The following is an 89,060-nucleotide window of genomic DNA, read 5'->3' as shown; positions in this document are numbered from 1 at the left end:
CGGGCAGGGCCTTCTCGCTCTCAGGTCTTCTGCGCACACAGAGCCGAACGAGAAGTGCCCCTGCTCCCTCTTCCCGCGCACTTCCCGCCTGCCCGCCCTTCAGCCTGATCGAGAATCACGAACTTCGGTTTAGAACCAGTGGGTCGGACCTGTTCGCACCGTGAAACATGCATCTGTGTGACAGGCCCGCGAGGATAGCCACGGGTCCGAGACCCAACGCCCTCCGGCATCACGGCGAGCAACGGTTCAGCTCCGGCGACGGCTTCGGCTCCGGCGACGGGTGCTCAATGCCTTCCGACATTACGGCGAGCAACGGTCGCCAACTTCAAGGAGATCTACAGCGACAACTTCATGTGCTCAACGCCTTCCGGCATCACGGCGAGCAACGGAGTGAGTGGACGTTGGACAACGTCCGCTGGGACGACAGTGCTCAACGCCTTCCGGCATCACGGCGAGCAACGCCGCAGTAACAACGCACATCAATATCACCACGCACAAGTGCTCAACGCCTTCCGGCATCTCGGCGAGCGGTGGAATTGCGCAACCCGCGTCGTCTGCAATAACACGCTGGGGTGCTCAACGCCTTCCGGCATCACCGCGAGCAACGGAGTCTGGCCCCTATGCGCGCTGCATGAAATGGGAGTTGCGCTCAACGCCTTCCGGCATCTCGGCGAGCGGTGGTTCATCACATACCTCGCTACGAACACCTGCGCGGGTAAGTGCTCAAAGCCTTCCGGCATCACAGCGAGCAACGGTGACCGAGGAAGAGAAATGCGGGCTAACGCCTTCCGGCATCTCGGCGAGCGGCGACCGTGGAGGTCGCAGCCGAAGAGCAGACCATCGAGTTCATGTACTCAACGCCTTCAGGCATCTCGGCGAGCGCGGGACTCATCCAGCAGACCAACAACCTGTCCACCACCAACATGTGCTCAACGCCTTCCGGCATCACGGCGAGCGGCGGGATGGATAACGTCCTGACAGGGACGGCAAACCTGATGTGCGCAACGCATTCCGGCGTTACGGCAAGCGGCGGCTCTTGGGCGAGCTCTTCACCGTGGCCATACCGGAGCTCAATGTCGTCCAGCATCACGGCGAGCGTCAGTCGACTTGATGACCGAGGTCCTCGCACAGAAGTTCGAGTGCTAAACATCTCCCGTCATCACGGCGAGCAACAGCGAAGAAACTGGGTATCAACGCGCTCCGCACGCTGTGCTCAAGGTCTTCTGGCACGAGCAGCACGACGCGATTACGTGGCTGTGCGGTGCATGCTCAACCCCCTCCATCATCACGGCGAGCACCTGCCCCGAGCGCCGACTTCTTCGGCAACGCCGGTTAGTACTCAACGCCTTCTAGTATCACAGCGAGCAACGGCACGCCGCTTGTCCCTGCGCGTAACAGGCACCCAACGCCTTCTACATCACAGCCAGCAACAAAGGCGTGCGTCGACGAGTGCACCATGCGGCGGTGATGGTGCGCAGCGCCTTCCGGCATCACGAACAGCAACGGGAGCGAATGCACTACTTCAACATCAGCGACTACGACTTGTACTCAACGCCCTCCAGCATCACGGCAAGCGGAGAGCCCACCCCAGATTCAAACGCCTATTCATCTAACAAAGAGCGTCCCACGAAAACATGGAAGAACGCTGCTCTTCCGTCACCTACTTCCGCAGCAGCCGGTCGCTTACTGGTCGTCACGCCGCATTCGATATACTCCTCAACGTCCTCCATCAGGCGTCATCTACCAGCCCCCTAAGCAACTCCTCGCAACGCGCTTGAAGCTTGGGGCTCTTCACCAACACACGAAGCGCCTGGGCGCACTCCACCCGCACCTCGCGCGGCAGGTCCATCAACTTCTGCATCCACTGCGCGTCGAAGTCCTCGAGCACCTTACGCTGCTCCGTCTTCGCCGCCCGCTGCGCCTCCCCCCAGGCCTTGAACGCATCCCGCGCCGGTGACGGCCGAGACACCGCGCGCGGGGGATTGACCACCACGCTCCCCTCGGGCTCCAACCGCCCGTATCCTGCGGCCGTCTTACCCCCCACGCCCCAGTCACGCAGCGCCTCGCACAACCGGTCCGCGGCCCAGCGCAACAAGCGGAGCGTCTCCTCGTCCGCCCCCGGGGCCACGCTCAGCGCCACGAGGAAACGTCCCCCAGGGCGCACCGACAGGAACGCCACCGGGTTCGGCGACTCGTAGTCGTTGGGCCACGACCCCGCCGTCCCGTACCAGCCCCGCTGGTGCACCGTGAGCACATCGCGGGCCAGCATCCGTGGCGCCACCCCCTCCTTTCCGCGACTCGCCACCCACGGCGCGTCGTGGAAGAGGACCTGCCCCACGCTCGCCTCCTGGCCGAGCCGTTCATCCCCAGGCACCCCGAACAGCCGACGACTCGCCTCCGCCACCTCGTCGGGCTCGAAGCTCGCGCGCAGGTAGGCCGCGAGCACGCCCTTGAGTGAGGAGCCCGGAATCACCGGCACGCCCCAGGTGTGATGCAGCGTCAGCCCCACCCCCGTCGGCGAGGCATTCCCGTGCCCCGCCAGGAGCCGCCCCGTCGCTCGCATCTCCACCGAGGCCGTGTGCCACTGCGTCAGCGAGCCGCGCCACCGGCGGTACGCCACCCCGTAGTGCTCCGGCTCCCGCGCCCCGTCCATCCAGCCCAACCACCTCCGCCATGGCGAGCCGCTCTCTTCCTTCTCGTCGTCCTTCTGGGGCGCGTAGCGCTCGTGGGCCAGCCCCGCGTGACTCGGGCCCGTCGCCTCGAAACGGGGGAGTGTGGCCAGGACCTCACGCACGAGGAGCCTCCTTGAACGTGGCCTGGACCGCGCGACGGAACCACACCACCAGCCGCAGCGTCTCGCGCGTGGCCAGCATGTACTCCTCCAGCCCCAGCTTCCGCACGGCGCCCGGCAGCGTCTCCCCCGTCAGCGCCGAGGACAACCCCGGCAGCCGCGCCTTGCCGAGCACCTTCGCCAGGTCCTCGAGCAGCAACATCGCGGCGTTCGGCTCCTTCGGGTCCCGCTCCCGCTCCAGGAACGTGAGCGCCGCGGCCAGACCATCCCGCAGCACCGACGCCCCCAGGCCATGCACGCGCGGCTTGTAGTCGGGCCGGAGGTCCGAGGGGACCGCCGACACCCGGGCATACGCATCCGTCGCCCGCTGCTGCTCTCGCGTCACGCCGCTCATCGCCGCGCCTCCGTGTCGCCCGCCGTCCACGACAACAGCCGGCACCACCCACGCCCCACCGTCGCCTTGCCGCCCAACTGGAGCATCGTCCCCTGCCCGCCGAGCGCCGCGTCCAGCACCGCGCTCGCCGCCATCGCCTGCTTCGGACTCCAGGACGGGGACGCCGCCATCACCCCCATCAGCAGCGTCTCCGCCGGCAGGCTCTCCTCCGTCCAGAGCTGCCCCTTCGCGGCCGTGCCCGTGTCCGGGTCGATGCTCACGCGGGTGTCCACCTGCATCGCCGTCTCCCACAGGAAGCTCATGGTCTCGTCATCCACGAGCACCAGGCGCCGCGCGAGCAGCTCCCGCTCATCACCGGGCAGCGCGCGCTGGAGCGCCTCCGCCCAGGCCCCGAGCACCGCGTCGTCCTCGGCGTCCACCTCCAGGTCCAGGTCCTCGAGGTAGACACGCGCCCCGCCCGCCTGCTCGTGAAGACAGACACAGGACTTCAACGAAGCCACCCGCGCGCGGTGCTTCTTCAGCGCGGGGACCGGCGGAGGCGCCTCACCGCCTCCCTTCCGTCCACCCCAGTCCCGACGCGCCAGTGTCAGCAGCAACGGCGACGTCACCAGCGCGAACGTCCCCACGAAGCTGCGCACCGGCAGCGCGAGCAGCCGCGCGTCGCCCACCACCAGCGCCCCCGCGTACTCGCTGGGCTCGTCCCCCTCGGGCCCGTTCTTCGCGCGCCGGGGGCCGAAGACCGCGTCGGTCCGGACGGTGTCGCTCGCGCTCGCGTCACGCAGTACGCCCTTGAGCGACGAGCCGGGGATGATGGGGATGCCCGTGGAGCGCATCCGCATCAGCGGCAGGTCGATGACTCCCACGCTCTGCCCCGTGCCGACGTGCAGGGGGGACAGGGCTTGCAGCAGATAGGCTCGGCTTTCCATGCTCACGCTCCACACTCCGGGGGCAGTTCCCAGACGCCGGGCAACACCTGCCCGAGCGCCTCGTCGCGGCCGCCGCCCCACGAGGCCAGCCACAACGCGCGCAGCTCCTCGGTGGTGAACCAGCCCCCACCGACCTTCTCGAAGAAATAGACAGCCCCCGCAGGCACCCACCGCCGCGTCGCCCGGGGCTGGCGCTTCACCATGTCCCACGCGGACACATCCTGCGCCCGAGGCACCAGCGCCGCGCGCAACACCACCCGCCCCTCCACCCCAGGCAACGTGCCCACGTACTCGGGCTCGCCACCTTCCGCGCACGCGAAGCCATCCGGCAGCCACCCGCGCTCGAAGCTCGCGGGCGTCGCCAGCACCAGCTTCAAGCCCATCGAGGGCTCGGGCTGGAAGTCCTCGGGGCAGGCGAACAGGTCCGCCGTCGAGCGCTCCACCTCCGTCAACCGCCTGCGGCCTCCCAGCCCCAGCACGCCCGAGGGGAAGCCCGTCACCGCCTCGCCCTCGGGCTGCCTGCAGCGCACGCCCAGCGCCCACTCCACCGCGACCGGCGCCGCCGCGCCCTCGCGCTTCTCCAGGCGCAGCAGCTCCACGACCTGGCGCGAGTGCAGCATCGTGTCCTCCGCGGTCTGCTTGTCGGGCGCGATGGCCACGTGCAGGTCCGTGCGATGACCGGGGCCCGGAGTCGCCGGAGCCGCGAGGTCCTTGCGCAGCAGCCACGCGACCATGTCCGCCTCGGACCAGAACGCCGGCGCATCGCCCGAGGGCTTGCCCATCCGCCCCTCGTGGTCCGGCCGGGGATGCCACAGCGCCTCGCGCGCCCGGTCCTCATCGGGGCCGAGCGAAGTGATGACGCCCTCCGAGTCGGGCCACCAGGGCCGCAGTCGCTCGACCCGCGCGGGCTCGCCGTCCTTGCCCGCCACCACCACCGCGTCCGCGGGCGCGGGCCACATCCGGTGGCGCGGGGTGAAGGACGTCTCCCCCAGGTCACGCCGCAAGGCGACGAACCCCTTCAGCGCGAGGCTCGCGGAGCGCTGCTCCCACGCCTCCGGCGTCAGCCGGACGCCCGGCCGGTTCGACATGAGGTCCTGTCCCCACGCGGCGCGCAGCGCGCCTCGCACCGTCGTGGGCAAGGGCCACGGATGCGAGTACCCGCGCCCCACTTCACTCGTGTACCAGCCGCGACCATCCTTCACGGACAGCCCGTCGCGCGGCAGCAACGCGAAGCACTCCTCACTCATGCGCCACCTCCCTCTCTGAGCTCCAGTCCGCGACGCGAACGTTCGAGCGTCCCCGCCACCAACATCCGGTCCACCCACGCGAGCAGCTCCGCGTGGACCGTCTCGACACACTCCGGCGGCTTCTCCGCGAGCGCAGCCAGCCCCACGTCCGTCAGGGACAGGGCCTTGTCCTCCCGCTCACGGTCCTCGGAGTCGCGAGCCCGCCCCTCGGCGCGCGCCAGGATTCGCGACACCTCGGCCACCAGCACTGCCGCCTGTTCCTCCGACGACGTCTCCACGGGGAAGCGGCGCACCATCGTCTCCACCTCGTGCACCTTGCCCAGGGGCAGCCGGTCTCCCCCCAGCAGCGCCATGTCCTGGGACAGCCGGGTCAGCGGCTCCACGGCGGCGCCCTTCGGTGTCCAGCTCGCGGTCCACAGCCGCTCGCGCCCCGCATGCTTCGCCACGAGGACCGCGAGCGCGTCGCGCCCCGCGTCCTTCGCGGCCTTCTCCGCTCGACGCCCCAGGGCCAACAGCTGCCCCAGGCTCTCCATCACGTGGCCGATGCCCAGCCCCACCGACAGCGTGGGCACGGACGCTCCGCTGACAGGGGCCAGGTGCTTCGAGAAGGCGGCCGCCAGCGCCCGGGCACACTGGAGCGCGTCCGCCGGACACACGAAGGCCAGGACGTCATCGCCCCCCGCGTAGACGAGCATCCCGCGGTAGCGCGACTGGACGATGTCTCGCGCCTCCGCCGTGAAGCTCGCGAGCGCGTGGGAGACACGTCGGTGCGCCTCAATGCCCCCGTGCTCCGCCAGTCGACGGAGCAGCTCCCCCATCCGGTCCCCGTCGGCGACGAGGCAGGCCACGTAGGGGTACGGCGCCACGGACATCGCCGCGAGCAGCGGGCGGATGTGCTCATCCGCGAACCGCTCCGCCTCCTGCTTCGCCGCCTTGGGGTCCTCACTCCACTCCGCGAAGTACGGACGCCAGCGCTCGGACAGCAGGAGCTGGCCGTCGAACGGGAACGCATTCACCCACGCCAGGTCCGTCCGGTACACCGACGTGAACCCGCGATGGTCCGCGCACGCACCACGCAGCGCGGAGAGCTTCGAGCCGTGCTTCTTGCTCGCCGTCTCCAGCCACGCCGCCAACCCGATGCTCGGCACCGGCACGAACTGGTCCGGCTCGCCACCCGCGCGCTTGAGCAGCCCCAGCGCGTCCAACTCCTCGCGCTCACCGATGCGCAGCCGCTTCCACTCGCCACTCCGCGGGCGCTCGCGCTTCAGCACCGACGCGCGTCCACCGTCGAGGCTCGACTTGTGCGTGCCCGCCGGAGGCGCCTGGGTCCAGGCCCTGAACTCGCGCAGCCCCCGGCGCGCCTCCAGCGCGGCCTCGGCCTCCTCGAGGGCCGTCAGGTAATCACCGTCCTCCATCGGCGCCCAGGCCGCGTGGAACTCCAGGAAGGTGTCGAGTTGCTCGTCCGCCCACGCGTCCGCGCCCTCCGCGAGCAGCGGCCCGCCGCGCTCTCGCACGCGCACCCACTGTTCGCGCAGCGTGGCCCGAGCCGCCTTGCGCGCCGCGCGGGCCACCTCGGCCGCGTCACCCTTCACCACCGCGAGGACCTTGTTGGGGAAGCCCTTCACGGCCTCGGCGTCGGCCAGGGCCTGGTCGGTCCTGGTGACACGCCCCGAGGGCTTCGGCGCCGCCGCGTCGAGTTGCTCCGGATGCGGGAAGATGAGCTCGGCGCCCGCGTCTCGGAGCGCGCACGCCATGGCGCGGCTCAAGGAGGAGAGCAGATAGCTGCCGAACCACAGGTCGCGCGTGCGTCGGGCCTGGGCGATGAAGCCCTGCACCGGGCCGACCTTGAGCACGAGCACATAGGACTGAGTCGTCATCGGCTTACGCCTCCCGAGCCTTCTTCGTGTCACGCAGCCAGTTGAAGAACGCCTCGCGCAGCGATGTCGCCTCGCGCAGCGGCGTGAACAGGGGCTGGTCGTCATTCGCGCGCAGCACGTCGAAGCCCGCGCGCGTCGCGTCGAGGGCCTTACCGGACTGCATCAAGACGACCTCGCCATTCCGTGGGTATGCGCGCTCGAGCCACAGCGCGATGGGCTCGAAGTGACCATTGGCCAGCGGCATCGCCTTGACGATGAGCGGAGAAGCCAGACGGTCTCGAGGCACAAACTCCGTGCCTCCACGATTCCTCTTTTCTGCCACCCCCCACTGGAGCTGAACATCCTCGGGCTCGCTGGGCGAGTAATGACCCTTGTCCCGTCGCTTCTGTTGAAAGTGAACGACGATGGGGAGGCCGAAGCCTGCTCGTGGCCACGCAGGTCCTCGTGAATGCTGCGGCCGAGGGGCGTGCTCCTCGGGGTAGGCCCGATAACCCTTCCCCGACTTCAAGGGCCTCGCATGGTGGCGAATCTTGTCCGCCTCGGGCCAATTGGAACGTCGTGGACGCTTGGGGTGATCTCCCGGCAGTGGCGGATTCCTGGCCCGCTCCCCCTCCACCCCCGAGATCCCCTGGCGGAACTCTCGCAACCACCCGAGCGCCTCTCCCCATGCGGAGACGCCGAGTGACCCCGAGCTGTTCTTGAAGCCACGGTAAAGCCTTGCGCCTCGCAACAACGGCATCTCACCAGGTGACGGTGCGAGGTCGGGCCGGAACAGGGGCACGTCACCGAAGACACGCCGTAGGTCGTCGAGCGTCGCGCTCTTGGGCAACCACGCTTCGCGCTCATCTGCGGAGACGAAGGTCACCGTGCCACAGCCGCGACGTGTCCGTGAGCCATAGCCCCCGAAAAGCACCCACGCGCGGAGGGCCCCTCGAACCTCCCGAATGCCCTCCCCTTCCGGAGCTGAAACCTCCAAGGTGAAGCTCAGTCCTGGACTCCAGCGCGGCACCGGCTCCTCGTCGTCTTCGGCTCGGGCGGGCCACAGCGCATAAGCAGAAGACGGAGTCATGTCGATGGGAGAGCCATCCCGCCTGGCATCCCGGACGGCGCGCACGCACAGGTCCACCTGGGAGCGACAGGGCTTCTCTTCGCCGAGCGTCATCCCACCCCACAGCGCGCGCTCACGCCGGGCCAGTTCGAGCCGCTGATGCTCGCCGTAGGAATGGCCATACAGCGCGCGCCACCAGAAGCGCAGGTGTCCGCGCAGCGTGGGCACTCGGATGGGGTCCACCTCGGAGAGCTGACGCGGGACAGGCGCGCCCCCGAGGATGGGCGTGACGGTCTTCAGGTCCACGGTGAAGGTCTCTCGCCGAGGGCCCGTGGGCAGTCCGCGCCTGGGGCGCGGGGCCTTGGATGGAACGGGCAGGTTCAAAGAATCAGGGCACACCGCGGCTCCTCCTCGACCCGCCGGGGCAGGACGGTGATGGGGGTGAAGACATGGGGCGACCTCGCCCACGGGAAAGGGCGCACGACGCGCGGACGGACTCCGAGCGGCCATGGGCGGCGGAGCGCTCCCGGTGGTGGTGGATGAAGCGTGGGCTGGGGCGTCGGTGCACATGTCCACCGAGGAAGACGCCATCGCCGCGCGCCCCCCTCGCGGCCCCGTGCGTTTTTCTCCTGTGCGTCCAACCCTACCTGACGGATGTCAGACCTGGATGCTACCTCTCAGGTACAACATGAAACCCATCTTCGACCTGGTGCTCCGGGGGCTCGTCCAGCGCCATCCAGCGCAGTTGCTGTTCCTGCTCTTCGGCGATGAGGCACCACGCTTCGTCCGCGCCGCGGACAGCAGCCTCCCCCAATCCGAGCGACGCGCGGACGCGGTGCTCGTCGTGGAGTCGGACTCGGAGCGCTTCGCAGTGGAGCTCGAGCTCCAGGCACAAGCAGACCCGGACTTCGCACGGCGGCTCCTGGACTACACCGTGCGCGTGCACCTGCGCGAGAACCTCCCGGTGTTGCCCGTGGTCATCCTCGTGGTCCCCGAGGCCGAAGGTATCCGCCCACCCTACGTCATCCGCTGCCAAGGACAGCCGCGACTCACCTTGGATTTCCTGGTGGTCCGGTTGTGGGAGGTGGACTTCTCGCAGCCGGCCCTCCAAGCCGCCACGCCGCTGTTGCCACTCTCCGTCCTCGATGCCCGAGCAGGGCCCGAGCGAGCGACCTGGGCGGAGACACGCATCCGACAGGCCACCGACCTTTCTCCACGGGAGCAGATGGACTTGCTCGTCGTCCTGGGTACCCTGACGTCACGCCGCTTCGGAAGTGAGCAGCTCACTTCATCGTTGAGGAACATCATGATGGACTCGCCTTTCTGGGATGAACAGCGCGCGCTGGAGCGCGCCCGGGACCGAGCTCGGACGCTCATCAACTTTGCGCGCGTCCGGGAGCTGACGTTGCCCCCGGATTCACAGGAGCGACTGGCGGCACTGGGCGAAGCCGCGCTGGACCAGCTCATCATCCTCGCCTTCTCCCACCCGGACGCGGCGCTGCGCACCCTGCGCGACGCGACCCGGCCCCTATGACTTCCGAGCGCAGCCGTGGCGAAGACATCAAGCCTTCAACAGCGCGCTGAGTCGCTCGACCATTCGCCCCTGCTCGTCCACGGTCGAAACCGCCTCATACAGTGCCTCGAGCCAGTCTTCTCCCTCGCCCAGCGCATAGGCCAGGGAGGCAAAGGCACGGGCCTTCGAGAACATCTCCAGGGCCTCGGCCTCCGCGCTCCCGTCCTCGTCGCACCGGGAGAGATACGCCTCATCAAGCTGCGCGGCACGTTCAGCCAGCTCCCGTCGCAGGGTGGGCGTCGCTGAACCGCCACTCCGGATGGATTCCAGCGCACGGCTGGCGAGAGGGTCCATCACCCTGGAGTGACTCAACCCCATCTCACAAGCCGCCACCAAGGCCGCACGTCGGTTCGAGGATGGGGCTTGCAAGAAGACTTCCGCGAATCCGCGAGCGACAGCATCCAACCGATAGCCCTTCTTCACCGACCCACTCCTTTCAGCGCAGGGCCAGTCTGCCGTCGCCTACGCCGGGCTCGCCAGCTCCCTCGGGCCGCGCTGCCAGCTCCCCACGCCGACACGCAGGCGCGTGGGCAGGAACAGCCCGCACCCCATGTGCCGCCGTCCGCCCATCCCCTGCTCCTGCAAGGTCACTGAAGCGCACGCGGACAGGTTGCTCAGCGTCAGCCCGTACCCAATCACCTTCTTCCCCGCGATGCGCACCACGCGCCGCCGCCCCACGTGCACGGTGGCCTCGCACTCCAGCGTCGTCAGGGTCCGCTGCACCGCGCTCCGGAAGCTCGCGTCATCCACCGCGTTCTTGAACGTCACCAGCCGCGAGGACAGGGACACCGGCGCCTCCAGCGGAAATACCCGGGGTGCCCCCAGCGTCACCTCGCCCCCGCCCACTTCAATCGCCGAGCCGCCCAAGGGCATCCACACCGGCAACGCCTCCGTCGGGCACCGCACCCGCAGCGTCCCATGCCCCACCAGCAGGCTCTTCCCGCTCGCCCGCGTCCCCCGCAGGTTGAAGATGCCGACGTCCTTGCGCTCGTGCAGCCCCGGCAGCCGGTGGGACAGCGCCGAGAACAACGCATACCCATGGTCCAACGGAACCCCACCGCCTCGCGCGGGGTAGACGAGGTCAATCACTGACATGTTCATCCTCGATGGCCCCGCCACGGCGGGACCGGCCTGCGGGGAAGTCCTCGTCCGACACCCTGGACGAAGGGGTACTCAGGTGATGGCACCCGCCCACGCATGGAACGCCGGCGCGACGCCACGGGCCATACCTCTCGAAAGGCAGCCCAGGCACGTCCGATGCTCGGAAAGCAGGGGTCATCACGCAGCTCCACCCAGGAAGACGCCAACGCCACGTCGTCCCCTCGCGCCCCCTCGCTTTTTTCACCGGCCCCGCTCAGCGCCCTCGCCGCTTCGAGGCCCGCGCCGCCCCCTTCGCGCGTGGCTTCGGCGCCGCGTCCTCGCCTCCCTCCTGGAGCGCGATGCGCCGCGCGACCTCCGCCGCCGCGCGGACCTGCGGCGCCAGCACCTCCCCGGGCCCCTCCTGCCCGCCCCAGGATGACGGCGTCCCCAACTGCCGCAGCACCGCCCCCTCCAGCTCCGGCGCGTCGAACGAGAAACTCAGCGCGGGCAGCGGCGCGCGCGGCTGGTCATAGTCCGCCGAGGTCAGCTTCCCCAACCTCACCCCCGGCACCTCGGGGACGACGCCCGGCGCCTCCGACTTCCCCCGCTGCTTCGTCGAAGGCGAAGCCGGACGCCGCGCGCCCGCCTTCCCGCTCCCGCGCGTGGCCCGCAGGGCCCCCAGCACCTGCTCCTTCGTCCTGCCGCGAAGCTCGAACAGGAGGAACGGGTCGCGGTCCAGCGCCTCGCCGAGCACGTAGTGCGTGGCGGCCACGTGCTTGCACGGGTCTCCCCAGTCCGGGCAGGAGCAGCTCGTCACCAGGTCCTCGCGCCGCTGCGGGAACAGGCTCACGCCCGCCGCGCGGAACACCACGTCGATGTCCTGGGGCATCGACCCCGCCAGCAGCTCCGCGCTGTACTGCGCCTTGCCGCCCATCCCGGCGATGGCCTTCGTCCACACGTCCTCGTCGAGCTGTCCCAGCTTCAGCGAGATGACATAGGGCCGGGGCCGCGAGCCCGTCACCTTCGCGGTGACCTCGCCCCCGCGGATGACCAGGTCATGCGTCCGCCCGGCCCGCGCGTACGTGCGCCCTCGGGCCAGTCGCTTCGAGTCCCCCGCCAGCACGCGCTCGAGCGCCTCCAACCAGCGCTGGCCCCACCACGTGACGCCGGCCTTCTTCATCTTGATGCCGTGCTCGGGAGGCGGCCGCTTCGGCGCGGACGTCCAACCCCAGTCATTCCAGCGGCTCATGACGCCACCCCCTTCCGGCGCGGCGCGCGTCGTCGGAGTGCGCTCGGCCCGGGCGCCTCGTGCTCCTCCGCCTCGTCCGCGACGGCGCCCGAGGACAGCGAGAACAGCTCGCGCAGCGCCGCCGTGTCCAGCTCGGTCACCCAGTGCTCACCCGTGCCCACGACGCGCTCGGCGAGCCTGCGCTTCTGCTCGAGCAGCGTGTCTATCTTCTCCTCGACGGTGCCCGCGCACACCAGCTTGTGGACCTGCACCGCGCGCTTCTGGCCGATGCGGTACGCGCGGTCCGTGGCCTGGTCCTCGACGGCGGGGTTCCACCAGCGGTCGTAATGGAAGACATGGCTCGCCGCCGTCAGGTTGAGGCCCGTGCCCCCGGCCTTGACGGACAGCACGAAGACGCGCGGGCCGTGGGACTCTTCCTGGAAGCGGCGCACCAGCGCATCGCGCGCCTTGCGCGACGTGCCGCCGTGCAGGAACAGCACCTCCTGCCCCAGCTGCTCCGACAGGTGCGCCACCAGCCGGTCCCCCATCTCCCGGAACTGGGTGAAGACGAGCGCCTTGTCCCCCGCGGACAGGGCCTCCTCGAGCATCTCCGTCACGCGCGCCAGCTTCCCCGAGCGCCCCCGCAAGGGCCCCAACTCGCCGAGGTACTGCGCGGGGTGGTTGGCGATCTGCTTGGTGAACAGCAGCAGCGCGAGCACGCGGCCCCGGCGCTCGATGCCGTCGGCCTCCTCGATGCGGCGCAACTCCTCATCCACCACGGCCTTGTAGAGCGAGGCCTGCTCGCGCGTGAGCGTGCAGACGACCTTCATCTCGTTCTTCGCGGGCAGGTCCGCGATGATGTTCGGGTCGCTCTTGAGGCGGCGCAGGACGAACGGGCCGGTGATGCGGCGCAGGCGCTGCGCGGCGTCCTGGCTGCCATAGCGCTCGATGGGCAGCGCCAGCTCGCGCCGGAAGGTCTCCAGCGGCCCGAGCAGGCCAGGGTTGGCGAACTCGAGGATGGACCACAGCTCCGCGAGGCGGTTCTCCACCGGAGTCCCCGTGAGAGCGAAGCGCTCGCTGGCGGAGAGCGCCCGGGCCGCGCGCGCCGTGGCCGAGGCGGCGTTCTTGATGTTCTGCGCCTCGTCGAGCACCACCGTGGCCCAGTCCACGCGCGCGAGCAGCTCGGCGTCGCGGCGCAGCAGGCCGTAGGAGGTGAGCACGAGCGAGCCCGGGCCGCGCGGGAGGTCCTTCACCGCGCGAGCGCGCTCGGCGCCGTAGTGGGGCGTCAGGCGCAGCGAGGGGGCGAAGCGGGCGACCTCTCGCTCCCAGTTGCCCACCACGGAGGTGGGCGCCACCAGCAGCGTGGGGCGCGCCTCGCGTGGAGCACGCTCGAGCCTCCGGAGCAGGAAGGCCAGCACCTGCACCGTCTTGCCCAGGCCCATGTCATCAGCCAGGCACGCGCCAAGCCCGAGCGACGCCAGGGTGTCCAGCCAGTGCAGTCCACGCGATTGATACGGCCGCAGCGTGGCGCGCAGGGCCTCGGGGGCGGGCTGCGCGGTGGTGCCGCCCGAGCGCAGCCGGCCCAGGCGCTCCTCGAGCGCGCCGGTGGCGAGGACGGTGACGGGGAGCTGTCCGTGTCGCGTCTCTCCGAGCAGGGCCACGCGCACGGCCTCGCTCGCGGACAGGTGGCCGGGGCCCTCGGCGAGGTGGCGCTGGATGGCGTCGAGTTCGTGGGGATCCACCGCGACCCACGCGCCACGGAAGCGCACGAGCGGGGCCTTGCGCTGGGCGAGCAGCGCGAGCTCGCGCGCGGAGAGCGGCGTGTCGCCCAGCACGGCGTCCCAGTCCACGCGCAGGAGCGAGTCGAACCCCAGGCCCGAGGTGCCCTCGACGACGCCGGCGGTCTGGACGCTCGCGCCTACGCGCATGCGCAGACGCAGGCGGCGTCGGCCCGAAGAGGTGAGCTCACCGGGGACGATGACACCGAAGCCCGCGTCGGCGAGCAACCGAGCGCCCTCGGAGAGGAACGTCCACGCGGTGTCGGGTTCGAGCAGGAGGGCCTGGGGACGCGGGCTCTCGAGCACGAGGCCGATGGGGGAGAAGAGCCGGGCGGCGCGGCCGAGCGCCTCGAGCAGCGACTCCTGCGGGTCACGGAAGGCGCGGCCGAGCTTCTCCAGGTGGCGTCCGCGAGTCTTCCAGACGTCGGCGGCGGACACGAGCAGGCTCGGGTCATCCGGGGCCTGGAGGTGGAAGCTCAGCACGAAGGGCTCGCGGTCCGCCGTCGGAGGCTCGAGCCGGAAGCAGGCGCGCAGCCGGTCCCTCGCGCCGAGCGCGGGCTCGCTCCAGCGCGTCAGCTCGTCGACGACGGAGCGCTCGGCGAAGCCCTCGGGGGCGAAGTCGCGGCGAGGCCCGGAGAGCGCCGCGCGCCAGCGCTCGTCCCACGAGGCCGGACGACGCGAGGCGGCGCGAGGAGGCAGCGAGGGCCCACCGCCGCGCGCAGCGCGGACGAAGGTGTCCACGGTGGCGTCGAGGAAGGCGCGCAGCAGGGCCTCGGGGGCCCAGACGGAGGGAGTGGGGCCGGCGTCCACGGGGACGGCGTGGGCGGCGGCGGGCATGCTCCGGGCAAGGGCGACGACGCGGCCGGAGTCCTCTGCGGCGGAGAGGGCCGCGGCCCAGCGCGCCTCGATGCGCTCATTCTTGCGCAGGAGGGTGGGCGCCACGCGCTCCCGCGCGATGAGCTCCAGCGCGAGCTTGCTGGCGAGCGTCCAGAGCGCGAGGGAGCCGGGGAACGTGTCGACCTCGGAGGCGGGCACCACGGCGAGTCGCTTGACGGTGGCGGCGAGCGGCAACGTGTGTCCCGCGCACTCGCGCGGTCCGTCGGGCGTGACGAGGAGGGTGGAGGATGCGTCGCCCGAGCCGCGCAGGTCGGAGAGCACGCGAGGGAGCGGCTCGGTTCCCCAGAGGAACAGCGACTCGACGTCGGGCAGGAAGACGAGGGGCATCGGGCTGGAATGTAAGCCCGAGTCCTTGGGGCACCAGGACAATGAAGCGGAAGCAGGCACCCGGGTCATCGGCCCGCCCCCTGCGTCCAGACCGCCGGGTGGTGACTGGAGACATCAGGGGATGAACAGGAGACATCAGCCGGCGTGCGCCGGGGCGGGGTCCCTTTCTCCACAAGTGCCAGTGCTTCCTGAGAGCTCAGGAAGGAGACCCGGCTGGCGTGGAAGTTGCCTTGGAGCCTTGCAAGTCACCCTCGACGCGCCATCCATCCCCTCGACAACAGGAGTCTCTCCGTGAAAGGCATCAAGCTCGGCGGTTTCAAGAACCCCTTCAGCACCAAGGGCCCTTCGGGCACTGGGAGCGGCGCGAACAAGCCGAGCGCCCCGCCGCCCGTCGAGACGAAGCCCGCGCCCACCAAGCTGAACTCCGTGCAGGATGGGTTCGACACGCAGGGCAGCAAGCCCTCGTCGAGCAAGGTGAACACCCCGCCCACGAAGCAGCCGGGCAAGGACGTCACCTCGTCGTTCGGCGCCAACCCGCTGGGCCACGCGGGGCAGAACGTCCTGAACTCCTACAACATGTTCCCGGGCGGCGCGCCGCAGGGCGTGGCGCTGCCGACCGCGCAGAAGCCCTTCGTCAACGCCAGCGACTCATTGGTGTCGCTCAACGCCCACAAGTACCAGAACAACACGAACCTGTCGGTCTCGCCCGCGGGCAGCCCGGGCGTCCCGGCGCACTACATGCACTACCTCTCGACGGGCGAGGGCAAGTTCGCGGGCATCCAGGGGGTGCCGCTGCATCCGCGTCCCGGCGAGCCGAACATGGTGGTGACGGGCGCGCTCAACGGCTGCGCCGTGCATGCGCTGCACGACACGAAGAACAACAACCTGTCCTTCCTGCACCACGCGGACTACTCGAAGAACGGCAAGGCGGAGCTGGACGGCTTCCTGTCGCAGCACCCGAACCTCAAGCCCGCGGGGAGCTACACGCCCAGCGACTACTCGCACCCCACCGGCAAGCACAACCTCCCGACGGGCTCCACGCCCTTCATCCACTACGCCCAGGGCCCCGGGGGCCAGCCGGGCCAGTGGATGATTTCGGGGCAGCTCAACACGTACAAGAACGGAGGCACGCCCGGGGGCCGCCCAGAGCTGATGCTCCCCACGGACATCCCGGGTGGAGCGCTCCAGTCCGTCCCGGTGACGCTGCCCTGAGGCTGTGACCTCCCGGCCTCAAACCTCGTCGAAGCGTCCCCCCAGGATGCCGTTCGCCTCCAAGGCATCCTTCACCTCTTCGTCGACGATGAGCGGTACACGCCAACCCCACAATCGAAACACCTTCTCGGCGCCGACCTTCGACTTGTCGATTCGCAACCCGATGACGGAGCCATACTCTCCAATCCGGTCATCATAGTCCTCCGCGGTGCGGAGCTGGACCTCTTCGGAGGCTTCGTCATCGATACAGCGGAGCTGTCTGGCCACGTTGAGCAGGAACCAGGTCTCGCTCGTCCCTTCGACCTCCACGGGGAAGAGCTGAACGTCGTGGGGCGCCAACTCTCGGAAGACTGACGCGACTCGTGCGGAGACAATCGACACGAGGCCCACTCCCGCGAACTCGATATCGAGCGCGGTTCCGGGCGTGCGCACCGGCACGCGCAGTCTCTCGGAGAGTTCGACGGGAACACCGTCCGAGAACCGCCAGACGTCTTCAACTTCCCCGCCGTCCAGATGGGTCGGGTCCCCGAGATACCAGCGCCCCTTGACGTACTCGTCCGAGTTCAAATCGAAGAACCGTCGCTCCACGACTCACTCCTCGGCGCCCTTCACGACGAGCTTCCGCAGCTTGGACCCTTCCCTTACGAGATCCCGCACAATCCGAGCAAGCTCCCTCTCGAGCGCGACCCGACAGGCCGCGACGGAGCCGCATCGGCATGAATCACGACGTCGCCACGTGCTCAACGCCTTCCGGCAGCACGGCGAGCGGCGGTCAGCTACCCGGCTCACGTCATCGCGACGATGCGCAGGTGCTCAACGCCTTCCGGCATCACGGCGAGCGGCGGAGCCGCCCTGGAATCCCAAACGATTCCGCCCTCTTACCACCCCCGTTTTCAAGCACCCCCACCCTGTCCACGAACTCCAACGCCAACGCGACATCCCACATCACCCAACCCATTGAAACCCCTCACCCATTCCCCATTCAAGCACCTATTCACCTGTCAAAGAGCCCCAACCCCGCGTCACCCCACGACTTTTCACCCGCCTCAAGCCCCGCGGCCCTCGCCACGCCGAGGTGCTTGAATGTCCAATCCCACACATCAGTCGCCCGCACGCTCCTTCGCCCCACCTCGCACCATCACCACCTCCACTCAGCGAAGTTCCTCACGCCCCCCCGAAAACCCATGACAGCACCGCGTCCTACAGACAGGACCACGCCAACCCCTTCAAGACAGACACCTCCAACAACAATCACACCCCTCCCCAAGCCGCAGGCCCCTCACCCCGTCTGCACCGTGAGCGCGGGCACATACCGTCCATCCAGCGCGAGTTCATGCACCAGCACGGGCCCGACGGCGTTGAGCCGCTGTCCCAGGAACAGCGCGCACGTCGAGGGCGCGTAGAGCAAGAGGTGCGTCGTCCGCACCCGGTACTGGCTCCGCGCGCGACGGATGAGCTCCCGAGCCTGCACGGCGAACGCCACCGCGTCCCCCGCCGAGCGCACCGCGCCGTCCCCTGTCCCCTCCTCCGGCTCCAGCACCAACACCGCGCGGTGAACCCCCGGGTGCTCGGCCTCGAAGCGCTCCCGCTCCGCCCCCGCGTCCCCCGTGAGCTGGAACACCACGAGCAACGCCTGCCCCTCCGGCGCCCCCTCGCGCTCCACCGCGCGCAGCCTCCGCTCCGAGGCCCCCACGTCCGAACGCCACAGGAACGTCTCGCCCCGCGTGAACTGCTCGGCCCGGAGTCGGAAGCCCGCGGCCTCCGAGAACTGCGAGCCCACCGCCAGCGACACGCTCAGCGGCACCTTCCCCCGGACATCCACCAGCGCCCCCTCCGCCCGCTCCATCAGCCGCCTCCGAGCCGCCCGAAGCTCCGGCCACAGCCGCTCACTCCACACCGCCTCCTCCGGATGACGCCGCGTGTCCCGCTCGAAGCACCCCGTCCAATCCAGCTCCTCGGTCGGCGGCGGCCCCTCCCACCTGCGCCGCGCCCACCCATGCACCCACAGGCTCACCGTGGGCCCCTCCTCCCGCGGCGCGAACAGCTCCCGGGCCCGCAGGAACGCCACAAGCGACTCGCGCGTCACCCGCTTCACCTCCCCCGAGCGCTCCACCCATTCGCGCATCCCATCGAGCACGATGGCCCTCGGGTTCACGCCCTGCCGCAACCCGAGCCCGTCCATGCGCCAGTCGACCTGCTCCTCCAGGTCTCGGATGCTCGCGAACCCCAACCGCAAGCGCAGGTCCCCGAGGAACGACGCCAGCTCCTCCGGCGTCGTCTCGCACCGCTCGGCCCACCGCGAGCCCCCCTCTCCGAACGCACCAGGCCGAGACTCCGAGAAGAACGCCGGCGCCAGCGAGTGGTCCCGGCCCACCAGGTAGCGCCCGAGCCGCTCCTCCGCCCCCCAGTTGCTCACGAGCCACACCTCCACGGGCCCTCGGGCACGCAGCGCACGCCAGCTCGTGAAGAGCTTGTGCAACAGCGGGCGTCCCTTCCCGCGCTGCACCTCCGTGAGTGAGTCCAGCGAGTACACCTCACGGTGGTCCACGTGCCACTTCACCTGCACGAAGCGGCTCGCCACGCCCGAGCCCTCGCGCGCGTGCAGCGTCACGTCGTCCGCGGAGCCCGCCTCGGGATGCTCCAGATAGCCGTGCTCGAAGGGACACTCCGCGTCGAGCAGCCGGAGCAGCTCGTGCCAGGCGTACAGGTACTGATACCGGTCTCCCTCGAGCCGGGATGCGCTCTGCTCTCCCATGGCGGACCGCGCTCCTTCAGCGGGACTGAACCAGCTCGCGATGACGGTTGAAGAACTCCTCGAAGAGCCGCCGCATCTCGTCCTGCGCGTCCTCGCGCGGCTTCTCGCCCCAGCGGCTGAGCGCCTCGAGCACGCGCTTCACCCAGCGACGATCCGGGTCTCGAACCAGCTTGCGCTGGAAGTAGACCCCCGTGATGAGTTCGTCATCCAGGTCCACGTCGAGCAGGTCCACCCGCTGCTGCGAGTACGTCTCGAACGGGTCCGGCGACGTCCTCAGGCCGGCGATCTCCACCGTCGCGCGCTCCAGCTTCGGCGCGGGGCCTCGCGCGGAGGTCAGCTTCAGCGCGCTGAGCCGGCACACCTGGAACATCCAGATGAGGTAGCGGCGCAGCCGTCGTTCGGAGAGCGTCCGGATGGGCGTCTCCGGCTCGAACATGCGCAGGCTCTCCATCGCGTTCCAGATGATGCGCTCCATCGTCCGGGTCTCACCGTCGCCCGCCACCGTCCCCTCCTGCTTCGACTTGCGCCACGCCAGCGCCACCTCGATTGCGATGGCGTCCGCGTCGAAGTCCGCCGCCTCCAGCACGAAGCCCGTGCGCCCGCTCCCGCTGTAGGTGTACGAGGTCAGCCCGCCCTGCTGGACGTGGAAGACCTCGTGGACCATGTACAGCCGGACGCACTCCTTCCAGTCCTCGCTGCCCACTCGGTCCTTCAGCTCCTTGAGGGCCAGCAACATCCCCACGTCGAAGCCCCACTTGCCCTCGAAGTGCCGGTAGATCTCGATGGGCCCGGTCGACGGCGCATCCTCGACGGAGCCGCGCACGAAGTGCGTGCGGTCCTGCACGCTCAGCTCCGACAGGAGGTCCTGCTGCGCGGGCTCGGACAGCCAGGACACCAGCTCCTGGTGGACCTTCCGCACCTCGCCGAGGACCTTCGCCGCCACCGCGAACTGCGCGGTCGTGTACTCCACCGCCAGGGGCGCGGCGCGTCCGGCCTTCATCTCCTGGACGAGCAGGTACTGCCTCCGGTCCGCGTCGTAGTGGTGGAGCCACAGCGGGAGCTGCGTGTTCACGTTCACCGCCGTGCCCAGCGCGGCGGCGAAGCTCCCCGGGCAGTCCATCGCCAGCAGCATCGACGTCGCGCCGCCCAGCCGCTCGTGCAAATCCCCGAGCACACCGCGAAGCTGCTCCGCCGCGCGCGACACCTCCGCGGGGCTCTGGATGGCCGCGGGGCCGGGCCCGCGCACGGGGCGAACCCGGACCTCGGCCAGGAGGTTCGCGCCATGCTTCCTGCGGAACGCCTCCAGCGCCTGGTCGCCGATGGCGCGAGTCACCTCCACGACGAGCGCCACCACGCCCGAGCCGCCCTGCTTCGCCTTCGGCAGCCCCTCCACCTCCAGGAAGTCCTCGGACGCGGCGGCCATCGTCCGGTCGAAGCCGAGCGACCACTCGCCGCTCCCGGACTGCTGGTACACCCGGAGGCGACGTCGGGGCAGGCACGAAGCCAGGTGGAGCATCAGCTCCAGCGGCGCGCAGCCGAAGAAGTGCACCGGCAGGTGGTCCAGCCCCAGCTCCTTCTCCTTGCTGATGAGCGCGCTCGCGAACCGCTCGTTCTCGAGGAAGGCCCCCGCCCACGCCTCCCCCCGCAGCGAGCGCACGCTGAGCTTCTCGTCGTACGGATGGAGCACCGCGCTGGCCACGTCGCGATAACCCTCCAGCCCCTCACGCGTCAGCGTCTGGCGTGCCGCGTCCTCGATGACGGGCCGGTCGTGCTCGTAACGAAGGATGAGCGCCTCGGTCCTGCGATTGATGGACAGCTCCACGTTCGACATGTGCGCACCTCGGTTGACGTCGTCCACCGAGGAAGACGCCAACGCGAAGTGGCCCCCTCGCGAGCCCGCTCATTTTCCCACGAGGGGCTCAAGGGCCGCGCTTGCGGTAGACGGGCCCGAACAGCGTCGAGAGGCGCTGGTGCGCCTGCTCCGGGTTCGACGTGCGCTCCTGCGAAGCGAGGCGCACCTCCCGGATGGCGTTCTGGAACAGGTTGCGAGCGGCCTCCTTCTGTCCCTGCGTCATCCGAGCATCCACCGCGACGCCCAGCTTCGCCGGGTCACGGCAGGTCTGCATGACGCGCTCCGACAGGTGCCGGAACAAGGCTTCGAGTCGCTCCAGCAGCGTCCCCTCGGGCGGCGACGCAAACGCCGAGTAGCACATCGCCTCCAGGTGGAAGGAGCGCAGCGGACTGTTGTCCCGAGCTCGGTTCCACTGCTTCACCAGCTTGATGAGGGGATTGAGTCGACCTCTCGCGGCCTGGTCCGCCTGGGCACAGGCGGCCTGGTGTTCCTTCGGGTTCGTCTGAATCCAGGCGCCCGTGTCCCGCTGGGGAATGAGATAGCCCCCGGGTCCTCGCGTGTAGGCCGGCACGATGTCGACGCTGATTCCCGAGGAGAAGTCGATGCGCAGGGAGTGTCTCTGCAGGGCCGGCGAGTCGCGTCCCGGCCACTCCGCCTCGAAGACCTGCCGCACCTCACCCAGCAACGCGTCAGGCTCCCGTTGCCCCCTCGGTTGGCGGTCGGCGTCGAACACGGCGAACACATCCACGTCGTGCAAGGGACGCAGCGCCGTCCCCCGGCTGTACGAGCCCGACAGGAACACCTCCGACAGTGGCAGCCGCCGAATCAGCACTTCGCGCACGACCTCGTGCTGCCGCGTCACGTTGTCACGCTCGGCGCGAGTCAACTCCTGCTCCTCGACGAGCCTTTGCATCGCCTGCTCCACGGTCCACATGTCGCACCTCTCCCACGCGGGAAATCCCTTCCGGAAGAGAGGACGCCAGACCGGGCTCAGTCCCTCGCGAGCGAGTCCAAGGTCCTCGCCACGTCGACCATCTCGGGCCGCTGCCCCGGCTTCTTCGCGAGCATGGCTCCGAGCAGGACACGAAGGGGCTCGGGAGCCAATCCCTCCAGGAGAGCCAGCGGCGGGGGCTTGAGCGCATGAAGGAAGAACAACCCCGAACGCTCACTCGCACTGAAAGGAGGCGCGCCCACCAGCAGACGGAAGCCCAGCACCCCCAGCGCATAGACATCCACCTTCGCGTCCACGCCCTTGGGACTGGTCCACTGCTCGGGGGCCATGTACTCCCCCGTCCCCAGCAGCGCATCCCTCGCCGTGGACACGTACAGCGAAGGAGCCCGTGCCCCCTCTCCCGGGACGAGGCGCGCCAGGCCCAGGTCGGTGAGACGGACCTCCAGTGCGTCAGGTCCGGAACAAGCCATGAGGACGTTCTCGGGCTTCAGGTCTCGATGGATGACACCCTTCTCGTGCAGGAAGTGGAGCACCTGCGCGAGCTGGCGCAGCACCTGGACACCTTCCTCCAACGACAGTCGACCACCTCGCCGCGCGAGGAGCTCATGCAAGCTCACCGGGAGCCACTCCAGGACGAGAAAGGGGGGCCCGTCTTCCGTGGGCGTGCCCATCTCGAGCGCCTCGACCAGATACGGATGGCGCAGTGACAGGAGCGCCTCTGCTTCGTTCTGGAACCTCGCGACCAGCTCCGCCTGAAGACTCGCGCTCTGGCTCAGGGTCTTCACCGCCACCCAGCCATCTCCATCGAGCGCACGAGCCCGATAGACATCACTCGACCCGCCCACCGCGACGAGGCTGTCGATGACGTAGCGCCCCCACTGCATCCCGTGGAGCGACATCAGCGCTTCCTGGATGGGTCCAAGGCACGCAGTTGGTCCATCCAGTGGAGCATGCCCCGGAGCTCTTCTTCGCAGTCCGGGTAGCCCTTCACGAAGGCTTCGACCTCCACCGTCCCGCCTGCCTCCAGGAGCCGCAGGTACTTGGAGAAGGCCGCATCCACCTCGTTGCGCTCCGCGGCTGCCTCGGTGGAGAGCGGGTCCTCCAGGACTGGTTCATCCGCCATCCAGGCACGCAAGGCGCGCACCCCACGCCCCATGAGGCTCTCGACCGCCTTGGGCGTCCTGCCCATGTGCTCCGCGATGGCCTTCACCGGGTGCTCATCGAGATGGAACATCTTCAGGGCCTGGTGCTGGTCCGGCTGATGACCTTCCAACCACTGGAAGCCGGAGATGAGGCGTCGCCACTCTTCCTGGAGTGCCGTCACCTGGCTCGGGCTGCGCTCCTGCGCCTTCACGCCGAGGAGTTCTTCTCCATCCAGCGACACCGTCGCCGTCGCGTCGCGCCGCTTCCGGGTGCCATGTCGATAGGTCCCGATGGCCTCGTTCCTCACGATCTGACGGAGCCAGGCCCACCACTCTCCCTCCGTGGTCCCCTGGAAATGGTCGAGCTGTTGAAACGCCTTCAGCAGGGAGTCCTGGGTGACGTCCGAAGGCCGCGCGCCGACCTTCTCGACCTGGGCACGCTGTTTCTCGGCCCACTGGGACACCTGCCGCAGACAACGGCTCCACAATTCGTCCCGCGCGGCCTTCTCCCCTTCTCGAACCCGCTGCAACAGCGCCTCGAAAGACCACTCCGACAAAGAAGGCTCGGCCATGCGCATCCCCCACGTCACGGTTTGAAACTCTCGCACGCCAGGGCCTTGAAGCGCACGTCCTCCGGGTCGCGCGCGACGAACTCATGGACCAGCGCACACCCCTCCCTGCGCAGTGCCTCCGCCTGGTCAGAATCCCCTCGCCGAAGCGCCAACGCCTCGGCCCCACGCAGCGCTTCCAGGAGCGCCAGGGCGAATCGCTTGCTCGTGGGCTCCCCCCTGACCAGCTCGCGCCCGGAAGTCACCGCGGCCGTGTAGCCCACCGCTGCGTCCGTCCAGCGGCCCTCGTCAGAGGCCAATCTCGCGCTCCAGAGTCGGACCCACTCCAGCATCCACTTGCGGTGATGGTCCCCGGCATGCGTGCTCGCCTCCTGTGCCATGAGCCTCATGGCCTCATCCAATCGAGGGTGCGCGTCCGCCAGACGCCCCGCCCGTCGCATCACCTCCGCCTGATACGCCAGGCCCTGCGCGTACAGCGCCGCGCCGTAGTCAGGGTCCCGCGTGGAGAACAGCGGGACGGCGCGCTCGATCCAGCGCAGGGCCCCCTCCACATGCCCCTCGGCGAGCTCCAGGTCCGCCAGCTCGCTGAGGCCCACCGCGGAGTCCCGGTCTCCGGAGACCGAGCGCGGCTCAGCGGCACGCTGAGCTTCGAAATACTCGACGGATTGCAGGAAGAGGGCTCGCGCTTCGGACAATCGCCCCGCCGCCAGGTCGACCTTGCCCTGCTTCGATTGATTGAAGGCCCACTGCATGCGGTAACCCTCGTCTCCAAAACCGAGCGCCTCACCTTGGGTCAGGAGGTTCCTTGCGTGGAGGAGGTGCGCACCTGCGACCTGCAGCGTGTCATTCAGGAAGCTCAGGTCGGCCATCCGGTGGGCAAGCTTGATGCGTTGCCAGAGGACCTCTCGCCGCTGCTGCTCCTCCTCGGAGAACCCCTCCAGCGAGTCCGACAAGCCACGTAGCAACGCCCGTCGGACCTCGAGCGTGTTCGCAATCCAGCTCAGCTCCCAGTCCGCGTCGGAGACGATGCCTTCCGCGGAGTTCATGATGCGGTGGAGGTTCTGGTCGGCGCGCTCGCGCTGCTCCCACGCCTGCACCGTCACTCCAAGCATCACGACCACGGCCAATGAAGCCGCGGCCACCAATGCGCGGCCGGTCCACACCCGACGCCGCTCCAACCAGCTCGCGGCCTGGAGAAATGCGTTCGCGCGAGGACTCAGCCGATGGACACCCCGTCCAGAGGTGCCGACACCGCCCCGGTAGTGCGTCAGCATCGTTCCCCGAGGGAGCCACTCATTCGGCCGCGCGGCCTCTTCCCAGTTCCGTGCGGCGACCTCGACGTCCGCGCGCACCTCCAGGTCTCGCCGCTCCTCCTCCAGCCACGCGACGAGCGAGCGGACCCGCTGCAACAGCGTCTCATGCACCAGGTCCACACGTTGGGACTCGACCTCGGCCCCTCCGGACAGGAGCACCAGTCGAGGTCCGGGCTCACCGCCCGCCACCCCGGACAGCCCGCTCAGGCGAAGCAACGCTTCTTCGGCGAGTGCATCACCTCCCGCCTCCGCCAACACCTCGCTCCTGGGACGAGGCCGCCGCGTGTCCTGCACGCCACGTCCCACCTGGACCAGGGACAGCAGGATCCACTTCGCACGCTCCCGGCCCTGCTCGCCCAGGCTCGCCAGCAGTTGCTCCGCCTGCTGGGACAGCGCGCCGCCCACGCCTCCCATCCGGTCATAGTGCTCGTGCGTCAGGGGCGCGCCACCGCTCAAGGTCCACAGTGAGCGCAGCGCATGCCCGAGCAACGGCAGCCCGCCGCCCTCTCCCTTCGCGTCGCGCACCATCCGCTCCGCCAGGCCTTCACTGAGCTGCATCCCCGCCTGGCGCGCCATCCCCTCGACGACCTCCTTCAGCGCCGCTTCACCCATCGGCAAGAGCGGGAAGCGCATCGCTTCTTGAAGCTGGTGGGGAAGCCTCGGCAACTGCTCCAGCCGGTGCAGGAAGTCGCTGCGCAAGCACGTCAGCAGCCGCAGCCGCCCCTCCCCGGACAAGGCAGTGACAAGCAGCCCATCCAGCACCGACTGCTCGGCGCTCCCCGAGGTGAAGAGCTCCTCCAGCGGCTCCACGACCAGCAGCATCAAGCTGTCTTCAGGAACGTTCGTCTGGACGAAGGTCCGCAGGCCCTCGGGCCCGCTTCGCAGCCCTCGCTCCACCGCATCCGCATCCCGCGTGGGGAAGGCCGTCACGAGCGCCTTCGCGAGGCTCCGCACCGGCTCATACGACGGCCTCGCCACGACGACCACCCAGCGCGGCAGCCCTGGCGGCGGTGGCTCACGGAGCCTCGGCAGCACGCCCGCGTGCAGCAGCGAGGACTTGCCCACACCACTCGGCCCTTCCAGCGAGACCCAGCGCCGCCCTCCCGAGCGTGCTTCGTCCAGAGACTCGAGCACCCTGCGCGTCTCCGCCCCGCGCCCGAAGAACAGCTCCGCCTGCGACTCATTGAAGGACGCCAGCCCCGGCACGGGACAGACGTCCTGCTCCTGCGCCCAGGGCCGGAGCAGCATGTCGCGACACCGCGCCATCGTCGGGCGCTCCTCGGGCGACTTCGCGAGCATCGACGCCACGAAGGTCGCGAGCGCCCCAGGAATCGTCGGCGCCAACTGCCCCAGGAAGGGCGGCGGCGTGTTCACGTGCGCGGAGATGACCTCGACCATCTCCTCCGACTCGAAGGGCCGCTGCCCCGCGAGCAGCTCGAACAGCATCACCCCCAGGGAGTAGACGTCCGCGGAGACCTTCGCCGAGGAGGCACTCCGGAGCTGCTCCGGTGCCGTGTAGTGATAGGTCCCGATGAGCACGTTCTCATGCGTATGGACCTGGGTCGCGGCGACTGCGTCATCACGGTACGGCGGCAGCTTGGCGATGCCGAAGTCCAGCAGCTTGACCCGATATCCCAGGGCCGAGCTCGCGTCAGTGCAGAGGAACACGTTCTCCGGCTTCAGGTCCCGGTGGACGATGCCCTTCGCGTGGATCTCCGCCATCACTCGCGCGACCTGCGCGCACAGGGCCAAGGCCGTCTCGCGCGGCACGCGTCCCGAGTGCCCGCCCATCCACTTCCGCAGGTCCTGGCCGTCGAGCAACTCCATGACCAGGAACACCTGGTCCGCCTGCTTCTCACAATGAAAGGCTCGCACCACATCCGGGAGGTCGAGCTTCACCAGCGCGCGCCCCTCCTGGAGGAAGCGCGCGACGACCTGCGGCTCCCTCGACGCGTCCCGGGACAGCAGCTTCAGCGCCACCAGTTGTCCGGTGTTCTCGTTGACGGCCTCGAACACCTCACCCATGCCTCCGGAGCCACACTGCCGCAGCAACCGGAACGGACCAACCTGGGACGACGGAGCACGGAGCATGGGATGCGAAAGGATTTACTCCGCCAGGCCTCACCCGAGGAATCCCCCGCGCGGGGGCGGGTCTCTCCCACCCCGTGCGCCCTACTCCTTCACCGCCCCCGCCGTGAGCCCGGACACAATCCTCCGCTGGAACAACACGGTCAGCACCACCAGGGGCAGCGTCGCCACCACGGAGGCCGCGGCAATCTCTCCCCACGGCTCACGGTACTCGCTGGCGAACAGGCTGATGGCCACGGGCACCGTGCGCTTCTCCGGCGTCGTCAGGAACGTCAGCGCGAACAGGAACTCGTTCCACGCGAAGATGAACACCAATATCGCCGTCGTCGCGAGCCCCGGCGCCGCCAGGGGTAACAACACCCGCCGGAACGCCTGGAACGGCGTGCACCCGTCCACCCTCGCCGCCCGATACAGCTCATCCGGCAGCTGCTTGAAGAACGACGTCAGCACCCACAAGGTCAACGGCATCGCGAACGTCGCATAGGGCAACGCCAGCCCCACCAGGCTGTCTCGCAACCCCACCGCGCGCAGGATGAGATACAGCGGGCTCACCGTCGCAATCGGCGGGAACATGCTCACCGCCAGGGCCGCGCTCAACAGCAGCCCCTTGCCTCGAAACTCCAGCTTCGCCAGCGCGAACGCCGCCGCCGAGCCCACCACCAGGCAGAACCCGGTCGTCAGCGCCGCCACCACCAGCGAGTTCACCACCACCCGCAGGAACGGCCGCCCCCACAGCACGCTCGCGTAGCTCTCCCACGTCAGATGCGACGGCCACGGCCGGGTCAGCTCTCCGTCCGGCCACAGGCTCGTCAGCATCTGCCAGAAGAACGGCCCCAAGAAGAACGTCAGGAACGCCACCACCGCCAGCGCCGTCCCCAAGCCCACGCGCTGTCTCATCGCGCCCGCTCCTCACGCCCCAACAGCCGCAGCCACACCGCCGCCAGCACCACCACGCACAGGAACGTCGCCACCGACAACGTGCTCCCGTACCCGAAGTCCCCCGAGCGCATCAGCGTCTTGTACGCGTAGATGCTCAACGTCTCCGTCGTGTTCGCCGGCCCGCCCTCCGTCAGCACGTAGATGGCGTCGAACACCCGGAACGCATCCAACGAGCGGAACAGCACCGCCAGCAACAGCGCCGGCTTGAGCAACGGCAGCGTTATCGACCGGAAGATTCGCCACGGTGTCGCCCCGTCCACCCGCGCCGCCTTGTACAGGTCCTCCGGAATCCCTTGCAGCCCGGCCAACACCAACAGCGCCACGAAGGGCGTCGTCTTCCACACGTCCACCAGTATCGCCGCGTGCAGCGCGTACCCCGGCGCCCCCAGCCAGTTGATGTCCCGTCCGAGCAGCAAGCGATTGATGAGCCCGTAGTCCGGATTGAACATCCACGCCCACAGCCTCGCGCTCACCACGGTGGGAATCGCCCACGGCACCAGCACCGAGGCTCTCAGCAAGCCCCGCCCCGGGAAGGACCTCTGGAGCAGCAGCGCCAGCGGCACCGCGAGCAGCAACTCCACCGTCACCGCCACCGCGGTGAAGTACGCCGTGTTCCCCAGCGCCGCCCAGAACCGCGCGTCACTCAGCAGGTATGCGTAGTTCCCCAGCCCCACGAACCTCCGCTCGCCGAAGACGAGGATGAAGCGGTGCAGGCTCAGCCACACCGCCGCGAGAATCGGGTACAGCGCCACGCCCGCCAGCACCACCACCGCCGGCGCCACCAACCAGTACGCCTGCCGGCGCTCCCGCTCCAGCGAGCCACGCACCGGCTCGCTCATCGCGCCTCCCGCTCGTGCTCACGCAGCAGCCGCATCCGTCCACCCGAGGCACGGCCGCACCGAGCCCACCCCACCGCGAGCCCGCTCATCGCCCCTCCCCCATCAGGTGGTCCACCTGCTTCTGCGCCCGCCCCAAGGCCTCCTCGGGCGTGCGAATCCCCGCCACCGCCGCGGAGAACTCGCTCTGCAACACATCCGAAATCAGGTTGTAGTACGGCGTCACCGGCCGGGGCCGCGCGCGCTCCACCATCTCCCGCAGGCTCGCGATGAACGGTGAGCCCTGTTTCAACCTCGCATCGTCATACACCGCCGCCCTCGGCGGGTTGCGCGCGTAGTGCACCGCCAGCACCAGGTTCGCCTCCGGCGATGTCAGGTGCGCGATGAGCTTCTCCGCGAGCTTCTTCCGCTCCGGTGACACCTTCGCGTTCACCGCGAGCTGATACCCGCCCAGCGTTCCAAACCCAGGCTCCCCGCTCACCGTGGGCAGGGGCGCCATGCCCACCTTCCCCCGAATCGGCGAGCCCTCCTTCTGCGCCTCGCTCCACGCATACGGCCAGTTGCGCATGAACACCGCGCGCCCCTCCTGGAACACGCGCCGCGCCTCCTCCTCGCCGAACCCCATCACCGTCTCCGGAGACACCCCGCGCGTCAGCAGCCCGCGCAGATACCCGAGCGCCTCGCGCCCCGCCTCCGTGTCCAACAACACGCGCCCGTCCTCCCCCAACGCCTGCCCACCGTGCCCCCACAGCGCCTCGTACACGTTGCAGCTCAGGCCCTCGTACTGCCGCCCCTGCCACACGAAGCCCTGCACCCCCGGCGCCTTCGCCTTCGCCTCCAACGCGAACCGCTCCAGCTCCGCGTACGTGCGCGGCGCCCGAGGCACCAAATCCGTCCGGTAGTACAGCACCCCCACGTCCAGGTACCACGGCACCGCGTACGTCCGGCCCTCCACCACCACCGCCTCCACCGGCCCCGGCAGGAACTCCTCGCGCAGCCGCTCGGGCGGGAACGCCTCGGACAGGTCCGCTATCCACCCCGCCCGCGCGAACTCCGGCACCCACACCACGTCCGCCACCAGCACGTCGAAGTCCGCCGCCCCTCCCTCCAACGACGTGAGGAAGAACTGGTGCGCCAGGTCCGACGAGTTCGGCAACGCCTCCGTCACCAACGTCACCCCGGGGTGCGCCTCCTCGAAGCCCGCCAAGAGCTCCCGGAACGGCTCCGGAGGCCCCCACAGCGGCTGGTACTTCAGCACCAGCCGCGCCCCCCGCTCGCGCTCACCCTCCCCGCGCCGACACCCCAGCGTCACGAGGACGAGCCCCAGCACGAGCGAGAAGAAGAACGGGCGAGCCATGGGAACCCGGCATGAGCCCCTCCCGCCCCCCCCACCGTCAACACACCCGCACCGCCCCCGTTCTCACCCGAACACCCCGGCACCACGTAATTCGTGTGCATGTGGAGAAAAACGTCTCCCTGGAACTTCGGGCACACAACTCGGGACGTCTGTTTGCCTTCTGCCCGGGAGCGGGCGTTATTCTTCGGACAGACAGGACCTCTGGGTGGGGGAGCACATGGCGGAGAAGCCTCGGGAGTGGAAGTTCGGCGCGCACCGCGTTCGCATCGAATCAGCCGACATGGCGGTGGCGACCTTCGAAGGCCCCATCACCCTGGACGACGTGAAGCGCACCTCCGAGGTCTACGCGGAGCTGTTCACGATTCTGGGCCCCTACTACATCGTCGCGGAAATCGGCCGCTCCCAAATCGAGGCCGCCGGCCGGCGCTACCTCTCCGAGAACAACAAGAGCGAGTGGTTCAAGGGCTGCGTCTACGTGGGCGCCGACATCGTCCAGAAGACCTTCGGCAAGGCCATCTCGCTCGCCATGCTCTACACGGGCAAGACGAGCTTCGACACCACCTTCGTCGACACCCTCGCGGACGCGCGCACCTGGGTCGACCAGCACCGCGCCCGACAGCAGCGCAAGGCGGGCTGAGACGCGAGGCCCGGCTGTGTGCCGGGCGACACCCCCGCTGTCCCATTCCAGACCCAGGGTCGTCCTCAAGTCGCGGTTTGAAGGCGAAGACTGGATTCTCGCTCCCGTGGGCCACGGGTTGTATGCTTGTGTGGCCAGCTCAGAGGGAGTGCCCATGCAGCAACAGGAATGGAAGTTCGGTGCGCACCAGATTCGCCACGAGCAGCAGGACGTGCTGGTGGCGGTGTTCAGCGGCATGCTGAACCTGGAGGACATGAAGCGGGCCGTTGAAATCTACAGCCAGGTCGCCAAGGCCGGCCCCTACTTCATGATTGCGGACATCGGCAACTCGCAGCTCCAGGCGGAGGCGCGCCGCTACCTGTCCGACAACAGCAAGCCGGAGTGGTTCAAGGGCTGCGTCTACGTGGGCGCGGACATGGTCCAGCAGACCTTCGGCAAGGTCATCTCCCTGGGCATGTTCCTGACCGGCAAGACCGAGTTCAAGACGGAGTTCGTCAAGACGATGGCCGAGGCCCACGCCTGGGTGGAGCAGCAGCGCCGCGCCAACGTCCGCAAGAGCGGCTGAAGCTCGCCGCACCCGCCGTCCGTCTGGCTTTCGTGGCGGCCCCCTCCCCGGGGCCCCCGAGGCCACCCCTGGTGACACCGCGGTCGAGCCCGCTCGCGCTCCCCGGCCGTCCCTCCCCCGCCTCCCTCTTCCTCAGAATCCGAGCCGGCTTGCGGCCGACGGGACCCGCCAACCGTCTGAAATCCGGCACATTTCAGGAATAGCGCATCTTCCTGCCGTGGGCAGAGGCCAGCCAGACTATAAAAATCCTCCCCCACTGGCTTAATAGTCGGGAATCGTTGTATAGGCGGTCACTCCAGAGCCTCCAACTCGCCCGGTAATTCCCTCGCCCTGGCTCCGGACCGGCTGTGCCCCACGCCTCAATCAACCCATGTCCGAGCGGTGAGCTGGGGGGCCCGCGCTCGAACTGCGAGTGACACCATGCCCGTGACGGTTCAGAAGCAGGAAGAGACCGGAGTCCCGGCCCACGCCCCGACAGGGCGCTGCCCCCACCTGGGCGCCCAGTACAACCCCTTCGCGGGGCCGCACGTGGACAACCCCCACCCGTTCTTCGAGCGGCTGCGCAAGGAGGAGCCCGTCAGCTTCAACCCCATGCTCGGCATGTGGTTGGTCAGCCGCCACGACGACATCCTCCAGGTCCTCAAGGAGACGACGCGCTTCTCCAACCGGGACATGCTGGTGAGCGGCACCCAGCTCACGGAGGAGGCCAAGAACATCCTGTCGCAGGGCTTCCCCATCGCCCACGTGCTCTTGGGCATGGACCCGCCGGACCACACGCGACTCAGGCGCCTGATGAACCGGGGCTTCACCGCGCAGCGCATCGCCGGGATGGAGCCCTTCATCGAGAAGATGGCGCGCGAGCTGATTGGCCGCTTCGCCAAGGACGGGCACGCGGACCTGGTGGAGCAGCTGGCCTATCCGCTGCCGGCCCACGTCATCCTCGGCGTCATGGGCGTGCCCCAGCAGGACGTGTGGAAGATAAAGAAGTGGAGCGCGGACTGGCAGTCGCTCACCTTCGAGCACGTGCCCGCGGAGAAGCAGGCGGAGATGGCGCGGGGGGTGCTGGAGTTCCAGCGCTACTGCGTCAACCTCATCGAGGAGCGGCGCAAGGCGCCCCGTGAGGACCTGACCAGCTACCTGGTGGAGGTGGAGGCGGACGGCGAGGCGCTGAGCGTGCACGAGCTGGTGATGGCCATCGGCGCGTCCTTCCTGTCCGCCGGCCACGAGTCCACCACGGCGCTGATGGCCAACACCTGGAAGCTGGCGCTCGAGCACGGCCTGTGGGGACGTCTCCGGGAGGACCCGGAGCTCATCCCCAAGTTCATCGAGGAGGGCAGCCGCTTCGACTCCGTCCAGCACGCCATGATTCGCACCGCCCTGGAGGACGTGGAGGTGGGCGGCATCCAACTGCCCAAGGGCTCCCGGCTGCTGCTGCTGTACGCGGCCGGCAGCCGCGACGAGTCGCTCTGCCCGCACGCGAACAAGCTGGACGTGGACCGCGAGAAGCCGCCCCAGCACCTCACCTACGGCCGCGGCATCCACTTCTGCCTGGGCGCGCCGCTGGCCCGCCTCCAGACCCAAATCACCACCCGCATCCTCGTGGAGGCCGTCGCCCACCCGCGCCTGGTGCCCAACCAGGACTACGGCACGTGGCAGAGCATCGTCCTGCGCCAGATGCGGCACCTCAAGGTGGAGTGGGACGCCACGCCTTGAGCCCGCTCACGCCTCGCGCGTGACAGCTCCCATGTCGTTGCCCGGGGCCCTGTGGACCTTCATCGGTCTCCAGGGCCCCGCGCATGTCTGGCGTCTGACTTCAGTGACCGAATCCCTCCCACCGGAGTCCAATCACACCCGCCCGGGGCTTCGAAAGGCAGTCATTGTTGACCCCCAAGGGGTTTTCGCGGACTGCTTGTGGCTGTTTGAAAAGGGCGTGCGTACGTTACAGAGAGAAATTTCTTGCCATACTGGCCGTTCTTGCGAGAAAGAGTCCTGGAATACCCCGCTTGCTCGTGAAACGAAGGAGCCCCCTCATGTACGCCGAAGTCGTTGACGAGGCGGATGTCCAAATCGCGCGGCGCGTCGATCGCCAGGCGCTGTCCAAGCTGACCCGGGAGATGTCGCGGGTGAGCAATGCTCGGGCGGTGTGGGCGCTCGCCTCCCAGTGGCTCGTCATCGCGGCGGCGTTCGCCGGGGTGGTGTGGGTGGACCGGTGGTGGGCGTGGCCCATCGCGGCGCTCATCATCGCCACGCGGCAGCACGCGATGCTGGCGCTGATGCACGAGGCGGCGCACTACCACTTCCTGTCCAACCGGAAGGTGGGCGACGTGGTGGCGGACTTCCTGTGCGCCTTCCCGCTGAACATGACGACGGCGGGCTACCGGCACCAGCACATGGAGCACCACCGGTACGTCAACACGCAGCAGGACCCGTACTGGGCCTCCATGCAGGGCGACGCGTCCTGGCACTTCCCGCGCACGCCGCTGCGCGCCGCGGCGGTGTTCGTGGGCGACGCGCTGGGCCTGTACGCACCCAACCACCTGAAGGTCGTGCTGCCCTGGACGTACTGGGGGCGGCTGTTGGGTGGCGCCAAGCCCCGCATCAGCGCCGCCGAGCACGCTCGCTACTGGACGTACGTGGCGCTGCTGGTGACCACGCTGGTGACGACGGGCGCGTGGCTGCACTGGCTGCTCCTGTGGGTGCTGCCCACGACGACGGTGATGATGGCGTTCTTCCGGATGCGCGCCCTGGGCGAGCACCCGCTGGACATCGAGCCCAAGGGCGACGAGACGCGCGAGACGCGCGACGTGAAGGGCACGCTGCTGGAGAACTTCTTCGTGGCGCCGCTCAACTGCAACTACCACCTGACGCACCACGCGTTCCCGTCCGTGCCCTTCTACAACCTGCCGGTGATGCACGACGCGCTGGACCAGGCGGGGCTGCTCGAGGACGGGGTGAACCGCTTCGACACGTACCTGGGCAAGCACAACAGCCTGGTGCAGTACCTGACGCGCACGCCGGGCTCCGGGTTGGAGGAGTCGCTGCCCACCGCGCCGCCGCCGCAGACCTCGGGCGTCCGGCTGCCGCTGCACTCGTAGCGCCCGGGCGCGCGCTCGCGGCCTCCCTTCAGGGGAAGCGGCGCAGCGACGTCCAGGGGAAGGGCTTCCAGAAGGGCGTGGCCACCGCGTCGGTCTCCAGCGGGAACCAGGGCCCGGTGTCCCCTCCCCCTGACAGGATGTGGAAGTCCTGGGCGGGCATGAACCCCTGGCCCAGCAGCGCCACGCGGCGGCCCCCCGCGTCGGCCGCCACGTCCAGCACCAGCACCGCGTGTCCCGGGCTGCCGCCCAGCACGAAGAAGTCCCCGGGACGCACGTCGTCCTTCGTGGGCCGGCCCTTGGCGCCCTCCAGCGACAGCGTGCCCGCGTACATGAAGACCAGGTCCAGGTAGGCGCGGAACGCGCCGCGCGAGCTGTCCGCCGCCGCGCTCTTCACCCACGTCACCTTGGAGCCGGAGATCCTCGCCCGCTCACCGGAGGCGTACTTCGTCCACGAGGCCAGGTGGCCGCTGGTGAAGCGGTAGGCGATGCGCTCCTTCTGGTTCGCGGACCACAGCCACTCGGCGTGCAGCCGGATGACGGAGTCCGCGCACTGCTGGAGGTTGGCCGTGCCGATGTCCAGCTCCGCCACCGCGGCCAGCCGCGCGTCGTCCGCGGGCAACACCTGTCCCCCCTTGAAGTGCAGCACGGGTGTCCCCGGCGCGCGCAGGGGCAGGCCGCGCAGCCACGCGGCGAACGTGCCCGCCTCCACGCCCACTCGCGTGTAGCCCTCCGGTGGGGGCACGGCGAGGTCCAGCGGACGGATGCGCGCGTCCTCCGACAGCCACGTGTAGCGGGCGAGCTCCTCGCGCGTGGGGGCCCGGGGCTCGGCGTCGGACACAGGGGCCTGGGCGACGGTCCTCGTGAGCACTTCGCCTCGCACGTCCAGGGACGGGGCGGCGCCGGCGAGGCCCGGGCCCAGGAGCGCGGCGACCAGGAGCCAGGAGCGGCGAGGGAGGACGGACGGGTGTTCGGGGGCAATCACGAGCGTGGGACTCCAGGAGGCTTCGGGGCTCTTGCTGGGAGGATTGTCGCCGGCCGGAAGTTCCCTCGCAGCCCTCGAATGCGGGGCGGTGAGGTCGCCTGCCCTCTGTCCGGGTGACGACCAGTGGAACGACGACAGCCCGTCCTCCACGGCAGGTGCGTGACCACGGGCGAGCACTACCTTTGCGAGAAGATGCGCCGCCAGGCGAGCCTCGTGCTGCTCAACATCCTGTCGCTGTCCCGGCTGCCCATGGCGGTGGCCTTCATCCTCGTGCCCGACGCGATGGTGCGGGCGACGCTCGTCGTGCTGGCGGCGCTGTCGGACTTCCTGGACGGATGGATTGCGCGCAACAAGGGGCTGGCCACACGGCTGGGCGCGCTCATCGACCCGGTGGCCGACCGCGCCTTCATGGTGACGGCCATCCTCGTGTGCTACCTGGACGGGCTGGTGTCCCTGCCGGAGGTGCTGCTCCTGCTCGTGCGCGACATCGGCACCGCGGTGGGCTTCGTCGTCGCGCGAGGGGTGCCCGCCCTGCGGCGCGTGGAGCTCAAGGCGCGGATGCTCGGCAAGGTGGTCACCTCGCTGCAGCTGCTCGCGCTGCTGTGCGTGCTGCTGTTCCCCCCGGCGGTGCGCCCGCTGGTGGCGCTCATCGCCCTGCTGTCGCTGGCGTCGGTGGTGGACTACACGCGCGCGGTGCTGCGAGCCCGGATGAAGCCTCGTGAGGCCGCGCGGCCTCCCGTGGGCGACGGGCATGGGACGCGGGGGACGCCCATGCCCACGGCTCGCAAGTAATCAGCCCGGGGGCGGCGGGGCGGAGTCCTCCGACTCCGCGAGCCCCAGGATTTGGGCGCGCTCGGAAGCCACCGCGGCGCGCTCACCCTCGCTCATCTCCGACCAGACGTCGTCCAGGTCGTCCAGCAAGGCATCTTCCTCGGGCGAGCCACCTTCCGGATGTCGCGCTCGCACATTCGAGACTTTGCGCAGGAGTGCGCGGTATCGGTCAAAGGCCGTCATGACGGGAACCTCCCTTCGTGCGACGACGAGGCTGGGAGCGGACGACTGACGCGAGCGGACCCCGCGCCCTCAGTCCTCGGGGTCCTCCTTCCGCACCACCGAGATTTCTATCGTCTCGTGTCGGCCCACCATGTCCACCACGGCGTAGACGCGGTCTCCCGGGTCCAGGTCCCGCACGCCGATGCTCCGGCCCTCCCGCAGCACGCGCGTCCTGGGGCCCACCTCCAGCGTCAGCGCCTCACCGGAGTCCTGTCCGATGACGACCTCCGGCGGCGCCACCGAGCGCACCACGCCCGAGTACGTGGCCTTCACCACCGCGGTCCCCACCGGCGCCGGCACGGTCGTCCCCGCGGGCGGGACATCCCGCGCCATCCCCGTTCCATCCTCGGGGCGCGGCTGGGAGCCCGAGCCGCCCGTGCCTTGTGCTTGAGCGTCCGTGCCTGGTGCTTGCGCGCCCGTGCCTTGGGCCTGGGCGTCCGTGCCGCGCGGCGCTCCCGCGTCCACCTGGGCCCGCAGCCTGGAGACCTCCTGGCGCAGCTGGCGCACCTCCGCGCGCAGCCCCGAGATGCTGTTCCACAGCTCGGACACCTCGCCCGCCGAGGGCGCTGCCTGACGCGAGGGCGCCGCCACCGCCGAGGTCGTCTTCGGGGCCTCGTTCGACTGCGCGTTCGCCGTGCACCCCCCGCCGCACAACAGGACGCAGAAGCCCGCGACCGCCACCGCCATCCCAGCCGCTCTATGACGCATGGTCACGGCCTCCCTTCGTCCTTGGAAGATGGGGCCTGCCCACCCATGGACAACCAGCGACAGGGCAGGCCGGCGCACGGGGAGCAAGCCGCCGGGAGTGCGCCCCTTCGGCACCAGGCACGGCAACACACCTGCCTGACGCCGCGAATCGGGCGATAGTGCGGCCCCACCCCGGCTCCGGAGCACGGCCATCACGACGAAATCCCCCGAGGAGACGCCCACCCAACCCGGGTTTCGTGTTCCGAACTGGCCCCCGCCCGCCAACGCCCTGAGCGCACCCGCGCCGGAGCTGCTCGCGCCGGTGACGGGGGTCCCCGCCGGCACACCGCTCCAGCAGAACCGGTTCATCACCGAGGGCTACACGCGCCTGGCGCGCACGCTCCAGGAGCTGGTGGACCCGGAGTTCCATCCGACGCACGGCAGCCAGGCCACACCCGGTTGGTTCGCCTTCGCCATCCATGCCTCGCACGAGGCCGGCAAGGGCATGCTCGGCGCGGCCATCGCCCGGCGCATCATCGACCTCGCGCAGGGCGAGCCCCTCCCCAGCCCCGCCCGGACCTATGACCGCATGGGCCTCACGGGCACCGCGCGGAAGGGCGCGGAGCAGCTCTCCGAGGCGCTCGGTGGACATGGCCTGCCCCAGGACGCGGCCACCGCGCTCGGCGCGCTCGCGGGGGCCATGAACCTGGAGCCGCTCGGGGACCCGCGCACGCTCTGGGCCACCGCGCATCGCTTCGCGCGGCTGTTCTTCCAGGCCCCCGGCATCCTCCCGCTCGACAAGGCGGAGTCGCTCGCCATCACCCTGGAGCGCATGCTCAACGAGGGCAACGTCGCCATCTTCACCGACATCGGCGGCGCGGCCCTGCGCTACCTCGACTGGAGACCCGACACGGGCGGCGTCACCCCCGAGCGCGTGCTGAGCGACTTCACCCTCGCGGGCGCGAAGCCCGACGAGTCCCAGCACGCCTTCACCGTCCTGCAGGGCCTCACCCACGAGAAGCCCGCCCCCTCCGACTTCGCGCGCCGCTTCCCGGGCATGTCCGCCATGAGCCTCGTGGTGGCCGGCTTCGCGCTGCTGGAGCGCGCCCGACAGTGCCCCGGCCCCGCCGCGCGGGATGCGCTCATCCAGGTCGCCAACAACTGCTTCGCCTGGCGCGAGCAGGCGGACGCCGTGCAGCCCGCCTTCACGCCTCCCGAGCGGCTCCCCGGTGAAATCTCCCGCGCGGACCTCACCCTGGCGATGACACCGCTGCTGCGCCTGGAGCTGGGCACGGTGGCGTGGAACTTCGCCGACTACGCGGCCACGCAGCGAGACCGCGACTCCAACCCGCTCACCTCGAAGCCCACCGAGTACAACTGGGCCCTGCTCGCGGACCGCTGGCCCGCCATCCTCACCGCCTTCGAGCTGGGCTACCGCCACCCCTCGGCGCTCTGGACGCTCCCCGCGCCCTTCACCTCCGGGGACGACGAGGTCCGCCGTCGCCTCGGCTGACGCGGCGGCGGCCCGCTCCGGCGCGCGTCGGAAATGCGCGCTGAAACTTCCCGCGCCCTCGCCGCACTGAAGGGACGCCGGGCCACACGCGCCCGGCCCCTCGGTGGCTCGGGCCGACCGCGCCCGGGGTGTGTCTTCATTCCGGGAGTCGCGTCGTGCACAAAGCATCCGTGTGGGTGAGCCTCGTCGTGGGGCTCGTGTTGGGGTTCGTGGGAGGACGCACTTTCGCGCCCGTGCCCGCCAAGGTCGCGGAAGCTCCGCGCGCGCCGTCCGCGGCCCCGCCCTCCGCCCGGCAGCGGCCTCCCATCTCGCCCGTCGTCTACAAGGTCCCCGTGGATGACTCGCTCGTCCAGGGCTCCGAGTCCGCGCTCGTCACGCTGGTGGAGTTCTCCGACTACGAGTGCCCCTTCTGCTCGCGCGGCCACGGCACCGTGAAGCAGCTCCAGCAGCGCTACGGCGACAAGCTGCGCCTGGTGATGAAGCACCTCCCGCTGGACCGGCACCCGCGCGCCCGGCCCGCCGCCCTCGCCGCGCTGGCCGCCGGGGAGCAGGGCAGGTTCTGGGAGTTCCACGACGTCCTCTTCTCCAACCCGCGCGCGCAGCAGGAGGAGGACCTGGAGCGCTATGCGAAGGAGCTGAAGTTGGATGTGGAGCGCTGGAAGAAGGACCGCGAGGACCCGAAGCTCGCCGAGCGCGTGCGCCGCGACGAGAACCTGGCCCGCCTGGTCGGCGCCACCGGCACCCCGGCCTTCTTCGTCAACGGGCGCTTCATCAACGGCGCGCAGCCGGTGGAGGTCTTCACCGGTGTCATCGACGAGGAGCTCGCGAAGGCGGAGGCGCTGGTGAAGGGCGGCGTGCCGCGCGCGGAGGTCTACGCGCGCACCATCGAGCGCGGCGTGGACCGCCCGCCCGCGCCGCCCGCGCCCGCGGAGGGGGCTCGCCAGCAGGTGGAGGTGGGCAAGGCGCCCTCGCGCGGCCCCGCCAACGCGCCCGTCACGCTGGTGGCGTGGTCGGACTTCGAGTGCCCGTTCTGCTCGCGCGCCGTGCCCACGCTCAAGACGCTGGAGAAGGAGTACGAGGGCAAGCTGCGCGTGGCCTTCAAGCACCAGCCGCTGCCCAACCACCCGAACGCGAAGCTCGCGGCCGCGGCGTCCCTGGCGGCGCATGAGCAGGGGAAGTTCTGGGAGTTCCACGACCTGCTCTTCGCCAACCAGCGCCAGCTCGAGCGGCCCGCGCTGGAGGGCTACGCGAAGCAGCTGGGGTTGGATGTGGCGCGCTTCAACCAGGCGCTCGACTCCGGGAAGTTCGACGCGGTCATCGCCGAGGACTCGCGCGAGGGCACGCGCGTGGGCGCCGGGGGGACGCCCACGTTCTTCATCAACGGCCGGCCCATCCTCGGCGCGGTGCCGGTGGACCAGTTCCGCCGCGTCATCGACGAGGAGATGAAGAAGGCCGGCGTGGCCACCCGCTAGCGCGCCTGCGTGCCCCGCGTCACCGCGCCGTCACGGCGGGGGCGCGGGGCTTGGGCACCAGGAAGAGCAGCCGGCCCTTCTGCTTCATCATGCCGGCGGCGAGCTCCGCCTGGGAGCCTCGGCCCCAGAAGACATCCACGCGGCCCGCGCCCCGGATGGCGCCGCCCGTGTCCTGGTTGAAGACGAAGCGCGACAACGGCCGCCACTGCACCGAGCCGTCCGCCATCCGCACCGGATGGTCCGTGTGGATGAAGGCGAGGCCCCCCTTCGGGAACAGGCGCGCGTCGGTGGCGATGGAGCGCCCCGGCGTCACCTCGCGCCCCAGTGAGCCCACCGCCGCGCCCGGCAGGAAGCGGAAGAAGACATAGGACTCGTTGTAGTCGAGCACGCGCTCGCGCTGGCTCGGGTTCGCCGCGAGCCACGCGCGCAGGGCCTGCATGGACATCTGCTCGCGAGGGATGGCGCCCTCCTGGATGAGCAGCGCGCCGATGCTGCGGTACGGGCGGCCGTTCGACGCGGCGTAGCCCACGCGTCGCTCGGTGCCGTCGATGAGGCGCAGCGTGCCGCTGCCCTGAACCTCCATGAAGAACAGCGACACCGGGTCCTTCACCCACGCGAGCTCCAGCTTGCGCTCGCCCAGCTTCCCCCCGCGAATCTCGGCGCGGTTCCAGTAGGGGACGACGCGCCTGCCCTCGAGCCGGCCGAAGACGCGCTCGGAGGCGAAGCGCTCCGCGAAGGGCTCCAGCGGGACTTCGATGAGGTCGTCCGGCGCGGAGAGCACGGGGATGCGGTACTCGGCCGTGGGCGCGAGGCTCGCCTCGATGACCGGCTCGTAATAGCCGGTGAAGAGCACCGTGCCGTCCTCGCCGCCCGCGGACTCCAGCAGCTCGAAGTCCTCCATCACCGCCTTGGACACGTCGAGCGAGGACATGCCGTCGGTCAGCCGCGCGCGCAGCCGCTCCAGCGCGGAGACCAGCTCGCCGGCCGTCACCTCGCGAGGCCCGTAGACGAAGCGGTGGTCCACGGGCCGGGTCCGCAGCCAGCTGAGACTCTGGTCCAACGCCACGCGCAGCGACGCCGGGTCCGCGTCGTCCATGAGCGCCACGTTGGAGGCGAGCTCGGCGACCAGCGCATCTTGCGGACGCGTGACAGGGGGACGGGGCGCACGCGCGCACGCGGCGCAGACGAGCAGCAGGCACAGCAACCCAAGGCGACGAGAGGACCGGGTGGGCATCACCCCTCGTACCTACTCCAGCCCGTGCACGGGCGACACTTCCGGACAGCGCCGTGCCGGGAAGCCACGGGCCGCCGACGGCACGTCCCAGCCCTCAGCGACGGGTGGAGCCCTCACGCCTGGACCCGCGCCACGCACCGGGCCCGCAAGCCGTCCACCCCGGCACGCAGGCGAGCAGCCCCTGGCGTCACCGCGCGAGCATCGCCCCCATCCTTTCCGCACACGTCGGGCGCGGCCATGCCGGCCATGCCCTCGGGAGGATTCATCGTGAACGCAAGGAAAGTGGCGAGGGTGCTCGGATGGGTGAGCATCGGACTGGGTTTGAGTGAGCTGGTGGCGCCCGGCGCGCTGGCCCGCTTCCTCGGCGTACGACGAGGCACCGGACTGCTGCGCGCCTATGGCCTGCGCGAAATCGCGGCGGGCGTCGGCATCCTGACCCGCGCCAATCCCACGCCGTGGGTCTGGGCACGCGTGGGAGGAGACCTGCTGGACCTCGCGAGCCTCGGCCCGGCGGTGAAGCACAGCCCTCGCAAGGAGAACGTCGCGGGCGCCGTCGCCTTCGTCCTCGGCGCCACCGCCGTGGATGCCTGGTGCGCCCGACGACTCAGCGCCTCGAACGCCTGACTCGAACGCCTCACCGCCCCGTGAGCCACGCTCCGGGGCGGTGTCGTCTCCGCGTCCCGCGCCATCGCGACGCAGCTCCGCGTCGAGGTCCAGGGCCCCCTCCACACGGAGGTCCGCCGTCGTGCAGCGCCTCGCGCCCTGCGAACCTCACGCGCGGGCTCGACCTCTCTTCTTGCGGACCGGAGCCGTGAGTCGCCGTCCCAGGTGGGCGATGAGACTCCGACGACCGTCGTCTTTCCGGCAGGGGCTCCCTCCCCGGAGACAACGACTCCTTGCCCGGGGGAGCGACGGCACTGCTGTCCCCCGGGCCCAGCATCGCGCTCGGGCGGCGCACCGACACGGCGCCGTGGTGGGTGAATCGGAACCTCCTCACACCCGGCAACGACCTGAATCCCGAAGTGCCCGCGTATGGAAGGATTGTCTCCCCTCCCCCGCGATGACACGCCTCGGCCTCCTCTTCCTGCTGCTCCTGGGTGTCCTCCCGGCACGGGCCTCGTCTGCCGACGAGCCCTCGGCCCTCGTGGCTCCCACCCTCGCCCAGGACGCCCCCGCGCGCTTGCCCGAGGGCCAGGTCCTGGACGCGCCTGTCTCCGTGGAGCTGGAGCTGACCCTCGACGAGGCCGGCGAGGTCGTCGAGGCCCGCGTCGTCGGTGAGCCGCCGGTTGCGCTCGCCCGCGCCGCGCTGCACGCCGCGCCCCGCCTGCGCTTCCACCCCGCCACCTCGCAGGGCCAGCCCGTCGCCGTTCGCGTCCCCTTCACCTACCGCTTCGAACCCCCTCCCGTGGAGGACACCCGCGCGGTGCTCACCGGCCGCGTGCGCGCGAAGGGCAGCCGCAAGCCGCTCGCCGGCGCCATCATCCGCACCCACACGGCGACGGTCGAAGCCGACGCCCAGGGCCTGTTCCGACTGGAGCTCCCTCCCGGCGAGCACGCGCTGAAAGTCACCTCGCCGGGCCACCGCCTGCTGTACCTCACCGAGACGGTCGAGGCCCGACAGCGGCTGGAGGTGCTCTACACACTGGAGCCCCTCGCGGTGAACCCCTACGAGACGGTGGTGCGCGCGGACCGGCCGCGCACCGAGGTCTCCCGCGTCACGCTGCACGAGCAGGAGCTGCGCGAGGTCCCCGGCACCATGGGCGACCCGTTCCGCGTGGTGATGCTGATGCCCGGCGTGACGACGCTCGCCTCCGGGCTCTCCTACCCCGTCGTCCGCGGCGTACAGCCCGCCGCCAGCGCCTTCTTCGTCGACGGCGTACGCGTGCCCTTCCTCTACCACCTCATGCTCGGCAACGCGGTGGTGTACCCGGACCTCGTCGAGTCCCTCGACTTCCAGGTCGGTGTCCCCTCCGCGCGCTACGGCAGCCTGCTGGGCGGCGCGGTGGACGCGCACGTGAGCCGGCCTCGCGAAGAGGGCCTCCACGGCAGCGCGTACGCGGACCTCATCCAGGCCGGCGCCTTCCTGGAGGTGCCCATCCCCGAGACGGGCACCACCGTCGCCGCCGCCGCGCGCGTCAGCTACACGGGCCTGGTCATCACCCGCGTCATCAACACCGTCAACGCGCCCTCCTCGTACACCTCGGGCGACGGCACCGTGTACCGCGACTCCGGCGAGCCCAAGGTCTACGCGGACTACTGGGACTATCAGGCCCGCGTGGAGCAGCGCGTGGGCCAAGGACAGCTCCGCCTCCTCGCGCTGGGCACGTCGGACGCGGTGGGCCTCACCGCGCGCGAGCCGGAGACGGGCGACTCGGGCGGCGTGGGTCTGCTGTTCCATCGCCTGGACCTGCGAGGCCGTCACCCCCTCGCGGGAGGCGAGGCCGAGGTGGGCCTGACGCTCGGGTATGACCGGCTCGGCCTCGCCTACAGCAAGGGCCTCCGTCAGCCGGGCTCCTACGAACTGTCGCAGGGCAGCGTGGCCCTGCGCGCGGGCTACACGCGGGAGCTCTCGGCGGACCTGAAGCTGGAGCTCTTCAGCCACGCGGAGCGCCGCGAGGCGAGCATGCTGGCCATCGGCCGGTTCCGGCCCGTGGGGCCCTTCGACGGGAAGGACGCGTACTCGCGCCCCGGCATCCTGGGCACCTTCGCGGGCGTGGGCACGCAGCTGACGTACACGCCCTCCGCGCGCTGGGTGCTGGTGCCGGGCCTGCGGCTCGACAGCTACCACGGCTTCGGAGACCGGACGCGGCTGGCGCTGGAGCCCCGGCTCGCCGTGCGGCACGCGCTCACGGAGGGCCTCACGCTGAAGGCCGGCGCGGGCCTGTATCACCAGCCCGCCACCGTGCTGCTGCCGGTGCCCGCGGGCGAGATGCTCGCGCTCGAACGCGGCCTCCAGCGCGCGGCGCAGTTCTCGCTCGGCGCGGAGTGGCGCCCCCTCAACGGCTGGGAGGTGACGGCCGAGGGCTACTTCAACCCGCTCCTGCGCACGCTGGAGTTCAACTTCGAGGACGTGCTGAGCAACCTGCGGCGCCGGGGACTCGAGGCCGAGGACGTGGAGCGCCACGGCCACAGCTACGGCCTGGAGCTGATGGTGCGTCGTCCCCTGGGCCGCCGCTGGTTCGGCTGGCTCACGTATGGCTTCAACCAGAGCAAGCGCTTCGAGCGCTACGCGAAGGTGGGCCCCAATGGCGAGGAGCTCGGCATGGTCGAGGGCTATCTGCCCTACACCTTCGAGCAGGCGCACTCCGTCAACGCCGCGCTCAGCTACCGCTTCGACTTCGTCACCCTGGGCGCGGTGGCGCACTTCAACACCGGCCGTCCGGAGACGGGCCAGTTCGGCTACCGCACCATGCGCGAGGGCGTGGGCGCGGACGGCGAGCCCGAGTGGAAGCCCGTGGGCCGGGGCGCGGTGGACCGGCTGCCCTCGTTCTTCCGGCTCGACTTCCGCGCCTCGCGCACCCTCGTCTTCGATTCGTTCCTGCTCGACGTGTACCTGGATGTCTTCAACGTCACCGCGCGCAGCGAGGTGCTCACGCGGGACTACGGCTACGAGGGTGAGGACGGCCAGCCCGTGCGCCTGAAGCGCAAGGACTTCGGCATCCCGGTGATTCTGCCCACGCTCGGCGCCAAGGGGACCTTCTGACATGCACCTGCGTCACGCCCTGCCCCTCGTCCTCCTCACCTCCGGCTGCGCGCTGGAGCCGGAGACCCCCGTCTTCCTCTCCGGCACCGTGCTGGAGACCGACGGCACGCCCTGGCGCGGCGGCCCGCTCACGCTGATGCGCCCGCGCAAGCTCCCGGGCACCAGGCCACTCCCGGGCGAGCCTCCCACCGGCCAACCCACGCTGGCCTACGAGCCGTGGGCCCAGGTGACGCCGGACGCGGATGGCCTGTTCCTGCACGAGCTGTCCGCGCGCGACACCGGCGCGGACCTGCTGGAGCGCCCCTCCCCCTGGGCCGACGTCAAATCCTTCCAGCTCCACCTGCCCCCCGTGGACGGCGCGCGGGACTTCCTCGCCCTCCACTTCATGCTGGACGTGGACGTGCCCCCGCTGCGCCGTTGGGACAGCCGCGTCCAATCCCATCCAGACGCCGCTGGCGTGAAGCTGTCCTGGGTGGACGTGCCCGCGCTGGCGGACATCCCCTCGCACACCTACGCGGTGCAGGCCCGCGGTGAGTGGGGCGTGGTGTGGACCCAGGACACGCGCTCCGGCGAGGCCTTCCTGGGACCGGAGATGCTGGAGGACTTCGCGCCGCCCTTCGCGTACGTGCAGGCCCGCGCGCGGGGACAGCGCTCGTGGATCCAGAGCGCGCTCGAATACACGGACGTGCACGAGGCGCCCCCGGTGCCGCTGCCCTTCACCGGCGCCGTCCCCGTCAGCCGGGGACAGCCCTGTGAGACGGACGCCGTGGTGGACCCGTGCCCCTTCACCGACGGGAAGCTCGAATCGAAGCGGGTGCCCATCTCGCGCTTCGGCTCACTGGAGGATGAGCTCGTCTTCCGGCTGCGCGAGCCCACCCGCCCGCGACGGGTGCTGATTCGGGGCCACACCGGCACGCGTCCCCAGGAGGTCTTCCACGTGGAGGGCTCGCTGGAGGGCGGAGCCTGGGTGGCGCTGGGCCAGAGCGCCCCGGCGCCGGAGCTGGGAGACGCGCCCTACACGGATGACGTCAACACGCAGTTCTCGTTCGAGCGGGACGTGGACATCCCCCTGGCCGGGGGCGCGCCGCTCGTGGACAAGGTGCGGGTGTACTCGCTCGGCACCGTCCCGGGGCTGCCCACGCCGTCCCGCGGCTACTTCACCCAGCTGCGCGAGGTGTCCGTCTTCTGAAGAAGCGACACCCCGCGCGAGCGGGGCTCACGCGTAGGGGTTGTAGAACCGCGCGAAGGTGGCGCGCGCGAAGTCGCCGAAGGTCATCCCCGGCTGGAAGGCGCCCACGCGGACCTCGGCGGGGTCCGTGCCCTCGGGCGGCCGCAGGTGCTCCTCGTTGTCGGGCTGCATGAAGACGGCGAACGTGGAGCGGGAGATGTTGCGGCTCGCCGGGTGGGCCAGCGCCTGCACCGCGTGCGGCGTGGAGCGCAGCAGTCCCCCCGTCACGATTTGCGCGCTCTCGCCAATCTGGAACGCCAGACAGTCCTTGGGGATGACGACCTTTCGCTCCTCGCCGGAGCGCGTGCGCACGTAGAGGCCCGCGTCCGGGTCCGGCACCGGGATGTCCTGGCGCGTGGGCTCCGGGGCGCCGGGCTCCGCGTCGAAGTACATGGCGGGGCACAGCGCCGTCAGCGAGCCGTGGTCGCTGTGCCAGCCGCACCACGAGTCGCGCGTGCGCGGCGTCGCGTCCTCGTTGATGGCGAAGTAGTAGAGCAGCCGCGCCTTGCACGCGCGCGACTCGCGGATGGTGCGCGTAAGGCTCGCGTCCGGGGACAGCCGCTCGCCCAGCTTCGCCTTCACGTAGCGGTCGCACTGCGCGGCCACCAGCAGCCCCACGTCCACCATCTTCCGTCCCAGCGCCTGGAAGGCGGGGCGCAGCGCGGGGAAGTCCGCGTCCGGCCACACGTTGGGCAGGTAGTTCTCCGGGTACTTCTCCACCAGCGCCGGCGCCACCGCGGGCGCGTCGTACTGGGGATTGTTGTAGTAGGAGCCCTTGAACTCGTCGAACTGGCCGGGCTTGAGGACCTCCTTGCCGTGGCTCCAGCCGAACGAGTAGCTGCTGCGCTCGTGGACGTAGCGGTCCTTCACCTCGTTGGGGAGCGCGGCGAAGCGGAAGCCCAGCGGCAACAGGCCCTGGCGCAGCTCCACCAGCCCCGGAATCCCCCGGACGATGAGCAGGCCGATGCCATCCGGGCCATACGCGCGGGCGATGTCCGCGGACAGGTCCGCGCCCTCCACCAGCTTCGCGTAATCGAGTACCACCACCGCGTCCTTCGCTGCCGCCACGTCGCTGCTCATCCCGAACGCCTCGTCTGTTCTCCCCGGGCCCCACCCCCCAAAGCCATCCGGAGGCCCACAGCATAGCTCAGCCGCCATGCCGTGGATTCCCCGTCCGTCAGGAGACGGGCCCCAGGCGCTTGAGCAGCGAGCCCAGGGTGTTGAAGTCGATGGGCTTCACCAGGTGCGCGTCGAAGCCGGCTTCCTTTGAGCGCAACCGGTCCGACTCCTGGCCGTAGCCCGTCACCGCCACCAGTTGGAGCCCGCCGTCGGGCCGCTGGGTGCGCAGGTGCTTCGCCAGCTCGTAGCCGTCCATCACGGGCAGGCCGATGTCGAGCAGCGCCAGCTCCGGGCGGAACGTGGGCGCCACCTGGAGCGCGCTGGGGCCGTCGTAGGTGACGCGCGTCTCGCAGCCCAGCATGTCCAGGGCCTCGGCCAGCACGTCCGCCGCGTCGCGGTTGTCGTCGACAATCAGCACCCGGTGCGGCATCGGGACCGCCTCCCGCGGCGAGGCCGCCTCATCCGTGGCCACCGTCGCCGAAGCCTCCACTCCCGCCTCGAGCGCGGGCAGCCGCACCGTGAAGGTGCTGCCCTGGCCCCGCCCCTCGCTGTCCGCGTGGAGGGTGCCGCCGTGCTGGGCCGCCAGGCTCCGGGCGATGGCGAGCCCCAGGCCCAGGCCGCCCTGCGAGCGGTCCAGCTCCTGACGCTCCTGGAAGAAGAGGTCGAAGATGCGCGGCAGCATCTCCGCGCTGATGCCCGTGCCGTTGTCGCGCACCCGCACCACCAGCGCGTCCCCCTCGCGCGCGCCCTGGACGGTGATGCGTCCCCCGGGCTCGGTGTACTTCGCCGCGTTCGTGAGCAGGTTGGAGAACACCTGCGCCAGCCGCGTCGCGTCCGCGTCCAATGGCAGGCCCTGGCGCGCCACCTCCACCGTCAGGTGATGGCCGCGCTGCTCCAACAAGGGACTGGCCAGCTCGATGGACTTCGCCACCACCTCCGCCAGCTCCACGCGCTCGCGCCGCAGCACGACCTTGCCCCGCGTGACGCGGGACACGTCGAGCAGGTCATCCACCAGCCGCACCAGGTGGTGCACCTGCCGCTCGATGACGGTGCGCTCGCGCTCCACGGCCTCGCCGCCGCGCAGCCGGAGCAGTTGGAGCGCGGTGAGGATGGGGGCCAGCGGGTTTCTCAACTCGTGGCCGAGCATCGCCAGGAACTCGTCCTTCGCGCGGCTGGCGGACTCCGCCTCGCGCCGGGCGTTGGACAGGTCCGTCACGTCGAAGGCCACCACCACGATGGAGTCCACCTGACCGGCGTCATCCAGCATGGGCTGGTAGACCAGGTCGAAGAACCGCTCCTGCGGAGGCCCGCCCTCGCCGGAGATGATGGTCGCCCGCAGGGAGCGCCCGATGTACGGCTCGCCGGTGCGGTAGGCGTTGTCGAGCAGCTCGAAGATGCCCTGGCCGGCCAGCTCGGGGAGCGCCTGGGCGATGGGCACGCCCACCACGGACCGGTTGGCGATGAGCCGCAGGTAGCCCGCGTTGACGAACTCGTAGACGTGCTGGGGGCCGCGCAGGATGGCGATGCCCACGGGGGCGAACTGGAAGACGCGCGTGAGCATCCTCCCGTGCGCCTCCTGGATGGCCTGCAGGCGCGCCTTGGTCAGCTGCGTCTCCACGCGCGCCATCAGCTCGCGCGCGGAGAAGGGCTTCACCAGGTAGTCGTCGGCGCCGGCGCGCAGTCCCTCGATGCGGGCCTCCTCGCCCGCGCGCGCGGAGAGGATGGTGACGGGCACGTGGCGCGTGCGCTCATCGGCGTGCAGCTCGCGCAGGAGCCCGAAGCCATCCAGCCCCGGCATCATCACGTCCGTGAGCACCAGGTCGGGAGGACGCGCGCGCGCGGACTCGAGCGCCGCGAGACCATCCGCCACCGTCTCCACCTCCCAGTAACGGGACAGGAGGGACCTCAAGTACTCGCGCATGTCCGCGTTGTCGTCGGCCAGCAGGATGCGCGCGGAGCCGGGGCGCTTGTCCTCCGGAGGCACCTCGGTGCCCACCTCGAGCGACTCCACCTCCAGGCCCCCCGGCAGCCAGCGCAGCGCCTCGTTCACGAAGGGCGCGGCGCCCAGGGCGGTGGAGGCCCGCGTGTCGCGAGCGCCCAGGTGCTCCTGGGGCAGATGGGCGGTGCCCGCGGGGATGCGCAGGGTGAAGGTGGTGCCCTGGCCCTCGGTGCTCGCCACCGACAGCGAGCCGCCGTGCAGCCGGACCAGCTCGTGCACCAGCGCCAGGCCGATGCCGGAGCCCTCGTGCGTGCGCGCGCGGGCGCCCTGCACGCGGTGGAAGCGGTCGAAGATGCGCGGCAGCTCTTGCTCCGGGATGCCGATGCCCGTGTCGGAGACCTGGAGCTGGACCTGGCCGTCCACCCAGCGCTGGGAGATGGCGATGCGGCCCTCGAAGGTGAACTTCAGCGCGTTGGAGAGCAGGTTGAGGACAATCTTCTCCCACATGTCCTGGTCGACGTGGATGGCCTCGGGCAGCGGGGCGCAGTCGATGTCGAAGCCCAGCCCCGCGCGCTCCAGCGCGGAGTGGAACGCGCTGGCCAGGCCCGCGGTGAGGGCGGCCAGGTCCACCGGCTCGTAGCGGGCCTGGATGCGGCCGGCCTCCAGGCGGGAGAAGTCGAGCAGCGAGTTGACCAGCTTCAAGAGGCGCTGCGCGTTGCGGTGGACGGTCTCCAGTCCCTCGCCGGACAGCGCGCGCGCCGACGACGCCAGCGCGTCCTCGGTGGGGCCGAGCATCAGCGTCAGCGGGGTGCGGAACTCGTGGCTGACGTTGTTGAAGAAGGCCGTCTTGGCGCGGTCGATGGCGGCCAGGGCCTCGGCGCGCTGGCGCTCCTCTTCGTACGCGCGCGCGTTGGCGATGGCCGTCACCACCGGGTCCGCGACCAGCCGGAAGAGGGCCAGGTAGCGCTCGTCCAGCAAGCGGGTGGGACTGACGCCGGCGACGAGGAACCCATACGGGTGCGACTGCCCCGAGCGCGCCAGCGGCAGCACCACGGCCCGCGAGAGCACCACCCCGCGAGGGCCACGGGGCAGCACACCGAAGCGCGCGCCCAGCTCCTCCACGAGCACCTCGCGGCCGGTGTGCGCGGCCTGCGCGAAGGGCCAGGTCTGGGGCGCGTCGGGCATCGGAGGGAAGGGACAGGACTCCGGCTTCGCGGGGCCCGAGTAGCCATCCAGTCCGCTGGAGCCCACGCAGCGCACCTGGGTGGCGGCGTCGTCGAGCAGGTACAGGAGGGTGAAGGGCAGGTCCTCGCCGTAGGCGGAGAAGATGCGCGCGGCCGTCTGGCAGGCCTCCTCGGCCGTCTTCGCGGAGGCGGAGCTGGTGGCCAGCTCGCCGAGCAGCTTGAGCTGGCGGTTGTCCTGGACCTGCTCGGTGGTCTCCTGGACGGTGACGAGCACACCGCCGACGCCGCCGCCCTCGTCGTAGACGGGGCTATACGAGAAGGTGTGGAACGTCTCCTCGACGAAGCCGCGGCTGTTGATGAAGAGCTGGAGGTGCTCGCTCCAGGTGGCGGGGCCGCCCTGGCGCACGCCCTCCGCCATGGGGCCGATGACGTCCCAGATCTCCTGCCAGATGACGGACGCCGGGGCGCCGAGCGAGGCGGGGTGTTTCATGCCCAGCACGGGGCGGTAGCCGTCGTTGTAGATTTGGAGGAGCTGAGGGCCCCACCACAGGAGCATGGGGAAGCGGTTGCCCAGCACGACGCCGACCATGGTGCGCAGGCTGGTGGGCCAGCCCTCGAGAGGACCCAGGGGGGTCTGGGACCAGTCCTTGGAGCGGACCAGGTCCGCCATCTCGCCACCTCCGCCAAGGTGGCCTTCCAGGAATGCCGCGGCGCGCTTCGGGGGGGAGTCCTGCTCGGACATCAGTGCTCGGAGGAAAAATGGAAGTGGCCTGCGCTTCTAGTGTCACGTCCACAAGCGTGCAATCAGTGACGCTGGAATGCTCTGTTCCCCAACACTTCGCAGGTAAGTCGTCTTCCCTCCAGGCGAACGGGCTCGCCGGCGTGGCTCAAGGCTTCTTCCCGCGCCCCCGGCTCCGCCCCGCGAGTTGCCGGGTGGTCTCGACGGCGCGGTCGAAGTCCGAGTTCGGGAGGCTCGCCTCCAGCTTGCGTCCCGCTTCGCGGTAGCGGTCGAACTCGGCCTCCGCATGGGCCGTCGCCAGCTCGTGGCTGATACCTCCCGCATGAGACAGGACGTCTCGCTCGTTGAACTGCAGGAAGCCATCCAGCTTCGTCACCCACTCCCGCATCGTCATCGGCCGTCGTCTCCTGGCCTGGTCCTCCGCGTAGTCCAGGTACATGGTGACGACACGACTCAGCTCCCGGAGCTCCTCCTCCGAGAGGTAGTTCTTCGCCACCGTGACGTCTGACTTCCGGATGGGCCCGCTCGGAGCGTTCTTCCAGGTCGCGAGCCCCATGTTGGGCTGACTCGCATCGGCGCGCTCGTGAATCAGCTCGGCCGCCGTGTGTCCGTGGATGGCCCAGTGCAGCTTGTTCTGCACCGTCGCATAGAAGGTCTGCGTGACCTCGGCCTGGACGTCGTAGTCGACGCTGCACTGCGCATAGATGTCGGTGAGCTTCTGGTAGAAGCGCCGCTCCGATGCGCGAATCTCGCGGATCCGCTCCAGCAGCTCGTCGAAGTAGTCCTCGCCTGGCTGCGACGTCGACTGGAGCCGAGCGTCATCGAGGACGAAGCCCTTGACCAGGTACTCGTCCAACAGGGCCGTGGCCCACTGACGGAAGCGTGTCCCTTGCGTGGAGCGGACGCGGTAGCCCACCGCGATGATGGCTGGCAGGCTGTAGTGGTCCACCCATCGCGTGACTTCTCGGGAACCCTCGATTTGAACTATCCGGAATTTCCGGAGGGTTGCCGTCGGGTCGAGTTCTCCCTCCTCGTGGATGTTCTGGAGGTGCTCGTTGATGGTCCGCACATCCTTGCCGAACAGCTCGGCAAGCTGCTTCTGGGTCAGCCAGACCGTGCCCTCGAAGAGCCGGACGTGGACCTTCGAAGCACCGTCGTCACCGACATAGACCAGGAACTCACCGGCTCCATCCCCGGACTGCCCGGAGTCACCCTTACCCATCCTCCACACCCTCCTCGCCGATGGCGCCATGTCGAAGCCCGAGGTGGATACACGGTCCATGCCACGACATGCACATGGACCGTCGCCCTACACCCGGCCTCAGATGAAGTAATCGGGGAACAGGTCCTCGCCGGGCACGGATTGATACTTGTCGAAGTTCGTCACGCCGTCGGCGCGCAGGACGTCCTCGTCGATGCAGAAGTTGCCCGTGAAGCTGCGGCTGGGCTTGGTGAGGATGGCGTACGCGGCGTCCGCCATGATGTCCGGCGTGCGGCTGCCCTTGATGGTGTCCTCGCCGCCCAACAGGTTCTGCACCGCCGCCGTCGCGATGACCGTGCGCGGCCAGAGGGCGTTGACCGCGATGCCGTCGTCACGCAGCTCCTCCGCCATGCCCAGCACGCACATGCTCATGCCGAACTTCGCCATCGTGTACGCCACGTGCGGCGCGAACCACCGCGCCTCCATGTTCAACGGCGGCGAGTTGTTCAGGATGTGCGGATTGCTCGAGCGCTTCAGATGCGGGATGCACGCCTTCGAGCACACGAACGTCCCACGCGTGTTGATGCTGTGCATGAGGTCATAGCGCTTCATCGGCGTGTCCACCGTGCCCGTCAGGTGGATGGCGCTCGCGTTGTTCACCAGCACGTCGATGCCGCCGAACGTCTCCACCGCCTTCGCCACCGCGGCCACGACCTGGTCCTCCTCACGGATGTCCACCGCGATGGGGAGCGCCCGACCGCCCGCCTTCTCGATCTCCTCCGCCGCCGTGAAGATGGTGCCCGGCAGCTTGGGGTGCGGCTCCGTCGTCTTCGCGGCGATGATGATGTTCGCCCCGTCCCGAGCCGCACGCAGCGCAATCGCCTTGCCGATGCCCCGGCTGGCCCCGGTGATGAACAGCGTCTTCCCCTTGAGTGTCGTCATGCGCGCGTCTCCGTGGGTGGCACGTAAGGTCTGCTTAAGAACTCCCTGGGTATAGCGATTCTCGAGCCCGAGGACACGGGCTGTTCGGGCCGGACCCATCGACCCCCAAAGAGGACTCGCGATGAGCAACCAGGACACCAAGACCCTCACCTCGGCCATCATGAGCCGCCGCAAGGTGCTGCGCGGCATGGGCCTGACGCTGGCGGCGATACCGCTGGTGCAGGTGCTCGCCTGCGGCCCCGAGGACTCACCCTCCTCCGGAGGCGACGCCGACTCGGGCTCCCCCCCGGACGGAGGCACCGGCGCCACCGCCTGGGCCACCGGCGGCACCGCCGCCATGTCGGGCACCTACGCCGACCCCTTCACCGACGAGTCAGGCACCCCCTGCGCCCTCACCTGCGCGGCCACCCTGGGCCCCTGCTACGCCCAGACCCTGGTCCGCAAGGACATCAGCGAGGGCCACGACGGCCTGCCCGTGCGGCTCGCCTTCCGCATCCTCGACGACCAGTGCCGCCCCATCCAGGGCGCCTCCGTCGACATCTGGCACGCCGCCCCGGAAGGGCTCTACTCCGGCGAGGACGCCAGCACCTTCTGCACCTCCGATGACCCGTCCGCCACCAGCGCCCGCTGGTTCCGCGGCGTGCAGGTCACGGACGCGGACGGCCGCTGCGACTTCGACACCTGCTTCCCCGGTTGGTACAGCAGCCGCACCGTCCACATCCACTTCACCGTGCGCCTCGGCGAGGCGGAGTACGTGACGTCACAGCTCTTCTTCGACGACGCGCTCAACGACGACATCATCAACCACCAGCCGCTCTACGACACGCGCGGCCCCCGCGACACGACCAACGCCAACGACAACGTGGTGTCCGCCGAGTCCGTGAACGACTACCTCTTCCAGACCGCGCGCCAGGACGACGGCGCCCTGCTCGCGTGGAAGACGCTCATCATCCGCTCCTCGCTCGACACCGCGCAGTGCCAGATTCCCGGCGGCAACGGTGGCGGCGGAGGCGGGCCGCCTCCCGGCGGCGACGGTGGCATGGGTCCGCCCCCGGGCTGGGATGGCGGCATGGGACCTCCACCGGGCCTGGACGGCGGCACCCCGTAATCACCTCGACGAGCGCGCGAGGCGTCAGCGCTTCCTCGCGCGCTCCAGCTCCTGCACCAGCAGCTCCGACACGCGGCGCACCCGGGGGATGTCCAGCGCCGACTTCGCGCAGATGAGATGCAGCTCGCTCTTCGCGTGGGGGCCCAGGTCGATGTCCAGCTCCACCAGGTTGCGCTCGCGCCGCGTGCTGAACCGGTGCGGGACGTGCCCGCACACCGTGGCGCCCACGCCCGCCTCCACCGCCGACAGCAGCACCAGGTAGTTGTCCGAGGTGAAGGCGGGCGAGAAGTTCGGGATGATGGACTCCAGTTGCGGATTGGGCGGCACGGCCTCGTACGGCGGCGCCCACGCCACCCACGGCAATTGCTGGAGCGTGGGGCGCCGGGGCAGCTTCTCCTTGAGCGCGCGCGAGACGAGCACCGCGTTGTGCACCTCCAGCGTGAACAGGCACGTGAGGTCCGCGTTGCGCGTGCACTGGGTGCGCAGCGCCAGGTCCGCCTCGCCACGTCCCAGGTCCGCGTACTGGATGGTGGACTGCACCTCCAGCCGCAGCCCCGGGTGCTTGCCCGCCACGTGGCTCGCGAAGGGCGCCAGGAAGTCGAAGCTGAGGAAGGGGCTCGCCGTCACGCGCACCAGGCCCTTGGGTGACGAGTCGCTCGACTCCGCCGCGCGCTGCAGCTCCCCGGCCCACTCCGCCATCTTCCGCGCCGGCATCACCAGCCGCTCACCCGCCGCCGTCAGCGCCGCGCCCTCCACGCCGCGCCGGAACAGCTTGGCGCCCACCGCGTACTCCAGCGCCGCCAGCCTCCGGCTCACCGTGGGCTGACCCACGCGCAGCCGCTTCGCCGCCGCGCTGAAGCTGCCCGTCTCCGCGATGGCCAGGAACAGCCGCGCGTCCTCCCAGGAGATATCCATGAATGCATGGCTTCATACCAGAATCGCCATTTTCCATGCAGGAGCGCATCGCTACCTTGGCTCCCATGAAGAACGCCAAGCGCATCCTCCTCGTCGCCGTCGCCGTCCTGTTCGTCGCGGCAACCACCCTGGTCCTCGTGGGCGCCGCGACCACCTCGCATCCCCACCAGCGCTCGACGCTCGGCGCGGCGCGGCCCTCGGCGGAGCTGCTCGCGCTCCTGAGCGAGCCCGGCCCGGTGGAGCTGGAGTCCATCGCCTCGGCGGACTGGGCCGTGGACCGCGGCGGCCTCGTCAACCTGGGCCACCCCACCGCGAAGTCCGCGGGCCTGGTCGACGGCGACGAGCCCATCCAGGTCTTCTTCCACGCGCTGCGCCACCCGACGAAGGGGCTCTACATCGTCGACACCGGCGTGGAGAACGCGCTGCGTGACGCGCCCGAGCAGGCGGCCCTGCGCGGCCTGCTCGCCGACGCCATGAAGGTGAAGGAGAAGATGCAGGTGAAGGAGCCGCTGGGCGCGTGGCTCGCGAAGCAGCCCGGGCCGCTCTCGGGCGTGTTCCTCACGCACCTGCACCTGGACCACCTCACCGGCATGGCCGACGTGCCCGCGGGCACTCCCGTCTACGCAGGGCCGGGCGAGACGACGACGCGCGCGTTCCTCAACGTCCTGACCCAGTCCATCGCGGACCGCGCGCTGTCGGGCAAGGCCGCCGTGTCCGAGTGGACGTACACGCCCGACACGGAAGGCCCCTTCGACGGCGCGGTGGACATCTTCGGCGACGGCTCCGTGTGGGCGCTCTGGGTGCCGGGCCACACGCCGGGCAGCACCGCGTACCTGGTGCGCTCCACGAAGGGCCCCGTGCTGCTGGTGGGCGACGCCAGTCACACCCGCTGGGGCTGGGAGCACGACGTGGAGCCGGGCACCTTCACCGCCGACGCGGCGCGCGGCCGCCAGAGCTTCGAGAAGCTGCGCGCCTTCGCCCAGGCACACCCCGAGGTGGCGGTGCGCCTGGGTCACCAGCACTGACGCCTACGGCACGTCGAGCGCGTGCTGCTTGAAGAAGTCCCACATGAGCGTCGTGGCGTCGGGACCGGCGGGGTCCGCGAACGGATAGCGTGAATCCCCTCCGGGCCAGGCGTGGTCCATGCCGCGGACCTCCAGCTTCTGTCCCACGAGCTCACCGCCGTAGACGTAGTTCTTCACCGTGTAGTCGCGGCCCCCGGCGGCGCGGAAGGTGGCGGTGCTCGTGGGCGTGCCGCGGACGCTGTCGTTGGCCACGCCGTCGTCGCCGTAGTCGCTGGTCTGCAGGAACTGCTTCATCGCCTGCTCGCCGTTGAGGGGGTTGACGACGCTGTCCTCGGTACCGTGCATGACCAGCACCGGCACCGTGCGTCGCGGCCGGCCCGAGCACGTCCACGCGTCCTTGCCCCGGTCATCCGGCGAGTAGATGCTGCCGAAGAGCATGGCGAAGGCGGTGCCGGACACCGTGGTGGCCGCCTTGTACATGGCGCCCGCGCCCACCATGCCCGCGGCGAACACGTCCGAGTAGCAGGCCATCAGCGTGCCCGTCAGCACGCCGCCCGCGGAGACGCCGCCCACGTACACGCGGCGCGCGTCGACCGAGTACTGCTGCTTCATCGCCTCCACCATGCCCACGATGAGCGCCGGCTCGCCCTTGCCGCGCTCCATGTTGGTGCCGAGCATGAAGTTCCAACACTGCGTGGCGTTCACGAACATCGCCTGGTTCGGATAAAGGACGAGGAAGCCCTCCGCGTCCGCCTTCTCGTTGAGGCGCGTGAGGCCCGCGAACTGGTCCGGGTTCTGGAGACAGCCGTGCAGCGCCACCAGGAGCGGCCTGGGCGTCCCGGGTTGATACCCGGTGGGCACCCAGAGCTGATAGCCCCGCGCGCCCGAGGAGCCCACGTGGATGCCATGCACCCACGAGCCGGCGTGGGCGGGGGCCCCCACGCCGAGCGTCACCACCACCGAGAGCAGCCACAGCGACCGCGAGAGTGCGCCACCACGTCGAAGCATCGACATCGTCCAGCCTCCTGTTTGGGGAGCTCGCTCAAGGCCCGGCGCGAACGCCAGGCGTGGAACCGGCGGCGGCGCCATCGACCTCGCGGAGGAAGACCTCCACCGCGTCACACAGCGCCTCGGGCTGGTCCAGCGGCGCCGCATGCCCGGAGTCCGCCAGCACCGTCAGGCGCGCGTCCGGCAGCAGCTCGACATACGCCTGCTTCGAGGCCAGGGGCGTGTAGTCGCGCTCGGAGTGCACCACCAGCACCGGGCAGGTGATGTCCTTCAGCCGGGACAGCACACTCCACCCCACGAGCCCGCGCGTGGCGCGCAGGTAGGCATCCGGCGCGTTGGCGGAGAACGCGGCGATGGCTCGCTGACGCAGCGACTCCTGCTCCGGCTTGGGGAACAGCTTCGGCGCCAGCACCCTGGCCAGCCCCGCGGGCCCGAGCAGCCGCAGCAAGGTCAGCCGCAGCGCGAACTCGAACTTGCGACGCAGGGTGCGGGCCACCAGCTCCGGCCCGCTGTTCACGATGACCAGGCTGCGCACCAGGTCCGGCCGGTCCACCGCCAGTTGGAAGCCCATCATCCCGCCCATCGACAGCCCCACCACATGGACCTTCTTCAGCCCCAACGCGTCGCACAGCGCCGCGACGTCGCGGGCGAACAGTGGCACTCCGTACGTCCCAGGGGGCTTCCCACTCGTCCCATGCCCCCGTGCATCTGGCACCAGCAGTCGGTAATTCCCTGACAACCTCGGTGTCACCAGCTCCCAGTCCGCGCCCGAGGAGCCAAGGCCGTGAAGCAGCAAGACCGGAATGCCGTGCCCAGACTCTTCGTAGTGAAGAGACGAATCCGCGAGCTGAAGCGTGGACATCCAGAACTCCTGGCGCGAAATAACAGCAGTTCCCCACACCCTAGCTGAATGAACGTTCGTTCATCAACCACTGACATGAGCCCACCGACCCGCTCGCGGCTTCGCGCCCATCCGGCGAGCCTTCCGCCTTCCGCTCCGTCGGACGGCACCCGTCGTCGCATCCTGGAAACCGCGCTCCAGCTCTTCGCCAGCCGCGGCTATCACGACACTTCCATCCGAGACCTGGCCAAGGTGCTGGAGCTGCAGCCGAGTGCGCTGTACGCGCACTTCTCCTCCAAGGAGCACGTGCTCGCGGAGCTGGTGCGCATCGGCCACGAGGCCCACCACGACGCGCTGCAGGCCGCGCTGAAGAGCTCCGGCCCGGAGCCGGCCGAGCAGGTACGGGCGCTGGTGCGAGCCCACACCCGGACCCACGCCCTGCACCCGCAGCTGGCGGTGGTGGTCAACGAGGAGCTGTATGCGTTGACACCGGAGCTGGCCGAGCCCGCGGTGCTGCTGCGGGACAAGTCCGCCGCGCTGCTCGCGGAGGTCATTGAGCGGGGCGTGGCGCAGCGGAGCTTCTCTCCGCCGCATCCGCGCGTCGCGGCGGCGGCCATCTCCGCGATGGGCGTGCGGCTGCCCTACTGGTACGAGCCCGGGAGCGCGCTCGACGTGGACACGCTCGCGGACCTGCACGCGGAGCTGGCGCTGCGCATGCTGGGAGGCAGTGCGGCGTCGTGAGCTGAGCGCGGGGGGGTTCGCGGCCTCCACCCGTGAGCGCGCTGCCTGCATCGACCGCACGAACCGCGCACACGAAGAAGCCCGCCTGAATGAAGCCAGGCGGGCCGTGACTTCACTCCGACGCGCGTGACAGCACACCTCTCGCGCGGACACGGTTTCACTCCACCCGATGCGGCCTGGCTTGCCTCGAGCAGACCCGGTCGAACTCGCCGCTCCCATGGCTCACAGGTGAGGACGGGACGGGACGAGCTGTCCTTGCGAGCACAGCGCCGGGTCCGCATCCGCCAGACGGTCATGAGGAGCTTCACCTCCGCGCGTCGCGGAGCCACTCACGGAGTCGAGCCGGTCCAGTCGCCTCCGCACAGCCCTCGCGGATGCCCCAGACACACGGGACAGCCACCCACGGAGTCGACACAGCCCGGGCGCGACCCGCGAATCACTCACACCGAGGGACACCGGACGGTTTGCTTCAACAACAGGCAGCCCTGTCTGCACGGTGGCGATCGACACACCCGGACACGACGCACCGAGCGAAGCCGGCCAGGCCCAGCAGCGCTGCCTGCACGGTGGGGCGGTCGACACACCCAGACACGACGCACCGAGCGAAGCCGGACCGCGGCCCTTCAGTCCAGCAGGTGCGGGTTGCGCACGACGAGCAGCCCCGCCTGCACGGTGGCGGGATAGTCATTGAGGTGCCCCGCGGTGTGAAGCACCGTCGTGTCGCGGCTGCCCCCCTCGCTCAGGGCCTGGTCCACCTTGCGCTCACCCTGGTTGTACGCGGCGAGCGCCAGCCGCCAGTCCTGGTAGCGCGCGTGCAGGTCCGACAGCAGCGTCGCCGCCGCCTGCGTCTCCCGCGCCACGTCGAGCCGCTCGTCCTTCGTCGCGCTCACCTCCAGCCCGTAGCGACGCGCCGTCTCCGGGATGAACATCCACACGCCCGCGCCACGCATCCCCGGAGCGAGTGAAGGCCGCCCATCCGTCTGCGGCATGTTCGTCACCGCGGACTCCACCACCGCCACCGCGAGCAGTCCCTCGGGCAGCCCCTTCGCCTTCAGCGTCGACGTCATCGCCGCGCGGTGCGTGCCCAGGTTCTCCAGCGCGCGCTTCATGAAGGCGCGGCCCTTCTCGGTGCCGATGAGCTTGTTGAGGTTCTCCACCACCTTGTCGTCCACGACGATGGACACATCCCCCTGGGGCTGACTCGTCCGGGCGAGCGCCTCCACCTCGGCGCGAGTCACCGTGCGCCCCTTCGCCGCGCCTTGCGCGAGCACGGCCACGGGGAGCAGCAGCAGGGACAGCGCGGCGAGCAGCGCGGGGACGGCGTGGGTGCGACGGGGACGCGGCTGGAACAGCATGTGGATTCTCCTCTGCGTGGGATGGGACATGCCGGTGGCACCGGCGGGAACGGGCTGGGCGCCCGGGAGTCGGAGCGCCGCCTGGAGCAGGCAGCGCGCATACGCTTGGGCCTGTGCGCGTCCACTGGCGACCAGCGCCTCGTCACACGCCAGCTCCTGCAGCGACGCGAGCCAGCCCGACAACACGTGCACCGCCGGATGCCAGAAGAACAACCCCGTCAACCACAGCCGCCCCAGCGCCAGGTGCGTGTCCCGCTGACGGTGGTGCTGCAGCTCGTGCAGCACGGTGAGCCGGAGCGCCTCCGGGTCCTCCAGCAGCGCCGCGGGCACCACCACCCACGCGGACGGACGCGAGCCCCAGCGGGGGAACCACGCCGAGAACGCGGGCGTCCCATCCTCGCCCAGCACCACCGCCACCCGCCGCACCGAGCGCACCCGGGGAAGCCGCTCCAGCCGTCGGAGCAATCCCTGGTGTCGCCAGAGCGCCCGCCCCAGGAAGAGCGCCACGCCCACGAGCCACGCGCCGGACAATCCTATCCACACCCCGACGGGCACGGCGGTCGCCTTCGACGCCGCGGGAGCCGCGTTGCCCACCGCGCTCGCCGTCCACACCGCCGACGGGAGCCGCTGCGCCTGCCGCGCCACGGAGCGCTCGAAGTCGAACAGCGGCCCCGCGGGAGACAGCGCCCGCGCGCCCATCACCAGGAGCGGCAGCACGAGCGCGAGCAGCAGCGCCCCTCGCCCCACCTTCAGCGCCTGCCGCGCCGACAGCGCCCACCCCAGCCGCGCGAGCACCGCCATCGCGCCCCAGGCCAGGAGCAGCGCCACCGGCAGCACCAGCGCCACCGCGAGATACAGCGACACCAGCGCGCTCACGGCTTGCCGCCCTTCGCCTTGAGCAGCTTGCGGATCTGCTCCACGTCGTCAGGCGCCAGCGGCACCGCCTCCACCAGCCGCGCCACCAGCGCGGAGGGCGTCCCGTCGAACACGGTGTCCACCAGGTGGCGCAGGCTCTGCGCCTCGTACGTCTCGCGCGGCAGCGTGGCCGAGTACAGGTGCCCCCGCCCCTGCTTGCGGCTCACGACGACCCCCTTCTGCTCCAGGATGCGCAGCACCGTGGACACGGACGTGTACGCCAACGCGCGCTCCGGCGGCAGCGCGGCCAGCACGTCCGCCACGCTCACCTCGCCCTGCTTCCACACGATGTGCATCAGCTCGAGCTCCACCGGCGTCAACGGCCGGGGCGCCTCGGGCTCGGGTTGTCTGGCCATGGAGGTCCTCCGTGGCCAGCAAACTACTAAGACCTTAGTTCTTCGTCAACTAAGCCCTTAGTTCGAACCGCCGCGCCGCTTCCGGGTGGCTCGCTTCACCAGGGACAGGAGCTCCCTCAGGCGCGGGTCCTCCACGGGCTCCACCAGGTCCACGGTGTGTCGCCGTGTCCCCTCCTCGACGGTGAGGGTGTAGCGACGCCGGTCCGCGCCTTGTGCGCCCGCGCCGCCCACCACGCGGGGCAGCGCCTGGAAGCGCGTGTCGCGCAGCCCCTCCTCCAGCGCCCGGGCCTCCTCGGCGGGGAGCGCGTCCAGCTCCACGCTCCTCGGACGGGCGAGCCCGGGGAAGGCCCCAAGTCCGCCCTCCTGCGAGAGCGTGATGCGTGTCGACATGGCTCAGGCTCCAGCGGGCTGCGAGCCCTGGCTCCACTGCGACACCGACACCCTGTCGCGGGTGACGCGCAGGCCCACCTCCTCCCAGGCCTCCTTCACCGCCTCCTCCACCTCGCCCGGGCCGTACAGCCGCGTGGCGGCGATGACGGTGATGCGCGCGAAGTCGGAGAAGTTCGTGTCCGGCAGGATGCGTGGGTCTCTCATCGCCTCGTACCAGACGCGCCCCGCCCGCTCCCACGCCTGGCCTCCCAGCCGCAGCGCCGCCAGCACGAAGGCGCGGTTGGGGATGCCGGAGTTGATGTGCACCCCACCGTTGTCCTCCCACGTGTTGACGTAGTCGCGCATGTGTCCGGGCTGTGGGTCCTTGCCCAGCACGTCATCATCGAAGGCGGTCCCCGGCTCCTTCATCGAGCGCAGCGCCCTGCCCTCCACGGCCTCGCCGAGCAGCCCGTCGCCGATGAGCCAGTCGGCCTGGTCCGCCGTCTGGCCGAGCTTCCACTGCTTCACCAGCGAGCCGAAGACATCCGACATGGACTCGTTGAGCGCGCCCGCCTGCCGGAAGTACCACAGCGGCCCCTCGTCCTCCGTCACGCCGTGCGACAGCTCGTGCGCGATGATGTCCAGGCAGACGGTGAACCGGTTGAACAGCTCGCCGTCACCGTCGCCGAACACCATGCGCCGGCCGTCCCAGAAGGCGTTGTCGTAGTCGCGCCCGTAATGGACATACGCCTGCAACGGCATCCCATCCCCGTCGATGGAGTTGCGCGCCAGCACCTCCCAGAAGAAGTCATACGTGGCGCCCAGGCCGTCGTAGGCCTCGTCCGCCGCGAGGTCCCCGCAGGGCGCCTGCCCCTCCGAGCGCACCAGCGTCCCGGGGAAGGCCTCCTCGCCCTTCAGGTCGTAGATGCTCCGCTGCCGCTGGGACTCCACCATCATCGCCGGCACCCGTCGGAGCGACGGCGTCGCGGCGGCCAGCCGTCCCCCGGCGAAGCGCAGCGCCCGGAACGTGCTGTCCGTGGCCACCGTGCGCAGCGCCTTCACGCGCTGCTGGGGCGTGCCGTTCTCCGCGATGGAGCGCAGCAGATACGGCGGCAGGATGCAGTGGATGGAATGAACGTGTCTTCGTGCTCCGCGCGTCCTCATCGGTGTCCCCCCTCGTGGGCTTTCCAGCCGTCAAGGTAGGGACACCGCCAGGGCCCCGACGCCCGCGCGACCCGGGCTCGCACGAGGGGCCGGGGACACACGGGGCGCCACGCCGCGTGCCCGTCAGGAGGGAGTCTGGCGCACCCCTCGGCCTCCCACGGGGTGCACCCGACTCCAGCGTCACACGCCCAGCGCGTCGCGCAGCTCCGGCAGCCGCTCCGCCTTCACCGCGCCGAACACGAAGCGGTCCGGCCGCAGCACCACCACGTCCGAGCCATGGCGAGAGAACCAGTCGCCCAGCTTGCCGGTGATGTCCTCCACCGCGGGCACCTCGCCGCCGTGCTCGCCCGCCGACTGGACGGCGAGCAGCCGCCCACCCAGGGCCTCCGCCAGCCCGCGCGCCGCGGCCAGCTGCGCCGACGGAGCGTTGGCGCGGCACAGCACCGCGAAGTCGTTGCCGATGGCGTCATCCAGCAACACCTCCTGGCCGGACGGCAGCCGCACCTTGGGCTGGATGAAGTACGTGCCCTCCGCGGACTGCGCGCCCTCGCGCTTGCCGCCCAGGTAGTAGCCCTGCTCGTGCATCGGCGGCTGCTTGAACTCGAAGCCCTGGATGAAGCGCCGCACCCGGGGGATGCGCTGCAGCGCGCGCATCACCATGTCCCGGGCGCTGGCCACCCAGCGGTTGCGCGCGAGGAACAGATGCCCCACGCGCACGCACAGCTTCTGCACCGCCTCCACGTGCGGACGACGCTCCTCCTCGTAGGTGTCCAGCAGCGACGCCGGCGCCAGCCCCTGCACCACGCGCTGAATCTTCCACGCCAGGTTGGACGCGTCGCGCATGCCCGACACCAGGCCCTGGCCCATGAAGGGCGGCATGGTGTGCGCCGCGTCCCCCAGCAGGAACACGTTGCCGTCGCGCCAGCGCGCCGCGTTGAGGCAGTGGAACGTGTACACCTGCGCGCGCTCCACGTGCACCCGCGCCGGGTCGATGTAGGGCTCCAGCAGCTTCTTGATGGTCTCCGGGCGCTCCATCTCCTCGCGCGTCTCGCCCGGCATCAGCATGAACTCCCACCGGAACTGCCCCACCGCGCCCGTGGCGACGAAGGCCGGACGCTTCGGGTCGCACACGAAGCGGCACAGCTCCGGCGCGTCGCCCTCCACCTGCCCGGACACCGCCAGCCACGGCTCGCCGTACGCCCGGCCCGCCATCTTGATGTTCAGCGCCTTGCGCACCGGGCTGCGCGCCCCGTCGCACGCCAACAGGAAGCGGCCCCGCACCGTGCGCGTCTCACCCTTCTCCACCAGGCGGTAGCGCACCGTCACCCCGGCGCCGTCCTGCTCCAGGGACTCCACGCTCGCGCCCAGCTGCAGCGTCACGTGAGGGAAGCGCTCCAGCCCGCCGCGCAGCACCCCCTCCACCAGCGGCTGGTGGAAGAACCACAGCGGCGAGTACCCGAAGCCGAAGTCCGCCGAGCTGGTGTGCACCTCCGCGAAGCGCCTGCCCGTCTCGCCCACATATTCAGCGAAATGGTTCTGCCGCATGTCCTTCTGCAGCTCGGCGCCCAGCCCCGTGGACTGGTAGATGCGCAGCCCCTCGTCGTCGCAGGAGAACGCCCGCGGTTGTCCATGCGGCGCCAGGTCCTGCTCCAGCACCAGCGTGCGCACGCCCAGCGAGCCCAGCAGATTGCTTGTCAGTGCTCCCACGGGACCGCAGCCGCTGATGATGACATCGACCTCCATGTCGGCCTGCTGCTTGTCACAAACCATTGCGACCCCCGTGGTTCACCAGTCTGGCTTGATTCATAACGAACGAGGTGTGACCAGGGTGTGACCGCACAGGTCGATTCGCAATGCTGTCCGCTCGTGGCGGCGAGCTGCCGTGTACTGGGAATTCGAGCCGCACCGCGTGATGAAAGCCACCCTGCCTGGGTTAATCCCTACCCGCGAGGGAGCGTCCGGTGCGACGTGTTACGTTAGGCAAGACACGCTCTTCCCTTCTTGGAACCTCGGAGGCCATGGCAGGCGACGACGCGGCAGGGACGCCAGTCTTTCATCTCGCGCTGCTCGGCGAGGCCCGCCTGCGGCATGGCGGCGCCCATCTGCCGTTGGAGCGCCGCACCGCGGCCGTGCTGACATGGCTGGCATTGGAAGGGCCGCATCCGAAGTACCGCCTCGCGGGCCTGTTGTGGGCCGAGTCGAGCGAGGCCACGGCCCGCAACAACATGCGTCAGCTGTTGCGCCGGCTTCGGCTGTCGGTGGGCGCGGAGCTGGTGCAGGGCTCGGACGTGCTGTCGCTCGTGGAGGGCGTCACCATCGACGCCGCGGAGCTGCAGGCCCACGTGCTGGCCGGACGTCACGCCCAGGCGCTCGCGCTGGAGGGCGTGCTGCTGGGCGCGCTGGAGTTCGACGACTGCCCGGAGTTCCAGGCGTGGCTGGAGAGCGCGCGGGAGCGGCTGGACAAGCTGCGCCGCCGCGCCGCGTCCGCGGAGTCGGAGGCCAAGGAGCGCGCGGGGGACCTGTCCGGCGCGCTGGTGCTGGCGGAGAAGCTGCTCGCCATGGACCCGTACTCGGAGGAGGCGTGGCGCCGGCTGATGCGGCTGCACTACATCGCCGGGGACAGGATGGCCGCGCTCAACGCCTTCGAGCGCTGCCGTCGCCTCCTGCGCGAGGAGCTGGACACGCAGCCCTTGCCCCAGACGGTGGCCCTGGCGCGGGAGATAGAGCGCGGCCCCGCCACGCCCCAGCCCCCGCGCGGCGCCCCGGCGAAGCTGCCCCTGTCCGTGCTGCGCCCGCCCGTCCTGGTGGGGCGCGAGCGGGAGTGGGCGCGGATGGAGGAGGCCTGGGCCGAGGGGAAGACCATCTTCCTGAGCGGCGAGCCCGGGGTGGGCAAGACGCGGCTGGCGCACGACTTCGCCGCCTCGCGCGGCGTGCACATGGTGCTGGAGTCCCGGCCCGGCGAGACACACGTGGCATACTCCACGCACGTGCGCCTGTTGCGGCAGATCATGGCCCGGTGTCCGGACACGACGCTGGCACCCTGGGTGCGCCGGGAGCTGTCGCGGCTGATGCCGGACATGGCCGGCACGGAGGGGCCACCGCCGCCCATGGTGGACGAGGCCGAGCGCAGCCGCTTCCTGGAGGCCAACTGCCTGGCCATCTACCAGCTGTGCGCGGGGATGGACGCCATCGTCGCGGACGACCTGCAGTACATGGACGCGGCCACCGCGGAGTTCGCGCTGCTCATGCTCTCGCGCCGGCACGACATCCCCTCGGACGGCGTCTTCCCCCGCTTCGTCGACACGTACCGCCGCGGCGAACTGACGCCCATCGCCGCCGCCTGCATCCAGCAGCTCGTGGAGGCGGGGCTCGCGGTGGTCATCGAGCTGGAGCCCCTGCACTCGGAGGCCGTGGGCACGCTCTTGGGCAGCCTGGAGCTGGCGGGCGCGGAGGGGCTCGCGGACAACGTGATGCGCTACACGGGCGGCAACCCCCTGTTCATCATGGAGGCGCTGCGGCACCTGCTGGAGTCCGGGGGCCTGGAGCGCGGCTGGCCCGAGCACGTGCACCCGTCCGGGCGTGGACGCGACTTGATTCAGCGCCGGCTGGAGCGGCTGTCCGCGCCCGCGCTCCAGGTGGCCCGGCTGGCCGCGCTCGCCAAGACGTCCTTCGCGCTGGAGCTGGCCAGCGAGGTGCTGGAGATGACGCCCATGTCGCTCGCCACGCACCTCTCCGAGCTGGAGGCCGCGCACGTGCTGCGCGGCGAGCGCTTCACGCATGACCTGCTCTTCGACGTGGTGCGCGAGGCGATTCCCCCCTCGCTGGTGCCCCTGCTGCACCGCCGGCTGGCCAGCGCCCTGGAGCAGCGCAAGGCCGCGCCCGTCGTCGTCGCGCAGCACTGGCTGGAGGGCAAGGAGCCCCAGCGCGCCGCGCCCTTCCTCGTCGCCGCCGCCAACGCGGAGGCCTCCGCCTTCCGTCACATGGAGGCCGCGCTGCTCTACTACCGCGCCGCCACCGCGCTGGAGGAGGCGGGCGCGCTCGACGAGGCCGCCCGCGTCAGGGCCCGCGCCCGGGGCATCCCCAGCGCCTGAAGCCCGCGCTCACGCGCGGCGCCTCGGGGAGCGGGGCACCTCCCGAGACCCCGCGCGCCGCTCCGCCGCCACCTCGCGCGCCACGTCAACGAAGGCGCGCAGCGCCGGTGACACCCGCGCCCGGCTGGGGAAGTAGAGATAGAAGCCATCCACGTGGGCCGCGTAGGGCTCCAGGACGATTCGCAGCGCGCCCCGCCGCACCCGCTCCGCCACGTCCGGCTCGAAGGCATACATCAAGCCCACGCCCTGCTCGACCAACGGGAACAGGCCATGGAAGCTCGTGGAGCTGAGCGGCCCGCGCACCGGCACCCGCCAGCTCTTCGCGCCGCGCTCCAGCTCCCACTGGTAGAGCGCCCCCGTGGTGTTGGAGCGGATGCAAAGACAGTCATGGGACAGCAAATCCCGGGGCTTCTCCGGGACGCCTCGACGCTCCAGGTACTCGGGCGCGGCGACCACCACGAAGCGATAGCCCTCCGACAGCCGCACCTGCACCATGTCGCGCTCCAGCGACTCGGACATGCGGATGCCCGCATCCAATCCCTCCGCGACGATGTCCACCATCGCGTCCTCCACCCGCAGCTCCACGTCAGTGCGGGGATGGCGCTTCAGGAAGCGCTCGAGCATGGGCGGCAGCACATGGTGCACCGCGATGCTCGGCACGGTGAGCTTCACCGAGCCCGTGACCTCCCCGGGCTCCGCCGCCGCGACCTTCAGCGCCGCGAGCGCCTGGTCCACCGACGGGCCCGCACCTTCCAGGAGCCTCCGGCCCGCATCGGTGAGCGCCACGCTGCGCGTGGTCCGGGTGAGCAACGCCACGCCCAGTCGAGCCTCCAACTGCCGCACGCTCTGGCTGAGCGAGGAGGCGGACACGCCCAGCTCCCGCGCCGCCACGGCGAAGCTGCGCTTGCGGGCCACCGCCAGGAAGGCATTCAAGGCATTGAGCGGGGTGAAGGCCATTCGGAAGTTTTCCTACACAGCCCCTGTGGATTCCACAGATTTCCCCCCTGCACGCGCCTACGCATACTCCTGGAGAAAGAAGTCTCCCCTCCTCCCAAGGACCGAAAGCCATGACCACCGTACGCGGATACGCGGCCCAGGACGCCCGCTCCCCTCTCGCCCCCTTCCAGTTCGAGCGCCGTGCGCCCGGCGCCGACGACGTCGAGCTCGACATCCTCTACTGCGGCGTCTGCCACTCCGACATCCACCAGGCCCGCGACGAGTGGGGCGGCTCCATCTTCCCCATGGTCCCCGGCCACGAAATCATCGGCCGCGTCACGCGCGTCGGCACCAACGTCACCCGCTTCAAGGCTGGTGACTCCGTGGGCGTCGGCTGCATGGTGGACTCGTGCCGCGTCTGCACGTCCTGCAAGGACGGCCTGGAGCAGTACTGCGAGAAGGGCGGCCCCACGTTCACGTACAACTCGCGCGAGCGCCAGGGCCAGCAGCCCACCTTCGGCGGCTACTCCAGCGCCCTCGTCGTGGACCAGTCCTTCGTGCTGCGCGTGCCCGACAGCCTGGACCCCGCGCGCGCCGCGCCCCTGCTCTGCGCGGGCATCACCACCTGGTCCCCGCTGCACCGCTGGAACGTCCGCGCCGGCCAGCGCGTGGGCATCGTCGGCCTGGGCGGCCTGGGCCACATGGGCGTGAAGTTCGCCCGCGCCCTCGGCGCGCACGTCGTCGTCCTCAGCCACTCGGAGAACAAGCGTCAGGACGCCCTGCGCCTGGGCGCCCACGAGTTCGTCGTCTCCTCTGACGCCGCCCAGATGAAGGCGCGCGAGAACTCCTTCGACTTCATCCTCGACACCGTCTCCGCCGAGCACGACCTCAACGCGTACCTGCGCCTGTTGCGCCGCGACGGGCAGATGGTCCTCGTCGGTGTCCCGGAGAAGCCCCTGGAGCTGGGCGCCTTCACCCTCATCGGCACCCGCCGCAACCTCGCCGGCTCCATGATTGGCGGCATCCGTGAAACACAGGAAATGCTCGACTTCTGCGCCCAGCACGAAGTCGTGTCCGACGTGGAGGTGATTCCCATCCAGCAGGTGAATGACGCCTACACCCGGATTCTCCGGGGTGACGTGAAATACCGGTTCGTCATCGACATGAAGAGCCTGAAGTAAAGCCTGACGCGCCGCAGCGGTGCGCGATGGGTTCGGAATTCTCCGCTGCGGGCGTTCGCGCGGGCTCCGCTGCCTGGAAGCAGACAGTGGGTTGCCCGAGCGGACAGGTGCCTGCCTGGTCTCGGGTTCACATTCTCAATTCATGACTACGACACTTGAGCACGCCGGTTACAACAAGATGACGATGCTGTACCCCGAGGAACACGAGCTCCAGACGCCCACGCAGTCGCTGAAGGACCCTCACTCGGCCGCCAAGCTGCGGCTGCAGGCCAGCCTGTGGCTGAGCCGTGCGCAGCGCGAGCTGCATGACGCCATCTTCCTGCGCGACGGCTCCGACGAGAGCCTGGAGCGCTACTACAGCGCCCGCGCGGAGCTCGACTCCGCGGAGGCCTACGCGCTGATGGTGGCCAAGGCCCTGCTGCAGGCCGGGTGAAGCACCCGGGCGCGCGCGTGGAAGCACCGCCACGCGCGCCGCTTCAGCTCACGGCGCCCGATGAGCCGGTGGACACCGGGACGGGCGCGGGGGCCGGACGCTCGCTGTACGGGAAGTAGTCCTTGAGCTTCAGGAAGTGCTTCTCGAACAGGTTCCAGCTCACCAGCGCGAGGCCCCACGACAGCACCGCGGCCACGACGTAGAACACCAGCTGCATCGGGAAGTCGGAGCCCGCCACCTGCTGCAGCGGCGTCTTGAGCACGGTGCGCCGCAGGATGGCGTCCAGCGGCGAGTGCACCAGGTAGATGGCGTAGCTGTACTTGCCGTACGTCAGGAGCACCCGGTTGGAGAAGACGCGGTGGAGCACGCTGCCCGGCTTCGCCGCCACCACCCGATACACCAGCACGGTGTAGAGGATGCCCACCGCGGTGTAGCCGCCCGTGCGCACCACCGTCTTGAACGCCGGGCCCATGGGCAGGGCAATCATCGCCGCCACCACGGGCAGGGCCAGCCACGGCGCCCAGCGCATCCACGGGAAGGCCGCCAGCCCCTTGCCCTCCGGGTGACGCAGCGCCAGGGACAACAGCGCGCCCAGCGCGAGCGAGTCCACGCGGCAGAACGTCACCACGTACGTGCTCTCCTCGCTGGCGCCCGCCAGCGTGAGCCCCACCCGCACCGCCACCGCCAGGGCGACGGTGCCCAGGCACAGGCGGATGGCCCCCTTGTACGAGACGGCGGCGATGAGGAACGGCCAGACGATGTAGAACTGCTCTTCAATCGCCAGCGACCACACCACGCCGAGGATGGGGTGCGTCGTGTCCACCCACAGCTGGTAGAAGTTGGACAGGTAGAGCAGGTACCAGACGGCGCCGTCCGTGGTGATGCGCTCGTCCAGGTTCAGCCGCCCCGCCAGCGACGGCAGCACCAGGAACGACACCGCCAGCGCCGCGTAGTACAGCGGGAAGATGCGCAGCACGCGCCGCGCGTAGAAGTTGCGGAAGTAGTACGTCTGCCCCTTCGCCTCCCACAGGATGCCGGTGATGAGGAAGCCGGACAGGACGAAGAACAGGTCCACGCCCGTCCACCCCGCACCGGCCAACCACCACGTCGCCTTGCCCGCGACGCTCTGGTCGCTCAGGTGCGTGGTGTGGAAGAAGACGACCAGGAGGACCGCGAGTCCCCGCACGCCGTCGAGCACGGGCAGGTGCCCATGCAGGCGCGGAGCAGGCGCCGCCGACGCCGCGGCGTCAGGACGGGCGAGATGGGAAGACATGGGATTCTCATACCAACAACGTCAGTTCCCCAACAAGGTTGGCTCCCGGCCCTCGTGAGCGGGGCAGGCGGGCACCCGCGCGCGCCGGATTCGACGGGTCGGCTGAAACTCCCGCGCGTCTCGTGACACGGTGGTGGCGTGGCTCTTCTTTCCGCGGTGAAGATGGTCCTGGTGGGTGCGCCCCCATCCGACACGGAGGGTGAGCGCCGCCTGTTGCGCCGGGCCCGCACCGGGGACCCCGCCGCCTTCCGCACGCTCTTCGAGCGGCACGCCCCCGCCGTCTGGCGCTTCCTGCGCGACGTGCTCCGCGACGAGGCCGCCGCCGACGAGGCCACCCAGGAGACCTTCGTCCGCGCGCACGCGAGGCTCGGGGCGCTGCGCGACGAGGACAGGGTGGGCGCGTGGCTGCTCGGCATCGCCCGGCATGTCTATCTGGAGTCCCGCCGCACCCGGGGGGTCCACGTGGACGTGGAGGACGAGGAGCACGCCGCGCACCTGGAGGCGGTGCTGCCCACGCCGTCACCGGAGGACTTGTTGTTGGACCGGGAGCTGGAGGGGCTCCTGGCCCAGGCGCTCGGGACGCTCAACGAGGAGCGGCGCGCGGCGCTGCTCTTGCGCATCGACCATGGGCTTCCCTACGAGGAGATTGCTTCGGTGATGGGCTGGTCGCTGCAGAAGGTGAAGAACGAAATCCACCGCGCGCGCCTGCGCCTGCGCGAGCAGCTGGCCGCCCACCTCGGAGGAGGACACCCATGAGCACGTGCCGCGAGAGCGAGCTGGACGCGCTGCTGGCCGGAGAGCTTTCACCCGAGGACGCCGCGAGGGTGCGCGCGCACGCGGACGCCTGCGCTGCCTGCAAGCACGCGCTGGCGTGGCAGCGCGCCGAGCGCGGGTGGATGGCCCAGCGCGCGCGCCGCGAGCCGCGCCGCCCCGCCCTGAGCTTCGAGGCGCTCGAGGCGCGCCTCCACGCCCGCGCGACGGCGCCCGTCGTGCGTGAGCTTCCGCGCGAGGGCGCGTGGCGACACTGGGGGATGATGCTGATGGCCGCCACGGCCGCCGTGGCCTTCGTGGGGCTGGTGCTGCCCCGGGGCGGCGTGAGCGGCGCTGGCGTGGACGAGCCCTGGAGCCGCGAGGTGCTCGTCACCGGAGGCGTGGAGGCATGCGAGGACGCCGCCGCCGCGCTGGAGGCCCGGGTGGGCGCGTGCCTCATCGCCTCACCCGTGCTGGCCCTGCGTCGGGACTAGGTCCGCTTCACGGCGCGGGAGGCGGGCAGATGCGCCGGGCCTCGTCCACCGCGGCCTTGGCCTGCACCAGGCCGTGACCGAATTTGATGTCCTTGCCCGCTTCGCCCAGGTCCAGCGCCGTCTTCTCCAGCACCTCGCGCACCTGGACATGGGTGAGCCTGGGACACGCGCCCAGCACCAGCGCGGCGACGCCCGCCACATGCGGCGTGGCCATGGACGTGCCCGACTGGCGCAGGTAGTCCAGGCCCGACACGTCCACCGTCACGTCCTGGCCCACCAGGCCCTTGAGCGTGTTGGCGTTGACCAGGGTGACGGACGTCGTCGGCACCCAGAAGTCCTCCGGGTCGGTGAGCGTGAAGTTGCCCGCCCCGTCCTCGCTGGTGTTGTTGCCGACGACGATGGCCTTCGCGCCGGCGCGGATGGCGTTGAGCGCCTTCTCCTTGAACAGGATGCCGCCGCCTCGGTCCACCAGCGCGACGAAGCCGTCACAGGTGGCGCCCTCGCCGCACGACGAGACGCGCTCACCCAGGCCGCAGTACACCATCCGCCCCGCGTACTTGCCCACGCCGGTGTACTCCAGCGGCTCGGAGGCGAAGCGCGTGCCGCCCACGTCCACGTCACCGTACGGCGCGCCGCCGACGATGGTCGCGCTCAGGATGCCCACGCCCGGCGCCACCAGCGACACGAAGTCCCTTCCGTACTGGGAGAAGGGCGCCCACGCGTTGTTCGCGTCGATGGCGCCCACGGCGATGACGTTCTCGTAGCCCGCGGGGTAGGACTTCTCCTCCGTGCCCCGGTTGCCCGTCGCGGCGATGGCCACCATGCCCGCGTCGAACGCACGCTGGAAGGCCGCCTCCTCCGTCTGCGAGGGCGCGATGGAGCCCAGCGACAGCGACGCGATGTGCGCGCCGCGCTCGATGCACCAGTCCATGGCCGCGATGACGTTGGACGTGTTGCCGTCGCCGTTGACGTCGAGCACGCGCGCCACCAGCAGCGACACGGTGGGCGCCACGCCCGCCACGCCGTTGGGCTCCTCGCCGGGCCGCACGTGCGCGCCCGCGCCCAGCTGCGCCGCGATGGTCGCCGCCGTGTGCGTGCCGTGACCGCCGCCCCACTTCAGCACGCCGCTCACGCGCCCCTGGTCCAGCGGCTCGTCGTCCCCGTCGAGGAAGTCCTTGCCCTCCAGGTACGCCGCCGCCAGCTCCGGGTGCCGGTTGTCCCAGCCGCTGTCGATGATGCACACCTTGATGCCCGTGCCCGAGGGCGCGCCGTCATCCAGCACGCCGTCGTTGTTCGCGTCCCAGACCTGGGGCGCCTGCACGCGGTGCAGCCCCGCGGTGTACTCGCCCGTGGAGCCGCTCGTGTTGGGCAGCACGCCCTGCAAGAGGGACGGGGACAGCGGGCTCGGCATCCCGAACGCGCGCACCACGCGGTCGGGCTCCACGCGCAGCACGTCGGGGTCCTGCTCGAGCGCCCGGCGGGCCTCGGGAGACACCTTCGCGGCGATGGTGTTCAGGTGGGGGAAGCGGCGGTGGACCTGGGCGCCCACGCGCCGGGCCGACTCGGTGAGCGTGTCCAGGTTGGACACGGCGCTGGCGGACACGCGGGGTCGGAAGGTGATGAGCACCGGCTCCGCGCCATCCTCGCCGGCGAGCGGGTTGAGCGACTGACGCGCGGTGCCCGGCAGCGACAGCGCCTCCGTCCCGGGGCAGACCTCCTCGGAGACCGGGGGATCCCTGTCGGGGACCTTGGTGCACGCCACCGCCCCACCGAGCAACCCGAGCCAGACCCAACGCTTCATCGTCATTCTCCTTGAACGCCCCGGCGAACGGGTAGGTACGGAGGGCACCCCGGTCCGGATTCGACGGCCGGGGTGAACGAGAGGACACCGCTTCCCGTTCCCCACGCGCAAGTTAAGCACGCCAGCCGTCCGGCTGCTCGCGGGCCTGTCAGGCGGAGGACGACTGTCTCGGGGCGTGAGACACGCGGGCGTACGGCGCTGGACGGACGCTCGTTGTTTCGCCCGCCTTCTCAGGATTCAGCGCTGTCGATGCCGAAGATACGCAGCGCGTCGGAGGCGTACGTGTCGAGTTGACGGCGGGTCTCGGCCTCGTCCCAACCGAGTCGGGGGGCCATGACCTCGGCGGCCACCTGGGCGGCGCCGCGGCCGAGGTCCCGGGTCTCGAAGGCGACCTTGAGTCGACGGATGAGCAGGTCGGAGAGCGTGTGCACCAGCTCGTGGGTGACGCCCCACACGGCCTCGGCGGCGCGGTAGGGCAGGCCGGGAGCGAGCGGGCGGGCGAGCGAGGCGTCCTCGCGGGTGAGCGCCCAGACGCGGCGCCAGCGGCTTCCGTAGGCGCGCACCAGGTGCGTGGCGGTGGCCGCGTCCCCGACGACGTCGCGCGCGGCGGCGAGCTCGGCGTTCAGGTCGGGGATGTCGCCGCCGGGCAGGGGCAGGGACTCGGTGGGGGCCTTGCGGCGGGGCTGGCCCAGGTGCTTCTCCACCGCGTCCACCACGTCGCGCGCCATGACGCGATAGGTGGTGAGCTTGCCGCCGCTGATGGCGAGCACGCCGGTGGGGCTGAGGTCGATGTGATGCTCGCGGCTGGCGCTGCCCGCGTCGGTGGTGCCGTGGTAGCCGCTGGCGGACAGGGGGCGGATGCCGGCCCAGGCGCTCACCACGTCCTCGCGGGTGAGGTGCGCCTCGGGGAAGAAGGCGTTGGCGGACTCGAGGAGGTAGGCGACGTCCGTCTCGCTCGCGCGGACCTCGGCGGGGTGCGCGCGCGTGGAGGTCTCCGTGGTGCCGATGATGGTGAAGTCGTCGGCGGGGAGGACGAACATCACGCGGCCGTCCTTGGGGGACAGGAGCGTGAGGGCGTCGTGGTTGCCCAGGCGCTTGCGAGGCACGGCGACGTGCACGCCCTTGCTGCCGCGCACGGCGTGGGCGTTGCCGTCGGGGGCATCGAGCTTGCGGATCTCATCGCTCCACGGCCCGGTGGCGTTGACGATGGCGCGCGCGCGCACGGTGAGCTGCTGCCCGGTGAGGTGGTCGACGACGATGGCGCCGCGGGCCTTGCCGTCGACGACGTCGAGGCGTTGGACGGAGGCGTGGTTGAGGACGACGGCGCCGGCCTCGGAGGCGCCGAGCGCGTTGGCCAGGGTGAGGCGGGCGTCATCGGTGGCGGCGTCGTAGTAGCGGGCGCCGCCCTTGAGGCCGTCGGTGCGCAGGCCGGGCTCGGACTGGTGGAGCTGGTCGCGGTTGAGGCGCTGATAGCCCTTCACGTTCCGGAAGAGGGAGAGGGCGTCGTAGAGCATGAGGCCCGCGTTGAGCTTCCAGCGGGGCACGCGGGCGCCGGCGTAGACGGGCCACACGAAGGCGAGCGGGCGCACCAGGTGGGGTGCGAGCTTGAGGAGGCGGCGGCGCTCGATGCTGGACTCGAAGACGAGGCCCAGGTGACCGTGTTCGAGGTAGCGCAGGCCGCCGTGGATGAGGCGGGACGAGCGGCTGGACGTGCCGCTGGCGAAGTCCTCTCGCTCCACGAGGGCGACCTTGAGTCCGCGCAGGACGGCGTCGCGCGCGGAGCCCGCGCCGGTGACACCGCCCCCGATGATGAGCAGGTCGAACTCCTCGGTGGCGAGGGCCTTCAGCCGCTCGGAGCGAGGCTTCGTCGGCGGAATGTCCCCCTCTGCGGACAACTGGCGGAGCGCTACGGATTCAGAACGCACACGCATATTGTAATGACGGTCCGCCCTGGGTGACACGGGAATCAATGCGCCGCGTCAAGAGGGACACAGCACCCACATCCCGGGGGCGGGTGCGGTGGACAGTCTCCCAGGGGGAGTGACAGGTGGGAGGCAGAGGGCCCGTTCCCGGGGGACCTCGGCGGCGGACCGGTTGATCGCGGTGTCCGACGCCTGCATCGGGGACCCGGCGCGGGTGTGCGGCGGGGGTCTCGCGCGCAGCCGGGTCACCCACATGCGCTGGGACACGAAGCGCCGGGGCGGCCGCGCACGAGGCACGTCCCGACGGGCTGGGAACACCTGCTCATGCGGCGAAGAAGGCGCGTGGAGGGCCCGATGTTTGCGATTGGCTTTGTGTTCGCTCTGGGCGCCGACACCCGCGAGGTGACCGCGCGGCACGAGGCCCGCGGGTCGCGAGGTCGCGCTGCGTGAGCATGGAGTCGGCGCATGAGCGGGCACGAGGACTGGGGCGAGCGGTGCGGGTGTGCTGCCTTGCGTGGGCCCGGGAAGCCGGGTAGGAGGCGACCATCCCCTGCCCTGTCGACCAGCGCCTTGCTGAATCCCCACGACCGACGAGACCTCGCGAGCCTGGGCCTGATGGTCCTGGTGTACGGGCTCGCGGTGGCGCCGGTGCTGCACGCGGTGGTGGGCCATGGTGGCGCGGCGCATGTGCACAGTCACGGGGGTCAGGCGCACAGCCATGACGCTCCGGACGAGAGTGGCCTTGCGCCGAAGCCCACGCGTCAGTCGCCTGAGACGGGACATGGTCCGGATGGCCACAAGCACCTGACCGGCGCGGTGGAGCACCTGAGCGTGGTGGCGGCGACGTGGGTCGTGGCCCTGGTGCCGGTGGTGCGGTGGGTGTCGTGGAAGCACGAGTCCGTGCATGCGCCGACGCGGTTGCCGGGTGTGGCACTCCGGCCGACGGCGATGCCGCAAGGGCCATAGGTCCACGGCGCTCGCGCTGAAGCGAATCCATCGAACGTGAGCTTCGGACCTCCGCGCGCCGGGTGTGCGCGATGAGGTGGCGGAGTCTTGCGTGTCATCGCCCCCCATCCATGACGGCGGAGGGTCTCCGTCTTCGAGCCAGGAGTGTCACGCGAGAGCCGCGTGGACGAGGGCACGAGGACCGAGGCGACCTGCCGTGAGTGTCCTTCATGTCCACGAGTGTCGTGACCGTCGCGCTATCGACAGGTTTGTGGGTCCTCTGTGCACCGCTGCTCGCGGTGGCGAAGCCACGTTTGACGCTCGGCGAGGCAACCATGCCCTCGGCGACGAGCGCACGAGCGAGCACGAACCTGTCCGTGGTCACAAGCGGCGCGCCAACCTCCGGCGCACCATCCAGGGCCACGAGCCACGCAGCACTCGCCAGGCGGACCGTCGCGGCAACGACGCCGTCTGCGGAGTCTGCCGCGAGTCGCTTTGCTCGCGAAGCGCTTGCACCGGGAGCAGACAAGTCGTCGACGGAGCAACACGCGAGCCGTGCCGTCACCGGAGCACCTGTTCCGACGGCGACGCCGCACGCACTGAACACAGCGAAGACCGCTCCCCCCACCACAGTGCCCCTCTCCACGCCCCCAGTTCTTCACGCGGGGCTGAACACCGAAGCGGCAACCCCGGCCGCGCGGCTCCGCACCGCCACCCAGCCCTCGCAAGCAGCACCAGGCGCGACGCAAGCGATGACATCGTCCGAGCAGCTCCGCATCGCCACCCAGGCCTTGCAAGCAGCACCGGGCATGACTCAAGCGACGACATCGTCCGAGCAGCTCCGCATCGCCACCCGAGCCTCGCAAGCAACACCGGGCACGACTCAAGCGACGACATCGTCCGAGCAGCTCCGCACCGCCCCCCAGCCCTCGCAAGCAGCACCGGGCGCGACTCAAGCAACGACATCGTCCGAGCAGCTCCGCACCGCCCCCCGAGCCCCGCGGGCAGCACCAGGCACGACTCAAGCGATGACATCGTCCGAGCAGCTCCGCATCGCCCCCCAGGCCTTGCAAGCAGCACCGGGCGCAACTCAAGCGACGACATCGTCCGAGCAGCTCCGCATCGCCACCCAGGCCTCGCAAGCAGCACCGGGCATTGCAGCCACGACACCGTCTTCGCAGCCCCCAATCGCCAGCCCTCCTCCACAAGCAGAACCGAGCGCCGAAGCGACCACACCGTCCGCGCAGCCCCATATCTCCAGCACTCCCGCGCAAGCAGCACCGAGCGCCGAAGCGACCACACCGTCCGCGCAGCCCCATGTCTCCAGCACGCCCGCGCAAGCAGCGCCGAGCGCCGAAGCAACAACACCGCCCACGGAGCCTCAAGCCCATCAGGTCCCACAGTCCGAGCAGGACGCAAACAAGCCCCCACGCACGGAGCCGAAGACCCACACGGTGGTCCGAGGCACACGGCCTCCACAAAGCGCCTCGGAGCTCACCCTCGGCCGGGACATCCTGGACGCGGCGCCGCGCAGCGGAGCCGTGGACCTGCTCCGCGCCGTGCCGGGTCTCGTGGCCTCGCAGCACAGCGGAGAGGGCAAGGCGCACCAGCTCTTCCTGCGCGGCTTCGACGCCCTGCACGGACAGGACGTGGAGCTGACCGTCGCGGGCCTCCCGGTGAACGAGGTCAGCCACATCCACGCGCTTGGCTACGCGGACCTCAACTTCGTCATCCCCGAGGTCGTCCAGGCGCTCGAAGTGACGGAGGGCTCGTATCGCGCGGCACAAGGTGACTTCGCCGTCGCCGGCACGGTGCGCATGGACCTGGGCGTCAAGGAGCAGGGCGTGCACCTCGCGGGCACGCTGGGCCAGTACCGCCAGCGGCGACTGGTGGCCACCGTGCGTCCGGGCGAGGACCCGGAGACGTTCGCCGCGGTGGAGCTCGGCGAGGCCAGGAACTACGGCGCGCAGCGCGGCTATGGCCGAGCCTCCCTGCTCGCGCAGGCAACGACGAGACTCACCGACGGACTCACGTTACGAGCCCTCGCGGGCAGCTACATCACCCGCTTCGACTCGCCCGGCGTCGTACGCGAGGACGCGCTCCTCACAGGTCAGCAAGACTTCTTCTCCGCCTCCACGCCACGGCAGGGAGGCACCGTCTCCCGGCACCAGCTCCTGCTCGGAGTGGACCTCCCCCGCTCGGGTCAGGGCCGCACGAAGCTGGAGTTCTTCGGAATCCTCTCGGACCTGCGGCTGCGCAACAACTTCACCGGCTTCCGGGTGGACGAGCGAGGTGACGGACTCGAGCAGACGAACGACTCCATCATCCTCGGAGCCCGCGCCGAGCACCGCCGCACGGTGACGATGTTCGGCCGTCCCGTAACCCTGGAGCTCGGCCTGGGCGCCAGGCGTGACGGCGTGGAACAGACACAGCGGCGCTACCGCGAATCGGACGGCACCTTCTTCTCCGACGAAATCGACGCCCACTTCACCCAGACGGATGTCTGGGGTTGGGCCGAGGGGCGCATGGTCCTCGGCCGCTGGGCGCTCCGAATCGGTGGCCGCGCGGACGCGCTCGGTGTCGAGGTCTTCGACGCGCTCGCCTTCCGCGACCCGCGCTTCTACGACGGCCAGGGCTACTCCCGCAGCGCCTTCGGCGTGCACCTGGGCGCGAAGGCGGGCCTCGAGTACGCGCTGTCGGACGACGCGACCCCGTGGCGACTGTTCGCCAGCTACGGCGACGGCTTCCGCTCGCCCCAGGCACGCAGCCTCTCCGAGGGAGAGCGAGCCCCCTTCGTGTCCGTGCACGGCGCGGAGGTCGGCGCGCGCAAGGACAGGGAGACGTGGGCCGTGCAGCTCAGCGTCTTCGGCTCGCAGGTGGAGAACGACTTCTTCTTCGACCACACCGTGGGCACCACCGTGTACACGGGCGAGACCCTCCGCTCGGGAGTGACGGCGTCGCTCCAGGCGCGCCCCGTGCGAGGCCTCGTCGCGGCGCTGAGCGGCACCGTGGCGCACGCCTACGTGACGAGGACCGACACGCTGCTCCCCTACTTCGCCCCCTTCGTCGCCAGAGCGGACGTGGGCTGGGAACATCCCCTCGAATGGTCCTGGCTGGGCGCCGAGCCCACCCTCTTCACGGTGGGCACGGGGCTGACGTTCCTCGGCCCGCGCCCGCTGCCCTTCGACGAGAAGAGCCACTCCGTCTTCCTCACGGACCTGGACCTGGGCCTGCGCCGAGGAGAACTGGGACTGAAGCTGGAGGTGCGCAACCTCCTGGACGCGCGCTGGCGTGACGGCGAGTTCGTCTACAGCTCCCGCTTCGACCCGAGCGCCCCGGCGAGCCTCGTCCCGGCCCGACATTTCACCGCGGGGTCGCCTCGAATGGCCTCGCTCACCCTGGAGGTCCATCTATGAATCGCAGACACATCCTGAGGGGCACGGTGGCCGTCGCGGCCCTGCTGCTCGGCTGTGGCAGCGAGGCCGAGCGCCGCGTCTTCACCGTGGAGTCCACCTCGGCCCCGCTGTCCAACACACCCAACGAGCGAGGCTGGCGAATCACCCTCGACGCCGCGCACGTCTCCCTGGGTCCGGTGCGCTTCTTCGAAGGCCGAGTGCTCCTCTCCCGCACCTTCGACTGGTACGCGCTCCTCGGAGGCACGGCGCACGCGCACCCGGGCCACTACGCGCCGGGAGACGCCCTGGGCGAGTTGCTTGAGACGCACACGGTGGACCTCCTGAGCGGAATCACCCCCCTGGGCACCGCGAGCGCGGTGACGGGAGAGTACGGCTCGCTGGAGCTGACACTCGCCACCCCGACGGCGACCACCGACGCGCAAGGCGTCCTGAAAGGCCACGCCGTACGGCTGGTGGGCACGGCGACGAACGCGGAGGGAGGTCAGGTGCGCTTCGACGTGGAGGCGGACCTGCCCAAGCCGGTGGCCGGAGTGCGTTTCGAGAAGTCCCTCGGGCTGGAAGCGGGCCGGGTACGCATCACCGTGGACCTGAGGAAGTGGGTTGACCGCATCGACTTCGCCACCGCGACCGACACGGACGCGGATGGCATCTACACCTTCCCCGCCGACAGCCAGGCGCGCAATGCGCTGATGCGCGGCGTGGAGGACACAACCGCCTACGTGGTGACGTGGGAAGAGGGAGCCGCGCAATGAAGAACTGGATGCTGGGGTTGTCGTGCCTGGGACTCGTCGCCTGCAGTGATGGGACGGGCAACGTGACGTTCACCACGTATGGAGAGGACTTCATCGAGAAGCAGATTCCTCCCGCGGTGGGCGACGAGGCGGGCTTCACCGACGGCTGGACGGTGCGCTTCGACAAGTTCCTCGTGGTGCTCAGCGAGGTGACGGTGGAGACACACGACGAGGTGGCCGCGAAGCAGACGCAGGCGCGCGTGTTCGACGTGCACAAGCCCGGCCCCGTCGTGGTGGAGAGCTTCAAGGACCTCCCCGCGCAGAAGTGGGACCACATCAGCTTCGCGATGGCGCCGGTGGCGGACGCGGTCGCGGGCAACGCGGACGCGGCGGACGTGACGCTGATGAAGACGGAGGGCTACAGCGTGTACGTCGCCGGCCAGGCGACGAAGGACCGCGAGACGAAGCGCTTCAACTGGGGCTTCACCACGAACACCCTCTACGAGCACTGCGAGAGCCTCGAGCTGGGCGCGGGCGTGACGGTGCCCAAGGACGGCGAGGAGACGGTGCAGCTCACCATCCACGGGGACCACCTCTTCTTCGACGACCTCCAGTCGCCGGACGCGAAGATGCGCTTCGACGCCATCGCCCAGGCGGACAGGCTGGGCATCGCCGGACCGGATGGCGAGGTGACGCTGGAGGAGCTGGCCGCGGTGGACCTCACGGAGCTGCCCATCGACCAGTACGGCACGGGCGGCGCGGCCAACGTGCGCAACCTGCGCGACTTCGTCACGGCGCTGGTCCGCACCGCGGGCCACTTCCGGGGCGAGGGTGAGTGCGAGCCCCGCGCGCGCTGAAGCACTTCGTCCCACGACACGGCGGCGCGGTGAGCACCCGTCGCGCGAGCGACACACCGCGCCGGCCGTGATGGCTTACGGCTCCCTCTCCACCGGTGCTGGTCCACCGGGAGCGGGGGCCTCGCGCCAGAAGGGACCTCAGTGCTTCGGCGTGTTCGAGCCTGGCTGCCCGCTCCCCGGAGCGCCGCCCGGGATGGTGTTGCCCGGGCCCTTGCTCGGCGCGTGCTCCTTGTTCAGCTGATTGGCGCGGTTGTCTTGCGACGACTTGTGCGCGGGGTTGTTGGGATTCTTGGAGTCGGAGCGCTGGTCATTGGCGCTCGGCATCTTTCCGCTACCCTTGTTGCCCATGGGCGAACCTCCGGCGTTCCCGAGCGGGAGTGCTCGAGAGGGCCGCACCGTAGAGAGTGACCCGGCGGTGGACACTCGGGCGGAGGGCTCGCCACGCTGTCCTGAAGCGTACGTCCGGGTGTCGGTGTGGCGGCGCTGCGGGCCGTCCCTCGTCCGTGCGGGGATGTCGGGACGCGCCTGAGTGCCTACCTCCTTGGCACGGAGGTGATGGGCGTGAGGACGATGACCTATGAGCGCAGCGGCCGGACGAACACGGCGGCCCAGGCCTTGCGGTTGACGGGACTTGAGCACCTGTCGGTCCTGGAGCAGGGCGAGGTGGTATCCGAGCGGGAACTGACGGCCCATGAGGTCCGCACGTTCATGCCCCTGCTCGAGCAGGTGGAACACCAGCCGGCACCCGTGGTGCTCGTACCCCAGGCGGGCGGTCCCGACGGGCTCGCCGTGACGCTCGCGTTCGAGGACGAGGAGTCTCCTCGGGTCCGACTGGCCACGGAGCGCCTTCCCGCGAAAGGCGCGGGCCCGCTCTACGACCTCCTGCTCTGGGAGCTGGACGCCCTGCTGACGCGGGAGCTGCACACCCGCGCGCCGCGCCATGCGCACGTGGTGTTGCCCCACGAGCTCCGCCAGGAGGAGTAGTCAGAGGGCCGCGTCGGCCGCGGTGGTCGAGTCCTGCAAGGGCAACCGGACGATGAAGGTGGAACCCGCGTGGGGCGCGCTCTCCACGCGGATGTCGCCCTGGAGCGCCTCGACAATCTGCCGGACGATCCAGAGACCCAGCCCGAAGCCGCCGTAGTGGCGTTGGGACACGGCGCGCTCGAAGCGTTGGAAGATGCGGGCGTGGTCCTCGGGAGCGATGCCGATGCCATGGTCCTTCACGCTCAAGCGCGCGTAGCCGTCCTCGCGCGTGACGAGGACGTCCACGGGCTGCTGCGCGCCGTACTTGAAGGCATTGGACAGCAGGTTGGTGATGACCTGCTCCAGCCGCACGCGGTCCCAGTGGCCGACGAGGGGCTCGGACACCACGAGCCGCACGGGGCATCGCGCGCCCGCCGCGTCCTCCTGGACGCGGGACACCATCTCTTGAGTGAGTGACGACAGGTCCACCCGCTCACGATGCAGGTCGAGTCGACCCGCGCGGATGCGGGACACGTCCAACAACGTGGCGACGAGCTGGTGCAGCTGGGCGACGGAGCGCAGCGTGGACTCGACGCGGCGACGCACGAGCGAGGCCGTGGCCTCGGAGCCCATCGCCGGCGCGCCACGCAGCAGGAACTGGAGCTGGAGTTGGACGGAGGTGATGGGGGTGCGCAGCTCATGGCTCGCGATGGAGAGGAACTCGTCGCGGGACTGGACCACCTCGCGCAAGTCCCTCGCCAGGTCCTCCGCGGCGCGCCGGGCCACCACCAGTCCCGTCACCTCCACGGCGACGGCCATCACGCCCTGGACGACGCCTCGGGCATCACGCCAGGGCTGCCAGCTGAAGTCGTGGAAGCGCTGCTGTCGGGAGAGCGCCGGGGTGACGTAGGGAGACGCGGAGGCCAGGGGCACCTCGCGCCCGGAGAGGGGCTTGCCTTCGCGGTAGACGTCATCGAGGAGCCGCAACATGCCGGGGTCCATGGCGGGCTGCAGGTCGCGCAGCGGCTTGCCGATGGCGTGGGCATCCACCTCCAGCAGCGCGCACGCCTGGGGATTGAGCAGCTCACAGACATGGTCCGGCCCACGGAAGACAGCGATGGCGACGGGGGCCTGGAGGAAGAGTGACTCCATCCGCTCGCGCTGGACCTGGGCCTCGGCGAGCGCCGCGTGCTCGCGTTCGAGCAACCGCGTCCGCTCGAGCTCCAGCTGTCGACGCGCCGTCGCGTCGCGGAACACCCACACGGCGCCGAGCTCTTCGTCATCGGCCCCGCGCAGGGACACGGTGCACTCCTCGATGGGCAGCTCTCCGCCGTCGCGTCGCTTCAGCGCGCGGGGCCACTGGGACCACGTCTTGGGAGGCGCCGCCTGGCGCAGCGGGAAGGAGCCCGACTCGGGGCGGGAGCGCAGCACGTGTGAGAGGGGAGCACCCAGGGCCTCCGCCTCCGAGCACTGCAGCAGGTGCGCGGCCGCGGGATTGAGGTAGCGCACGACGCCTCGGTTGTCGGTGGCCAGGACCGCGTCGTTGAGGCTTCGCAGCAAGTGGGCTTCCAGGCCGGAGGACGGCGCGGGTGTCACGAGCGAGGGCGCCGTGACGCGCTCTGGTACCTGTACACGTCGTCCCGCCAGCAGGGAGGCAAGCGCCCCCACGATGAGGAAGAGGGCGACGGTGCTCGGCGCCGAGGGGCTCGCTGGCGATGCGGGACCGAGCATGCAGAGGAGCGTCCCCACCAGGGTCGCCAACCCGGCGGGTCCCGCGCCTCCGGTGAGCGCCGCGAGCAGCACGGCCGAGAGCGACAGCAGGAGCGCCGTGGCCCCAGGCAAGACGAACCACCACGCGGCGAGCCCCGCGAGGCTCACGCAGAGGACGGCGAAGCCGTAGCGAACCCACGCGAGGTGTGTGGGAAGAGCCGAACGGAATTGGAGAGCGTGCGCACGCATGGGACGGCGTCTCGCATCCTGGACAAAGGCTTCACACAGTGAGTGGAGGGCGCACCGGGAGACGCTCGGGCGGCGCCCCGCCGATGTTGATCTTCACCTGGACGCGCGGTGAAAGGCAAACACCAGGGGACAGGCGACAGTCGACCTGCGTGGGTTGTGACAAAGCATGAACAATAAGCAGACGAGCAGGCTTCGGTGAGAGAAGGCGGCACGGCAGCGGTGGGTGTGGTTGCCGAGCGCCCCGTCATCTGTGAAGAGAGAGACATGAAGCGTGTGCAGTTCTCCGTGCACCGCACGGTGGGAGAGGCGCGGCTGCTGGCGGGGACGCTGGAAGCCGAGGGAATGTCCGTCCAGGTGCGCGGCGAGTCGCTGGCCCCGCTGACCGGAGAGATTCCGAGCGGCGAGACGTGGGTGGAGCTCTGGCTCCATCCCGAGGACGTGGAGCAGGCGCGAGCGGTGGTCGCGGAGCTGAAGGAGAACCAGGAGGAGGCCTCGCGCACGGTGGAGTGTCCGGGCTGTCGGGAGGAGAACCCGGGCAACTTCGAGCTGTGCTGGAGCTGCGGGGTCGAATTGCCTCGAGGCCTCCGGCCGCGACTTCGGGCAGTGTGAGCCGCGCCAGCGGCTGGGCGAGAACGGGACGTGCGGCGGATGGAAGCAGAGCGACAGCAACCCCTCACCGAGGAGGTGCCAGCCGGGAAGCGACGGCGCTGGCGGGTCGATCAGGGCCTGCGCGGCATGCTGGTGGTGTGTGGCGTGGCGTTCCTGATTCACCTCATCCCGCTGTTCCTGCCCAGGAACATGCCGGAGCAGGAGCTGAGCATCGCTCGAGCCACCCCGCTGCCCGAGCAGCGCGTCAGGCTGCTGCTCCCCTTGCGAGAGCATCCGAAGGCGACGGCCGCGGAGCTGCGTGAAGCCGCGGAGCTGCTGCTCGACGGCGCCCCGGCCGAGGCACACGAGCTGGCCCTGGCGGCGGAGCGCCGGGAGCCCGAGGCAATGGAGACGCAGCTGCTGCTCGCGCGCGTCTGTGAAGTGGAGCGGATGGAGCGCTGTGTCCGCACGGCGTTGGAGCGGGCGAACCAGCTGGCGCCCATGGACGCCCGGCCCGACGTGTTCCGAGCGGAGCTCCGGGAGCGGGGTGGCGACACGGTGGGCGCATCCGAGGCGATGAAGGCCGCGTTCGAGAAGGCCCCGGGAGAGCCGCTCATCGGGCTTCGTTACGCGCGACTGCTGAGCGCGGCCCAGCGGCCGTCGGAAGCGTTCGCGGTGCTCATGGCGCTGCGGGGAAAGGTCCCCCTCGCGCGGCTGCTGGTGGAGCAGGCGCTGGTACTGCGCGCGGCCGGCCAGGGAGCGGAGGCCGTGGCGGTGTTGCGCAAGGCGACGCTGGAGGACCCCAGGCTCTCGCTCGCTCACTTCGAGCTGGGGCTGGCCTTGTTCCGCCTGGGAGATGTGGACGGTGCCCAGGAGGCTTTGAGACAGGCGGACCGACTCGACTTGGGAAGCCCCAAGGCCTTGGCGGCCCTGTGCGCGATGCAACTCGAGGCGCGGCGCATCGACGACGCGAGACTGACGCGGATGGACCTCGAGCGTCGCTTCTCCGGACGGATGGAGCTCATCCGCCAGTCCTGCAGCGTCCCCTGACAGGGCGCGGGGCTCAGCGAGGCTCGATGCCTCGAATCTGCCGGAGCATGCGCGCGGAGGCCTTGACCTCGTGGTCCACCGAGCCATCGACACGCTCGGTCCGCACGACGGCGAGGAGGTAGGGCAGGGCCTCGTCATCGCGCTCCTGCTGGAAGAGCAGCTCTCCTAGGGCGAAGCGGGCCCGGGTGAGGAGCACCAGGTCCTCCTGGGCGACGGAGGCGTCGATGGCGTCACTGAGCGCGGACTCGGCCAGCTCGGGCTGGCCCCGGGCGAGGAGCTCGCGCGCACGTTGGAGGTGTTCCTGGACGTTCATGGCAGGACGCCGGGGAGCTGCGAGGGAGGGACGACGGGGGCCACTCCGAGGTAAGGGTGGGCCCCATGGACGAGTCGCGCATCACCGAGCTGGAGCTTCGCTACATGCAGCAGCAGGAGACGCTGCAGGCGCTGAGCGACGTGCTCTATCAGCAGCAGCGGGTCATCGAGGCGCTGCGCGTGGAGCTGGACCTCCTGAAGAAGAAGCTGGAGGCCGAGCCCGGGCTGGTGGACGCCCGTCAGCAAGAGCGCCCACCGCACTACTGAGCCTCAGAACTTGTAGCCCAGGCGCAGACCGATGACGGGGTCGGGGTCCAGGTAGCCCACCTCCACGCCGATGCTCGCGGCCTTGCCCTGCAGGCCGAAGCCGAAGGCGGCATGCGCGCGAAGCGCATCGCCACGGCCCATGACAATCCAGGGCCCCACGAGTCCTTCGACGTAGACCCCCGCGCTGGCGATGTTCGCGCGGAGGACGACATCCAGGGGGATTCCCACGTCGTTGCCATCGGTGATGAGCGAGGCGCCGAAGCGAGCGCCCACCGAGAGAGGCCCCGCGAGCCGGCCTTCCACGCCCAGCAGGAAGCTGAAGGCCGCGCTTTGATCAATCCAATAGTCTGCCCCGAGCCCGACGCGGACCGTGGCGGCATCGGAGCGCATGGGCGCGACGAAGAAACCGGCCGCGAGCAGGACACCAAGCGAGGGACGAAGCAGCTTCATTCAGGAGGCTCCTCTTGCGTGGGGGAGCGCCACTCAAGCAAGCCCGGTGGACCGAGGCCAGTCACACGAGGCGTTCCCGCTTCGTTCCCCCACTTTTTCACGTCCATGGGTCAACAACAGCGGAACAGCGACAGCCGCAGCGGACCCAGTCGGCCCTCTGTCAGGGACCAGTGCGAGAGCAGGAGCACCTCGGCGTCGCGCGAATCCTCGCGAGCGAGCAGCGGCGACGAAGTCACCTCGTCGTTACGACGCGGGGATGAGAGCGATTCGCTACCACGAGATAGGCGGTCCGGACGTGTTGCGGCTGGAAGAGGTATCAGACCCGACCGCGGGTCCTGGCCAGGCGCGAATCCGGGTGAGGGCTGCGGGCGTGAACTTCGCGGACACGGAACGCCGTCGAGGCCTCTACGACGCCACGGCCCCGCTCCCACGAATCCTCGGAAGCGAGGCCGCGGGGGTCGTGGACCAGGTCGGCGAGGGTGTCGACTCACGATGGGTCGGCAAGCGAGTGGTGGCGCTCGCACAGCAGAGCTATGCGGAGTTGGCGACGACTTCGGTGGATGAGCTCCTGGAGCTTCCTGAGCACGTCTCCTTCGAGGAGGCAGCGGGGCTCCTCGTGCAGGGCCTCACGGCCTGGCATCTCCTCTTCACGTCAGCGCAGGTGCAGAAAGGTCACCGGGTCCTCATCCACGCCGCGGCGGGAGGCGTGGGTCTTCTCGCCATCCAGCTCGCCAAGACCTTGGGAGCCGTGGTGCTGGGGACCGTGTCGAACACGGACAAAGCCGCACTGGCGCGAGAGGCAGGCGCCGACGAGGTCTTCGTGTACGGAGGCTCGGCGTCAGTCTCGGATTGGGTGAAGCAGGTGACGGGAGGCAGCGGAGTGGAGTTGGTGCTGGACTCGGTGGGCGCCAGCACCTGGGCGAGCAGCCTCGAGTCGCTCGCGCCCTTCGGCCACCTGGTGGCGTACGGGAACGCCAGTGGTCCTCCGCCGGCATTCGAGGTGGAGGCGCTCTACGCGAAGTCGCTGAAGGTCAGCGCGTACTGGTTGCGCACCCCGCACCCGGCCGCCCTGCAGCGCCAGGCGCGAGAGGCATTGGGTCAGGCCCTCGCGGCCCGACGGCTTCGGGTGAAGCTGGGGTTGGTGGTCGGGCTGGAAGACGCCACCCAAGCCCACCGGCAACTGGAGTCCCGCGCTACCATGGGCAAGGTCGTGCTCCGAGTTGCCTGAGCCATACCTCGGACCCTCAGCGCGAACTTCGCTGGGGGTCTGATATGTGTTCAGCGATGGGAGCTGGAAAAAAGAAAAGCCCCCGTCGCACGAGGCGACGAGGGCTTCTCAAAAAGAATCCGGCAGCGACCTACTCTCCCAC

General features: G+C 70.2%; 74 protein-coding genes. 29 read left to right on the top strand and 45 right to left on the bottom strand.

Annotated features, from left to right (window positions below; genetic code table 11):
• Window positions 1–778: 778 nt before the first annotated feature.
• From K8625_RS41585 to K8625_RS41555, 7 genes are all read right to left on the bottom strand, one after another.
• Window positions 779–1,090 (bottom strand): hypothetical protein, encoded by a 312-nt coding sequence (locus K8625_RS41585; protein WP_223785828.1) that lies wholly within the window; start codon window positions 1,088–1,090, stop codon window positions 779–781.
• 639 nt (window positions 1,091–1,729) lie between these two features.
• Window positions 1,730–2,794 carry a type III-B CRISPR module RAMP protein Cmr6 gene (gene cmr6 / locus K8625_RS41580; RefSeq protein WP_223785827.1) on the bottom strand — a complete coding sequence of 355 codons (1,065 nt, stop codon included), beginning with the start codon at window positions 2,792–2,794 and terminating at the stop codon, window positions 1,730–1,732.
• Window positions 2,787–3,185 (bottom strand): type III-B CRISPR module-associated protein Cmr5, encoded by a 399-nt coding sequence (locus tag K8625_RS41575; protein WP_223785826.1) that lies wholly within the window; start codon window positions 3,183–3,185, stop codon window positions 2,787–2,789. The genes cmr6 and K8625_RS41575 overlap by 8 nt, the downstream gene beginning before the upstream one ends.
• Window positions 3,182–4,111, bottom strand: coding sequence for a type III-B CRISPR module RAMP protein Cmr4 (gene cmr4 / locus K8625_RS41570; RefSeq protein WP_223785825.1), 930 nt, complete (start codon window positions 4,109–4,111; stop codon window positions 3,182–3,184). Before cmr4 ends, K8625_RS41575 begins: the two co-directional genes overlap by 4 nt.
• A gap of 2 nt (window positions 4,112–4,113) precedes the next feature.
• Window positions 4,114–5,358 carry a type III-B CRISPR module-associated protein Cmr3 gene (locus K8625_RS41565; protein WP_223785824.1) on the bottom strand — a complete coding sequence of 415 codons (1,245 nt, stop codon included), beginning with the start codon at window positions 5,356–5,358 and terminating at the stop codon, window positions 4,114–4,116.
• The gene (gene cas10 / locus K8625_RS41560; RefSeq protein WP_223785823.1) at window positions 5,355–7,235 is read right to left on the bottom strand and encodes a type III-B CRISPR-associated protein Cas10/Cmr2; all 1,881 of its coding nucleotides are present in this window, start codon (window positions 7,233–7,235) and stop codon (window positions 5,355–5,357) included. The genes K8625_RS41565 and cas10 overlap by 4 nt, the downstream gene beginning before the upstream one ends.
• A gap of 4 nt (window positions 7,236–7,239) precedes the next feature.
• Window positions 7,240–8,682, bottom strand: a complete 1,443-nt coding sequence (locus K8625_RS41555) for an RAMP superfamily CRISPR-associated protein (protein ID WP_370642035.1) — start codon at window positions 8,680–8,682, stop codon at window positions 7,240–7,242.
• A 289-nt stretch (window positions 8,683–8,971) separates the two neighbouring features.
• On the opposite strand from K8625_RS41555, the gene K8625_RS41550 reads away from it, so the two are divergent.
• Window positions 8,972–9,817 (top strand): hypothetical protein, encoded by an 846-nt coding sequence (locus K8625_RS41550; protein ID WP_141330481.1) that lies wholly within the window; start codon window positions 8,972–8,974, stop codon window positions 9,815–9,817.
• 27 nt (window positions 9,818–9,844) lie between these two features.
• Here K8625_RS41550 and K8625_RS41545 read toward each other — a convergent pair whose 3' ends face one another.
• The 4 genes from K8625_RS41545 to K8625_RS41530 all read right to left on the bottom strand — a co-directional run bounded on the left by K8625_RS41545 (window position 9,845) and on the right by K8625_RS41530 (window position 15,166).
• The gene (locus K8625_RS41545) at window positions 9,845–10,279 is read right to left on the bottom strand and encodes a hypothetical protein (RefSeq protein WP_141330483.1); all 435 of its coding nucleotides are present in this window, start codon (window positions 10,277–10,279) and stop codon (window positions 9,845–9,847) included.
• 39 nt (window positions 10,280–10,318) lie between these two features.
• Window positions 10,319–10,951, bottom strand: coding sequence for a type I-MYXAN CRISPR-associated protein Cas6/Cmx6 (cas6, locus tag K8625_RS41540; protein ID WP_141330485.1), 633 nt, complete (start codon window positions 10,949–10,951; stop codon window positions 10,319–10,321).
• 259 nt (window positions 10,952–11,210) lie between these two features.
• Window positions 11,211–12,185, bottom strand: coding sequence for an SWIM zinc finger family protein (locus K8625_RS41535; RefSeq protein WP_223785821.1), 975 nt, complete (start codon window positions 12,183–12,185; stop codon window positions 11,211–11,213).
• Complete coding sequence (locus K8625_RS41530; protein WP_223785820.1) at window positions 12,182–15,166, bottom strand: DEAD/DEAH box helicase; 2,985 nt, start codon at window positions 15,164–15,166, stop codon at window positions 12,182–12,184. Before K8625_RS41530 ends, K8625_RS41535 begins: the two co-directional genes overlap by 4 nt.
• 291 nt (window positions 15,167–15,457) lie before the next feature.
• Here K8625_RS41530 and K8625_RS41525 point away from each other — a divergent pair, with 291 nt between their 5' ends.
• Entirely contained in the window at window positions 15,458–16,378 is a 921-nt protein-coding gene (locus tag K8625_RS41525) for a hypothetical protein (protein WP_223750841.1), read from the top strand.
• An 18-nt stretch (window positions 16,379–16,396) separates the two neighbouring features.
• On the opposite strand, the gene K8625_RS41520 is transcribed toward K8625_RS41525, so the two are convergent.
• The 10 genes from K8625_RS41520 to K8625_RS41475 form a co-directional block, all read right to left on the bottom strand.
• Window positions 16,397–16,966 carry an imm11 family protein gene (locus tag K8625_RS41520; RefSeq protein WP_223750840.1) on the bottom strand — a complete coding sequence of 190 codons (570 nt, stop codon included), beginning with the start codon at window positions 16,964–16,966 and terminating at the stop codon, window positions 16,397–16,399.
• A 691-nt stretch (window positions 16,967–17,657) separates the two neighbouring features.
• Window positions 17,658–19,133, bottom strand: a complete 1,476-nt coding sequence (locus K8625_RS41515) for an SAVED domain-containing protein (protein ID WP_223785819.1) — start codon at window positions 19,131–19,133, stop codon at window positions 17,658–17,660.
• 16 nt (window positions 19,134–19,149) lie between these two features.
• Window positions 19,150–20,964 carry an SAVED domain-containing protein gene (locus K8625_RS41510; protein ID WP_223785818.1) on the bottom strand — a complete coding sequence of 605 codons (1,815 nt, stop codon included), beginning with the start codon at window positions 20,962–20,964 and terminating at the stop codon, window positions 19,150–19,152.
• Window positions 20,965–21,052: 88 nt separating this feature from the next.
• Entirely contained in the window at window positions 21,053–21,919 is an 867-nt protein-coding gene (locus K8625_RS41505) for a CBASS oligonucleotide cyclase (protein ID WP_223785817.1), read from the bottom strand.
• A gap of 56 nt (window positions 21,920–21,975) precedes the next feature.
• On the bottom strand, window positions 21,976–22,836 hold the full coding sequence (locus tag K8625_RS41500) for a serine/threonine-protein kinase (protein ID WP_223785816.1): 861 nt from the start codon (window positions 22,834–22,836) through the stop codon (window positions 21,976–21,978).
• On the bottom strand, window positions 22,836–23,651 hold the full coding sequence (locus tag K8625_RS41495; RefSeq protein WP_223785815.1) for a sigma-70 family RNA polymerase sigma factor: 816 nt from the start codon (window positions 23,649–23,651) through the stop codon (window positions 22,836–22,838). Before K8625_RS41495 ends, K8625_RS41500 begins: the two co-directional genes overlap by 1 nt.
• Window positions 23,652–23,665: 14 nt before the next feature.
• Window positions 23,666–27,052: a serine/threonine-protein kinase gene (locus K8625_RS41490; RefSeq protein WP_223785814.1), complete on the bottom strand. Its 3,387-nt coding sequence runs from the start codon at window positions 27,050–27,052 to the stop codon at window positions 23,666–23,668.
• Between the two features lie 81 nt (window positions 27,053–27,133).
• The gene (locus tag K8625_RS41485) at window positions 27,134–27,946 is read right to left on the bottom strand and encodes a carbohydrate ABC transporter permease (RefSeq protein WP_223785813.1); all 813 of its coding nucleotides are present in this window, start codon (window positions 27,944–27,946) and stop codon (window positions 27,134–27,136) included.
• Complete coding sequence (locus tag K8625_RS41480) at window positions 27,943–28,827, bottom strand: carbohydrate ABC transporter permease (protein WP_223785812.1); 885 nt, start codon at window positions 28,825–28,827, stop codon at window positions 27,943–27,945. Before K8625_RS41480 ends, K8625_RS41485 begins: the two co-directional genes overlap by 4 nt.
• 85 nt (window positions 28,828–28,912) lie before the next feature.
• On the bottom strand, window positions 28,913–30,181 hold the full coding sequence (locus K8625_RS41475; protein WP_223785811.1) for an ABC transporter substrate-binding protein: 1,269 nt from the start codon (window positions 30,179–30,181) through the stop codon (window positions 28,913–28,915).
• 217 nt (window positions 30,182–30,398) lie between these two features.
• Between K8625_RS41475 and K8625_RS41470 the strand changes: the two genes are divergently transcribed.
• From K8625_RS41470 to K8625_RS41455, 4 genes are all read left to right on the top strand, one after another.
• Window positions 30,399–30,818, top strand: coding sequence for an STAS/SEC14 domain-containing protein (locus K8625_RS41470; RefSeq protein WP_141332792.1), 420 nt, complete (start codon window positions 30,399–30,401; stop codon window positions 30,816–30,818).
• A 154-nt stretch (window positions 30,819–30,972) separates the two neighbouring features.
• Window positions 30,973–31,383 (top strand): STAS/SEC14 domain-containing protein, encoded by a 411-nt coding sequence (locus K8625_RS41465; RefSeq protein WP_223750830.1) that lies wholly within the window; start codon window positions 30,973–30,975, stop codon window positions 31,381–31,383.
• Window positions 31,384–31,803: 420 nt separating this feature from the next.
• Window positions 31,804–33,096 carry a cytochrome P450 gene (locus tag K8625_RS41460; RefSeq protein WP_223785810.1) on the top strand — a complete coding sequence of 431 codons (1,293 nt, stop codon included), beginning with the start codon at window positions 31,804–31,806 and terminating at the stop codon, window positions 33,094–33,096.
• Window positions 33,097–33,413: 317 nt separating this feature from the next.
• A complete protein-coding gene (locus tag K8625_RS41455; protein WP_223750828.1) occupies window positions 33,414–34,478 on the top strand; it encodes a fatty acid desaturase family protein in 1,065 nt (354 codons plus the stop codon).
• A gap of 28 nt (window positions 34,479–34,506) precedes the next feature.
• Here K8625_RS41455 and K8625_RS41450 read toward each other — a convergent pair whose 3' ends face one another.
• Window positions 34,507–35,358, bottom strand: a complete 852-nt coding sequence (locus K8625_RS41450; RefSeq protein ID WP_223750914.1) for a DUF4846 domain-containing protein — start codon at window positions 35,356–35,358, stop codon at window positions 34,507–34,509.
• A gap of 294 nt (window positions 35,359–35,652) precedes the next feature.
• Between K8625_RS41450 and K8625_RS41445 the strand changes: the two genes are divergently transcribed.
• Window positions 35,653–36,252, top strand: coding sequence for a CDP-alcohol phosphatidyltransferase family protein (locus K8625_RS41445; RefSeq protein ID WP_223750913.1), 600 nt, complete (start codon window positions 35,653–35,655; stop codon window positions 36,250–36,252).
• Here the strand turns inward: K8625_RS41445 and K8625_RS44035 are convergent, their stop codons facing one another.
• On the bottom strand, window positions 36,253–36,381 hold the full coding sequence (locus tag K8625_RS44035; RefSeq protein ID WP_255653685.1) for a hypothetical protein: 129 nt from the start codon (window positions 36,379–36,381) through the stop codon (window positions 36,253–36,255).
• A gap of 162 nt (window positions 36,382–36,543) precedes the next feature.
• The gene (locus K8625_RS41440; protein ID WP_223785809.1) at window positions 36,544–37,221 is read right to left on the bottom strand and encodes a hypothetical protein; all 678 of its coding nucleotides are present in this window, start codon (window positions 37,219–37,221) and stop codon (window positions 36,544–36,546) included.
• Between the two features lie 301 nt (window positions 37,222–37,522).
• On the opposite strand from K8625_RS41440, the gene K8625_RS41435 reads away from it, so the two are divergent.
• Both K8625_RS41435 and K8625_RS41430 read left to right on the top strand, forming a co-directional pair.
• Entirely contained in the window at window positions 37,523–38,713 is a 1,191-nt protein-coding gene (locus K8625_RS41435; protein WP_223785808.1) for a hypothetical protein, read from the top strand.
• Window positions 38,714–38,868: 155 nt separating this feature from the next.
• Window positions 38,869–40,185 carry a thioredoxin domain-containing protein gene (locus K8625_RS41430; protein WP_223785807.1) on the top strand — a complete coding sequence of 439 codons (1,317 nt, stop codon included), beginning with the start codon at window positions 38,869–38,871 and terminating at the stop codon, window positions 40,183–40,185.
• Window positions 40,186–40,204: 19 nt separating this feature from the next.
• Here K8625_RS41430 and K8625_RS41425 read toward each other — a convergent pair whose 3' ends face one another.
• Window positions 40,205–41,419: a murein transglycosylase A gene (locus tag K8625_RS41425; RefSeq protein ID WP_223750824.1), complete on the bottom strand. Its 1,215-nt coding sequence runs from the start codon at window positions 41,417–41,419 to the stop codon at window positions 40,205–40,207.
• A 267-nt stretch (window positions 41,420–41,686) separates the two neighbouring features.
• On the opposite strand from K8625_RS41425, the gene K8625_RS41420 reads away from it, so the two are divergent.
• The 3 genes from K8625_RS41420 (at window position 41,687) to K8625_RS41410 (ending at window position 46,311) form a co-directional block, all read left to right on the top strand.
• Window positions 41,687–42,043: a hypothetical protein gene (locus K8625_RS41420; RefSeq protein WP_223785806.1), complete on the top strand. Its 357-nt coding sequence runs from the start codon at window positions 41,687–41,689 to the stop codon at window positions 42,041–42,043.
• A 520-nt stretch (window positions 42,044–42,563) separates the two neighbouring features.
• Entirely contained in the window at window positions 42,564–45,122 is a 2,559-nt protein-coding gene (locus K8625_RS41415) for a TonB-dependent receptor domain-containing protein (RefSeq protein ID WP_223785805.1), read from the top strand.
• A gap of 1 nt (window position 45,123) precedes the next feature.
• Window positions 45,124–46,311, top strand: coding sequence for a hypothetical protein (locus K8625_RS41410; protein ID WP_223785804.1), 1,188 nt, complete (start codon window positions 45,124–45,126; stop codon window positions 46,309–46,311).
• 27 nt (window positions 46,312–46,338) lie between these two features.
• On the opposite strand, the gene K8625_RS41405 is transcribed toward K8625_RS41410, so the two are convergent.
• The 4 genes from K8625_RS41405 to K8625_RS41390 all read right to left on the bottom strand — a co-directional run bounded on the left by K8625_RS41405 (window position 46,339) and on the right by K8625_RS41390 (window position 53,474).
• Window positions 46,339–47,430 (bottom strand): 2-oxoglutarate and iron-dependent oxygenase domain-containing protein, encoded by a 1,092-nt coding sequence (locus K8625_RS41405; RefSeq protein WP_223785803.1) that lies wholly within the window; start codon window positions 47,428–47,430, stop codon window positions 46,339–46,341.
• 97 nt (window positions 47,431–47,527) lie between these two features.
• Complete coding sequence (locus K8625_RS41400; protein WP_223750819.1) at window positions 47,528–51,262, bottom strand: ATP-binding protein; 3,735 nt, start codon at window positions 51,260–51,262, stop codon at window positions 47,528–47,530.
• Window positions 51,263–51,479: 217 nt separating this feature from the next.
• Window positions 51,480–52,553: a virulence RhuM family protein gene (locus tag K8625_RS41395; RefSeq protein WP_223750818.1), complete on the bottom strand. Its 1,074-nt coding sequence runs from the start codon at window positions 52,551–52,553 to the stop codon at window positions 51,480–51,482.
• 99 nt (window positions 52,554–52,652) lie between these two features.
• On the bottom strand, window positions 52,653–53,474 hold the full coding sequence (locus tag K8625_RS41390; protein ID WP_141327381.1) for an NAD(P)-dependent oxidoreductase: 822 nt from the start codon (window positions 53,472–53,474) through the stop codon (window positions 52,653–52,655).
• 121 nt (window positions 53,475–53,595) lie between these two features.
• Here K8625_RS41390 and K8625_RS41385 point away from each other — a divergent pair, with 121 nt between their 5' ends.
• Entirely contained in the window at window positions 53,596–54,582 is a 987-nt protein-coding gene (locus K8625_RS41385) for a protocatechuate 3,4-dioxygenase (protein ID WP_223750817.1), read from the top strand.
• A 24-nt stretch (window positions 54,583–54,606) separates the two neighbouring features.
• Here K8625_RS41385 and K8625_RS41380 read toward each other — a convergent pair whose 3' ends face one another.
• Window positions 54,607–55,497, bottom strand: coding sequence for a LysR family transcriptional regulator (locus K8625_RS41380; RefSeq protein ID WP_223785802.1), 891 nt, complete (start codon window positions 55,495–55,497; stop codon window positions 54,607–54,609).
• 65 nt (window positions 55,498–55,562) lie between these two features.
• On the opposite strand from K8625_RS41380, the gene K8625_RS41375 reads away from it, so the two are divergent.
• Window positions 55,563–56,522, top strand: coding sequence for an MBL fold metallo-hydrolase (locus tag K8625_RS41375; RefSeq protein ID WP_223750912.1), 960 nt, complete (start codon window positions 55,563–55,565; stop codon window positions 56,520–56,522).
• Between the two features lie 3 nt (window positions 56,523–56,525).
• Here K8625_RS41375 and K8625_RS41370 read toward each other — a convergent pair whose 3' ends face one another.
• Window positions 56,526–57,536, bottom strand: coding sequence for a PHB depolymerase family esterase (locus tag K8625_RS41370; protein ID WP_223785801.1), 1,011 nt, complete (start codon window positions 57,534–57,536; stop codon window positions 56,526–56,528).
• Between the two features lie 28 nt (window positions 57,537–57,564).
• Complete coding sequence (locus K8625_RS41365) at window positions 57,565–58,392, bottom strand: alpha/beta fold hydrolase (protein ID WP_223785800.1); 828 nt, start codon at window positions 58,390–58,392, stop codon at window positions 57,565–57,567.
• Between the two features lie 75 nt (window positions 58,393–58,467).
• Between K8625_RS41365 and K8625_RS41360 the strand changes: the two genes are divergently transcribed.
• Complete coding sequence (locus K8625_RS41360) at window positions 58,468–59,112, top strand: TetR/AcrR family transcriptional regulator (RefSeq protein WP_223750813.1); 645 nt, start codon at window positions 58,468–58,470, stop codon at window positions 59,110–59,112.
• A 623-nt stretch (window positions 59,113–59,735) separates the two neighbouring features.
• Here the strand turns inward: K8625_RS41360 and K8625_RS41355 are convergent.
• The 5 genes from K8625_RS41355 to K8625_RS41335 all read right to left on the bottom strand — a co-directional run bounded on the left by K8625_RS41355 (window position 59,736) and on the right by K8625_RS41335 (window position 65,041).
• A complete protein-coding gene (locus K8625_RS41355) occupies window positions 59,736–61,343 on the bottom strand; it encodes a M56 and MltD domain-containing protein (protein ID WP_223785799.1) in 1,608 nt (535 codons plus the stop codon).
• The gene (locus K8625_RS41350) at window positions 61,340–61,738 is read right to left on the bottom strand and encodes a BlaI/MecI/CopY family transcriptional regulator (protein ID WP_141327371.1); all 399 of its coding nucleotides are present in this window, start codon (window positions 61,736–61,738) and stop codon (window positions 61,340–61,342) included. The genes K8625_RS41355 and K8625_RS41350 overlap by 4 nt, the downstream gene beginning before the upstream one ends.
• 57 nt (window positions 61,739–61,795) lie before the next feature.
• Complete coding sequence (locus tag K8625_RS41345) at window positions 61,796–62,128, bottom strand: protealysin inhibitor emfourin (protein ID WP_141327369.1); 333 nt, start codon at window positions 62,126–62,128, stop codon at window positions 61,796–61,798.
• Between the two features lie 3 nt (window positions 62,129–62,131).
• Window positions 62,132–63,271 (bottom strand): M4 family metallopeptidase, encoded by a 1,140-nt coding sequence (locus K8625_RS41340; protein WP_223785798.1) that lies wholly within the window; start codon window positions 63,269–63,271, stop codon window positions 62,132–62,134.
• Window positions 63,272–63,451: 180 nt separating this feature from the next.
• A complete protein-coding gene (locus K8625_RS41335; protein WP_223750809.1) occupies window positions 63,452–65,041 on the bottom strand; it encodes a bifunctional 3-(3-hydroxy-phenyl)propionate/3-hydroxycinnamic acid hydroxylase in 1,590 nt (529 codons plus the stop codon).
• A 248-nt stretch (window positions 65,042–65,289) separates the two neighbouring features.
• Between K8625_RS41335 and K8625_RS41330 the strand changes: the two genes are divergently transcribed.
• A complete protein-coding gene (locus tag K8625_RS41330; RefSeq protein ID WP_223785797.1) occupies window positions 65,290–67,362 on the top strand; it encodes a BTAD domain-containing putative transcriptional regulator in 2,073 nt (690 codons plus the stop codon).
• A gap of 9 nt (window positions 67,363–67,371) precedes the next feature.
• Here the strand turns inward: K8625_RS41330 and K8625_RS41325 are convergent, their stop codons facing one another.
• Window positions 67,372–68,319 carry a LysR family transcriptional regulator gene (locus tag K8625_RS41325; protein ID WP_223785796.1) on the bottom strand — a complete coding sequence of 316 codons (948 nt, stop codon included), beginning with the start codon at window positions 68,317–68,319 and terminating at the stop codon, window positions 67,372–67,374.
• A 110-nt stretch (window positions 68,320–68,429) separates the two neighbouring features.
• Here K8625_RS41325 and K8625_RS41320 point away from each other — a divergent pair, with 110 nt between their 5' ends.
• Window positions 68,430–69,479, top strand: coding sequence for an NAD(P)-dependent alcohol dehydrogenase (locus tag K8625_RS41320; protein WP_223785795.1), 1,050 nt, complete (start codon window positions 68,430–68,432; stop codon window positions 69,477–69,479).
• A 142-nt stretch (window positions 69,480–69,621) separates the two neighbouring features.
• Complete coding sequence (locus tag K8625_RS41315; RefSeq protein WP_141332330.1) at window positions 69,622–69,912, top strand: FruA-associating protein, FapA; 291 nt, start codon at window positions 69,622–69,624, stop codon at window positions 69,910–69,912.
• A 43-nt stretch (window positions 69,913–69,955) separates the two neighbouring features.
• Here K8625_RS41315 and K8625_RS41310 read toward each other — a convergent pair whose 3' ends face one another.
• On the bottom strand, window positions 69,956–71,185 hold the full coding sequence (locus tag K8625_RS41310; protein WP_223785794.1) for an acyltransferase: 1,230 nt from the start codon (window positions 71,183–71,185) through the stop codon (window positions 69,956–69,958).
• Between the two features lie 138 nt (window positions 71,186–71,323).
• Between K8625_RS41310 and K8625_RS41305 the strand changes: the two genes are divergently transcribed.
• Together K8625_RS41305 and K8625_RS41300 are read left to right on the top strand one after the other, a co-directional pair.
• Entirely contained in the window at window positions 71,324–71,941 is a 618-nt protein-coding gene (locus K8625_RS41305) for an RNA polymerase sigma factor (protein WP_223750804.1), read from the top strand.
• A complete protein-coding gene (locus K8625_RS41300) occupies window positions 71,938–72,429 on the top strand; it encodes an anti-sigma factor (protein ID WP_223785793.1) in 492 nt (163 codons plus the stop codon). Before K8625_RS41305 ends, K8625_RS41300 begins: the two co-directional genes overlap by 4 nt.
• 7 nt (window positions 72,430–72,436) lie before the next feature.
• On the opposite strand, the gene K8625_RS41295 is transcribed toward K8625_RS41300, so the two are convergent.
• Together K8625_RS41295 and glpD are read right to left on the bottom strand one after the other, a co-directional pair.
• Window positions 72,437–74,230, bottom strand: a complete 1,794-nt coding sequence (locus K8625_RS41295) for a S8 family serine peptidase (protein ID WP_223785792.1) — start codon at window positions 74,228–74,230, stop codon at window positions 72,437–72,439.
• Window positions 74,231–74,460: 230 nt separating this feature from the next.
• Window positions 74,461–76,155, bottom strand: coding sequence for a glycerol-3-phosphate dehydrogenase (gene glpD, locus K8625_RS41290; RefSeq protein WP_141332325.1), 1,695 nt, complete (start codon window positions 76,153–76,155; stop codon window positions 74,461–74,463).
• Window positions 76,156–76,722: 567 nt separating this feature from the next.
• Here glpD and K8625_RS41285 point away from each other — a divergent pair.
• The 4 genes from K8625_RS41285 to K8625_RS41270 all read left to right on the top strand — a co-directional run bounded on the left by K8625_RS41285 (window position 76,723) and on the right by K8625_RS41270 (window position 82,101).
• The gene (locus tag K8625_RS41285) at window positions 76,723–77,118 is read left to right on the top strand and encodes a hypothetical protein (protein ID WP_223785791.1); all 396 of its coding nucleotides are present in this window, start codon (window positions 76,723–76,725) and stop codon (window positions 77,116–77,118) included.
• A 1,433-nt stretch (window positions 77,119–78,551) separates the two neighbouring features.
• Complete coding sequence (locus K8625_RS41280) at window positions 78,552–80,513, top strand: TonB-dependent receptor domain-containing protein (RefSeq protein ID WP_223785790.1); 1,962 nt, start codon at window positions 78,552–78,554, stop codon at window positions 80,511–80,513.
• On the top strand, window positions 80,510–81,265 hold the full coding sequence (locus K8625_RS41275; protein ID WP_223785789.1) for a hypothetical protein: 756 nt from the start codon (window positions 80,510–80,512) through the stop codon (window positions 81,263–81,265). The genes K8625_RS41280 and K8625_RS41275 overlap by 4 nt, the downstream gene beginning before the upstream one ends.
• A complete protein-coding gene (locus K8625_RS41270; RefSeq protein ID WP_223785788.1) occupies window positions 81,262–82,101 on the top strand; it encodes a hypothetical protein in 840 nt (279 codons plus the stop codon). The genes K8625_RS41275 and K8625_RS41270 overlap by 4 nt, the downstream gene beginning before the upstream one ends.
• Window positions 82,102–82,239: 138 nt before the next feature.
• Here the strand turns inward: K8625_RS41270 and K8625_RS41265 are convergent, their stop codons facing one another.
• Window positions 82,240–82,449 carry a hypothetical protein gene (locus K8625_RS41265; RefSeq protein ID WP_223785787.1) on the bottom strand — a complete coding sequence of 70 codons (210 nt, stop codon included), beginning with the start codon at window positions 82,447–82,449 and terminating at the stop codon, window positions 82,240–82,242.
• 213 nt (window positions 82,450–82,662) lie between these two features.
• Between K8625_RS41265 and K8625_RS41260 the strand changes: the two genes are divergently transcribed.
• Window positions 82,663–83,085, top strand: coding sequence for a hypothetical protein (locus K8625_RS41260; protein ID WP_324289136.1), 423 nt, complete (start codon window positions 82,663–82,665; stop codon window positions 83,083–83,085).
• On the opposite strand, the gene K8625_RS41255 is transcribed toward K8625_RS41260, so the two are convergent.
• Complete coding sequence (locus K8625_RS41255) at window positions 83,086–85,023, bottom strand: ATP-binding protein (RefSeq protein WP_223785786.1); 1,938 nt, start codon at window positions 85,021–85,023, stop codon at window positions 83,086–83,088. It lies immediately after the preceding gene.
• 264 nt (window positions 85,024–85,287) lie between these two features.
• Here K8625_RS41255 and K8625_RS41250 point away from each other — a divergent pair, with 264 nt between their 5' ends.
• A complete protein-coding gene (locus tag K8625_RS41250) occupies window positions 85,288–85,632 on the top strand; it encodes a DUF2007 domain-containing protein (RefSeq protein ID WP_141331910.1) in 345 nt (114 codons plus the stop codon).
• A 39-nt stretch (window positions 85,633–85,671) separates the two neighbouring features.
• Window positions 85,672–86,661 carry a hypothetical protein gene (locus K8625_RS41245; RefSeq protein ID WP_223785785.1) on the top strand — a complete coding sequence of 330 codons (990 nt, stop codon included), beginning with the start codon at window positions 85,672–85,674 and terminating at the stop codon, window positions 86,659–86,661.
• 13 nt (window positions 86,662–86,674) lie between these two features.
• Here K8625_RS41245 and K8625_RS41240 read toward each other — a convergent pair whose 3' ends face one another.
• Complete coding sequence (locus K8625_RS41240; protein WP_223750792.1) at window positions 86,675–86,974, bottom strand: hypothetical protein; 300 nt, start codon at window positions 86,972–86,974, stop codon at window positions 86,675–86,677.
• 65 nt (window positions 86,975–87,039) lie between these two features.
• On the opposite strand from K8625_RS41240, the gene K8625_RS41235 reads away from it, so the two are divergent.
• Window positions 87,040–87,240, top strand: coding sequence for a SlyX family protein (locus K8625_RS41235; protein WP_223785784.1), 201 nt, complete (start codon window positions 87,040–87,042; stop codon window positions 87,238–87,240).
• Window positions 87,241–87,243: 3 nt separating this feature from the next.
• On the opposite strand, the gene K8625_RS41230 is transcribed toward K8625_RS41235, so the two are convergent.
• Window positions 87,244–87,690 (bottom strand): hypothetical protein, encoded by a 447-nt coding sequence (locus tag K8625_RS41230; protein ID WP_223750791.1) that lies wholly within the window; start codon window positions 87,688–87,690, stop codon window positions 87,244–87,246.
• 256 nt (window positions 87,691–87,946) lie between these two features.
• Between K8625_RS41230 and K8625_RS41225 the strand changes: the two genes are divergently transcribed.
• On the top strand, window positions 87,947–88,918 hold the full coding sequence (locus tag K8625_RS41225) for a quinone oxidoreductase (RefSeq protein WP_223785783.1): 972 nt from the start codon (window positions 87,947–87,949) through the stop codon (window positions 88,916–88,918).
• The last annotated feature ends 142 nt before the right edge of the window (window positions 88,919–89,060 follow it).

It is taken from the genome of Myxococcus sp. AS-1-15, assembly GCF_020037055.1.
Lineage (GTDB): Bacteria > Myxococcota > Myxococcia > Myxococcales > Myxococcaceae > Myxococcus > Myxococcus fulvus.
Note: the sequence above shows the minus strand (reverse complement) of the source record. Positions and strands in the feature narration are given on the sequence as shown.

Coding starts and splice junctions, on each gene's coding strand:
- K8625_RS41575 (WP_223785826.1), bottom strand. CDS start 3,185: ATGAGCGGCGTGACGCGAGAGCAGCAGCGGGCGACGGATGCGTATGCC.
- cmr4 (WP_223785825.1), bottom strand. CDS start 4,111: ATGGAAAGCCGAGCCTATCTGCTGCAAGCCCTGTCCCCCCTGCACGTC.
- K8625_RS41565 (WP_223785824.1), bottom strand. CDS start 5,358: ATGAGTGAGGAGTGCTTCGCGTTGCTGCCGCGCGACGGGCTGTCCGTG.
- cas10 (WP_223785823.1), bottom strand. CDS start 7,235: ATGACGACTCAGTCCTATGTGCTCGTGCTCAAGGTCGGCCCGGTGCAG.
- K8625_RS41550 (WP_141330481.1), top strand. CDS start 8,972: ATGAAACCCATCTTCGACCTGGTGCTCCGGGGGCTCGTCCAGCGCCAT.
- cas6 (WP_141330485.1), bottom strand. CDS start 10,951: ATGTCAGTGATTGACCTCGTCTACCCCGCGCGAGGCGGTGGGGTTCCG.
- K8625_RS41535 (WP_223785821.1), bottom strand. CDS start 12,185: ATGAGCCGCTGGAATGACTGGGGTTGGACGTCCGCGCCGAAGCGGCCG.
- K8625_RS41530 (WP_223785820.1), bottom strand. CDS start 15,166: ATGCCCCTCGTCTTCCTGCCCGACGTCGAGTCGCTGTTCCTCTGGGGA.
- K8625_RS41515 (WP_223785819.1), bottom strand. CDS start 19,133: ATGGGAGAGCAGAGCGCATCCCGGCTCGAGGGAGACCGGTATCAGTAC.
- K8625_RS41510 (WP_223785818.1), bottom strand. CDS start 20,964: ATGTCGAACGTGGAGCTGTCCATCAATCGCAGGACCGAGGCGCTCATC.
- K8625_RS41505 (WP_223785817.1), bottom strand. CDS start 21,919: ATGTGGACCGTGGAGCAGGCGATGCAAAGGCTCGTCGAGGAGCAGGAG.
- K8625_RS41500 (WP_223785816.1), bottom strand. CDS start 22,836: ATGTCGCTCCACGGGATGCAGTGGGGGCGCTACGTCATCGACAGCCTC.
- K8625_RS41495 (WP_223785815.1), bottom strand. CDS start 23,651: ATGGCCGAGCCTTCTTTGTCGGAGTGGTCTTTCGAGGCGCTGTTGCAG.
- K8625_RS41490 (WP_223785814.1), bottom strand. CDS start 27,052: ATGCTCCGTGCTCCGTCGTCCCAGGTTGGTCCGTTCCGGTTGCTGCGG.
- K8625_RS41485 (WP_223785813.1), bottom strand. CDS start 27,946: ATGAGACAGCGCGTGGGCTTGGGGACGGCGCTGGCGGTGGTGGCGTTC.
- K8625_RS41480 (WP_223785812.1), bottom strand. CDS start 28,827: ATGAGCGAGCCGGTGCGTGGCTCGCTGGAGCGGGAGCGCCGGCAGGCG.
- K8625_RS41475 (WP_223785811.1), bottom strand. CDS start 30,181: ATGGCTCGCCCGTTCTTCTTCTCGCTCGTGCTGGGGCTCGTCCTCGTG.
- K8625_RS41470 (WP_141332792.1), top strand. CDS start 30,399: ATGGCGGAGAAGCCTCGGGAGTGGAAGTTCGGCGCGCACCGCGTTCGC.
- K8625_RS41465 (WP_223750830.1), top strand. CDS start 30,973: ATGCAGCAACAGGAATGGAAGTTCGGTGCGCACCAGATTCGCCACGAG.
- K8625_RS41460 (WP_223785810.1), top strand. CDS start 31,804: ATGCCCGTGACGGTTCAGAAGCAGGAAGAGACCGGAGTCCCGGCCCAC.
- K8625_RS41455 (WP_223750828.1), top strand. CDS start 33,414: ATGTACGCCGAAGTCGTTGACGAGGCGGATGTCCAAATCGCGCGGCGC.
- K8625_RS41445 (WP_223750913.1), top strand. CDS start 35,653: ATGCGCCGCCAGGCGAGCCTCGTGCTGCTCAACATCCTGTCGCTGTCC.
- K8625_RS41440 (WP_223785809.1), bottom strand. CDS start 37,221: ATGCGTCATAGAGCGGCTGGGATGGCGGTGGCGGTCGCGGGCTTCTGC.
- K8625_RS41425 (WP_223750824.1), bottom strand. CDS start 41,419: ATGCCCACCCGGTCCTCTCGTCGCCTTGGGTTGCTGTGCCTGCTGCTC.
- K8625_RS41410 (WP_223785804.1), top strand. CDS start 45,124: ATGCACCTGCGTCACGCCCTGCCCCTCGTCCTCCTCACCTCCGGCTGC.
- K8625_RS41405 (WP_223785803.1), bottom strand. CDS start 47,430: ATGAGCAGCGACGTGGCGGCAGCGAAGGACGCGGTGGTGGTACTCGAT.
- K8625_RS41400 (WP_223750819.1), bottom strand. CDS start 51,262: ATGGCGGACCTGGTCCGCTCCAAGGACTGGTCCCAGACCCCCCTGGGT.
- K8625_RS41395 (WP_223750818.1), bottom strand. CDS start 52,553: ATGGGTAAGGGTGACTCCGGGCAGTCCGGGGATGGAGCCGGTGAGTTC.
- K8625_RS41390 (WP_141327381.1), bottom strand. CDS start 53,474: ATGACGACACTCAAGGGGAAGACGCTGTTCATCACCGGGGCCAGCCGG.
- K8625_RS41385 (WP_223750817.1), top strand. CDS start 53,596: ATGAGCAACCAGGACACCAAGACCCTCACCTCGGCCATCATGAGCCGC.
- K8625_RS41380 (WP_223785802.1), bottom strand. CDS start 55,497: ATGGATATCTCCTGGGAGGACGCGCGGCTGTTCCTGGCCATCGCGGAG.
- K8625_RS41375 (WP_223750912.1), top strand. CDS start 55,563: ATGAAGAACGCCAAGCGCATCCTCCTCGTCGCCGTCGCCGTCCTGTTC.
- K8625_RS41370 (WP_223785801.1), bottom strand. CDS start 57,536: ATGTCGATGCTTCGACGTGGTGGCGCACTCTCGCGGTCGCTGTGGCTG.
- K8625_RS41365 (WP_223785800.1), bottom strand. CDS start 58,392: ATGTCCACGCTTCAGCTCGCGGATTCGTCTCTTCACTACGAAGAGTCT.
- K8625_RS41360 (WP_223750813.1), top strand. CDS start 58,468: ATGAGCCCACCGACCCGCTCGCGGCTTCGCGCCCATCCGGCGAGCCTT.
- K8625_RS41350 (WP_141327371.1), bottom strand. CDS start 61,738: ATGGCCAGACAACCCGAGCCCGAGGCGCCCCGGCCGTTGACGCCGGTG.
- K8625_RS41345 (WP_141327369.1), bottom strand. CDS start 62,128: ATGTCGACACGCATCACGCTCTCGCAGGAGGGCGGACTTGGGGCCTTC.
- K8625_RS41340 (WP_223785798.1), bottom strand. CDS start 63,271: ATGAGGACGCGCGGAGCACGAAGACACGTTCATTCCATCCACTGCATC.
- K8625_RS41335 (WP_223750809.1), bottom strand. CDS start 65,041: ATGGTTTGTGACAAGCAGCAGGCCGACATGGAGGTCGATGTCATCATC.
- K8625_RS41330 (WP_223785797.1), top strand. CDS start 65,290: ATGGCAGGCGACGACGCGGCAGGGACGCCAGTCTTTCATCTCGCGCTG.
- K8625_RS41325 (WP_223785796.1), bottom strand. CDS start 68,319: ATGGCCTTCACCCCGCTCAATGCCTTGAATGCCTTCCTGGCGGTGGCC.
- K8625_RS41320 (WP_223785795.1), top strand. CDS start 68,430: ATGACCACCGTACGCGGATACGCGGCCCAGGACGCCCGCTCCCCTCTC.
- K8625_RS41315 (WP_141332330.1), top strand. CDS start 69,622: ATGACTACGACACTTGAGCACGCCGGTTACAACAAGATGACGATGCTG.
- K8625_RS41310 (WP_223785794.1), bottom strand. CDS start 71,185: ATGTCTTCCCATCTCGCCCGTCCTGACGCCGCGGCGTCGGCGGCGCCT.
- K8625_RS41300 (WP_223785793.1), top strand. CDS start 71,938: ATGAGCACGTGCCGCGAGAGCGAGCTGGACGCGCTGCTGGCCGGAGAG.
- K8625_RS41295 (WP_223785792.1), bottom strand. CDS start 74,230: ATGAAGCGTTGGGTCTGGCTCGGGTTGCTCGGTGGGGCGGTGGCGTGC.
- K8625_RS41275 (WP_223785789.1), top strand. CDS start 80,510: ATGAATCGCAGACACATCCTGAGGGGCACGGTGGCCGTCGCGGCCCTG.
- K8625_RS41270 (WP_223785788.1), top strand. CDS start 81,262: ATGAAGAACTGGATGCTGGGGTTGTCGTGCCTGGGACTCGTCGCCTGC.
- K8625_RS41265 (WP_223785787.1), bottom strand. CDS start 82,449: ATGGGCAACAAGGGTAGCGGAAAGATGCCGAGCGCCAATGACCAGCGC.
- K8625_RS41255 (WP_223785786.1), bottom strand. CDS start 85,023: ATGCGTGCGCACGCTCTCCAATTCCGTTCGGCTCTTCCCACACACCTC.
- K8625_RS41250 (WP_141331910.1), top strand. CDS start 85,288: ATGAAGCGTGTGCAGTTCTCCGTGCACCGCACGGTGGGAGAGGCGCGG.
- K8625_RS41245 (WP_223785785.1), top strand. CDS start 85,672: ATGGAAGCAGAGCGACAGCAACCCCTCACCGAGGAGGTGCCAGCCGGG.
- K8625_RS41240 (WP_223750792.1), bottom strand. CDS start 86,974: ATGAACGTCCAGGAACACCTCCAACGTGCGCGCGAGCTCCTCGCCCGG.
- K8625_RS41235 (WP_223785784.1), top strand. CDS start 87,040: ATGGACGAGTCGCGCATCACCGAGCTGGAGCTTCGCTACATGCAGCAG.
- K8625_RS41230 (WP_223750791.1), bottom strand. CDS start 87,690: ATGAAGCTGCTTCGTCCCTCGCTTGGTGTCCTGCTCGCGGCCGGTTTC.
- K8625_RS41225 (WP_223785783.1), top strand. CDS start 87,947: ATGAGAGCGATTCGCTACCACGAGATAGGCGGTCCGGACGTGTTGCGG.